The organism is Pseudomonas sp. Tul2A7, from assembly GCF_054790505.1.
The window spans coordinates 5,591,418-5,706,760 of sequence record NZ_CP186499.1 but is presented as its reverse complement, the minus strand read 5'-3'; the positions used below and the strand labels follow the sequence as shown (position 1 = coordinate 5,706,760).

The following is a 115,343-nucleotide window of genomic DNA, read 5'->3' as shown; positions in this document are numbered from 1 at the left end:
CCTCGCCCCCCTGGGGGAGAGGGCTGGGGTGAGGGGGAAAAGATCTCCAGAACAGCACAAAATCCAAGTCGAAACCCCAATAAAAAACGGCCTTGAAAAAGGCCGTTCTACTCTGCATCAAAACCTCAAGCCCGCAACGTCCGCGTCATGCGCAACGCCAGCAGACTCCCGCCAACAATCACTCCCGCCAGCAAATACAACGCCGCATCGGTCGAACCGGTGCTGTCCTTGACCCAACCCACCAGGTACGGACTGAGGAACCCGGCCATCTGTCCCATCGAGTTGATCAACGCCAGCCCACCGGCCGCAGCACCGGCACTCAACATCGCCGTCGGCACCGGCCAGAACATCGGCAGGCCGGTCAACGCGCCCATGGTTGCAATGGTCAAACCGAGAATCGCAATCGCCGGGTTAGCCGCGAAGTTCACCGCAATCACCAGACCGATCGCGCCCATCAGCATCGGCACCACCAAATGCCAGCGACGTTCTTTACGAAGGTCCGCCGAACGCCCGACCACCAGCATGAACACCGCCGCCAGCAGATACGGAATCGCACTCAGCCAACCGATCACCAGGTTATCGCTGAAACCAAGGTTCTTGATGATCGACGGCAACCAGAAGTTGATCGCGTACACGCCGCTCTGAATGCAGAAGTAAATCAGGCCGAACGCCCAGATCGCCGGGTTCTTGAACACCGCCAGCAGCGAATCGGAGGTGGTTTTCGGTTTGTTCGCCAAATCTTCGGCCTGATCCGCTTCCAGCACCGCACGCTCATGCGGGCTCAGCCACTTGGCGTTGGCGAAGCTGTCGCTCAGCAGGAAATAGGCAAGGGTACCGAGGATCACCGTCGGAATGCCTTGCAGCAGAAACATCCACTGCCAGCCGGCCAAACCACCCTGGCCCGCCGCGAAGTGATTGAGAATCCAGCCAGAGAACGGGCTGCCGAGCAAACCGGACACCGGGATCGCCGACATGAACAACGCCATGATCCGCCCACGGCGGAAGGTCGGGAACCACTGCGAAAGGTACAGCACGACGCCCGGGAAGAACCCGGCTTCGGCCGCACCGGTGAACAGCCGCAGGGTGTAGAACTCGGTCGGGGTGGTGACGAATAGCAGGCAGGTCGACAGCGTGCCCCAGGTGATCATCATCACGGCGATCCAGCGCCGTGGGCCGAATTTGCTCAGCGCCAGATTGCTCGGCACGCCACACAGCACGTAGCCGATGAAGAAGATCCCGGCACCGAGGCCGTACACGGTTTCGCTGAATTTCAGTGCATCGAGCATCTGCAGTTTGGCAAATCCAACGTTGACCCGGTCGAGGTAGTTGAACAAGTAGCAGATGAAAATGAAGGGGATCAAACGCAGGGTGATGCGTTTGTAGACGGCGTTTTTATCGTCATCGATGGTCTGGGTAGCTGCGGCGCTCTGCGACATAGCGGCTCTCTCTTTATTATGATTTTTTGCGATGCAAAGGGTAACGTTGATCGCCCCGAGAGTCTCGGTCACCTTTGGCCGGATTGTCTTTGTGCCTGAGCACAGGGTTTGCCGCCAGACCCTGTGCGGGTGAACAACCGACTGCCGCGTTTTTCAAGGATCTTGCCCATCATGTTCGAACTCGATCACGACCTCGCCCAGGACATCGTCGACCGGGCCATGGCCATTTTGCCCTACAACGTCAACGTCATGGACAGCCAGGGGCTGATCCTCGGCAGCGGTGAACCGGAGCGCATCAACACCCGTCACGAGGGTGCGCAACTGGTGCTGGCCAACGGTCGAGTGGTAGAGATCGACGCGCAGACCGCCGTGCATTTGAAAGGTGTGCAGCCGGGCATCAACCTGCCGCTGTTGCTCGATCAGCGCTTGATCGGCGTGCTCGGCATCACCGGCGAACCGGAGCAGTTGCGCACTTATGCCGAACTGGTGCGCATGACCGCCGAGATGCTCGTCGGCCAGCGCAATCAGCAGGCCGAGCAGCAATGGCGGCGCCAGCGTTGCGATGATCTGCTGGCGTTGCTGTTGAGCGAGGCGGGGGACTCGCCGCGCCTGGTCGATGAGGCGCAGCAGCTTGGACTCAAACCGCAATTGACGCGGGTGCCGTATCTGTTCGAGCTGGGCCTTGAACATGGGCCGGGGCAAACCGTTGAGGCGCTGAGTGCCTGGTTGATGTCGCGTTATCCCGATAGCTGGTGCGTGAGTTCGGCGAAGTCATCGCTGCTGTGGTGTCGACCGGCAAGTCAGCACCTCGAGCATGATCGCTTGCTGGAAAAACTCGACGGCCTCGGCTGGAAGATTCTGCGTATTGCCGTGGGCGGGCAGGCGGACGGGTTGGCGGGGCTGCGCCGTTGTTATCGGCGTGTGGGCGACTTGCTCGCCTATGGCCGGGAAGTGTTGCCGCACTCGCGGCTGCTGACGCTGAACCGCTATCGCTTGCCGGTGATGCTGTGGCGGCATCGCAATGACGATGCGCTGGACGAATTGCTCAAACCGTTGCGCAAGGTGATCGCCAAGGACGGCAACGGCCAGTTGCTGGCGACGTTGCGCAGTTGGTGTGACCACGACGGGCAGAGTCAGGCCTGTGCCGATGCGTTGGGGATTCATCGCAACAGTTTGCGTTATCGGATGGAGCGGATTGCCGAGTTGAGTGGGGTTGATCCGCTCAGGCTGGACGGGATGCTGGCGCTGTATCTCGGGGTGCAGCTGCTGCCGCAGACCGACCTGTCGGCATGAGGCGTTCTTCTGGACGCCATCGCGAGCAGGCTCACTCCTACATTTGGAATGCATTCCCCTGTAGGAGTGAGCCTGCTCGCGATGGCGGCGGTACATTCACCGCAGAGCCTTTTGTGAAAATGAACAATAAACGCCCCCGCCACTTGTGCAGCGGACAGGCGTCAACGCGCAGGCCGACTGGCAGCATGAGGGGCATTGCAACCGGAGAATTCCCATGAAGATCGTCATCGCCCCCGATTCGTTCAAGGACAGCCTCAGTGCCCAAGGCGTCGCCGACGCCATTGCCCTCGGCCTGGCGCAGGTCTGGCCGCGCGCGACCTTGGTCAAATGCCCAATGGCTGATGGCGGCGAAGGAACGGTCGAATCGATTCTCGCTGCCTGCGAAGGCGAACTGCGCCGCACCCGCGTGCGCGGCCCGCTGGGCACAGCCGTCGACGCTGCATGGGGCTGGTTGCCGCACAACCACACCGCAATCATTGAAATGGCCGAGGCCAGCGGCTTGCAATTGGTGCCGTTGAGGCAACGCGATGCCTGCATCAGCAGCACCTTCGGTACCGGCGAACTGATTCGCGCAGCGCTGGATGCCGGCGCGCAACGGGTGATTCTGGCGATTGGCGGCAGTGCAACCAATGATGGCGGCGCCGGGGCGATGCAAGCGTTGGGCGTGAAGTTGCTTGATGCGCAGAGTCAATCGCTGGTACCTGGCGGTCTGGCGTTGGCGCAACTGGCACAACTGGACCTGAGCGAACTCGACCCGCGTCTGGCACAGGTGCGTTTCGACATCGCTGCTGACGTGAACAACCCGCTGTGCGGCCCGCACGGTGCCTCGGCGATTTTCGGCCCGCAGAAAGGCGCCTCGCCGGCTCAGGTGCAGCAACTCGATCAGGCGTTGGGCCACTTCGCCGAACTGTGCGCGCAGGCCCTGGGCAAAGACGTTCGTGACGAGCCGGGCAGCGGCGCGGCGGGCGGTTTGGGTTTTGCCGCCAAAGCGTTTCTCGGGGCGCAATTTCAGGCCGGGGTAGAAGTGGTTGCCGAACTGGTCGGCCTCGCCGAAGCGGTCAAAGGTGCCGATCTGGTGATCACCGGGGAAGGGCGCTTCGATGCGCAGACCTTGCGCGGCAAGACGCCGTTCGGTGTCGCACGGATTGCCAAACAGCACGCCGTGCCGGTGATCGTCATCGCCGGAACGTTGGGCGAGGGTTACCAAGAACTCTACGATCACGGCATCGACGCGGCATTCGCCGTGACCAGCGGGCCGATGACGCTGGAACAGGCCTGCGCCGAAGCACCGCGCCTGCTGCGTGAACGCGCAACGGACATTGCCCGCGTCTGGCAAATGGCCAAAAACAACGTGTGAAACAGGCTCACAGGGTGTTTCAATCTTGTAACACCCTGAAAAATAGTTGCTCTTGTCCCGCAATCTTCCTAAAGCCTGGCCGATACAGCTAACAGGCGCGCACATAACTACCTAAAACAGTGACGCCGGACTGAGCCCGCCCCCCTCGGGCCAGTGATGACGCATGGACGCTCGTAGTTTCTATCTTTCGAGAGCTCAACTATGTCCCTGCGTAACCTGAATATCGCGCCCCGTGCCTTCCTCGGTTTTGCCTTTATCGCCTTGCTGGTGATCGTGCTCGGCGTGTTCGCCGTCAACCGTATGTCGATCATCCGGCAGGCGTCCGTCGAGATGGATTCGACGCAACTTCCCAGCGTGACGCAACTTGCCGTAGTGACAGAAAACGTCCTGCGTCTGCGGATTCTGTCGTTCCGCGTGCTGGTCAATCGCGAAGCGGCCGGGTTGCAGGAAGCGCAGACCCGCATCGGCGTTCTGGTCGACAAGGTTCGCGCCGCCCAGGCCCGTTACGCCGCACTGCCGGCAAGTCCGGAAGAACGGGCGTTGTACCAGACCTTCGCGACCACGCTGGACAACTACCTGCAAGCGCAGAACCAGATGATGGAGCTGTCGCGCCAGGACAAACTCGACGAGATGCGCAGCCTGATCAACACGCGGATCAAGGACGGTACCGACCAGATGGGCGAGCAGCTCAATAAACTGATCGTCATGAATGCTTCCGACGCGAAAACCGCTTCGATTCAGGCCGGCCAATATTATGACAGCGCCATCACCGGCATCATTATCGTCGCTGTTTTCGCAGCCTTTGCCACGGTGCTACTGGCCTGGTTGCTGACCCGCAGCATCGTCACGCCGCTGAACCGTGCCGTGCAGGCAGCGCAAACCATTGCTGACGGTAACCTCACCAAAGTCATCGAAGTCGATGGCAAGGATGAAGCTACGCAGTTGCTGCAGGCGCTCGCCACCATGCAAACCAACTTGCGCAAAACCATCGAGCAGATCGCCGGTTCCGCCACGCAGCTGGGCGCTGCTGCCGAAGAACTCAGCGCGGTGACCGAAGAAGCCTCCCGTGGCTTGCAGCAGCAGAACAACGAAATCGAACAAGCCGCCACCGCCGTCAACGAGATGACCGCCGCCGTCGAGGAAGTGGCGCGCAACGCCGTGTCGACCTCGGAAGCCTCGAACCAGTCGACCCATGCCGCCCGTGAAGGTCGCGACCAAGTGGTGAAAACCGTCGACGCGATCCAGACCATGACCCACGACGTGCAGAACACCGCGCAGATGATCGAAGGCCTCGCCGCGCAGGGCCGCGACATCGGCAAGGTGCTCGACGTAATCCGTGCCATCGCCGAACAGACCAACCTGCTGGCGCTCAACGCCGCGATCGAAGCAGCGCGTGCCGGTGAGGCCGGGCGTGGTTTTGCGGTCGTGGCGGACGAAGTTCGGGCATTGGCCCATCGCACCGCGCAGTCGACTCAGGAAATCGAAAAAATGGTCGCCGGCATTCAGAACGGCACCGGCGAAGCGGTTTCGTCGATGCAGCAAAGCAACCAGCGCACCCAGTCCACCCTGGAAATGGCCCGCGCGGCCGGTGTTGCGCTGGAGCAGATCACCCAGTCGATCCACCAGATCAACGAGCGCAACCTGGTCATCGCCAGTGCTTCGGAAGAGCAGGCGCAAGTCTCGCGCGAGGTCGACCGCAACCTGGTCAATATCCGCGATCTGGCTACGCAATCGGCCGCCGGGGCCAATCAGACCAGCGCCGCGACCCACGAATTGTCGCGTCTGGCGGTGGATTTGAACGCCATGGTGGCGCGTTTCGTGATTTGAGATACGGTGAAGGCTGGAGACCGCGCAATCAGGAGACGTACATGCGCTATTCAGCCTTGACCCAACGAATCGCCGGAGAAGGAGCCGCCGCCTGGCAGATTCACGACCGAGCGCTGGAGTTGCGCGCCGAGGGTGTCGATATCCTGCTGCTGAGCATCGGCGATCCGGATTTCGACACACCGCTGCCGATTGTCCACGGCGCGATCGACAGCTTGCTGGCCGGCGATACCCATTATTCCGAAGTACGTGGCCGTTTGGCGCTGCGCAAGCTGATTGCCGACCGCCATCGTCAGCGCAGCGGGCACGCGGTGGATGCTGACCACGTGATCGTCATGCCCGGCGCGCAATGCGCGGTGTATTCGGTGGCGCAATGTGTGCTGGATCCGGGTGATGAAGTGATCGTCGCCGAACCGATGTATGTCACCTACGAAGGCGTGTTTGGCGCGTGCGGCGCGACGGTGGTGCCGGTGCCGGTGCGTCCGGAAAACGGTTTTCGTGTCGACCCGGTCGATGTCGCTGCGCGCATCACGCCGAAAACCCGCGCCATGCTGTTGAACAGTCCGAACAATCCGTCTGGCGCGAGCCTGCCACTGCTGATCTGGCAGGAATTGGCGGCGCTGTGCATCCGCCATGACTTGTGGCTGATCAGTGACGAGGTTTACAGCGAGCTGCTGTATGAAGGTCAGCACGTCAGCCCGGCGAGTTTGCCGGGCATGGCCGAACGCACGGCGACCATCAACAGCCTGTCGAAATCCCACGCCATGACCGGCTGGCGCATCGGCTGGATGATCGGGCCGAAATCGTTGGCCGAGCATTTGGTCAATCTGTCGCTGAGCATGTTGTTCGGGTTGCCGGATTTTGTGCAGAAAGCCGCGGAGATTGCGTTGGAAAGCGATTTGCCGGAGGTGACGCAGATGCGCGAGGAGTATCGCCTGCGTCGCGATTTGGTCTGCGAGCGTTTGCAGGGTTGCCCGGGGCTGTATCCGATCCGCCCCGATGGCGGCATGTTCGTGATGGTCGATGTGCGCCAGACCGGGCTCGGTGCCCAGGCGTTTGCCGAGCAGCTGCTCGAGGGTTATGGCGTGTCGGTGCTGGCCGGCGAGGCGTTCGGGCCGAGTGCGGCGGGGCATATTCGCATCGGGCTGGTGCTGGATCGGGTGAAACTGGCGGATGCCTGTGCGCGGATTGCGTTGTGTGCGGCGCAGCTTTTACAGGCGCGCATTGCCTGATGGTTTTGTGTTGCCTGTCCCGGCCTCTTCGCGAGCAGGCTCGCTCCCACATTGGTTTTGTGAACACTGAAGATCCAGTGTGGGAGCGAGCCTGCTCGCGAAGGCGGCATTACAGTCACCGATTAATTCAGCCCTGCCAAACCGATGGATTCACCAGATTCGCCGGTTTCTCCCCACCCAACGCCGCCAACAGATTCTCCACCGCACACCGCGCCATCGCCTCACGCGTCTCATGCGTCGCCGAGCCCATGTGCGGTGTCGCCACCACATTGTTCAGCTGCAACAGCGGCGAATCATGATTCAACGGTTCACGCTCAAACACATCCAGCCCCGCCGCACGAATCCGCTGATGACGCAGCGCATCGATCATCGCGGCCTCATCGACCACCTTGCCCCGCGAGATATTGATGAAGATGCTTTCCGGGCGCATCAGCGCGAACTGCTCGGCGCCGATCAAGCCTTCGGTCTGCGCCGTCAGCGGCAAGGTCAGGCAAATGAAATCGGCCTGCTTGAGCAAGTCTTCAAGGCTTCGATACTGCGCATCAAAACGCGCCTCGACCGCCGGCTTACGCGACTGGCTGTGATAGATCACCGGCATTCCAAACCCGAAATGCCCGCGCTGCGCCAATGCTTCGCCGATGCGGCCCATGCCGATGATGCCCAGCGTCTTGCCATGGACATCGGTGCCGAAATGCGCGGGACCGATATTGCGGCTCCATTGCCCGCTGCGCACCATGTTCGCCAGTTCGACCACACGCCGGGCGGCGGCGAGGATCAAGGCGAAACCGGTGTCGGCGGTGGTTTCGGTGAGCACGTCCGGGGTGTTGCTGAGCAGGATCTTGCGTTGGCTCAGGTAATCGATGTCGTAGTTGTCGACACCTACCGAAACGCTAGCGATAGCTTCGAGTTGCGGCGCCAGATCAAGCAACACGGCATCGAGCTTCAGGCTAGCGCCGAGCAAACCATGGGCACGGGGCAGGGCGTCGCGCAGTTGCATAAGGCCGTCGGCGTTGAGGCTATTGATCAGCGTGACTTCGCACTGTTCCTGCAGACGCGCCATTAGCGCGGGCGACAGTTTCTTGTACAACACGACCTGTTTTTTCATGGCAAAAGTCTCTTCAGGAATGCGCTGGCACGGCACGCGTGGCAACGGCTTTGGCGACGACGCGATCACTGGCGCCGGGCTTGAGAAAAATCGTCAGCACCACCGACAGCAGCAACGCGCCGCTCATCAACAGATACGAAGCGCCGGGCGAGCCGGTGGAGCTGTTCAGGTAACCGACCAGATACGAGCCGCCGAACGAACCGAGTGCGCCCATGCTGTTGATCAGCGCCATCGCGCCACCGGCCACGTTGGCCGGGAGAATCTCCGGGACGATGGCAAAGAACGGTCCGTAAGGCGCATACATGCAGGCGCCGGCAATCACCAGCAACGTGTACGACCACCAGAAATGTTCAGCGCCCAATGCGTAGGAGCCGTAAAACGCGATGGACGCGATCAGCAGCGGCGGCCAGACAAAGCGTTTGCGCTTCTGCAACTTGTCCGAACCCCACGACACCACGAGCATGCCGATCACCGCCGCCAGATACGGCAGCGCCGACAGCCAGCCGGCTTCGATCATGTCCATTTGCGCGCCGGCCTTGAGGATCGACGGCAACCACAGCACGAAGCCGTAAACGCCGATGCTCCAGCAGAAAAACTGCAGCGCCAGAATGATCACCTTCGGCGAACGGAACGCCTCGGCGTAGTTCTTCACCGCTTTGATGCCGACCTGTTCGGCGGCGAGTGCGCTTTCCAGATCCTGCTTTTCCTGGTCGTTGAGCCACTTGGCCTCGGACGGGCGATCATCGGCCAGACGCCACCAGATAAATGCCCACAGCACCGCCGGCAGACCTTCGATGATGAACATCCAGCGCCAGCTGAAATGCTGCACCAGATAGCCCGAAACCACTGACATCCACAGCATGGTCACCGGGTTGCCGAGGATCAGAAAAGTGTTGGCCCGCGAGCGTTCGGCGCGGGTGAACCAATGACACAGATAGACCAGCATCGCCGGCATCACCGCCGCTTCGACCACGCCGAGCATGAAACGGATGACGATCAGCCAATAGGCGTTGGAGACCACACCGGTCAATGTTGCGAGGCCGCCCCAGAGAATCAGGCTGACGAAAATCAGCTTCTTCACGCTGTGTTTTTGCGCGTAGATCGCACCGGGTACCTGGAAGAAAAAGTAACCGAGGAAGAACAGTGCACCGAGCAGTGATGACAGGCCCGGGGTGATCATCAGGTCTTCGGCCATGCCCGATGCAGCGGCGAAACCGTAGTTGGCGCGATCCAGATACGCCAGGCTGTAGGTGATGAACACGATGGGCATGATGTACCACCAGCGGCGGGTGGCGAGGGTTGCGGTTTTCATGGGTCTTGCTCCTGAGCTTGTTGTTTTTGTCGCAGCAGGTTCAAACAACTTCTCGTTCCCACGCTCTGCGTGGGAACGCCTCTAAGGACGCTCCGCGTCCTCTGTGACGCGGAGCGTCACGGTATGCATTCCCACGCTGGAGCGTGGGAACGATCGATCAAGTTCTGCCCGTGTCGGCAACCCCTCCATATCCCCGCGACTCTGCACCGCGCGACTGCCAATCCAGTTCGCGCGCTGCACCGCTTCGGCAAAACTCTGCTGTTCCAGCAGGGCACTGATCATCCCCACCGCAAAACCATCACCGGCACCGACCGTGTCGACGACATTGGCCACCGGCACACCAGCGACAAACCCCTGATCCAGCTGCGTGCGGTAATACGCGCCTTCCGGCCCGAGTTTGATCGCCACCGCTTCCGCACCTTGATCGAGATAAAACGCGGCAATATCTGCCGGATCGTCAAAACCAGTCAGCAAGCGACCTTCGCTCAACCCCGGCAACACCCAATGGGCGAGGGCGGCGAGGCGATTGATCGCGCTGATCATTTCGCGCTCGCTGGCCCACAGGCTCGGGCGCAGATTGGGGTCGAAGGACACGCTGCGCCCGGCGTTGCGCATGCGTGTCATCAGTTCAAAAGACATCTCCCGCGCCGAAGCCGAGAGCGCCGGAGGAATGCCGGTGGCGTGCAGATGGCGGGCGCTCAGCAGATTGGTCGTAATCGACTGCGGCGACAAATGACTGGCCGCCGAACCGCGCCGGAAATACTCGACTTGCGGATCGCTGCCATCGTCATTGCGCGATTTGAACTGGAAACCGGTCGGGTGCTGTTTATCGACATCGACGTGGCTGCAATCCAGACCTTCCTTGATCAAGGTCTGCACCACAAAGCGCCCGAGCGAATCATTGCCGACCCGGCTCAGCCACGCGACGTTGAAACCCAGCCGCGATAGCCCGATCGCGACATTACTGTCCGCTCCGGCAATACGTTTGTGGAAGTGCTCGACCGCCGCCAGATCACCGGTCTGCTCGGCGACCAGCATCGCCATGGTTTCGCCGAACGAAAGAATATCGATCTCAGACATGAGCAGGCTCCAGGCGGGATTGGCCGAGGCGGGCGAGGGCGGCCACGTGCTCGGTGGTCAGTTGCACCAGATCTTCGCCCTGCAATGGGTATTCGGCGGCGCGCATAACGCCTTGGGCCATGTGTCGCAACAGTTGTTCCCACAGATGCAGGTCACTGACCGCCGGCGGCACCGCCACCAGTTTGCCGTCGGGGCGACGGGCCACGGCTTTGCAATGCACGTAACCGACGTGCCGGCCCAACAGGCGCGCCGCGTTGGTGGCGGACTGGTCCTGCCACTGCCAGTTACCAATGTCGAAGGTCATCTTGATCGGCAAGCTGTGCTGCTCGACGGCGGCGAAGAAGAGCTGAAACGGCTCGATGCGCCCGCCATGTAAAGTCTGGTCGTTTTCCACCAGCAACTGCACCGGGCTGAGTTTCAAGCGTTCGCCCAGGGCTTGCAGATCATTGTTATCGGTGAAGTAGCCGAGAGAAACCTTCAACCATTTCGAACCGAACGCTTCGGCCTGTTGCAGCGCGGTGATCAGCTCGGGATTGGGGCGTGACTGGCCGGCCAGCCAGAGTTCGGTGGGCGAGGAATAGATGCTTTGCAGACCCTGCGCCAGCGTGGCCTGAGCCAGTTGCGCAGGGTCTTCACGCGTCAGCAGCTCTTCGCGCCACTCAATGCGATTGGCCCCGGCCGCAGCCAGAACATCGATGAAAGCATCCTGCCCGCGCTGGCGCACAAGCTCGGCGCCGTAGCTGGACAGACTGATGGAAACGGCGGGTTTATTCATTGTTATTGACCTCTGAAACCGGTTTCATTTTTGTTCAAAAAAATATCAGGTGTTTCTGTGTTGTCCTTTAGGGCCTCATCGCTGGCAAGCCAGCTCCCACTGTGTTCGGGTCGTACACAAGGCTTGGTACACCTCTAAACCTGTGGGAGCTGGCTTGCCAGCGATAGCGTCAGCTCAAACACCGCCAACCTCACGGGTCGATCCACGCTCAACCAGCACCGGCGCAAAATCCACCACCCGCGCTACCTCATCATCCCCACGCAAGCGCTTGAGCAGACACTCAAACGCCCGCGCACCAATCTCTGCCGTCGGCTGAGCCAGCGCGGTAATCCCGCTGCCCACCAACGGATACCAATCCAGATCATCCAGGGCAATCAGCCCGACGTCCTCGAACAATCGGCAACCCATTTGGCGTAACGCAGTCGTCGCAGCCAGCGCCGCTACGCCATTGGCGCAAAACAGCGCTTTCGGACCATTACCGGGTGTGTTTAAAAAGGTTTGAAGTTGCGCGTTCAGATCGTCGCCGGTTTCCAGCACCGCCCCGGTCAACCCCGAGCGCTGCGCAATCTGCGCCTGAAAACTGCTGACCCGTTCGATTCGCGAACTGGTGCCGTCGTACGGTTCGGTCACCAACAGCAGATCACCATAACCGCGCTGCTCAAGGTGCGTAACGGCCATCTGCACCGCTTGCGGGTTATTCAACCCGACCATGTCGCTGTCCAGCCCGTCGACCTTGCGATCCACCAGCACCAGCGGCATCTCGCGGCGCAACTCATGCAGTTCATCACGGTGATGGCCCAGCGTGTTCACGATCAGCCCCTCGATGTTGTACGAGCGCAACAGCGCCAAGTGCTGGCGTTCCTGCTCGTCATCGCGGTCGGTGTTGCACACCACCAGGCTGTAGCCGTGCGCACGGCAGGCGGTTTCCACCCCGTGCATCACGGCAATCGAATAAGGGTTGCGGATATCGGCGACCAGCATACCGATCAGGCGGGTGCGCCCGCGTTTCAGGCCGCGAGCCATCTGGTTGGGGCGATAGCCGAGTTCCGCGATGGCCTGCTCGATGCGCAGGGCAATGGTATCGGAGAGCAGGGCGCGGTCATCGCCGATAAAGCGCGAAACGCTGGCCTTGGACACCCCGGCGCGTTCGGCGACATCAAGCATGGTCACGCGGCTGCGCTGGGCGGCGGAGAAGTCGTTCACGGTCTGAAACCTTGTTATTGGATTTATAGGCTCAACGTCTGAATGCAGCGCTGAAACCGGTTTCAGGAAACACCAAAAACAAATCTTCCGTCAAGTGAATGATCACCAATGATCTCTGTGCCGCCGACGGGCGGGGTCGCGTCAGCCGAACAAACCCGCGGCGATATTGATCGAAAATCCCAGAATCGCGGTGTTGAACACGAATCCGATCAACGATTGTGCCAATACGATTTTGCGGATATCGCGGGTGGCCACGCCGACATCTGCAGTCTGTACGGCCACGCCGATGGTGAAGGAGAAGTACAAGAAGTCCCAATAGTTGGGGGTCGTCAGCCCCTCCGCGAAGCGCAACGCCGGCTCTTTGCCATTCCAGGTGTAATACAACCTGGCGTAGTGCACGCAGAAAATCACCCCGATCAGCAGCCACGAGCCGATCACCGTCAGCGCGGTGAAACCGTAGTGCAGCAGTTTGCGCGTGGTTTCCAGGTCCTTGCTGCCAGCCAGCTCGAAGGTGATGGTCGCCAAACTCGCCAGCGCGGCGATGCACACCACGAACAGCACCAGCCCGGCATTTTCGTCTTCGACTTCAGCGATGCGTTTGACGTCCGGAGCCTTGGCGCGCACGGTCAGCCAGAACATCAGGATCAGGTAAGTCCAGACGCCAGCGTTCCAGCCGATGAGGATTTTGCTGACGATGGAATCGGCGGGGACCAGGAGACCGGTGGCAAGGCCGAGGAGGGCGGCGGCAGACAGGCGAGGGTGGGTGCGGGCGAGGAAGCGCATGGGGACTCACGTTGATGAACTGTCTCTGCACCATAGCGTACGCCACCGGGCTTTTGTAGGAGCTGCCGCAGGCTGCGATCTTTTGATCTTCTGAAAGCAAAGTCAAAAGATCGCAGCCTTCGGCAGCTCCTACAATTTGGATCAGTGGGGTTTGGTGAATCGTTGTACGAGCTTCATGACGACCACGAAGAAGACAGGTACGAAGATGACTGCCAGCGTTGCGGTAATCATCCCGCCGATCACGCCAGTACCGATCGCCTGCTGACTCGCCGAGCTTGCGCCAGTGGCAATCGCAAGCGGCACAACGCCAAGAATGAACGCCAGCGAGGTCATTACAATCGGCCGCAAGCGCAAACGAGCAGCCTGCAACGTTGCATCGATCAGGTCGTGACCTTCGTCATACAGGCTCTTGGCGAACTCGATGATCAGGATCGCGTTCTTCGCCGACAAACCGATGATGGTAATCAGACCAACCTTGAAGAACACATCGTTGGGCATGCCGCGCAATGTCACCGCCAACACCGCGCCGAGCACGCCCAGCGGCACCACCAGCAACACCGAGGTCGGAATCGACCAACTCTCGTACAGCGCCGCCAGACACAGGAACACCACCAATAGCGACAAACCGAGCAGGATCGGTGCCTGGTTGCCGGACAAGCGTTCCTGCAACGACAGACCGGTCCATTCCTGGCCCAGACCTTTCGGCCCCTGCGCCACCAGACGTTCGATTTCCGCCATGGCTTCACCGGTACTGTGCCCCGGTGATGGTTCGCCGGAAATCGCGATCGCCGGATAGCCGTTGTAACGGGTCAACTGCGCCGGGCCTTGAATCCAGTTGGCCTGGACGAACGCCGACAGCGGCACCATGTGCCCGGCGTTGTTGCGCACATGCATTTTCAGCAGATCGGCGACCTGGCTGCGTTGATCGCCTTCGGCTTGCACGACAACACGCTGCATGCGCCCCTGATTGGGGAAATCGTTGATGTAGCTGGAACCGACGGCAGTGGACAGCACGTTGCCAATGTCGGCAAACGACACGCCCAAGGCGTTCGCCTGTTTACGATCCACAACCAATTGCACTTGCGGCGCTTCGGCCAGCGCGCTTTCACGCACATTCATCAACACCGGACTTTTTTCCGCCGCCGCGAGCAATTCGGTGCGCGCCTGCATCAAGGTCGCATGGCCGAGGCCACCGCGATCCTGCAAACGGAACTCGAAACCGCTCGACGTGCCGAGGCCATCCACGGGCGGTGGCAGTACCGAGAACGCCATGGCGTCCTTTATCTCACTCAGGGCGATGTTGGCGCGATCGGCAATCGAGCTGGCGGAGTCATCACTGCCACGCTGCGACCAGTCCTTCAGTGTCGAGAACGTCAGCGCCGCGTTCTGGCCGCTACCGGAGAAGCTGAAACCGAGAATTACCACCGTGTCACTGATCCCCGGCTCGCCGGCGTTATGCGCCTCAAGCTGTTCAGCCACGGCCACCGTACGATTCTTGGTCGCACCGGGCGGCAGTTGAATATCCGTGATGGTGTAACCCTGATCTTCCACCGGCAGGAACGAGGAGGGCAGACGCGCGAAGCTCAGCCCCAGTCCAACCAGCAACACAGCGTAAATCAGCAGGTAACGGCCGCTACGTTTCAGCGCATAGCCGACCCAGCCCTGATAACGATCGGTCAGGTGCTCGAAGCGGCGGTTGAACCAGCCGAAGAACCCGGACTTCTCGTGATGCTCACCTTTGGCGATAGGCTTGAGCAGCGTCGCGCACAATGCCGGTGTCAGGGTCAGCGCGAGGAACGCCGAGAACAGAATCGACGTCGCCATCGACAGCGAGAACTGCTGGTAAATCACCCCGACCGAACCTTGCATGAACGCCATCGGAATAAACACGGCGACCAGCACCAGCGTGATGCCGATGATCGCGCCGGTGATCTGCGTCATGGCCTTGCGTGTGGCTTCCTTGGGCGACAGACCCTCGGTAGCCATGATCCGCTCGACGTTCTCGACCACGACAATCGCGTCGTCGACCAGAATGCCGATGGCCAGCACCATGCCGAACATGGTCAGCACGTTGATCGAGAAACCCAGCGCGAGCATGGTTGCGAATGTGCCCATCAAAGCCACCGGCACCACCAGCGTCGGGATCAGCGTGTAGCGCACGTTCTGCAGGAACAGGAACATCACCGCGAACACCAGCAACATCGCCTCGCCCAGGGTGTAAATCACTTTGGTGATCGAGACTTTGACGAACGGCGAAGTGTCGTACGGGATCTTGTATTCCACGCCCGCCGGGAAGTAGCGCGACAGCTCATCCATCTTCGCCCGCACCAGCGTCGCGGTGTTCAGCGCGTTGGCGCCCGGCGACAACTGCACGCCGACGGCGGTGGACGGCTTACCGTTTAGGCGCGTACCGAACTGGTATTCCTGACTGCCAATCTCGACCCGCGCCACATCACCGATGCGCACGGTAGATCCGTCGCGATTGGCTTTGAGGACAATGTCGGCAAACTCTTGCGGCGTCGATAACTGGCCTTTCACCAGAATGGTCGCGGTGATTTCCTGGCTCGACGGATTGGGCAGATCACCGATGCTGCCGGCAGACACCTGAGCGTTCTGCGCGATGATGGCTTCATTGACGTCAGCCGGTGTCAGGTTGAACGCGATCAGCTTCTGCGGATCGATCCAGATGCGCATGGCCCGCTCGGCGCCATACAACTGCGCCTTGCCGACACCGTCCAGACGCTTGATCTCGTTCATCACATTACGCGCCAGATAATCACTGAGCGCTACGTCATCGAGCTTGCCGTCGCTGGACGTCAGGGTGATCAGCAAGAGGAAGCCGGACGAGACTTTTTCGACCTGCAAACCTTGCTGATTGACCGCTTGCGGCAGGCGCGACTCGACCACCTTGAGGCGGTTTTGCACGTCGACCTGTGCCAGTTCCGGGTTGGTGCCCGGCTGGAACGTGGCTTTGATCGTCGCGCTGCCGAGGCTGCTCTGCGATTCGAAGTACAGCAGGTGATCGGCGCCGTTGAGCTCTTCCTCGATCAGGCTGACCACGCTTTCATCGACGGTCTGCGCCGAGGCGCCCGGGTACACAGCGTAGATTTCGATCTGCGGCGGGGCGACGTCGGGGTATTGCGCCACCGGCAACTGCGGGATGGCCAGCGCACCGGCCAACAGGATGAACAACGCGACGACCCAGGCAAACACCGGGCGATCGATAAAGAACTGCGGCATAGAAAAGCGTCCTGCTTACTGACCAGAGGTCTGGGCAAGTGGAAGAGGGGTGTCGTCGATCTGCACGGTTTCGCCGGGGCGGGCGTGTTGCAGGCCTTCGATGACGATGCGGTCGCCGGGCTTGAGGCCGCCGGTGACGATCCAGCGATTGTTCTGCACTGCGCCGAGTTGTACCGGTTGCTCGGCGACGCGCATTTGCTCATCGACGGTCAAAACCTGGGCAATGCCGGCGCTGTCACGCTGCACGGCACGTTGCGGTACGGTGATGCCGTTCTGGATGGTTGCCTGCTCCAGACGCACGCGGATGAAACTGCCTGGCAGCAAGTCGAGATCCGGGTTGGGAAATTCGCTGCGCAGGATGATCTGGCCGGTGCCCGGGTCGACGGTGATGTCGCTGAACAGCAGCTTGCCCGGCAGCGGGTACAGGCTGCCGTCATCCTGAATCAGCGTGGCTTTGACCTGATCCTGACCGACTTCCTGCAACTGCCCGGAGCGAAACGCACGGCGCAATTCGTTGAGTTCACGGGTCGACTGGGTGAGGTCGGCGTGGATCGGGTTGAGCTGCTGAATCAGTGCCAGCGGCGTGGTTTCGTTTTGCCCGACCAGGGCGCCTTCGGTCACCAGCGCGCGGCCAACACGCCCGGAAATCGGTGCAGTGACGGTGGCATAACCGAGGTTCAGTTTTGCGCGCTCGACGGCAGCCTTGTTGGCCGCAACGTCAGCGGCAGTCTGTCGGGCATTGGCGCGGGCGTTGTCGTAGTCCTGGCCGCTAATGGCCTGGTCATCGATCAACTGGGCATAGCGCTGCTCTTGCAGTTTTGCCTGGAACGCATTGGCTTCAGCCTTGCGCAGCGCGGCTTCGGCGCTGTCGAGGTCCGCCTTGAACGGCGCCGGGTCGATGCGGAACAGCACGTCGCCCTTTTTCACGTCGCTGCCTTCGCGGAAGGTGCGCTGCAAGACCACGCCGGCCACCCGTGCCCTCACTTCGGCGATGCGTGGCGCAGCGATGCGGCCGCTGAGTTCGCTGCTGATCGTCAGGGGATGCGCTTTGATCGTCTCGATGCGCACCGTGGCCGGTGGCGTCTGATCCTCTGCCTTCGAGGACGAATCACAGGCGCTCAGCGTCAGCGCCATCGCGATCAGGCCGAGCCCGGCCAGCAGTTTGTTCGACATGTACAACCCCCAATATTGATGTCCGCATCCTACGGGCAGACGCCGAGATTAGCGGTGAAGCTTTGTAGGCGCTGTGTGAAATTGTGTAAGGGTTTTGCTCAGGGATGGGCGAGGGCGTATATCCTTCAGGTCTTGAATTCTTTTGTGACGGTTAAACCGCTTTCGCGAGCAAGCTCGCTCCCACACGGGTTTTGTGAACAGTGCAAAACCACTGTGGGAGCGAGCTTGCTCGCGAAAGCGGTCTGACATCCACCACAGCAATATCTGGATCACCCCATGCCCAACATCCTCCTGGTCGAAGACGACACCGCCCTCGCCGAACTGATTTCCAGCTACCTGGAACGCAACGGTTATTCCGTCAGCGTGATCGGCCGTGGCGACCATGTGCGCGAGCGGGCGCGAGTCAACCCGCCGGATCTGGTGATTCTCGACTTGATGCTGCCAGGGCTTGATGGTCTGCAAGTCTGTCGTTTACTGCGCGCCGATTCGGCAACATTGCCAATCCTGATGCTCACCGCCCGCGACGATAGCCACGATCAAGTGCTGGGTCTGGAAATGGGCGCCGACGATTACGTCACCAAACCTTGCGAGCCTCGGGTCTTGCTCGCGCGAGTGCGCACCTTGCTGCGCCGCAGCAGCCTCGGTGAACCGTTGACCGTCAACGACCGCATCGTCATGGGTAATCTGTGCATCGACCTGTCCGAACGCACCGTCACCTGGCGCGATCAACCGGTCGAGTTGTCCAGTGGCGAATACAACTTGCTCGTGGTGCTGGCGCGACACGCCGGTGAAGTGTTGAGCCGCGACCAGATTCTGCAACGCCTGCGCGGTATCGAGTTCAACGGCACCGACCGCTCGGTGGACGTGGCGATTTCCAAGCTGCGTCGCAAGTTCGATGACCACGCTGGCGAGGCACGCAAGATCAAAACCGTGTGGGGCAAGGGCTATCTGTTCAGCCGTTCCGAGTGGGAATGCTGAGCTGATGTTTCGCATCCTGTTTCGCCTGTATCTGGTGACGATCGTCTCCTACAGTGCGGCGATCTATCTGGTGCCGGATCTGGTGGTCATGGCGTTCCGCGAGCGCTTCGTCACTTACAACCTGGACTATTCGCGCGGACTGCAATCGCTGATCACCCGGCAGTTTCACGCGGTGCCGCAAGCGCAGTGGCCGGCGCTGGCGGCGTCGATGGACAAGGATTTCCAGCCGCTGCACATCGTTCTCGCGCGGATCGACGATGCCCAGTTCACCGCGATCGAGCAGGAGCGCCTACGGCGGGGTGAAAACGTCGTGCGCATTGGCGATTGGGGCTGGCGCACGCTGGCGGTGACGCCGCTGGACGACATCTCGGCGGTGCAAATGGTCGTGCCGCCGGACCCGATGGACGTCAATCTGTTGTACTGGAGCATCAACGTATTGGTCGGCGCCACGCTGCTCGCCTGCCTGCTGATGTGGCTGCGCCCGCACTGGCGCGATCTGGAACGGCTCAAAGGTACCGCCGAACGCTTCGGCAAGGGCCATTTGAGCGAACGCACGGAAATTGCCCCGAGTTCCAACATCGGCAGCCTTGCCAACGTCTTCGACACCATGGCCGGCGATATCGAAAATCTGCTCAATCAGCAACGTGACTTGCTCAATGCGGTCTCCCACGAACTGCGCACACCGTTGACGCGGCTGGATTTCGGTCTGGCGCTGGCGCTCTCGGACGATTTGCCGGCTGCCAGTCGCGAGCGCTTGCTGGGATTGGTCGCGCATATCCGCGAACTCGATGAGTTGGTGTTGGAGCTGTTGTCATACAGTCGCTTGCAGAATCCGGCGCAAACGCCGGAGCAGGTCGAGGTGTCGCTGGATGAGTTCATCGACAGCATTCTGGGCAGTGTCGATGAAGAGCTTGAGTCGCCGGAGATCGTCATCGACGTGTTGCTGCACGGCCAGCTCGAACGCTTCTCGCTCGATCCACGCCTGACCGCGCGGGCGATTCAGAATCTGCTGCGCAACGCCATGCGCTATTGCGAGAAGCGCATTCAGATTGGCGTGCAGGTCAATGCCGAGGGCTGTGAGATCTGGGTCGATGATGACGGCATCGGGATTCCCGATGACGAGCGTGAGCGGATTTTCGAGCCTTTCTATCGACTGGATCGCAGCCGGGATCGGGCTACGGGTGGGTTTGGTCTTGGTCTGGCAATCAGCCGTCGTGCATTGGAGGCGCAGGGTGGGACGTTGACGGTTGAGTCTTCGCCGTTGGGTGGCGCGCGGTTTCGGCTGTGGTTGCCCACTAACGCCTGAACTTCATGCCCCTGAAAAGATACCTGTGGGAGCGAGCCTGCTCGCGAAGGCGGTATGTCAGCCAAATATGCGTTGACTGACCCGACGCCTTCGCGAGCAGGCTCGCTCCCAAATGGGGATTGCGTTGTTCAGACCAGCTCTGTGGATTGAATCAACCCGACCCCGGCACTTTGCATACGCTCAATCGCTGCCGTCAGTGATCCGTTCAGATCGATCGCCCGGCACGCATCCAGCACCACATAAGCATTGAATCCCGCCGCCCGTGCATCCAGCGCTGAATACATCACGCAGAAATCCAGTGCCAGCCCCACCATGTAGACCGTATCGATCCCGCGCTCTTTCAGGTAGCCGGCCAGCCCCGTGGTGGTTTGGCGATCGGCCTCCACAAAGGCCGAGTAGCTGTCGATATCAGGATTGCAGCCCTTGCGAATGATCAACTGGGCATGAGGCAAGTCGAGTTCCCGGTGAAACTCGGCCCCCGCTGTCGATTGCACACAATGGTCGGGCCAGAGTGTCTGCTCGCCGTAAGGCAATTGAATGACATCGTAGGGCTGGTGACCGGGATGACTGGAGGCGAATGAGGCATGGCCGGTTGGGTGCCAATCCTGTGCAACGACGACCTGGGTGAACTGGCGGGCGAGCCGGTTGATCAGCGGCACGATCAGGTCACCTTCCGGTACCGCTAATTGGCCGCCGGGGGTGAAGTCGTTTTGAACGTCGATCACCAGTAAGGCAGTGCGAGACGAAATCGCCATCGGGGGAGTACTCCTGGAATATGACTTTCTTCGGTGTGGAAGTAACGTTTCTCTTGGCACAAAACGACTGCTCAACGAATTCAGGCGTGGCATAAGCCGCTTTACGATTGCTGCGAATGGCGCCGGCTTTCGTTCGCCTTTTGCGATCACTCCGACCAATGGTAGCGTTTTTACCGGTTTTACAGGGTTCACCTGTCAGATCTGACAGTAGGCAACCGCGGGCGATGGGTGTTTCATGCGCAGGACAAGAACCCCTGCTTCCGATCGTATCGGACCCTGTTCCCAAAGGATGACCACTATGGACGTCAAGACCCTTGAAAAACCGCGAATTGCCGGCATGAGTCAGCCGGTCCCCGGGCCAGAAAATGCAGATGCAGGGCTGCCTCTGGCACTGACTTATCTGTACCCGGAAGGGGTGAAGGTGTTCATCGAACCCGCCACTACCGCGCAGGACAATGACGTCTATGCCGTGCGTTTGAACGGAGAACGGGTTGCGGAGAAAACCATCGCCACCGGCGAGGCGACTCAACGGGTAATCGTCTATGTGGCTGCGGACAAATGGAAGAGTCCGCTGAATGTTCTTGATTACGGGATAGAGCGAGATGGCGTGGAGCTCGAAGCTTCGGCGCCGCTGACGGTTATTTATCACGACAAGCGTCCGGGTAACGTGGACCGTTTTCCTGAGGAGGAAGGCCATTCCGAACTGGTGTTTGAAGTGGCTCCGGATGCGCTGGATGAAGGTGTAGACGCCGAGCGTGCGCGTACAGGCGTAAGCATCAGCGTTACCTACCCGATAATGAGAGCGTTCGACACCATCGTGGTGTATTGCAATGGTAAAACCTTCAGTCATGTGGTCAGTGAGGAAGCGGCGGATCAGCAGCGGCCCATCCAGATGACCATCGATGAGGCGACCTTTCGCGCGGCCGGGGACAGTGCGCACTTTGAAGTGCGTTACACGGTATTTGATCGTGTGGGTAACAGTCCGGATGTCAACAGTCCGAACTCGGCCAGCCAGTATCTGTACGTCAACCTGAATGGCACCTGGTATGACCCGCCGATCCTCAGCGAGAACCCCGATGATCCTGACGATGATGCCAGCAGCGTCGAACTGGAAAAACTGGCTGGCGAACCGGCAATTGCACAAATCTATGTATCGCGCAGTTGGCTCAGAGACGATGAAATCCGTTTGACGGGGCGCTTCTATGCTAAGGACGGAGCGTTACTGGAACATTTGACGCTGACCGAAAAAGTGAAGAATGCACCGTTTTCCTACTCGATCCCTGTGCCTTACGCTGCGTTTGCTGCCGCCGCGAAGGGACATGCAGTGTTTTCGTATCAGCGCGTCAGCCAGGGGGTCGAACTCGACCGCTCCTATGTCCTGAAAACCAGTATCACCGGCGAGCCCGCTGCGACCCTTTTACCACCTGCACTGGTGGGCTCCGGTTACCTGATCGATCCTCTGGATTTGCCCAACGGTGTGACAGCCCGAGTCGAATACCTGGAGGATCAACCCGGGGACAAAGCGCGGCTGTTGGTCCAAGGCATAACCGGGCCGGGCTCGCCAGTCTTTGTTCCAAGCGCCTTCAACAAGAACCACCGGGCCAACTTTCTGATCGAGTCTTCAGTGCTGGCGGCCAGTCATGGCAAGACAATCCAGCTGTCATGGGAGTTGCTGCGAGGTGCGGCCCCTCAACCCTCCGCGCACCGTGACGTGGTGATCAAGCGGATCGAGGATCGGGATCGACGGCTGCCCACACCCGATATCCCTCAGGCCAGCAACGGGATACTTGATCTGGGTGATTTTACCGGTGGTGCGCAGGCGCAATGTGCGGTGTGGCCATTGATGGCGGAGGGGCAATTGCGTTGGTTTCGTTTGCACGGCACAGATATCAACGGTGACAGTTACACGATTGTCCTCGCCGAGGCTGCTCCAGTGACAGCGCCGGAGAAAGACAGCGGGCTGGATAATGCGTTGCCTCGCAGCGAACTCCAGAAGCTCAAACCGGGTACGTCCGTGCGCATGGAGTTGAAAGTCGCCTATGACGGGCTCAATGACGAAACCACGGCAGTGGTGTTCAATTCGCCGACATTCACCGTGCTGAATTCTCCCGCGACGTTAATGGAAGACTTCACCGGCGTGCCGAATCAGACGGCACGACAAGGCGCAATCATGGATACGCCCACTATGCAGATCACGTTCAAATCCGGTGACGGCGAATGCGCGATCATGCCTCGTTCCGACATCGGTCAATCCTTTCCCGGTCGAATCGATGGTCAGGTACTGAGCATCGGCCGCGACGCCTTTGGCGAGGCCGCGCAGGTAGTGGAAATAAAACTGAAGAATGCCTGCTCGCGAATCAGTTTTTTTCATTTAAGCGTTAACTATGAGGACAGCACCGTGGCTTACTACACCAGCAACGGGGAGCTCTTGGGGCGTCAGGCGTTAGGTTCGTCCTACGGCACACCGGTCAATGTTGCCTTTGATGCACCGGGGATCGCACGACTTGAGTTCCATAGTCCGAGACCTGACTGGTTTTCCATTGACTCCTTTAAAGTGGATGCCTAGTGCCGTCAGACCAGTTCCGCCAACTTGAACATGCCAGTCAAGGCCCTAGCCGATGGATCGCGATTTCAACAGCGTTGCGCTCTGCTCAAGTGCAGCCGCCGGAACGTGTCCGATCAACATCCAGGCATGTTCATGCTCTGTCCAGAACACTACGTTCATCTCGTGTCGACGTTCATGCTCAAGCGCTCGGCTACCCTGGTTCGAGCGCGTGACGCATAACGCCAGAGGCCCATGCCTGGCATCGAGGTACATGATCTGTGCGATCGGCACACCGTCGTATTCGAGCACTTGTGCGCGTTTGAATTCGGCACCCGGCAGTTTCAACGTGGCGGGTGAGAGATTCAGGCCCAGACGCGCATCAACCGTGCGCAGTTGCGCGCGTTGGGAGGCTTCGTCGGTGGGCAGGTGATCAAGCGTTTGCGGCACATACAGCGCCATGTAATCGCCCACCAATGCGCGCCAGTTGTTCGATTGCGCGGCGTGCCAGCCGAGGAATAACCGGTCGGCCAACACGCCTCCGGCCAACAGCGCAGCGGCCGCGCCACCGATAAACCAGCGGCGACTCAGCCCAGGCTTTTCTGGCGAAGGAATGGCATCCAGCCGCGCTTGCAGTCGATCCAGCGGCGCCTGTTGCGCCAGCTCGTCATAGGCGTTCTTGTACGGCAGATTGCTGCGGCTGAGCCATTGCACGCGCAGACTGAGCAACGAGTCTTCGGCAATGGCATTGTCCAGTTGGTTGCGATAGTCGCCGTCCAGTTCGCCGTCGAGGTAGGCGACCAGTTGTTCATCCGAAGGTGTGTTCATGAGCGGTCTCCTTCGGTGGATTTCGGCACAGCCTGCAACGGCGGGTATTCGGCGAGTTTCAGGCGGGCGGTGGCCAGACGGCTCATCACAGTGCCGATCGGCACTTGCAGGATCTCCGCGACTTCGCGGTAGGACAAACCTTCGACGTAGGCGAGGTAGACTGTTTCCCGTTGGATTTCAGGCAGCGCATCGACGCGGCGAATCACTTGCGCCGCCATCACGTGCGTCTGCGCCGCGTATTCACCATCGAACGCCAGTTGACCATCGGCATCGACCTGTCCCGTCCCCTGACGCACGCGACGAGCGCGCACTTCATTGAGCCAGATCGAATGCAGAATGCTCAGCAACCAGCGATCCATGCGCGTACCGGCGATGTACTGACTGGCGCGCTCCAGCGCTCGCACACACGTGGCCTGTACCAGATCCTCGGCCACGTGCCGGTTGCGCGACAGCAGCAGACCGTAGCGCCACAGTCGCGCCAGGTGCTGCCCGAGTTCTGCTCTGAATGCCTGATCGTTGAAGATGATGGCGGCCCTTATAAGTGCTCAGGTTTTCGATGAGTCGTTGATGGCCTCAGCCAGGTCCTGATATTCCTCGCACGAGGTGCCGCAAATCGATCTGATCTGCTGCAACTGCTCCTGCGCCAGGTCGACGCGGCCTTTGATCACATAAGCCTCGCCGAGGTATTCACGCACTTGCGCGTACTGCGGATCGAGCTGCACCGATTGCAGGTAATAACCGATGCCCTCGTCAGTGCGTCCCAGTTTGCGCGTGGCGTAACCGCGATAGTTAAGGGCCTTGGCGGTGTTCGGTTGCTTCAGTGTGTCGAGCAGCGCCAGGGCTTCTTCGTAGCGACCGGCCTTGGCGAGGCGATAGGCGTAATCAGTACGGTCAGCGTCCGGCAGCAGACTGCTGGTTTGCAGCACGCATTTTTGCGTTTTGCTGTCCCAGACCTGGCCTTTCGGGCATTCGGGCTTCTGCACCGGTTCTTCTTCATCACCATTGGCCAAGGCCAATTGGCTGGACATCACGGCGACGAGCAGCAACGGGGCGGCGAACATAACGGAACGGATAGTCATGGGCAAGGCTCCACAGGGGCTTATGTTTCACTTTGAACACCACAGTGTGAATTTTTATTCATTGCTTTATCAGTGACTGTTCAAGTTCAGCGTAAATTCAAGCGCTATGCTCGGGAGCGTCTGCCGTCGATCCGATGTTTTGCCGTAAGGAGAGTTGCCATGACCGATCACGTCCATCATTCAGCCGCTGCGGGCTACAAAAGCGCTGCCGACACCTACGTTAAAGGGCGGCCGGACTATCCGCCGCAGGTCAGTGAGTGGTTGACTGCGACGCTAGGCCTGGATGGGCATAAAACGGTGATCGATCTGGGCGCCGGCACCGGCAAGTTCACCGGACGTCTGGTGGCGACGGGGGCGCAAGTGATCGCCGTTGAACCGGTGGCGCAGATGCTGGAAAAACTTTCTGACGCCTGGCCCGATGTGCTGGCTGTGAGCGGTACGGCGACCGACCTGCCGTTGCCGGACGCTTCAGTGGATGTGGTGATTTGCGCGCAGGCGTTTCACTGGTTCGCCAGTATCGAGGCGCTGAGCGAAATCGCTCGAGTACTCAAGCCGGGTGGCAAGTTGGGGCTGATCTGGAACTTGCGTGATACCGCAGTCAGTTGGGTGCCGAAACTGGATGCCATCGTCAATGCGCTGGAGGGTGACGCGCCACGCTATTACACCGGCGCCTGGCGCACAGCGTTTCCGCACCCGGCATTTGAGAAATTGCAGGTTGAACAGTTTCATCATGGTCATACCGGCTCACCGGAAGATGTGATCTTCAACCGCGTGCGCTCCACCAGTTTCATCGCCGCACTGCCGGAGGCGCAGCGGGCAAAGGTCGATGAGCAGATTCGTGCGTTGATTGCCGCCGAGCCTGAACTGCGCGGCAGGGATGTGGTGACGGTGCCTTACGAAACCGCCGCGTTCGTCGCCGTAAAAAAGGGCTGAATGCCACGACATTCCAGTGTAGGAGTGAGCCTGCTCGCGATAGCGGAGTGTCAGTCACCTCATCTTTGGCTGACACTCCGCTATCGCGAGCAGGCTCACTCCTACAGGGGTTTCAGGTGTTCATAGTATCTGGCTGCACTTTGCCACCGCCTTCCGACGCTCGCGAACCCCACGCACCACCAGATACAACAACGGCCCGATCGAAACGAAAACCGCCGTCAGCAACAAATACGGCACCACCGACCAAACCGACTGTCCACGCGACCGGGCATCCTTCACCATCCACACGCCCGCCAGCGTGGCCAACAGATACAGATCAATCACCACCTGCGCGGTATCGGGCCGCGACATCAGGCTGATGCCAAAGTCGATCAACGACTGTTCAGCCTGGAGCATCACCGAAATGGTGTAACCGCTAAACGCGAGCAAAGCCGTGAGGGGCAGGGCGATCGACATCATGCATTCCTTCCGTGGTGTGATGAGAGAGTCGCCAGACTAACGCCGCCGCGCAAAATTGGCCATTGACTTGCCACTGGCGCGCAGGCTAATTTCCAGCCCATGACTTCGACTGTATCGCGTTGCCAGCCAATGATTATTACCGCCATTCCTCATTTGGCGGGCTAGCTCACGACTGCAGCACCCAACCCGCCCTAAAGGCGGGTTTTTACTTTCTGTCTCCGGGGTTTAGAAAAATGTCAGGAGACGACCATGCCGCACAGCCACGATCAGCAAACCCTGCTTGAGCACTACGTGAAAAAAATCCTCGCCGCGCCGGTGTACGACCTCGCGGTGCGCACGCCTTTGCAAGCGGCGCCGGCGCTGTCGGAGGCGCTGGGCAACCGGATTCTGCTCAAGCGTGAAGACCTGCAACCGACGTTTTCCTTCAAGATCCGCGGCGCCTACAACAAACTGGTGCAACTCAGTGACGAGCAAAAGGCGCGCGGAGTAATCACCGCATCGGCCGGCAATCACGCGCAAGGCGTGGCGCTGGCAGCTCGCGAGCTAGGGATTGCGGCGACCATTGTCATGCCGGCGACAACGCCGGAACTGAAAGTGCTGGGTGTGCGCAGTCGCGGAGCTGAAGCGTTGCTGCACGGCGAGAGTTTCCCGTTTGCGCTGGCCCATGCGCTGCAATTGGCGGAACAGACCGGATGCACCTTCGTGTCTCCGTTCGATGACTCGGAAGTGATCGCCGGACAGGGCACCGTGGCGATGGAAATCCTTCGTCAGCATCAGGGCACACTGGATGCGATCTTCATCCCGGTGGGCGGCGGTGGTCTGATCGCCGGCATCGCGGCGTACGTCAAATACCTGCGCCCGGAAGTACGGATCATCGGCGTCGAATCCGAACATTCAGCGTGCCTGAAGGCTGCGCTGGAAGCCGATCAGCGTGTCGTGCTGCCCAATGTCGGCACGTTCGCCGATGGCGTGGCGGTAGCGCAGATCGGCGCGTTCGGGTTTGAGGTTTGCCGTTTTTGCGTCGACGAGGTGATCACCGTCAGCAACGACGACCTCTGCGCGGCGATCAAGAATATCTACGACGATACTCGCTCGATCACCGAACCTTCCGGCGCCTTGGCCGTGGCCGGGATCAAGCAGTACGTAGCGCGAACCGGGGTGCGCGAGCAGACATTCGTGGCGATCGACTCGGGCGCCAATATCAACTTCGACAGCCTGCGCCATGTCGCCGAGCGCGCCGCAGTCTGCAGCGTCTCGGCGTGATGAAGCTTACGGCAGCAACGGGCGCAGGAAGCTGCGCTCGTAGCTGACGATAAACTTCTTCTCGACCAGGCTGGCCACCAGTGCGGTGCTTTCCGGATCGGTCAGCGCGATGTGCCGATAGCTTTCGTAATCCGCCAGCGACGGAAAACTGAACAGGCAATAAGCGATATTGTTCGCGCCCTCGGAAGGCAGGAAGTAGCCGTGATGAGTGCCTCCCAAGCGCTCGACGATGCCGAGCCAGGCCTTGGCGTAGGCCTCGAACTCGGGTAACTGGTACGGATCGATGACATATCTGACGTGGCAAGTAATCAAGCCGCGAACTCCTTGTTCGGGTTATTCCTGCAGGGCTGTACCGACTTTGTCCGACGCCGACCAGATGCGATAGCGCACTTCGACGTCCGACGGCGCGTACACCACGACCGGCAACTTGCTGTTGTACCGCAGCATGAAGCCGTCACCGACGACCGGCACGAATGCGCGTTTCTTTTGGCTGCCGGGCGGGCAGGCCATCATCGTGCTCATCGGCCCGATGACTTTTTCCAGTCGATAGAACGGATAACCCCAACCTTCAAGATTCTTCTCATCGAGAACGCCGCCCAAACGCTGGCGATTGCAGTCCACTTCAAGGGTTTTTCCGGCGAGGATTTCTACCTGGAAGTTTTCTTCCTGCTCTTGCTTGGGCAAGTGAATGACCTGGCGGGTGAACCCGGCTTCAGCCTTCGGGTACGGCGCGACGTCTTCAAGCTTGGCGGCGTGGGCGAGGGTGGACAGGCTGGCGATGAACAGCCCGGTGGTCGCGTAAACGCGGAAAGAACCCATGGAAGCCTCCGTGCGGGTGTAGGGTGGATGACGGGCATTCTTACCGTCATGGGCCGTGATTGCAAACCAGCGTCGAGTTGCAAAATGCAGTGCCGGCAGGGGCCATTCTTGCAATTTGCAAGTAGCCAAATGCTGGCACCGCCGCCAAGTGCTTGATTTCATAAGGGTGAAAATGAACCGATGAAAGGCACGCTTTATGCGTCTTTTCAGTGCGGCGCACCGGACTTGGGCGCCTACACTCCAATGGGCATTTCGCAGTACCACCGCTTGTCGCACCAGGGAAACAGCGGGGACACACCCGTGCAGGGGCAGCAACGGTCAGCGTGAATACTTGATTGGCATCTCACAGTAAGGAGAGGGTTTCGCCATGTTTCTGTCTGCCTTGGAACTACGCAATATCATTGAAAGCAGTTTTCTGCCGAAACGCTGCCAGTGCACGCTGTCGCCGGACTTGTCGATGACCGTCAAGGTTTTCGGCGATCACCAGACCGATCAGGTCGATCTGCTGGTCAGTGGCATCGACGCTAGCCACCTCAATGGCTGTCGTGAAATCAACGAACTGATCGCCGGGCTGCGCTCGGATCTGAACCAGCAAACTGTGCAACATCACTACAGCCCACGCTCCAGAGTCGTTTAACGCACCGTTTCACCCAGTTCGACCGTCACGCGCCGGGCCTGCACAAAACCAAGGCCCAGCGCGAACTCGACCAGCACCGCGAGCAAAATCCCGGGGCCGGCATGACCGTTCAGCCATTCCGCAAAACCCAGCACCGCCAAACCAAAACAACCGACGATAAAGCCGTTGCTCAGCGCATTGCGCCCCAGCGACGGTGGTGCATTGCGCACCAGATAAAACATAACGCCCAACGCCGCAAACAGCACCGCACTGCGTCGCGCGACAAACCCCGCAGCGTCGGAATACTCAATACTCCAGATCGCCAGCAGCCTCTCCGGGAAAACGCCCCAGGCCAGCGCCAGCAAAAAACACAACGAACACGTGAAGCCCGACAACGAGCGAAACGACAACTGCATGGCGAATCCTTGCGGCAGTGAGGAGGGCTCCGAGCATAACCGCCGAAACTCCCCACGCCTACCGCAAACCCGCAAATCAGACGTTTCTGTCAGTTCTGGAAGTTGCACGCGTCAGACAATTTCCGATAGCTGATTTCCTCAGGCTTACCGGCGTTATCGATGTACTTCATGTCGGCCGTGACCACCTTGCACAGTTGCGTTGGCGGCTCGGTCAACGACACCACTTTGGCCACATGCAGCGGCATGCCGTACTCATACAGCACGGCTTTGGACGTCGCGGAGGTGTCATTGGCCTGGGCCAGCCCGGCAAACGCGGTGCAGGCGAGGGCGGCGGCGAGCAATAAAGGACGAATGTTCATAAAAGGACTCCCGTGTGGCGGTTCTAGAGTTCGGCGTGACTCACCCGAACCTGCCGCACTGGGCGACAGCCAGAATGGCTGAGGGCGTGCGGTTCAGTAGAGTTTTTGACCACGGCGTTAAGAGATGGTTAACCGGGCTGAACGCCGGCTGTCAGGGAGTGCGGCGGTTTTCTTTGGAAGGTTTGGCGAATTCCTACAAGGGCAGGTGCCTTGTCTGCTTTCGGCGGCTGGAGCGGGGCGGGTATTGTCGGTTGCCGCTGCAAAATCAGTGGTTCGGGTTTGGTCACCTGAGAAAAGTTCATTGCATATGTGCCATCATTTGCACCGCTCGGATTTCTTGATCCGTGGAGTGCATTGCTATGGCGGCTGTGTGCAGGACGCCTTCGGGCGAGCTGAGTTTTGAACTGTTCTCGGTTGACCAAGCCTGTACACGGCCGCCTCCCACCGTTTGGTCACGGCTATGGCGGTTACCTTCTAATACAGTTGAGTAATCAAAATGCCAATAATTAAACTGCTACAAAACCGCTATCTCCCCCTCAGCAGCAACGTCACCGAAACCCCGACACTGCTCATCGACACCCAAGCCAACCCGAAAGACATCCTCGAAGCCGCCGTCCAGCGCATCCGCGCCGCCGCCGACCTGCTCGAAACCCTGCATTGCCTATGCTTCAAACACGCCGACGTGCAGGACATTCCACACATCACCCATGCGCTTTACCTGCTGACGCAGGATGGCAATGATTTGCTTCAGGTGGCGCAGCAGCAGATGTTGAGTTGGAAGGCGCCGGTTTGATGAGAAATTGAAAGGACTCAGCCACGGGGCGGAGTGAGAAACGACCCGTGTTTCAGCGTGGTAAGGATTCCGTTGAGTGAGGACGCGGATCCAGCACCGTCGATGCCCACTCCAACTCGATACGATTGTTCGGCAGAAAATAGACATGCAACGTGTCATCGCCACGGTTGCGTGAAGGCAAGTGCACTTGCACTTCGTGTCTTTCGATCTTCATTCCCAGATCCTCTTGAGCTTTAGACATGCTCAGAACCCACGCAACCTTAGCGGTGTTGCCATCGATGCTCCAACAGCAGGTCACGCCTCCGTTACCGCCCCAGTGACCATTTACCCAATAGCTGCCGATGGGACGATCAATGTAGTTGTGGGATGTAAGGGCAGCACCGGGAGTACGAACACGGTCATGAATTAGAGATGTCACAAAAGCGGCCAGCAGCACTGTCGCGCAGATCAATATCTTCGAGCGACTGGACATGGGCGTCTGACTGAATCGCATATTCTTACTGCGCCTCACTGTTTTCCGAAACAGCTTTGGTTGGTCGGGGTTCAAATGGGCTAAACAAGTCAGGACTCCATTCGAGCCGTACTTTATTACCCGGATCAAAGCGCACATGCAGGTACTGATCGTGTGGGCCACGCTGGGGAAGCGAAAGCTGAACTTCATGGCGCTCTTCTACCGCGCCCTGTATTTGCTGCTGTTTGGTCATGTCCAATATCCAAGTGACTTTGGCTGTGTCTCCCTCAAATTTGGAGCAGCACATTATTCCACCGCCGCCGTTGGCCAAAAGGTTCCCACCCCAAAATCCATTGACCCAGAAACTGAAAATCGGTCGCACCATGTGGTTTTCCGAAGTCATCATTGCACCTGGCGTGCGGAACAGTGCGAGGATTTTGGGGGTGGCGTAGCTAAGCAGCAATGCCAGTACAGCTAGGGCTATTCGTCTTCGTCGCCATATTCGTTTTCGACGTGCGTCCGCAGCAATATCTATCAAATGACTAAAATTCCAAGGTAATAGGTTACATTCCGGCTTTATGCCTGGAGAGGACTTTACCGATCGCGAACCGATGAGTCACACTTCAAATTTTCCTGGATTAGAATCAAGAGGGTTGCTTTAACTTGGATATAGTAAGCTTATGAGGAGGCTGCACATGCCGCTACCAAGCTGAGGATCTCCAACATTTAATCAAACAGCGAGACCACGCTCGCGTTCCAAATCAATCAATCTTGTCGTTGGACCATCCGCTTCCAGTCGTTCAGTCACGACAGTTGGCCAACGGTTACGCGAACGACGCTTTGCTCTTTCATAAACAAAGTCTTGAATCTTGTTTGATGGATAGAAGACTATATTGTTTAGTAGCATTAAAAGATCAGTGCCAGTTAAGTAATTGCTTCCATCTCCAGCTTCTTTTTTTTTCACGAATGATTTTTCTCCATGCACCTAAGTATTCAGATTGTTTTAAGTTTAGGTCTAACTGGCTTTTTACAAAGTCATCCGATTCGCTATGAGCTCCAGTGTGATCGAACCATGGGCCGTTGTTCATATAAGAGCGAATGTATTCCCAAAATCCTTTCTGCATTTCTAAAGACTTTCCCGCCGGCGTACCAATGCTCACCATAATTTCGTTTTCAGGTTCTCCCAAGCGCTTCATTAATACTTCAACCGAGGCGTTTCTGATGCTCCCAGAATAAATGCCAGCCATGTCGAACTCGCAAGCTACAGCCTCTATTCCCTTCCAAGGAGTATGATAGAGCTCTCCTTCGTTGTCGAAATAGACTTCCTGTGTTCGTCGATTGAAAATTATGGAAAGTGGTAAAGCGCGTCTTGTTTCGATGATGATTGGAACAATGAACAACGGTATCCCGAAAAGTAACATCCAGCCCACTCCGTCCCACTTGCCCAGTAAAGCCATCCAAACGCCAATGATGAGTGCGATTAGAGCTGGAACTCCCCCGAGAAGCCCACTAAGCAAGCCGCGGTTTCGATCACTGCCAATTTTTAGTGAAAGATAGTGTTCTGTGTGTTCATCAGTTATAAAAAGCTCAAGAGGGTGCTCTCCCGTAGACTCGTCGTCACTAAGAACTGCGGTAGGAGCATCACCATATTTCGCCATGATTTTTCATTGCCGTTCTTAAAGCCATGCCATTTCCTTGACTTCGATGGGCGGTAGTGCGTGCCTTCAAGTAAGGAGTAGTAAGCTATTACCTTTCGGTTTCGTGATCATAAGTCAAACAGAAAAACCGCGCTCGCGTTCTAAGTCTATGAGTCTAAGTGTGGGGCCGTCTTGATGTAAGCGTTCTATAACTATTTCTGGCCATAAGTTTCGTGTTTTTCTCTGTACATAATTGTATGTGAAGTCTTGTATAGCATTGGTTGGAAAAAAAATTAAATGTCCAATAAACATAAAAGCGTCAGATGCAGTTAAGTAGTTAGAGTATCCGGATTTGACTTTTTTATCTGTGATCGTTTTTTTCCAGTATCCCAAAAAGTCTGACGGTCTAATATTGCTCGAAAGCGTTTTCTTTATGAATTCATCGGATTCTGCGTGGTTGCCATTTTCATCAAACCATGGGCCATTATTCATGTAGCTGCGAATGTATTCCCAAAACCCTTTTTGCATATCAAGTGTCTTGCCCATTGGGGAACCCAAACTAACCATAAGAGCATTTTCAGGGTCGCCTAGACGTTTTACTAGTATTTCGAGAGAAGCGTTATTTATACCGCCCGTATAAATGCTTGTCATTTGAAATTCACACGCGATAGCTTGAATGTTGTCCCATGGCGTATGATACAAATCACCATTTTGATCAAAATAAACTTCTTTTGTTCTGCGATTAAATAATACAGGTAAAGGCAGTGGTTTTCGCGTTTCAAAATAAAACGGAATAAGGAACATGGCCGCGGCAAGGAAAATACAAAGGCCTACAAGATCCCAACGGCCTTTTATGATCATCATAAATGCCAATGCAATACTTGCGAGAGATCCTACGCCTGCCGCTATACCTGTTATACCTCCTCTATCTGCATCTCCTGCCATCTGTAACGTTAAGTAATTCTCTGTATGTTCATCGGTGATAAATAGTTCGCATGGAGGTTGTCCGGTGCTCTCGCTGGCTTTCAATACGACATTCGATGTGTTGCCGTACTTCGATGCTGCTTGGGCGATAAGGTTTTTTAGATCCATGCTATTTCCTTGATGTCAATAGGGGGCAGGTTCAAACCCTCTAGAGGTGAATAAGTCAGTTTTCCGGATATGCTGTTCAATGCCCGACCTTCGCGATCTACGTGATATACGCGTCTATAGACTGCCGTTTCGGATTCTTTTGAAATTCGCGTGCCCGAGTGGACGTCAAAATCACCACTTGTCCAGATAACTTTTTCACGCTTTCCACCAAGACCAAATATTCCGCCCCAAATCTCCTCTCCCTCAAATTTAACCATGTTGGACGTGAGTTTTTCTTTGCCTGGTAACTTCAGTAGGAGATATGTGCTCTCAATTACGCCCTTGTATGGGTTCATTTCATTTAAACGATAAGCATCAAAACTAATCGGGAAAACAATTTTATAAAACTCGTTCATTGTTTTTTTATAGTCCCCGGACCAGTCAGCGGGGCTGATTCCAAATTTAGTTCCCTTTATCCATTTTTCCAAGGGAGTGTCTTGTGTGTATAGTCTTGCGACAATACCGCCGACAATTAATATGCTGAGCCCTAATGCTTTAAAACCGATATGAGGGACCTGTGTCACGCCTCGTCCAATCGCGGCAGCGTCTCCAGCAATAACTGCCGCCCGAGCGGCACGTACTGCACGGAATGTTTTTACATAAAGAGAGATATTTGCCGACGAGGCAGCAGTTAGTCCTGCATTGACACTTGCAGTGTCATAATCACCCGTCTGATATGCTTCAAAAGTGTCTAATCCATATGCGAGTACGTCCACGGCCGCCGTAAGAGTCTGTAGTCCTGCGGCTTTCCAGCCAAAACCTAATGCGTCAGCCAGTGCGACACGTGCGACAGAAGATTCTTTGCCTGATGCGGTTAATGCTGCCTCCCAGTTAGTTTCCGCGACTTTTTGCCAAATCGCGGCAGACGCGGCCGCCATACCAAAAGCTCCACCTATAGAGCTGAGAATTGTTTTCGCAGAAGGTGTATTCCAAGCATCATTAGCAGCTGATCTGAGATTTAGTGCTGCAAAAATTGCAACGAGGCATTTGATTGGCGCTTTATCTAGTGAGGCTTTGCTTAGGCTTAATAGGTTTGTTAAGTTTGTTTCATTTTTAACTATGTTGGAGACAGAAGGAAGCTTGACTTTTGATGCGTCAGCACTTGCAGTTGGCGCTAAAGAGTAAAATGGAAGTTCGTCTTCTAATGCCATTGAAGAGGAGGATGCACTTTTCTCTAGGGAGTGGGAGGGCGTTGTTTCGAGTAGGTCGCTAATCCACTTCCCGATTTGTCTTGAATTAACCTTTTCGATATTTAATTTTTGTTGGCTACGGCCGAGTGCAGCGCTCAGATAAATTTTTGATATTTTTTGTTCTGCTGGCGCAGGGTTTTGTAAGTTTGAACCTAGTATTGGTGAAAGTGCTAGTAGTAAAGCTTCTTGTGACTTCGCAGGGTTGTGCGTTGTTAAGTTTTTTGCGGCGTTATTGATTGCGGCTGCTAGAGCTATCGCTTTGCTTGTTTTTACTGAAGCGCTGGCAAGGCCAGGTATATTGTCTCTAGCTGCATCTGCGAGATCTACGATAGATTTAATTTCCGCAATTGTTAAGCGCTGACTCAGTCCCAGTAACGCCCACAGCAACCAAGGCTTCCCTGTCCCTTGTTTATCAGGATCAAGCGCTTCACTCAATGCTTTTGCGCTAAGACTGCAACTAGAGGGGCCAAGGCATGCAGACGCGAAATTTATCTCAAGAGTTGTTCGCGAGTCTGGAGTGGTGATGTCGAAGTGACCAGCTGCCGTGTCTAAGGTCGAAGGGCCTTTCGCCTCAAATGTTTTTAACCAGTCATTCCATAAAATAGAAAGACGGCGGCGATCATCATTGTAACGAACCTCTTCAGTATCCAGCTCTTCCCAGGCTGTTTTCAGTTCTTTGTAGCGTGTGATTGAGGGGAGTTGCTCTTTGATCTTGGCATCATTATCAGCAAGAGACTTTAGTGCTCCCGCCATAGCCCAGTCTTCTGAACGTTTTTTACGACGTTGGTCAAAGGCGTCATGCTGAGAACGCAACATAGCAGCCAAGTCAATCCAAACCCCCCATGGATCATCAGCAATAACATAAGCTTGCTGCTCGCACCGCTTCATGTCATCCAACATTGATGACCAATTAGGTTTGTTTTTGGTTTCCGGCACGCAACTCCATTTGAAGCCAATAGGCTCCATATAATCGCCGATGCGCTCATGGATGCTGGCTGCCTTGCCGCTAGCGGGTGCGGCACCGGGAGTGAAGTTTCGCATGACTCTCGTGCGGACTTTGGCTTGATCTTTCGCTGCGGAGAATTGTTTGTCGCTCCACTTGGCGGGAGACCACGAGATCATCGCGGGTGTCCCTGCGGGCAACATCAAGTAAGGTTTGGAGGATGCGTCGAGTACTTTGCCGCCGCGAGAGGTCTCCTTCAGCATCGCTGCTTCAACACTAAACTCAATCAGCTTTTCAGGAGATGATTGCCAAACGTACAACCAACCATTACGTAGTAATCGCGCTGTGTAGTTCAGTGCCTTATCGCGGGTGGAATCGTTGTCATCTCCCAACTCTGGAAACGTTCCATTTACAGGTGGCAAGTCGAACGCGCTGACATCAATGGCGTGAGAAGGTCCAATAGCATAACGCAACGGTACGACCGCGGTAATCAACGGACACGCAGCGGGTTTGATAGTCGGTTTGTCAGTCATTACACCGCCTCCTGCGGAGTGTCTGTATCTGTTGCCAGCGCTTGTAACAAAGGCCAGTCGAGCACAATCTGCGCATCAATGCCGGTATCAGCTGGAGCGCTATCTAGATCAGGGAAGTTGTTGGTCCATGCGAGCTGCACTTTTCCTTCATGACGTAACCAGACGCTTTCAACTCCGAACCAAAAACCAGCCGGCCAGCTTGCTCCTGATAGCCATGCCTGACGCAGTGGTAGACCGTCGGCCAGCCGTAACCAATATTCTTGGCGGTCAGGAGAGTAGATCCGGGTGCGGCGCTGAAGGAGCTTAAAAATTTCAACCATTGGCTTCTGAGTTTGTAGCCATACAGCGTCATTTAAGTTTGCATCGCCTTGCAACCAGTCGTTCCGAGCTGTGCTGTCGCTAAGAGCGTCGAGCAAGATGGGGCCTGCTTCAGCTATCGGGGCGTAAGGAGTGGCTTGCAGTAGTGGCATGAAGCGATGGCCAGGATAATTTTTAGGCAACCATTTCAACGCGTCATCAAACCTTGCGCCATCTATCAAAAGGAATCCTTGAGAATTCGGAAGCGTGGTCATTGCTTCGCTCCTTTGGCTGCTTTAGCTGCCTCACAAACTTCGCATACCCCGGATCGGGTGCGGCGGAACAAGATATTTTGTTTTATCAATGCCAGAAGCGGTAACCCGGGTTTGTCTGCATCAGCTATTTTTAGTATCCCCGGCAGTAACGGCGCAGCAGGCGTTCCAACCCCTGGCGCACCACCGGTATTGATCTTCACTTCAGCGCCACTGATGGTCACGCCTCCAGCATCGACCTTCACAAAACTCCCACCAGCCTTGGCCGTGAGTTCCATGCCACCCTCAACCACAACCTTGTCGCCGGCGTGGTAGTGAATCTCTGTCCCGGCCTCGACAAACTGCGCAGCCCCCACTTTTAGGTGCTGGGTGACACCGACGGTCAGGTGATCATCCGCACGCATCTCGCTAATCCGATCCAGATGCGTAATCCGGTGCTCTTCAACCTTGAACTCGCTCAGCGTGTTGGCTTCAACGGTGTCATGCCGTTCATTGCCCACCCGAATCTTCTGGTCGTGCTCGATGTTTTCGTCCCAATCGCGTTGGGCGTGGATGTAGATCTGCTCGACGCCTTTCTTGTCCTCGATGCGGAATTCGTTGTAGCCCTTGCCGCCCGGTGAACTCAGGGTTTTGAACGTGCTGCGGGTTTTGTTGGCCGGCAGGTCGTAGGGGACGACGTTTTCCTTGTGGTACAGGCAACCGGTGACCAGTGGCTGATCGGGGTCGCCTTCGAGGAAGGTGACGAGGACTTCCATGCCGATGCGCGGGATGGCGATGCCGCCGTATGCTGCGCCGGCCCAGCCGCTGGCGACGCGCATCCAGCAGGTGGTTTTGTCGTTGGACTGACCGTCGCGGTCCCAGTGGAATTGCACTTTGATGCGGCCGTATTGGTCGCAGTGGATTTCTTCGCCTGCGGGGCCGGTGACCACGGCGGTCTGGCTGCCGAGGACTTTCGGTTTCGGGTGTTCAAGGGCAGGGCGGTAGTGCGCGTCCCACGGTGTGGCGAGGAAGCTGTTGCGGTAGCCCTGGTGGAAATCGCTTTTGTTGTCGGTGACGTCGCTGGTGACGTTCTCGCCGAGTACTTGCGGTTGTTTGCCTTCGTGGAAGACTTCCAGCAGCAGCCACAGGTCGTTCCATTCGGCGCGTGGATGTTCGGCCAGCGTCAGAAAATGGCCGCTGGTGAGGGTTGGTTCGTCACCTTTGCCTTCGGCGAGTTTGTAGTCGCTGCGATGGCGTTCGAGGGCGCGGGTGGAGAGGAACTTGCCGCGCTCGCGGGTGGTGAAGCGGCCGGGGTAGTCGTAGTCCTCGAGGTCCGGGGCGAACTCGGTTTTGACCGCGCCTTCGGGGAGGATCTTTGGTTTTTCGAAGTCGTAATCGCGGCGGCTGACGCGGGTGGTGCGGGTTTCCAGACGCAGGTTGAAGCGTTTGATCACCGGTTTGTCGGCGGCCATGCCGGAGTCTTGCTGGTAGCTCACGGCTTTGAGTTTGCGGAACACGGTCTGGTCGTCGCCGAACACCAGTTTGTGGCCGCTGCTGCTGTGCTGGAAATGGAAGTGAATGCCTTCCTCTTCGCACAGGCGCTGGATGAAGTGCAGGTCGGATTCGTCGTACTGCACGCAGTACTCGCGTTCCGGGTATTCGGCGTTGAGCTGGAAGCTGTAGGCGTCGGCAAGAATGCCGCGATCTTCCAGCACCTGAGCGATGATTTTCGGCACGGTCAGTTGCTGGAAAATCTGCTGATCGTGGTTGTGCCGCAGGTAGGCCAGTTGTGGCACCAGGCTGAGGCTGTAACGGGTCAGGGTCTTGCCAGAGTCGCCTTGCTCGATGCGATAGACCAGACCGTGGATCTTGCCTTCGCCGGTGGCGCCGAAGGTCAGGACGCCGGGCTTGTGCAGCAGCTCTTCGAGTTTGAGGTCGGGGCGGGCGCTGACGAGTTCGAGGTCGAAACGGAACGGTTGGTTGAGGGCTTCGCGACCGGTGAAGCTGAGGACTTGCAGGTCGGCGTTGGCGCCTTCAAGCGTGAGGGTAATGTGGGTTGCGTTGGCGTCCAGCATGCCTTGAATTCCGTCCGTTGAATAAGCAGGGGACGGATGATGGAGGATTCGGCCGCCTCGTTCAAGGCACAAAAGCCGTAGGTCTGGCAGGTTTGCGGTATAGGGAAAACCCTTAGATGAGGTGTTTGGCCCAATGAAACCTGGCGTTTGTTGCGAGTTGACGTTGATTGCCGGCAACTTTTCCCACGACCTTGGGTTGAAGAATCCGCAGTCAGATTCAGACTAAAGTCGCCTGTAGCACGTCAAAGCCATCTGCCATCATTGCCGCTCACCCCTGCGTGTTCACTTTCTCCTGGTTCAATTCGACCCGGGACGGGAGCTATTTTTCTGGCTTGTTGCGCGCTTGCGCAAACGCTGCATTGTTGGAGTTTTTCATGCGTCCCCCATTTCCCCTCATCACCCCGCGCCAGTCGTTTGGCTTCGGAGCCTTTGTGCTGTGCGCAGGTTTTACCGCACAGGTTCAGGCCAGCGGATTTTTTGAAGACACCACGGCGAAGATCGAATCGCGCACGGTGTACTTCAACCGCGATTTCCGTGATGGGAGCACCTCGAACGCTCAGGGCGCCTCCAAGCGTGAAGAGGCGGCACAGGGCTTTATTCTCAACCTGCAATCGGGCTACACCGAAGGTACCGTGGGTTTTGGTATCGATGCGCTGGGCATGCTCGGCTTTCAACTCGACTCCAGCCCGGACCGCAGCAACAGCGGCTTGCTGCCTTCCAGCGGCAACGATCCACGCGGGTCGAAAGGCCAATACGCGAAAATGGGCCTGACCGCCAAGGTCAAGGTTTCGGACACGGTGCTGAAGTACGGCGCGCTGTTGCCGGATCTGCCGTTGCTGAAATACAACGACGGTCGATTGCTGCCGACCATGTTCAATGGCGCGATGCTCACTTCTAAAGAGGTGAAAGACCTGACCTTCATGGCCGCGCGCCTGGACAAGTACACCGCGCGCGATTCCACCGACTCGCAAGACATCCGCGTGCACTGCAAGAACAAGCGCTACGCCTGCAACACCACCGCCGACCATTTCGACATGTACGGCTTCGATTACAAGATCAACGATCGCCTGACTGCGCAGTATCACTACGCCGAACTGGAAGACATTTATCGTCAGCACTTTGTCGGGTTGCTGGGTAATCAACCGTTAGCTGGCGGTGTACTTAAAGCGGATCTGCGCGTGCTGAAAAGTGCCGACAGCGGTGATGCCAAGGCCGGTTCCATCGATAACCGTGCGTTGAGCGGCATGTTGTCCTATGCGCACAGCGGCCATACGTTCAGCGCTGGTTGGCAGCGTATGAACGGCGACAACTCGATGCCGTACCTCGATGGCAGCAATCCGTATCTGGTCAACTATGTGCAAGTCAATGACTTCGCCGCTGCGCAGGAACGCTCGTGGCAGTTGCGTTATGACTATGACTTCAAAGCCATTGGCATTAATGGTTTGAGCTTCCTGACGCGTTATGTGAACGGTGATCACATCAAGGTGTTGGGCAGTGATCAGGAAGGCAAAGAGTGGGAACGCGACAGCGAGTTGAAGTATGTGATTCAGACGGGCACGTTCAAGGATGTGAGTTTGCGATTGAGGAATGCTACGTATCGAACCAACTATGAGAAGTTTGCCCGGGATGTGGATGAGACACGGTTGATTGTGAGTTTTAGCTTCTCGGTGTTGTAGGTCTTGGATGTGTAGTGCTTGATCGGGCGCTATCGCGAGCAGGCTCACTCCTACAGGGGATCTTCAGTGGACGCGGATATCGTGTTCGACATTGATCCATTGTAGGAGTGAGCCTGCTCGCGATGAGGCCCTTGAAGTCACCGTTACAACCAATTCCAGAACCGGCTCCAGAACCCCCGATTCAAATCCTCTTTGCACCCGGCATATTGCCGCGCATACACATCCGAACGATTTTGCACTTTGCGCGCCGTCGGCATCAGCCAGGCTTTGCTCGCGTAGGTCTTGTTGCGGAATCCGCCCCAGCCTTCGTGGTAGTTGAGGTACTGGTTATAGGCGTCGTACTTGTACACGCCGTTGATCGAATAGGTCTTGTCCATGTACCAGCCGACAAAGTCGATGGCGTCGTCGAAGTCTTCGCGATCGGCGCCGCTGCGGCCGGTGCTTTTCTGGTAGTCGGCCCAGACTTCATCTTTGGCTTGCGCATAACCCGAGGCGGTTGAGACGCGGCCCCACGGGATTACCCACAGCAGGTATTTACGCGGGGTTTTGGCATCGTAGCGGTAGCCGGATTCCTGATACATGATCGCGAAGGGCACCTGAATCGGCACGCCCCAGCGTTTTTGCGTGACTTGCGCAGCGTCGTACCAGTCGCTTTTCTCGCGGAAGATTTCGCAGATGTCTTCCGGCGAACGGGGCGGCGAGGTGCCGCACCCGCTCAGTAGCGTTGCCAGTGTCAGTAGTCCAAGCGTCTGCCTGTAATTCAAAAGCCGTTATCCCGTCGTGCGCAAAAAGGCCGACAGTCTACGCGCTCAGCTCAATTGATGACGATAGGGCAGATCCGGGCCGGTCTTGCTGCAGGTCAGCGCGGCGGCTTGCACGGCGAACTTGAGCATGGCGTCGATCTGCTCGCGAGCGAGTTGCTGCACGCCTTCGACCGAATCCAGACCGTGCTCGGTCAACCAGGTGATCAACGCGGCCTGGAAGGTGTCGCCGGCGCCAACGGTGTCGGCGATTTTCACCGAGGCCGCCGGCACCGACCAGTTGCCATGCTGGCGGCTGAACACACTGGCGCCGTCGCCGCCACGGGTGAGGAAGACGATCTGGCAGCGGTGCTCGAGCCAGCCTTCGATCACCCGTTGCGGGTCTTGTTCGGGATAGAGCAGGCTCAGGTCTTCGTCGCTGACCTTAATCAGATCAGCGAGTGGCACCAGCGTCGCGATGCGCTCGCGCCACAGGTCGATGTTTGGCTCTGGGTTGAGACGCACGTTCGGGTCGAGGGTGATCAGGCGTTTGCTGCTCTCGCGCTGTACCAGTTTCAGCAAGGTGTCGCCGATCGGCTGCACCACCAGCGAGAACGAGCCAATATGCAAGCCGCGAACATCCGGCCCCAGCGCCGGCAGATGCGCAAGACTCAGTTGTCGATCGGCGCAGCCTTCACCGCGAAAGCTGTAGTGCGGCGAGCCATTGGCACCGACGGCGACCATGGCCAACGTGGTCGGCGCGGCGAAATCCACCAGATAGTCCGGGCACACACCTTCGTCCTGCAGCACTTGCTGCAAGCGGCGGCCGAGGTAGTCGGTGGACAGTCCGCCGAACAGGGCCGAGTCCACGCCCAGACGGCGCAAACCCACGGCGACGTTGAACGGCGAGCCGCCGGCAATCGCCTTGAAATTGACTTTCGAGGCCAGCCCGCTGGCGTCGTCTTCACTGAAAAAATCAAACAGGGCTTCGCCACACACCAAATACATAATTGTTTGCTCTTTATAGGGTTGCGACATGCTGTTGATAGCGTTCATAGGCCTGCTGGAACGCCGCGACGTTGGCGGCAATCGGCAGGGTTTCACTGCTTGAATCGAGTTTCACGCAGCGCTGACACAGGTCGGCGAGGGTGTTTTCGTGGCCGTTCGACCAGGATTTGCACCACGCCGCCTGAATCCCCGCGCCGAGGGCGGCGGCTTCGCTTTGTTCGGTGCAGATCACCGGGGTGTTCATGATGTCGGCAACGATCTGCCGCCACACCGCGCTTTTCGAACCGCCGCCGATCAGGCAAATGCTGCGGCTTTGTAAACCATTGTGGCGGAGCAAATCCAGTCCGTAACGTAGACCGAAGGTGGTGCCTTCGACGGCGGCGCGGCAGAGGTTGGCCTGGGTCAGGTTATCCAGCGTCAAGCCGTGCAGGCTGCCGGTGGCGTGGGGTAGGGCAGGGACGCGCTCGCCATTGAGAAACGGCAGCATGCTCACGCCGTCGGCGCCGATGGGAGCCTGGGCGACGAGGTCGTTGAACTGCTGCAGATCGAGGTCGAACAGTTCGCGAATCGCGCCGGTGGCGTTGGTCAGGTTCATGGTGCAGATCAGCGGCAACCACCCGCCGCTGGACGAGCAGAAGGTCGCGACCGAGGCGTCCGGGCTGACTTTCGGCACCTCGGAATAGGCGTACACCGTGCCGGAGGAGCCGAGGCTCATGGTGATCGCGCCGGGCTGTATATTGCCGGTGCCGATGGCGCCCATCATGTTGTCGCCACCACCGCTCGATACCAGCGCATTGGGGTTGATGCCGAGGTGTTCGGCAATCGCCGGCAAAATGGTGCCGACAGATTGATGTGCATCGATCAGCTCAGGCAATGCGGCTTGCAGGCGTCCGCTGGCGTCGATGTCGCGCAGCAGTTGCAAGTCCCATTGGCGCGTGCGCACGTTGAAATAGCCGGTGCCGGAGGCGTCGCCGTACTCACTGCAGGCGCGGCCGGTGAGCCAGAAGTTCAGGTAGTCGTGGGGCAGCAGAATGCGCGCGATGCGTGAGAACACCACAGGGTGTTGTTCTTTGGTCCAGAGTAGTTTCGACACGGTGTAGCCCGGCGCGATGACCACGCCGAGGCGTTCCAGCGAACCTTTTTCACCGCCCAGATGCACCAGCAGACGGTCATTTTCGGCGCTGGTTTCGGTGTCGCACCAGAGTTTGGCCGGGCGCAGCACTTCGCCTTGATCATCGAGCAGGACCAGACCGTGTTGCTGGCCGGAGACGCCGATGCCGAGGATTGACTGGCCGTCGACATTCGCCGCGAGCAATGCCTGGCGGGTGGCGAGGGTGAAGGCTTCCAGCCATTGCTGGGTGTCTTGCTCGCGACGGCCGTTGGCGCCGCTGATCATCGTGTGTGCGGCGGCGCCTTGGCCGAGGACTTGACCGCTGATGGCGTCGAGGATAATGGCTTTGGTGCCTTGGGTGCCGCAGTCGATGCCGAGGAACAGTTGTTGTGTTGTCATGTGTGAACCACTCGGGGTGTGGTGAAGATCAAGAGCTTACCCCCTCACCCCAGCCCTCTCCCCCAAGGGGGCGAGGGGGAAGGGAGCCGATCGGGGGCTGTTCAAAACCTGAGCTCGACTCCGGATATCTCAAACCGGGGCTGTTCAAAACCTGAGTTCGACTCCGGTTCTCTCAAACCGGGGCTGTTCAAAACCTGAGTTCGACTCCGGATATCTCAAATCGGGGCTGTTCAAAATCTGAGTTCGACTGCGGTTCTCTCAAACCGGAGCTGTTCAAAACCTGAGTTCAACTCCGGACTTTCAGGTCGATGTATTCCGAAAGAACCACTCGGTCAGTCCCCTCTCCCTTTGGGAGAGGGTTAGGGTGAGGGGCTTTTCAGGCGAGTATCCGTTCCAGAGTCCGCGTCACACCGTCTTCACGCAAGCTGTTGCAGCACCACTCAAACGCCGCCACAAACTCCGCCGAACGCGGTATCGCCGTGCCGAAAATCTCCTCGACCGCCAATAACCGCTGGGTAATTAAAGCATCGTCCGCCACCAACGCCTGACAAAACACGGCGCGCGGATCCGGGATCGAATAGGTATCACCATTCTCATCCACACCCTTCAAATACAACGCCCAAGCCGCCACTACCAACGCCGCACGTTTAGTCTCCTGCCCATCAGCAATCAACCGGTTGATCGTCGGAATGGTGAACTTGGGAAATTTCGACGAGCCGTCCGAGCACACCCGCTCAAGCTGATCGGCAATCGCCTGATTGGAAAAACGCGCCACCAGCGTGTTTTTGTAATCCGTCAGGTCAATGCCCGGCACCGGCGCCAGTTGCGGGGTCACGTCCAGATCCATGTAGGCGCGCATGTAACGCACGAACAGCGGGTCGTTCATGGTCTCGTGCACAAAGCGATAGCCCTTCAAAAAGCCCAGATACGTCAGCGCCAGATGGCTGCCGTTGAGCAGTTTGATCTTCATTTCTTCATAGGGCGAAACATCGTCGGTGAACTGCACGCCGACCTTCTCCCAAGCCGGGCGACCGTTGACGAATTTGTCCTCCAGCACCCATTGCACAAACGGTTCACAGACCACCGGCCAGGCATCGTCGACGCCGTGTTTGTCGGCCAGTTGCAAGCGATGCGCGGTGCTGGTCATTGGGGTGATGCGGTCGACCATGGCGTTGGGGAAACTGACGTTGGCGTCGATCCAGCTGCACAGATTGCTGTTGCGCAACGTGGCAAATGCCAGCAGCGCTTTGCGCGTCACGGCGCCGTTGTGCGGCAGGTTATCGCAAGACATCACGGTAAACGCCGGGATGCCCGCCGCGCGGCGTTTTTCCAGGGCTGCACACAAAAAGCCGAACACGGTTTTCGGGTCCTCTGGGTGGGCCAGATCGTGTTGGATCTGCGGCAGGTGCGCCATGAATTCGCCGTTGCTGTCGTCAATGCAATAACCACCCTCGGTGATGGTCAGCGAGACGATGCGGATCTGTGGGTCGGCGAGTTTATCGATCAGCGCCTGAGCGCCGTCCTCGGCCAGCAGCATGTCGCGAATCGCGCCAATCACGCGCACTTCGGTGTCGTCGCTGTCACCGAGTTCGAACAGGGTGAACAGGTAATCCTGCTCCTTGAGATCGTCGCGGGCCCGGCGGTCTTCGGCGCGCAGGCCGACGCCGCAAATCGCCCAGTCGAGGGCTTCGCCGGTGTTCATCAGAGCATCGGTGTAGTACGCCTGATGCGCGCGGTGGAAGCCGCCGACCCCGATGTGGGCGATGCCCTGACGGGTGTCGCTGAGGCTATAGGCCGGCAGATGCACTTCGGCGGCCAGACGTTGGAGGTTCTGTTGGTTGAGTTTCATCGGGAATTCTCGAAATCAGGCCGCGGCGCGCAGCGGACGGGTCAACGCGACACCTTCGGCATCGAATAAATGGCAGTGCGTCGGATCGAGGTGCAGGCTCAGTTGCTCGCCATAACGGCTGGCCAGATCCCCGCGCACGCGCATGGTCAGAGCTTCGCCGGCATTGGTGGTGACGTGGCAGAAAGTGTCGCTGCCCAAGCGTTCGCTGACGTCGGCGGTGACTTGCAGCGTGCAGTCGCCCGCTTGCGCCAGCTCCAGATGTTCCGGGCGAATGCCCAACGTCACGGCGCTGCCGACACTCAGATTGCCGGCGTTGAACGGCAGGGTGATGCGCGTTCCGGCGTCCAGCGAGACTTCGCAGCTCTGGCCATCGACGCGGGCAATCTTGCCTTTGAGGAAGCCCATTTTCGGCGTGCCGAGGAACCCGGCCACGAAGAGGTTCGCCGGGTTGTGATAGAGGTCCAGCGGCGAGCCGACCTGCTCGATCTTGCCGCCATTGAGCACCACGACTTTGTCGGCCATGGTCATCGCTTCGACCTGATCGTGGGTGACGTAGATCATCGTCGCTTGCAGGTCTTTGTGCAGGCGCAGCAGCTCCAGGCGCATCTGCACGCGCAGCGCGGCGTCGAGGTTGGACAGCGGTTCGTCGAACAGGAAGATTTTTGGATTACGCACGATGGCGCGACCGATCGCCACGCGCTGGCGCTGGCCGCCGGAGAGCTGTTTCGGCTTGCGCTCAAGCATTGGCCCGAGCTCGAGAATCCGCGCCGCTTCGCCGACTTTCTTCTCGACTTCGGCTTTCGGTACGCCGGCCAGATCGAGGGCAAACGACATGTTTTTCTTCACGGTCATGTGCGGATACAGCGCGTAGGTCTGAAACACCATCGCCAGATCGCGCTTGGCCGGGCTGACCTCGGTGATGTCGCGGCCATCCAGTTCAATGGTGCCGTCGCTGACTTCTTCCAGACCCGCAATCAGCCGCAGCAGGGTGGATTTCCCGCAACCGGATGGGCCGACGAAGACTACGAATTCCTTGTCGTTCACTTCCAGGTCGATGCCTTTGATGATGGAGAAGCCTTCGAAGCCTTTTTGCAGATTCTTGATTTTCAGGTTGGCCATGATGATGGGCCTCCGCAATGTTGTTATTCGTATGAGCCTTGCAGGCTTTTTTGTGGGAGCGAGCCTGCTCGCGAAGGGGTCGTGTCAGTCGCCATCAGGGTTGAATGACACTCCGCTTTCGCGAGCAGGCTCGCTCCCACAGGGGATAGGGTTGGATTCGGGATATTCATTTCACGGCGCCAAAGGAGAGGCCGCGTACCAGTTGTTTCTGGCTGATCCAGCCGAAGATCAGAATCGGCGCACACGCCAGGGTCGACACCGCCGACAACTTGGCCCAGAACAAGCCTTCCGGACTTGAATACGAGGCGATCAATGCCGTTAGTGGCGCGGCTTTCGACGAGGTCAGGTTCAGCGACCAGAACGCCTCGTTCCAGCACAGAATCAACGACAGCAGCACGGTCGAGGCGAGGCCGCCCTTGGCGATCGGCAGCAGCACGCGGACCATTTCCTGCCACAGTGTGGCGCCGTCGAGGCGGGCGGCTTCGAGGATGTCTTTGGGGATGTCCTTGAAGTAGGTGTAAACCATCCAGACCACTATCGGCAGGTTGATCAGCGTGTAGATCACGATCAGCGCGATGCGCGTGTCGAGCAGGCCAAAGCTCTTCGCCAGCAGGTAGATCGGCATCAGCACGCCCACCGGTGGCAGCATCTTGGTCGAGAGCATCCACAGCAGCGTGCCTTTGGTGCGCTGGGTTTCGTAGAACGCCATCGAGTACGCCGCCGGCACCGCGATCAACAGGCACAGGGCCGTGGCGCTGAAGGAGATCACCACCGAGTTCCAGGCGAAACTGAAGTAATCGCTGCGCTCATTAATGTGCAGGTAGTTCTCCAGTGTCGGCGTGAAAATGAACTGCGGCGGTGTGGCGAACGCGTCGATTTCGGTTTTGAAACTGGTCATCAGCATCCAGAAGATCGGGAAGAAGATCACGATCGCGATGGCCCAGGCCAGGGTGCCGAGCAGCAGGCTTTGCAGCCGGCGGGATTGTTGAAGGGTCATGGAGGCCTCAGGCTTTGTCAGTCAGGTTTTTGCCGATCATCCGCACCAGAATGATCGCGGCGATGTTGGCGATGACCACGGCAATCAAGCCGCCCGCCGACGCCATGCCGACGTCGAACTGCACCAGCGCCTGGTTGTAGATCAGGTAGGCGAGGTTGGTCGAGGCGTAGCCGGGGCCGCCGTTGGTGGTGGTGAAAATCTCAGCGAAGACCGACAGCAGGAAGATCGTTTCGATCATCACCACCACGGCAATTGGCCGCGCCAGATGCGGCAGGGTCAGGTGCCAGAAGATCGCGATCGGCCCCGCACCGTCGAGGCGCGCGGCCTCTTTCTGTTCCTGGTCGAGGGACTGCATCGCGGTCATCAGAATCAGGATGGCGAAGGGCAGCCATTGCCACGAGACAATGATGATGATCGACAGCAAGGGGTAATGGGCGAGCCAGTCCACCGGCTGCGCGCCGAACAGCTTCCAGATGTAGGCAAGGATCCCCGATACCGGATGGAAAATCAGGTTCTTCCAGATCAGCGCACCGACCGTGGGCATGATGAAAAACGGTGAAATCAGCATGACCCGGACGATGCCGCGACCAAGGAATTCACTGGCCTCGAGCAACGCGCTGATCAATACGCCCAACACCACACTGATCAGCAACACGCTACCGACCAGCAACAGCGTGTTGGTGGCGCCGGGCATGAAGCCCGAGTCGGTCAGGAAATAGCTGAAGTTCTCCAGCCCGACGAATTCGTTTTCACCTGGGTAGAGCAGGTTGTAGCGGATCATCGAGAAGTAAATGGTCATGCCCAGCGGCACGATCATCCACAGCAGCAACAGGGCCACCGAAGGGCTGACCAGAAACCAGCCGGGGTTGCGTACGCGGACCTTGCGCGCAGGTTGCGACAGGTCGAGGTGGGCTTTGGCAGTTGAAGTATTCATGGCGATCACAACCGAGTCATACAGACCTATGGAGATCCCATGTAGGAGCGAGCCTGCTCGCGAAAGCGCGGGATCAGTGCCATGTGTATTGGCTGGCATGACGCCTTCGCGAGCAGGCTCGCTCCCACAGGAGGCAGGAGCAAGTCGTTCAGCGGTTACTTGGGATAACCGGCGCGCTTCATCTCGCGTTCAGTGGTTTGCTGCGCAGCAGCCAGGGCTTGATCCACCGTGGTCTGGCCGATCAGCGCCGCCGAGAACAGCTTGCCCACCTGCGTACCCACGGCCTGGAATTCAGGAATGGTCACCAGTTGAATGCCGATGTACGGCACCGGTTTCAGCGTCGGTTTGCTCGGGTCAGCCGCTTTGAGCGATTCCAGCGTGACCTTGGCGAACGGCGCGGCGCTCATGTAGGCATCGCTGTAGGTCGAGGCGCGAGTCCCCGGCGGTACGTTGGCGATGCCGTCGGTCTTGGCCACCAGCGCACCGTACTCTTTGGAAGTAGCCCAGGCGCTGAACTCTTTCGCCGCGTCTTTGGCTTTGGAGCTGGTCGGGATCGCCAGCGCCCATGAATACAACCAGGCCGAACCCTTGTCGGTGACCTGATGCGGGGCGAAGGTGAAGCCGACGTGATCGGCAACCTTGCTCTGGGTCTTGTCGGTGACGAACGAGCCGGCAACGCTGGCATCGACCCACATTGCGCATTTGCCGCTGTTGAACAACGCGAGGTTTTCGTTGAAACCGTTGCTGGAGGCGCCCGGCGGGCCGGATTTCTTCATGGTGTCGACGTAGAAGTTCAGCGCGTTTTTCCATTCCGGCCCGCTGAATTCCGGCTTCCACTGTTCATCGAACCAGCGCGCGCCATAGGCGTTGGCAACCGTGGTGATCAGCGCCATGTTCTCGCCCCAACCGGCCTTGCCGCGCAGGCAGATGCCGTATTGCTCCTTGTCTTTGTGAGTGAGTTTTTCGGCGAAACCGGCGATCTGCTCCCAGGTCGGACGCTCGGGCATGGTCAGGCCGGCATCCTTGAACAGGTCGGTGCGGTAATAGGTGATCGAGCTTTCCGCATAAAACGGCAGGGCGTACAGCGAACCCTTGACCGACAGGCCTTCACGCACCGACGGGAACACATCGTCGAGGGCGTAACTGGCCGGCAGATCCTTCATCGGTTCCAGCCAACCCTTGGCGCCCCACAGTGCCGCTTCGTACATGCCGATGGTCAACACGTCGAACTGACCGCCCTGAGTGGCGATGTCGGTGGTCAGGCGTTGGCGCAGGACGTTTTCTTCCAGCACCACCCAATTGAGTTTGATGTCCGGATGCTCGGTCTCGAAGGTTTTCGAGAGCTTTTGCATACGGATCATGTCGCTGTTGTTGACGGTGGCGATGGTCAGCGTCTGGGCGCCAAGGCTGACGCTGCTGAGGGTCATGCAGGTGAGGGCAAGCAGAGCTTTTGCAGTGGGTTGCATCGTGCACTCCTTTTCTGCGTCCGGTGGGAGGCAGAAGGACAGTTATTGTTTTTGTGTCTTCCGACGACAGGAAGAATGTGCACTGATTACAGCCTTCAATCGCAGGGCTGACAAATCATCCCTAGCACTTTTATCGATACTTTTTTGCACTGGGCTTTTGTGGGGGCAACGCAGGGCAGGGCTTTCCAGCGGGGAGGCGCCATCGAATGAGTACAGGTTTCTGATGTCGACACAGCCCCTTGTAGGAGTGAGCCTGCTCGCGATAGCGGAATGTCAGCCAACATTTCTGCAAGCTGTCACACCGCTATCGCGAGCAGGCTCACTCCTACAGTGGAATTGTGTTGTCAGAGGCGGTTCTGTTCGGTCAGGCGCTGCACCGCGAGCCGTCGATAATGCGACGGCGTCATGCCCTTGAGCTGCTGAAAACGCCGATTGAAATTGGAAATGTTGTTGAAGCCGGATTCGAAGCACACGTCGGTCACCGGTTTGTCGCCGTCAGCCAGCAGTTCACAGGATTTGCTGATGCGCAGGCGATTGACGAACTCGATGAAGTTGCGCCCGGTGGCCTGTTTGAACACTCGGCTGAAATAAGTGGGTGTCATACCCAGATGTTCCGCGACTTCCTCCAGTGAAATATCCCGGGCGTAGTGCGCAAAGATGTAGTCCACGGCGCGGTTGGTGCGGTCGATGTTGTGTTCATCGGCCAGTTGCGTGTTAGTGGCGCCCGAGAGTAATTGATAGTCGTCACTCGCAGCGAGCAATTCCATCAGGATAAAGAAGTGGCCGAGGCGGGTAATGCCTCTGGAATCGGCAATGCGCTGCATCAGCGTCATCGCTTGGCGAATCGTGTGCTTGCAGCGGAATTCGATACCGTACTGCGCACGCTCCAGCAGCGGTGCAAGGGATTTGAGTTCGGCGAAAACCTGATGGCCGTCTTCGAACAATTCATCGGTGAAGTTGACCAGCATGTCGCGCTTTTCAACCACTTCGTCTTCAGCTACCTGGCTGATCCAGTTGTGCGGCAGATTGGGCCCGGTGAGAAACAGGGTTTCGGGGTAGAAGTTGCCGATGTAGTCGCCGATGAACACCTTTCCGGCGCTGGCGACGATCAGATGCAGTTCGTATTCCTTGTGGAAATGCCAACGTACCAGCGGGCAGGGGAAGCCGTGCTGGCGGTAGATGATGGACAACCCGTTATGGTCATCCATCAACTCGTATGAAGGGTCGGTCACGCGGGCGGTTCGGGTCATGGCGGGCAGCTTTTTTTATTATCGCCCGCCGATCATGCCTCGTTTGCCGTGGCGTGCGCCAGTTCGTTGCGAGGGCATTCCATGGAGCTGACTCAACCAGACTGCACGCGCAGCGTTACTGCGCCTTCTCGTTAGCTTTCTCAAGATTGGCCAGACAGCAATAAAACACAATTTTCGAGTCTTTAATAAAATCGAAATTGATGATGTTGCACAGCTTCGCCCAGCCTGTCCTGTCCGGGGAGAACCAGGTGTCCAGATCATTAAGAATTCGCTTTGGCCCGCCGGGAAACGTAAAACACGTAGCAGAGAGCGACCAGAGGCGTTGCCTGCTCCTGGGCTCGGCCATCACCTTTGTAATGAATTGGTGCAGGTCAGTGGTGCTGACAAGGCTTTGGCCGATCCATTTGTGGTTGATTGGTGAGTAAAACCGATTGTCGTTTGCGTTCCACGGCATCGACGCTGTAACCAGGACTCTTTGCAGAGCGCTTGATTGTTTGAGCTGGCCAAGTGAGCGGTACACGTTATGGGGGGGAATCATGCGTTCGCCTAGATGTTGCAGCATCAAATCCCTGAACTTGATGAAGTTGAACTCACTGTCACCTTTTTTCAGTTCATGAAAGTCGAGGATGATGAATTCATCCGGCCTTTCCGAGAGGAATCTGTTGACATCGCGAACAAGATCTTCAAGGGTTCGCGAAGTAAGATACCCGTCGTGCTGAAAGCGGAACTGACTGAAGCCTTTGGCTTTGTCGTGATACTCCAGGCGAACATCCAGTGCTCGCGCGCCAAGGTTGAGTTGCGCGTAGAAAGAATCATCCTGGCAGGCGATGAAGTGTTTGCCTGGAAGCAATGCGTACGAGGCTTTCCAGTCACAGCCGGCATTATGCGTTCCAGGCAGTGTCAGTTCAAAAAGGGACAAGTTATCAAGTTGCGGGATGGCGGACATCCATTGATTAAGTGGAATGTTTTCGAGTTTGGTGTTAAGCATTTCATTGTCCTGCGTAAAGTTATAGAAGTTGTGCGCGCAGGATGTTTATAGTGTCTGGGGCTTGTTTGGCCAATGCTTTGTTTAATGCAATTCGTGTATCGGTGGATGCGGGCGTGCGCTATGTAATGTCGCCAAGTGATTTTTCTTTGTTACTTGGCGAACATGATTCACTTGGTTTACTGTTTATCGCTGTTTGAATGGCGGAGGATATAGGAAGAATACCCTCGGGATTTTTCAAAGGCCTTCTTGATATTCGCCTGATAGCAGAAATAAACGAGGTTTGAGTTTTTTATGAAATCGAAGTTGATAATGCTGCATTTTTCTGCCCAGTCACTGTTGTCTGGATCGAACCACGTGTCGAGCTGATCAAGCATTCTGACAGGCCCGCCAGCGTCATAGATGGCTGCCGACAGCGACCAGGGTGCCGACTTTTCGCGAGGCTCAGCCAACACTCTGGCAATGAACGCCTGCAGGCGCGTGTGTTGGGGTTGAGCTATCTGCTCCAGGGTATCTCCGACAACTTTCAGAAAGTCACTGCCAGCCCATTGATGGGTTATTTGCGCGCCGAAGACGGTTCGGTCCAGGTGGCGGTTGGCAGGTGCGGTGACCAGCACTCGCTGAAGTCGACTGACGTCCTTTAATTGGCCAAGTGTCAGGTGTCTGTTGGCAGTAGGGATGATGTGCTCACCCAGTTGCGCCTTCATTAGCTCATTGAAGTATTTGAAATCGAAGGGTTCAGCGCCGTGTTCGATTTTGTGAAAGTCCAAAATGATGAACTCATTAAAACTTCTCTCGAGAAACGCTTTGATGTCGCGAACAAGGTCGGCCAGCGTGCGCGAAGACCAGGTCTTGTCGTGTACAAACCGGAACTTTTCAAGCCCGTTCGCATGGGGGTTGTAGACCAGGCGCACATCAAGCGCCCGGGCGCCGCGGTTGAGCTGACTGTAAAAGGATACGTCCTGGCAGGCGAACCAGTTACGCATGAATACATTGGAATAGTCGGCTTCCAGGTCGCAACCGGCGTTATGGGTGCCTGGCAATGTCAGCTCATTGAGTGAAAGTGTGTCGATTTCCGGGGCTGCTTTCATCCACTCGTAAAGAGGCAGTTTTTGTCTGTTGAATTGCGTCATGTTATCCATCCGGCACAAGTGATTAATGAAAGTCATTATTGATGCGAGAGCGGATGGTTATAGCGCTTGATATTTGTTTGGCCAATATCGGTAGTTATGCAGTGTGTGTCGTCACGACCGGTTACTGGTCGTCACGTTGGCGACGTATTGCGGTTTTTTGCTTCAATCCATTGCGCCATATATTGAGTGCTTTTGTGCGCATGATGCCGCAACATGCTGCCGATAAAGTTATTGGCTCTGAGTGTCGGCAAGTTCAGTTGGCAATCACGCAGCTTTTCGATCAGCGCCTGACCATGCACTGCCCGTTGGTAGCGCTCGCCGAGCAAGGTGTTTGCCGCCAATTGGCTCGCCTGCCACTGCGTTTCATCCTGATAGAGGCGAACGGCCTGGTTGGCCAACTCGGTCGCTGAAAGCGCGACGGCACCGGGCCACGGCTGACCGGCATGCATGCCCTCCGCTCCAATGGGGGTGGTGACACTCGGTGTGCCGCACAGCATGGCGTCAACCAGTTTGCCCTTTATACCGGCGCCGAAGCGCAGCGGGGCCAGGCAAACCCGGGCGGCGGACATGACCTGCAACGCGTCTTCGGCCCAGTTCATCATGTGAAAACCCTGCGCAGCGTTATGCAACGCCGTGGCCTTGGGCGGTGTGTACGCGCCATAGATGTGCAACTGCGCTTGCGGCAATTGCTGACGTATAAGTGGCCAGACGATGGATTTCATCCAGAGCACCGCATCCCAGTTGGGCGCGTGCCGGAAGTTGCCGATGCTTACAAAGTGCGCTCGATCGGTGAAGGCCGCAGGGGGGGCACCTGGCAGGTCAATCATCAGTGGGCACCAATGCAACAACTGACGCGGCAAGCCGAATTGCTCGACCAGCAACTCGATTTCAACTTCGGAGATCATCAGGTTCAGATCGCAGCGGTACAACGCCGCGATTTCCCGTTTGGCCAGATCAGTATCGGCCATCAACTCAAACTCTTCGCGCAATGCCGGCGCAAACAGCTCGCTGAAGTCGTCCTGATCGCTGTTGGCTTTCAGGTGGTCCTTGAGCCGCTGATGGCGGGCATGTCGCAGGCTCTGCAGGTCGGAGGTTTCCAGCACACGCAGGGCCTCGGGGCAGTGCTTTTCAACCCGCCAGCCGAACTGCTCCTCCATCATGAACTGGTCGAACAGCACAATATCCGGCGCCAGTTCACTGATGAATACGTCGAAACTGCTGTTGTTGAGTTCAATGGATACTTCGCGAATACCCAGCGTAGAGAGGTCTGCCTTATGTTCGCCGGGGCCGGCGGGACTGCTGAAGGTGATGTCCCAACCCTGTTGCAAAAACGTTTCGAGGATCTGCATGACGTGGCCACTGGCGGCGGACGAGCGCGGTTCGGGCCAGACATATCCGATGACCAGGACTTTGGTAACGGGCTGAGTCATTAGCGGTGATCCTATGCAGCAAAGCGTGGGCGAAAAAAGGGCGCAATTAAACCACAGTGGTGGTTGCCTGCGCCCTCTGTCAGTGTTGCGGCCCGGAAAATATGCGGGGTTTAAAAGTTTGGTTTGGCCAGATTGAGCAGGATCGGCCCGGAAAGAAATTCGCCGGGAGCTGTGTTATTGATCGAGTTGGTGATGATGGATAGGTTGAACATAAATGTTGCATAGTTGGCTGTATGTTGGTCGATCAACGAAACCGCCAATGAATAAGATTCGGCGTTTAACAACGCAGGGTGCTCTTGTACGATTTTTGGTCGGCTCGAAATCGTCGCTTTAAACTCCTCGTAACCCTCTAAAACACCTAAGCGGAAATGGGGGTTACTGAGATTCTGAGGATGGGCCTTGTGCGCGTCTCTGGCAAATTCCAGTAACCCGACCGCGTTGTATTCTGCCGGGGGGGCACCTCGTATTATTTCACCGTAGTACAAATCAAGCGTGTCCGGCGCACCATGAGACATCTCATGCACGAGGATGTCGCCGACCCTGGCGTCATCGAATTTCGCCACCGTGTAATATTCACGAAGTTCACCAGACGGTCGAACTCTGCCGAGTAGAAGCTCTGGTAGTACCCATTTATTGGCGACAGCGGCGCGACAGCTGACAACTCGGCAACTTTGTCGATCACCCCCGAACTTCAACAGCTCGCCAGCTTGTATCTTATTCGCGAAAATATGAGGCCGGACTGCCCCTTGAAGTTGTTTGAAAGGGGCGGTCCGTTGAGTTGTTTATTGAGTGATGCTTTTTACTTTGTCGCGCAATTGATCGATCGAAAAGGGTTTGCCGATGACCTGCATGCCTTCGGGCACTTCGATACTTTCAGCGTAACCACTGGCAAACAGGATTGGCAGGGCGGGGCGCACGATGCGTGCCTGAGTCGCCAACTCACGACCATCCATACCCGGCAAACCTACATCGGTCATCATCAAATCAATGTTCTGGTTCTCGTCATTGAGAAACTCCAGCGCCTGTTCGCTGCCGTCAGCCTCCAGCACCTTGTACTCCAACTCCTCCAGCACATCGACGATCAGCATGCGCACAATGGCATCGTCTTCTACTACAAGGATGATGGACGCTGGGGTGGACATAATAGAGGCTCTCAAAGATGGAAATTCAGGGTATCGGCCGGTCGAATCTGCCGGGCTCATGCATGAGTAAGTGGCGCATGGCCATAAGTTCCCGGTTTGATACAAAAAACATTTACTGCAAATGGCCAGGCAAGGATAACTGTTGGCGTGTCTCTAGACGCGAGCAAATGTAGGAATTTGCTGCCAAAGCTGTGAGAAAAATGGATCCATACCACCGTTTTGGGGCAAACTCTCGGGTTTTCAACAGTTCGACAAGGCTGCCCCATGTCCTCTCCGTCTACGGTTGATGAGCAACGGTTTCGCAAACTCCTGAGTCGCAACATCAGTCTGCCCTTGGGCGTCGGTGTACTCAGTGCCGTGTTCTTCGTGTCGCTGATCACTTATCTGCTGTCGGTTATCCAGTGGGTGGAGCACACCGACCGAGTGATCAATAACGCCAATGAAGCGGTGAAGCTCACTGTGGACCTGGAAACCGGCATGCGCGGTTATCTGCTCAGCGGCGACGAGCACTTCCTCGACCCTTACGAGACGGCCAAGCCGCGTATCACCGTGGCGCTCAATACCTTGCTCGAACTGACTGCCGACAATCCGGTGCAAACCGATCGTCTGCGCCGCCTCCAGGCGTTGCAGACCGAGTGGGCCAATTACGCGCAATCGATGATCGATCTGCAGCGATCCAGTGGCGATTACCGCGGCGCGGTCAAGGCAGGGCGTGGCAAGCGCCTGACGGACGAAATCCGCAAGCAATTCGAAGACGTTATCGAGACCGAACAGGTCTTGCGTACGACGCGCAATGAAGAGGTGCGCCGCACCACAATCTGGAGCATCAGCCTTTACCTCGTGTTCATCGCCGGTATCAGTGGTTTGCTGGCTTATATCGGCCGACGTGATCTGGTCAATCTGTCGACCAGCTACGGCGCCAATCTGGCCGCACAGCAAGCCAGTGCCGTGCGTCTGGAACAGCAGGCGTGGTTGCGCAATGGTCAGACCGAACTGGCCGAACAGGTGCTGGGACAACTGACGCTGAATCTGTTGGGGCGCAATATTCTGCAATTCTGTGCGCAATACCTCGGCACCGCCGTAGCCGCGCTGTATGTGCGTGAAGAGCACGGCGGCCTCAAGCGTGTGGCGACTTATGGCTTCTCCCGTGAGCAGGAAGAGCAGGAACAGTCGATCTACAGCGGCGAGGGCATCGTCGGCCAAGTGGCGCAGCAGGCGCGGCTGATTCGTCTCGATTCGGTGCCGTCCGACTACTTCAAAGTCAGCTCCGGGCTGGGTGAAGGCTTGCCGCACAGTGTGCTGGTGGTGCCCACCAGCGATGATGATCGGGTCAACGGCGTGATCGAATTGGGTTTCCTGCGGCCGCTCAATGACCGCGATATCGAACTGCTGGAGTTGATTGCCGGCAACATCGGTACCTCCATTGAAGCTGCGCGCTATCGTCAGCGCTTGCAGGAAGTGTTGGCCGAAACCCAGCAGCTCAACGAAGAGTTGCAGGTGCAGCAGGAAGAGCTGAAAACCGCCAACGAAGAGCTGGAAGAACAATCGCGGATTCTCAAGGAGTCCCAGGCGCATCTGGAGACCCAGCAAGTCGAACTGGAGCAGACCAACGAGCAGCTGGCCGAACAGGCGCAGACCCTGGCCGAGCAACGCGACGCCATGGATCTGAAAAACACCGAACTGAATCAGGCTCAGGTGCAGCTCGAAGAGCGCGCCGAAGAACTGCAGCGCTCAAGCAAGTACAAGTCCGAATTTCTCGCCAACATGTCCCACGAACTGCGCACGCCGCTGAACAGTTCGTTGATTCTGGCCAAGTTGCTGGCGGAAAACCCGCAGGACAATCTCAGCGCCGAACAGGTCAAGTTCGCCGAGTCGATCTACTCCGCCGGCAACGATCTGCTCAACTTGATCAACGACATCCTCGATATCTCCAAGGTCGAGGCCGGCAAGCTTGAAGTGATTCCGGAAACCACCAGCGTCGCGCGTCTGGCCGATGGCCTGCGCAGCGTGTTCGAACCGCTGGCGGCGGACAAACGCCTGACATTCACTGTCGCATTGCAATCGGACGCGCCAACTACGCTGTTCACCGACCGCCAGCGCCTGGAACAGGTGATCAAGAACTTGCTGTCCAACGCCCTCAAGTTCACCGAGCAAGGCGCGGTCAGCCTGACGATCAGCGGTCAGCCCAACGATCGCATCGCGTTCATCGTGCGCGATTCGGGTATCGGCATTGCCGCCGATCAACAGGAAAGCATTTTCGAAGCGTTCCGCCAGGCTGACGGCACCACCAACCGCAAGTACGGCGGCACCGGGCTTGGCCTGTCGATCTCCAGGGATCTGGCGACCTTGCTGGGCGGTTCCATCAGCGTCAGCAGTGTGCCGGGGCAGGGCAGTGTGTTCACGCTGGTGTTGCCGCAGCAGTACAACGAGCTCAGCGATGTATCGAGCGCACCGTTGACCTTCACCCCGCCAGCACCAGCGGTGACCGCGCCCGTTGCACCTGCTGTTTCGGTTTCGCCGCTTGCGCCAGTGCACATTCCGCGTTTCGCCGATGACCGTGACAAGGCTCCTTTCGCCACTCGCTGCATCCTGGTGGTGGAGGACGAGCCTAACTTTGCGCACATCCTCTACGATCTGGCGCATGAACTCGGTTATCAGTGTCTGGTTGCCCATGGTGCCGATGAAGGTTACGACCTGGCTCGCGAGTACGTGCCGGACGCGATCCTGCTCGACATGCGCCTGCCGGATCACTCCGGTCTGACCGTATTGCAACGCTTGAAGGAACACGCCGAAACCCGCCACATCCCTGTGCATGTGATTTCGGTCGAGGACCGCGTCGAAGCGGCGATGCACATGGGGGCCATTGGCTACGCGGTCAAACCGACTACCCGCGAAGAGCTCAAGGATGTGTTTGCCCGTCTGGAAGCCAAACTGACCCAGAAGGTCAAGCGAGTGTTGCTGGTCGAGGACGACGATCTGCAGCGCGAGAGCATCGCCCGGCTGATCGGTGACGAAGACATCGAGATCACCGCCGTGGGCCTGGCGCAAGACGCCCTGAATTTGCTGCGCACGACGATTTTCGACTGCATGGTCATCGACCTGAAGCTGCCGGACATGCTTGGCAATGAACTGCTCAAGCGCATGTCCACCGAAGACATCTGCTCGTTCCCGCCAGTCATCGTCTATACCGGTCGTAACCTGACGCGCGATGAAGAGGCAGACCTGCGCAAATACTCGCGTTCGATCATCATCAAGGGCGCACGGTCGCCGGAGCGTCTGCTCGATGAGGTCACACTCTTTTTGCACAAAGTCGAATCGCAGTTGTCCCATGAACGGCAGAAGATGCTCAAGACCGCGCGCAGCCGCGACAAGGTCTTCGAGGGTCGCAAAGTGCTGCTGGTCGATGACGATGTACGCAACATTTTCGCTTTGACCAGTGCCCTTGAAACCAAAGGTGCGGTCGTGGTGATCGGCCGTAACGGCCGTGAAGCGATTGAGAAGTTGAACGAAGTCGAGGACATCGATCTGGTGTTGATGGACGTGATGATGCCGGAAATGGACGGTTTCGAAGCCACCATTGAAATCCGCAAGGATCCGCGCTGGCGCAAACTGCCAATCATTGCCGTGACGGCCAAGGCTATGAAGGACGATCAGGAGCGCTGCCTGCAGGCGGGTGCCAATGATTACCTGGCCAAGCCCATCGACCTGGATCGCCTGTTCTCGCTGATTCGCGTGTGGTTACCGAAGATGGAACGCATTTAGTGGAACGTAGTCACTCCGTGGAACGAAACAGTGAAATCGAATTGCGGCTGTTGATCGAGGCAATCTACCTCAAGTACAGCTACGATTTTCGCGATTACTCAGGCGCTTCGATCAAGCGCCGGGTGCAACACGCGTTGAGCCAGTTCGAGTGCGCGACCATTTCGGCGTTGCAGGAAAAAGTCCTGCACGACCCGACCGCGTTCATGCAATTGCTGCAATTGTTGACGATTCCCGTCAGCGAGATGTTTCGCGACCCGTCGCACTTTCTGGCGATTCGCAAGGAAGTGGTGCCGCTGCTCAGGACCTATCCGTCGATCAAAATCTGGATCGCCGGATGCAGCACCGGCGAGGAGGTCTATTCGATGGCGATTCTGCTGCGCGAAGAAGGCCTGCTTGATCGCACGATCATTTACGCTACGGACATCAATCCGCGCTCGCTGGACAAGGCCAAGCAAGGGATTTTCTCGATGGAGAACGTCCGCGCCTATACCGCCAACTACCAGCAGGCCGGGGGGCAGTGTTCATTTGCCGACTACTACACCGCCGCTTATGGTTACGCGATTTTCGACAAGAGCCTGTGCGAAAACGTGACGTTCGCTGATCACAGCCTGGCCACCGACAGTGTGTTCTCGGAAACCCAATTGATTTCTTGCCGCAACGTGTTGATCTACTTCAACAAGAAACTTCAGGATCGGGCGTTCGGGTTGTTCCATGAGTCGCTTTGCCATCGCGGTTTTCTGGTGCTCGGCAGCAAAGAGACGCTGGATTTTTCCAGCTACGCCAACCAGTTCGAGCCCTTGGTGAAACAAGAACGGATCTACCGCAAATCATGAACGACACCACGGATCTGCCTCGAATCGAGGCTATTGTGGTCGGTGCTTCGGCCGGTGGTGTCGAAGCATTGATGAATCTGCTTGGCCCTTTGCGCAAGGGGTTTGTGTTGCCGATCATCATCGTGCTGCACTTGCCTGAAGAGCGCCGCAGCCAATTGGCCGAGGTGTTTGCCCGGCGTCTGCTGCTGCCGGTGGAAGAGGCGACGGACAAACAGGACATCGAGGCCGGTACGGTGTATTTCGCCACTCCCGGTTATCACCTGTCCGTGGAACAGGATCGCAGTCTGTCCTTGAGCCTTGAGGACCGCCTTCATCATTCCCGGCCATCGATCGATTACCTCTTCGAATCCGCCGCCGATGTCTACGGAACCAGGCTGGCGGCTGTGTTGCTGACGGGCGCCAATCACGATGGTGCGCGCGGTCTTGCTCAGGTCAAACGCCATGGCGGGCTGACCATCGTGCAAGACCCCGAAGACGCTCAGGTCGCCACTATGCCTCTGGCCGCGCTGAAAATTCAGCCGCCGGATCATGTCTTACCCATTCACGGCATCGGCCGTCTGCTAGTCGAGCTGGAACGAATCGCATGCTGAGTAATATCCAGGCAAAACTGCTGATCGTCGACGATCTGCCCGAGAACCTGCTGGCTCTCGAAGCCCTGATCAAACGCGAAGACCGCACTGTTTACAAAGCGCTGTCGGCGGACGAGGCACTGTCGCTGCTGCTGCAACACGAGTTCGCCATGGCCATTCTCGACGTGCAGATGCCGGGCATGAACGGCTTCGAACTGGCGGAGTTGATGCGCGGTACCGAGAAAACCAAGAACATCCCGATCATTTTCGTCAGCGCCGCCGGCCGTGAACTGAACTACGCGTTCAAAGGCTACGAAAGCGGCGCGGTGGACTTCCTGCACAAGCCGCTGGATATCCACGCGGTAAAAAGCAAGGTCAATGTGTTTGTCGACCTGTACCGCCAGAGCAAAGCCATGAAGCAACAGGTCGAAGCCCTGGAGCAGGCCCGGCGCGAGCAGGAGGCACTGCTGCAACGGTTGCAGAGCACCCAGCTTGAACTTGAGCAAGCGGTGCGGATGCGCGATGACTTCATGTCAATCGTCGCTCACGAAGTGCGCACGCCGCTCAACGGCCTGATACTTGAAACCCAATTGCGCAAGATGCACCTGGCGCGGGACAACGCCGCAGCGTTCACCCTCGACAAGATGCACGCCATGGTCGATCGCGATGAGCGACAGATCAAAAGCCTGATCCGGCTGATAGAGGACATGCTCGACGTGTCGCGGATTCGCACCGGCAAGCTGTCGATCCGTCCAAGTCGTTTTGATCTGGTGCAGTTGGTGAGCAATCTGCTGCAGAACTTCGCGCAGCAGATTGAGGCAGCGGAAACCACCGTTTCCTTCGAAGCGGAGCATCCGGTGGAGGGTTGCTGGGATGAGTTTCGCATCGAGCAGGTCATTTCCAATCTGTTGACCAATGCCTTGCGTTACGGTGGCAGAAGCCCGATTCAGGTGCGCGTTTACCGTCAGGGCAACCAGGCGCGGGTCGAGGTTCAGGACCACGGAATCGGCATCAGCGAAGAGAACCAGAAGCGCATTTTCCAACAGTTCGAACGGGTCTCCGCCAAGACGGTAGTGGCCGGCCTCGGACTGGGTCTGTTCATTTCCGAGCAGATCGTCACCGCCCATGGCGGTTCCATCGTCGTCGAGAGTCAAATCCACGAGGGCGCCCTGTTTCGCGTTTGTCTGCCGGTCGAGGAAAACGGCACATCCGACGCAACCTCTGAGTGACCACACGGTCGTATCAGCAGCTATTGACCGAACAAAGGCTTCCCATGAGTGTAGATGCGCAAGATGTAGTACTCGTCGTCGAGGACGAACCGGTTATCTTGATGGTTCTGACAGATTACCTGTCGGGCCAGGGCTATCGCGTGCTGCAGGCCGAAAACGGCGAGCAGGCCTTCGAAATTCTCGCGAGCAAGCCACATCTGGACATGTTGATCACCGACTTTCGCCTGCCTGGCGGTATTTCCGGCGTGCAGATTGCTGAACCTGCGGTAAAGCTGCGTCCTGATCTGAAGGTGATTTTCATCAGCGGTTACCCGCAGGAAATCCGCGAGACCGGCAGCCCGATTACGCGCAAGGCGCCGATTCTGGAGAAACCGTTCGATCTGGATGTGTTGCAGGAAAAGATTCAGGAGTTGCTCGCGTAAAGCCCTGTAGGAGCTGACGAAGGCTGCGATCTTTTGATGTTGATGATCAAGAACAAGATCAAAAGATCGCAGCCTTCGGCAGCTCCTACAGTTTCAGTGTTTCGGCGGTTTCAGCTTTTGATCATCTCCCGCACCTTGGCGGTCAATAGGTCAAAAGTGAATGGTTTGGTGATCATCTGCATCCCTGAGTCGAGGAATCCGCCACGCACGGCCGCATGTTCGGCGTAGCCGGTGATGAACAACACTTTCAACCCCGGCCGGTATTGCCGGCCAATCTCCGCAAGTTGCCGACCATTCATGCCCGGCAGACCGACGTCGCTGATCAGCAGATCAATGCGTTGCGCTGAATTGAGAATCGGCAAGGCGCCGTCGGCGTCTCCGGCCTCCACAAATGCATAACCCAATTCACTGAGTACCGCACTGACCAGCACGCGTACGGCCGGGTCGTCTTCGACGATCAGCACGGTCTCGCCATCTATGGCTTGGGGAGCCTGCTCGGTATCGGAAACGGGAAGTTCGAGTTCTTCGCCACGGAACCGCGGCAAGTAAAGTTTGACCGTCGTGCCCTGATCGATTTCGCTGTCGATCGAGACGTGCCCACGCGACTGCTTGCTGAAACCGTAGATCATCGACAGGCCCAGACCGGTACCCTGACCGATCGGCTTGGTGGTGAAAAATGGATCGAATGCACGGCTTACCACACTCTGCGGCATGCCGCTGCCGTTATCGGTGACGCTCAACATCACGTAATCACCAGGCTCAAGATTGGAGTAGGCCTGAGTAAAGTCACGGTGCAGTACCTGATTACTGGTCTCGACCACCAGTTTGCCGCCCTCGGGCATGGCGTCGCGGGCATTGATCACCAGGTTGAGCAGGGCGCTTTCCAGTTGATTGGGATCCGCTTCGGCGACCCACAACTTGTCGTCAAGACGCATGTCCAGCTGAATGCTTTCGTTGAGACTGCGCTGCAATAGCTCACTCATCGACAGCACCAGGGTGTTCATCTGTACGGCTTTCGAATCGAGCGATTGTCTGCGCGAAAACGCCAGAAGCCGATGGGTCAGGCCGGCGGCACGATTAGCGGAGGTCACACCCAGATCGATCAGGCTGTCGAGGTCTTCGGTGCGACCTCGCGCCAGGCGCCGACGCAGCAATTCAAGGCTGCCGATGATGCCGGTAAGCATGTTGTTGAAGTCGTGGGCGATACCGCCGGTGAGCTGGCCGACCGCTTCCATTTTCTGCGACTGGCGCAACGCTTCTTCGTTGTGCCGCAGTTGGGCGGTGCGTTCCTCGACCTGTTGCTCAAGCGTTTCCAGCGTCGATTGCAGGCGTCGTTCACTTTCACTGAGATCGATCAGACGGTCGCGGGCTTCATACTGTCGTCGTCGACCGCGCAAGGCGGCGGATACCAGGCTGACCAGGGTGGCCGGGTGAAAAGGGCGCTCAAGGAAAGTCACGTTGCCCAGCAGGCCGCGGAGGTGCGAAGACGGGCCTTGCTCCTGTCCGCCGTGATGGGTGAGCAGCACAATCGGTAGATCCGACCACGCCGGTTGTTGCTCCAGATAGTGCAACAACGCCTCCATTTCCGGACCGCGCAATGCTTCTGCCGCAATCAACAATAGCCCGGCACCGGGTTCCAGTTGCGTACACAGCGTGGCGAGATCGGGGGTGATCATGCCGCCGTAACCCGCCTCGTTGAGAATCATCAGCGCAATCTGGCTGTCGCGGCCCATGGGCGCCAGAATCAGCGCCCGTTCGGACAGCGGAACCGCAACTGTCACGAGCCTTGTTCCTGTAACAGTGGATTACTCGCGCCGAGGTAAGTGGGCACACCGCGAAGCACGCCTTGAAAGGCTTCCAATGGTTCGCCGATGGTCATGCCCTGTGTCGAAATCCGGTATTCACGAATTGTCGATTCATGGCTGCCGGTGCGCTTCTTGATAATGGAGATCGCACGGCGGACTTTGCCGATGGCTTCGAAGTAGCGCAACAGGATCACCGTGTCAGCCAGATAAGTGATGTCGACCGGCGCCTGCATGTCGCCAACCAGACCGTGCTGGGCCACTGTCATGAATGTCGCCGCACCTTTGCGGTTCAGATACAGCAGCAGCTCGTGCATGTGCAGCACCAAAGCGTTTTCTTCCGGCATCGCCGCCTGATAGCCGTTGATGCTGTCAATGACCACCGTTTTGATCTGGCGCTCATCGACGCAACGACGCACGCGGTGGGAGAACTCACCCGGTGACAACTCGGCGGCGTCAACCTGCTCGATCAGCAGATTACCGGTGGCGCGCAGAGCCTTGAGATCGATGCCGATATTTCTCATGCGCTCGAACAGCAGTTCCAGCTCTTCGTCGAAGATGAACAGTGCGGCTTTTTCCCCGCGAGCCACAGCAGCGGCGGCGAAAATCATCGATATCAATGATTTGCCCGTACCTGCCGGGCCCAGAATCAGGGTGCTGGAGCCGGTTTCGATACCGCCGCCGAGCAAGGCATCCAACTCTTTGATGCCGCTGGTCAATTGCAGGCGCGGATAGTCACCACGGTGCTCCGCCGCTACCAGGCGCGGGAATACGTGCACGCCATCACCCATGATGGTGAAGTCGTGATAACCGCCGCGGTATTTTTGCCCACGGTATTTGATCACGCGAATACGTCGGCGCTCGGCACCGTAGTTAGGCGTCAGTTCTTCAAGACGAATCACCCCATGGGCGACACTGTGCACGGTCTTGTCGAGGGATTCGGTGGTCAGGTCGTCGAGCAGCAGCACTGTGGCGTCGTAACGCACGAAATAATGCTTGATCGCCAGAATCTGCCGGCGATAACGCAAGGAGCTTTGCGCCAGCAACCGGATCTCCGACAGGCTGTCGAGTACCACTCGCGTCGGTTTGAAGCGTTCGACCACCTCGAAAATCTGCTTGGTCGCCTCACCCAACTCCAGGTCAGAGGAATACAGCAGGCTCTGCTGATGTTCAGCGTTGAGCAGACTTTCCGGGGGTGTCAGCTCGAAAATGTGGATATTCTCGTCCAGCTCCCAACCATGGGAAAGCGCCCCTTGGCGCAGTTCACGCTCGGTTTCCGAGAGCGTGATGTACAACGAGCGCTCGCCGGCTTTGGCGCCGGCCATGAGAAAATGCAAAGCGACCGTGGTTTTGCCGGTACCGGGTTCACCCTCCAGCAAAAAGACATGCCCGCGAGACAAGCCACCGGCGAGGATGTCATCCAGGCCTACAATACCGGTGGCGGCTTTCGCACTGATCAACTCGTTAGATGTCGACAAAAAATGCCCTCTCATGACTACGGGAATCGAGACCGCTGACTGAATTGAACGGCCTGAACTACTTGACCCGTAGCAGTGATGGCAGTTCCGCTTTTTCTTCAGCGCGAAAGGATTTACCCCATTGCCGCAAGATCAGAGACCTTGCTGCAGCGCCGGATCGTCAGGGTTCAACTGCTCCAGTTGAGCCAGCAAAATCTGTACGTTCTGCAGTTGACCGCTTTCCTTCCAGTAATTGATCAGCAAGACCCGCGCCTTGCGGTCGGCAGGGTGGCGCTGGACGATTTCCTGCAACTGTTTCTGCGCCGCTTCCAGCTCCTGCGCACTGTGCAGGGTGGTTGCAAGGTCGTAGCGGTAGTCCTTGTTATCGGGTTCCAGTTCGACCGCCTTGGACAGGCCGAGCAAGGCATATTCACGCTGGCCGTGGTGCAGCAGCCACAGGCCGAGGGCATGTTGCAGATAGGCGGAGTCAGGCTGGGCTTTAAGCTGTCGGGCGAGCAGTTGGCGGGCGGCGTCACTCTGGCCCTGGCGGTCGAGCACGTCGATCTGCATCACCAATGCCGGCAGGTTGCCGGGTTCCAGCCGCAGTGTGTTGTCCAGCGCCAGCTGCGCTTCCTTGAGTTCGGCGTTATGTATATAGAGGCGCGCCAGTTGCGCATAAGACGCGGCGCTTTCCGGTTGATCCTTCAGAGCCTGTTCCCAGCCATCGATTGCCTGCTGCAACGGTGCGAAATACAGACCCAGTTCGTCCGGGGACAGGCCGAGCAGAGCATTGATTGCCGCAAAACGAACGGTTTGATCCTCGTCATCCAGCATCGGCCCCAGCAACAGGCTGCGTTGCCCGCCAGGCACCAGGCCCACGACACTTTTGATCGCCGCCAGGCGCACCGCGGGCGCTTCGTTCTGGAGATCCGCGTCGGCGAGCTTCAGGGCCTGTGGGCTTGGGTAGTTGGGCAACTCGCCATGCAGCCAGACACGCCGCTTGACCGAAAGATCCGGACGTCCCAGTTGCTGATACAACTGACGCGCCGCGCCCGGTTCACCGGTACGGGCGGCGCCCAACGCTTCGCTGTAGCCATGTTTGATTGCATCCGGAATCACCGCAGTGGTGCTGCGCACGGACAGCCAGACCACGACGGCAATGAGGACTAGGCCAAGACTGATAAGCAGGTAGCGACGAGACTGAGGCATGCAGGTTTCCGAAAACAGACGTACTTGAGCAGAGCGGCAAGCTTCGGTCAGCTCGGGCTCTGAGTCAAACACCGAGCATGCGAATCGCCCTACAAGTTCTGTCGACTTCGAAACCCGTCAGGCATGCGATGCAGTGTCTACGCTTGCAGGAGTCGCTTCGTTGAGTGTTGCCATGCAAGCTCTGTTCAATTATTTCAAGGTTGTGATCCATCCAGGTCAAGCCGTACTGCTGTTTGCCCTGCGTACCATTGCGGCGGGTCTGTTGACGTTGTATCTGGCGTTTTTGTTCGATCTCGATCAGCCCAAGTGGTCGATCATGGCGGTCGTCATTGTCAGTCAGCCGTTGGCGGGCATGGCGCTGGCGCGCAGTTTCGGCCAGGTGATCGGCACCACCCTTGGTGCGACGGTTGCAGTATTGATCATGGCAGTCTTCCCGCAGGCGCCGCTGCCGTTCATTACCACGCTGGCTCTGTGGCTGGCGCTCTGTACCGCGGGCGGCACGTTGCTGCGTTACACCAGTTCCCAGGCGTTTGTACTCAGCGGTTATACCGCTGTGGTGGTGGCGTTGCTGGCTATTCCTGATCAGGATGGCACCTTCCTCCTTGCCATTACCCGCGTCACCGAAACCTTGCTGGCTGTGGCCTGTGTCTGTGTGGTCAGCCTGCTCACGGCGCGCCCGCAAACCGTGGCCAAAGGTTACTTCGCCAAGGTTGATCAGGTGATCAAGCTGGCAGCGAGCCATGCCGCGGCAGTGTTGCGCACGGAGGAAAGCGAAGCCGATTTTCAACACCGACAAATGCGTTTGCTTGGGGAGATCAGCGCCCTGGAAGGGTTGCGTCGCCATTTGTATTTCGATGCGCCACGTTTGCGCAGCGCCAATAACCTGGTGCTATTGCTGGGCAATCAACTGATGCTGCTGACCTCGCGGTTGACCGCTTTACGGCATCAGCGCGAACTGCTGACCGAGCGCTGGGAGGGTGATCTGCCCCTCGATATCCAACGCCTTCGTGCCGATGAACTGGCACTTCTCGACCAATTGGCGGAGCAGGGGCGGTCACTGCCCCCGGATAGACGCCATCACATCGTCACATTGCAGCAACAGTTCGAGGTGTTGGCCTATAAGGCCGAGCAACTGACCGAAGACATGAGCGCTACTCTGCGTTCGCTGGCATGGGCGTTGCGTTGGGAACAGGCGCGGCTGTTACAGCAACTGGAACAGATTCTGGAGTTGAGCGATGCCATTCAGGAAGGGCGGGAGGCCAGTTGCCTTTATCGTGGTCAGGCCAGCCCCTTGCACCTGGATTTCACTCTGGCCTCGATGAACGCCGTCCGCGCCTTTACCGCATTACTGGTTGCCGGGTTGATCTGGATCGAAACCGCCTGGGATGGCGCACGAGGCGGGATGATTCTGGTGGGCATTCTTTGTTCGCTGATGGCGACGTTTCCGCGGCCGCTGCTGGCCGCACAGAGTTACGCCCGAGGCTTGGGGCTGGCGCTGGTGGTATCAGCCTTTTATCAATTCATGCTGGTACCGGCGATCAGTGATTTCGAGCTGTTGGCATTACTGCTGGTACCGCTGCTGTATGTGATCGCTGTCGGCTTGGCGAGTCCGGCAACAGCGGGGATCGGCATGGGGTTGGGATTGTCGAGTTTCCTGCTGCTCGGCCCGCAGAATGTCGGCACCGGACAGAACACCGCGATTCAATGGTTCGAATTCGCCGGCGCCTACGTCAGCGCGGCCATGCTTGCCCTGATTGTCTATGCGTGGATTTTCCCGTTTCGCCCGGCGTGGCGCCTTCGCCGTCTGTATAACGAAGCGCGCGAGCAGGTGTATGCGCTGACCAAAACCCCCGCGACCGATGAACAACAGTTTGCCTTCGAAAGCCGTATGGTCGATCGCCTGACCAGCATGCTCGGCCTGCTGCCAGCGGTGAACAGCCGGCCCATGCAGCAACTGTATGAAATCAGTCTGGCTTGCGTGGCACTCGGCGTGGCGATGCATCAGTTGCGACAGCAGGCACACAACAATGCGCTGCTGACAGATGCCTTTACTCAGCGTCTGGCATCGGCCGTGCGCAAAACCGGGCGCTTTGTCGCCGGGCGACAGGACGTGCAACTGACGCCGTTGTTGGCCACCCTGCATATATTGGGCGAAGAACTCGATGAACTGCACGTCGCCAGCCATGAGCATGTCTGGTCGCTGTTTCGTATGCGTGTGGCCCTGTTGATCGTCGTGTCATTCCTGCAGCGCCACGGTGACGACATTCAGCGTACCGTCCCGGAAGGAGAAGCAGCCCTTGCCCATTGATTTCGAAATCGGCGGTGTCTATCTGCCGCCCATTGCCCAGGCGTTACTGCTGGCCATCCCGATATTCATGATGCTGGACTGGGGATTGCGGCGTCTGGGCGTGCTGCGTCTGGTCTGGCATGAGGCGCTGTTCGAAGGTGCCTTGTATGCCTGCGTGTGTGCCACGCTGATTTTGCTGATGGGAGCCTGATGCCTTGAAAGTGCTATTCACGCGATTGATCACATTGGCGGTGGTGCTGCTGGCGATCGTACTCGGCTGGTTTGCCTGGGAGCATTACACCCGTGCGCCGTGGACCCGGGATGCACGGGTGAGGGCGGATGTCGTGACCTTGTCTGCCGACGTTTCGGGGCGGATTGTCAGGCTTGCGGTGCAGGACAACCAGCATGTTGCCAAGGGGCAACTGCTGCTGGAAATCGATCCGGCGCGCTATAGCCTGGCGGTGGAGCACGCGCGACGGTCGGTGGAGGTCGCGAAGGCAACGCTGGGCCAGTCTCAAGCCTCCATTGTTGCCAGTGAAGCCTTGCTCAAGCAGCGGCAGAGTGAAGAACGCCGACGACGTACGCTCAAGCAGGGGTTTGCGATCTCTGGCGAAGAGTGGGAAAAATCCAGTACCGATGTGGCCGTGGCCCAGGCGGACGTGTTGCGCAATCAGGCCAATCTCGGTCTTGCCGAGGCCAATGTGCAGTTGGCGATTGCCGCATTGACCCAGGCTGAACTGGACTTGCAGCGCACCCGCGTCGAGTCGCCAGTCAGCGGTTACGTGACCAACCTCCTGACCCGTGAGGGTGACTACGCGGTGAGCGGCGGTGCTTTGTTGGCGCTGGTCGACAGTGACTCGTTCTACATCAGTGGTTACTTCGAAGAAACCAAACTGCCGCGTATCGGCGAGGGCGATCGGGTGCGGGTGCAATTGATGAGCGGGGAGACTTTCGGCGGCACCGTGCAAAGCATTGCCTTCGCCATTGCCGACCGGGAGAACGCGCCGGGCAGTCGGCTACTGGCCAACATCAACCCGAGCTACACCTGGGTAAAACTCGCGCAGCGAGTGCCGGTGCGGATCGATATCGATGGCGACTACGCCGGTAAAAACCGCCTGCGAGCGGGCACCACAGCCACCGTCACAGTGCTGGAAACCACCCGATCTGAAGAACACCGTTAACCCCGTAGGAGCGAGCCTGCTCGCGAAAGCATTGGATCTGCCCCGGTGGTGTCGCCTGACACACCGCATTCGCGAGCAGGCTCGCTCCCACAAGATTTCATTGATCAAAAATCAAAAAAAAGCCCCGCGACCGAATGATACGCGGGGCAAAAAATTTGGTTGGTTGCGGCCAACCAAAGGAGCTCTTTAACAATCGATTACTTGCTGGCAACAGTCTCCGGTTGCCAGCCGCCGCCAAGGGCCTTGTAGATCGCGACAATGCCGCGATACAAGTCAACTTCGGCCTGGGCCTGACTGTCTTCGGCGTTCAACCGTTCGCGCTGCGCGTCGAGCAGCACGAGGAAGTCAGTCGTGCCTTCGCGATAGCGGATTTCGGCCAGGTCGGCAGCCTTGCGGCTCGATTCGCTCTGACGGATCAGCGAGATCAGGCGTTGCTGACGTTTGCCGTAGTCGCTGAAAGCGTTTTCCGATTCTTCCAGGGCCAGCAGCACTTGTTGCTCGTAAGTCGCCAGTGCGCCTTCGGCATCAGCATCGGCGCCACGCAAACGGGCGCGTACGCTGCCAAGGTCGAACGCCGCCCACGTAATGCTCGGGCCGAGTGCCCAGGCGTTGGCCGCCGAGGAACCGATCTGCGAACCACGCCCGGCCGTCCAGCCGAGGAAGCCGCTGAGGCTGACCCGTGGGAACAGATCGGCTTTCGCGACACCGATGCGCGCCGTGGCCGAAGCCAGATTACGTTCAGCGCTGAGAATGTCCGGACGACGTTGCAACAGTTCGCCCGGATCACCGATCGGCAAGGCTTTGGCAATCGCCGGCAAGTCTTTCGGACTCAGATCGACGGTCAGCTTGTCCGGACGCTCACCGAGCAGGGTGGCGATACGGTTTTTCTGCCGAACCTGTTCCGCCTGCAACTGCGGCACGGTGGCTTCAACGTTGGCCAGACGCGCATCGGCGCGCTCGACATCAAGCTGATCACCGACACCGGCGTCTCGCAGGCTGATGGTGATCTTGCGCGATTCCACCTGATTGTTCAGGTTGGCCACGGCGATCTTTTCGCGCAGTTGCGCGCCGCGCAATTGACCGTAAGCATCGACCAGTTCGGCAATCATGGTGACTTGCAGCTGATACAGATCGGCTTCGGCCGCTTGCTGGTCGGCGTCGCTGGCTTCCAGATTGCGCTGGATACGCCCGAACAGATCCAGTTCCCAGGCCATGTCCAGCCCCAGGTCATAGCGTTCGCTATTGACCCGGTCGGTGGTCTGGCCAGGGATTTGTCCCTTGGCCAGATCACTGCTGGCGCGGCTGGTGATGGTCGGCATCGCATCGTTGCTGGCGTCGTCGCGGATTGCCCGGGCGGCTTTCCAGCGGGCGAACGCCACGCGCAGTTCACGGTTGCCTTGCAGCGATTGGGTCACCAACTGATTGAGGGTCGGATCGTCGAATTGCTGCCACCAGATGCCTTCGAATTTCGAACGGTCGAAGTTCTTTTGCCCGGCGGCGCCGTCGGTGACGGCCGTGATATTGGCCGCCTCCGTGGCTGGGGTCTTGTAGTCGGGGCCGACAGCGCAGGCGCTGAGGGCCAGCACCAGCAGACTCGGCAGGAAGACTTTCAGACTCATTGTTGCGCCTCCAGTTTCAGAGCTTTGGCCGCTTTGCGGGCTTCGCCGCGTTCGACAAAGTTACGGATCAGTACGTAGAACACTGGCGTCAGCAACAGACCGAAGAAGGTCACCCCGAGCATCCCGGAGAACACCGCCACACCCATGGCGTGACGCATCTCGGCACCGGCACCGCTGGAGAACACCAGTGGCACCACACCCATGATGAACGCGAAGGAGGTCATCAGAATCGGCCGCAGACGCAGACGGCAGGCTTCCAGTACCGCCGCGAGCGGGTCGAGGCCTTCTTCCTGTTTGTCCTTGGCGAATTCGACGATCAGAATCGCGTTCTTACAGGCAAGTCCCACCAATACGATCAAGCCGATCTGGGTGAAGATGTTGTTGTCACCGCCCGAGATAATCACGCCGGTGATGGCCGACAGCAGGGTCATCGGTACGATCAGGATCACCGCCAGTGGCAGGCTCCAGCTTTCGTATTGAGCGGCCAGTACCAGGAACGCCAGCAATACGCAGAGCGGGAACACGAACAGCGCGGTGTTGCCGGACAGAATCTGCTGGTAGGTCAGGTCGGTCCATTCGTAGGTCATGCCGTTCGGAAGTTCTTCCTTGAGCAGTTTCTCGATGGCTTTTTCGGCCTGGCCGGAGCTGTAGCCCGGGGCAGCCGCGCCGTTGATTTCTGCAGTGATGAAGCCGTTGTAGTGCATCACGCGATCCGGGCCCGAGGTGTCGCTGACCTTGATGAAGGTCGCCAGCGGGATCATTTCGCCTTTGTTGTTGCGTACTTTCAGTTGACCGATCTGATCGGATTCGAGGCGGAACTGCTGCTCGGCCTGAACGTTGACCTGATAGGTGCGCCCGAAGCGGTTGAAGTCGTTGGCATACAGCGAACCCAGGTAGATCTGCAGGGTGTCGAAGATGTCGCTGACAGCCACGCCGTGGGTCTTGGCTTTTTCACGGTCGATGGCGGCATCGACTTGTGGCACGTTCACCGTGTAACTGGTGAACAGCCCGGCCAGTTCCGGCACGCTGTGGCTCTTGTTGATGATGTTCATGGTTTCTTTGTACAGCTCGTCGTAGCCCAGGTTGCCCCGGTCTTCGATTTGCAGGCGGAAACCACCAATGGTGCCCAGACCTTGTACCGGCGGTGGCGGGAAGATCGCCATGTACGCCTCTTGAATGTTCGCGTACTGACCGTTCAAGGCCCCGGCAATTGCACCGGCGGACATGCTCGGGTCTTTACGCTCGTCGAACGGTTTCAGCGTCACGAAGACGATGCCGGCGTTCGGGCTGTTGGTGAAGCCGTTGATCGACAGGCCCGGGAACGCTACAGCACTTTCCACGCCTGGCTGTTTCAGCGCCAGATCGGACATGCGCTTGATCACTTCTTCGGTGCGATCCAGGCTCGAGGCATCCGGCAGCTGTGCGAAGGCCACCAGGTATTGCTTGTCCTGGCCGGGTACGAAACCGGTCGGCGTGCTGGAGAAACCGAAGAAGGTCAGCACCATCAGGCCTGCGTACAACAGCAGGGCGATGCCGCTGCTACGGATAACCCGGCGCACGGTGCCGACGTAGCCATGGCTGGCACGATCGAAGAAACGGTTGAACGGACGGAACAGCCACCCACCGAAGATCTTGTCGAGCACCTTGGAGAAGCGGTCTTTCGGTGCGTCATGGCCTTTCAGCAATACCGCGGCCAATGCTGGCGACAGGGTCAGCGAGTTGAACGCCGAGATCACCGTCGAGATGGCGATGGTCAGTGCGAATTGCTTATAGAACTGCCCGGTGAGGCCGGAGATGAACGCCGCCGGAATGAACACCGCACACAGCACCAGCGCCGTGGCAACGATCGGACCGGTTACTTCACGCATGGCCCGTTTGGTTGCTTCGACCGGTGTCAGTCCGAGTTCAATGTTCCGTTCGACGTTTTCCACCACCACGATGGCGTCGTCGACCACGATACCGATGGCCAGCACCAATCCGAACAAGGACAGCGCGTTGAGCGAGAAGCCGAACAGATGCATTACCGCAAACGTACCGATCAACGATACCGGCACCGCCACCAACGGAATGATCGAGGCGCGCCAGGTTTGCAGGAACAGGATCACCACCAGTACTACGAGGATCAGTGCTTCGAAGAGGGTGTGAACCACCGCTTCGATCGAGCCGCGCACGAAGATCGTCGGGTCATAGACGATGCTGTAGTCCATGCCTTGCGGGAAGCCTTTCTTCAACTCGTCCATTTTCGCCCGAACGTCGTTCGAGATGTCGATGGCATTGGAGCCTGGACGCTGAAAGATCGGAATGGCCACTGCCGGCTGGTTGTCCAGCAACGAACGCAGCGCGTATTGGCTGGAGCCCAGTTCAACGCGAGCGATGTCCTTGAGGCGAGTGATTTCACCGTCGTCGCCTGCACGAATGATGATGTTCTCGAACTCTTCCTCGGAGACCAGACGACCCTGTGTGTTGACCGACAGTTGGAAGCTCTGGGCATTCGGGGCAGGCGGCGCACCCAATTGACCGGCCGCGACCTGACGGTTCTGCTCACGAATGGCGGTAACCACGTCGGTTGCAGTCAGATTGCGCGAAGCGGTCTTGTTCGGATCGAGCCAGACCCGCAGCGAGTAATCGCCCATACCAAACAACTGCACATCACCGACACCGTTGAGACGAGCGAGCTCATCCTTGATGTTGAGGATTGCGTAGTTGGACAGGTAGAGCATGTCGTAGCGCTTGTCCGGTGAGGTCAAGTGCACAACCATGGTCAGGTCAGGCGATGCTTTGTCGACGGTGATACCGATGCGCGTCACTTCCTCGGGAAGTTTCGGCTCGGTTCGGGTCACCCGGTTTTGCACCTGCACCTGCGCGTTGTCCAGGTCAGTGCCCAGGGCGAAGGTGATGGTCAGGGTGATCTTGCCGTCAGCGGTCGACTGCGAGGACATGTACAGCATGTTCTCGACGCCGGTGATGGCCTGCTCCAGCGGAGCGGCCACGGTTTCACCGATGACTTTAGGGTTGGCGCCCGGGAAGTTGGCACGTACCACCACGGTTGGCGGCACGACTTCCGGGTATTCGCTGATCGGTAGCTGGAACAGCGAGATCGCACCGGCGATCAGGATCAACAGCGACAGCACCGCTGCGAAGATCGGCCGTGAAATGAAGAATTGGGAAAAATTCATCGGAGTTGTCGTCCCTTAACCGCGTGGGGTCGTAGCAGCCAGCTTCACAACCGAACCGGACGCGCCTTTGGCAGGGGCGACTTTCGGCAGGTTGCTGGCTTCCAGCGCTTGACGTTGTTGAGCGAGTGCCGCGATGGTCTGTTCGCTGGCCATCGGCACCACTTCAGGCGTGACCGGCGAGCCAGGACGAACCCGTTGCAGACCCTTGACGATGATCGTGTCGTCCTTGTTCAGGCCGGTACGGACGATGCGCAGGCCTTCGATTTTCGGACCCAGTTCGACGGCGCGGTAGGCGGTTTTGTTGTCCGCATCCATCACCAGTACGAACTTCTTGCCGAGGTCGGTACCGACCGCTTCGTCGTTGATCAGCATGGCGTTGTAGGTGCCGCTGCCGACCAACTTCAAGCGTGCGTACAGGCCCGGGGTGTAGGTGCCGTCGCTGTTATCGAACACCGCGCGACCACGGATGGTGCCGGTTTTCGGGTTGACCTGGTTGTCGACGAAGTTCATCTGGCCGAGGTGCGGGTTGCCGTCTTCATTGGACAGGCCCATGTATACCGGCGTGGTGGCACCGCGCTGACCGTTACGGGCGAGCTGGGTGTATTTGAGGAAAACGCGCTCGTCGGCGTCGAAGTAGGCGTAAACGCGGTCGGTGGACACCACACTGGTCAGCGGGGTGGTGTCGGCGGTCACCAGGTTGCCGGCGGTGATCTCGGCACGGCTAACGCGGCCACTGATCGGCGCGGTCACGCGGGTGAAGCTGAGGTTCAGTTTGGCCAGGTCCAGTTGCGCTTGCAGGGCACCGACGGCGGCGCGGGCTTCTTGAGCGGCGCTGGTGCGCGAGTCGGCCAGTTCGGCGGAAATGGCGTTGCTGGCACGCAGACGTTCACCACGACCGGCTTCGTTTTCACTGCGGGTGGCGTTGGCGCGGGACTGGGCGACCAGTGCTTCGAGGCGGCGCACCTCAGCCTGGAACGGACGCGGGTCGATCTGGAACAGCAGGTCGCCTTTCTTGACCAGTGCGCCCTCAGTGAAAGCGACGTCATCAATCTGGCCGGAGACCCGAGGACGGATTTCAACGGTTTCCGGCGCTTCGAGGCGCCCGGTGAATTCGTCCCACTCGTTGACCGGTTGTTCGATCACCTTGGCCACGCTGACTTTGGCAGCAGGCGCGGTGGCGGCAGTCTCCGGAGTCTTGCCGCAGGCGCTCATCACCAGTACGGCCAACATGGCCAACGGGAAGCGCAAATGTTTGAGTGACTGTTCCATGGATGCATCCGCCAATGTATTGAAGATGGGCGGATGATGCTCGGCGGGGTGTGATGGCACGAATCGAATGAAGCAAAGGTAACTATCATTCGGAATGATATAAGAGCCGAACGAGCCCTCTAGCATGCACCTTTCGTTAGGGGGCTATCAATCTCTCTCAGGGCAATTCTGTGTTGCCCGCTGTGCAAAAGTCAGGAGCGAGGCTGCGCGGCGGGGATTATGCGGGGATTAAAAATGCCGAACCCCACATGGCGGCGGGTTCGACAATGCGATCAGAGTTTCGGCAACTGGCCGATGCGGCCGATCATTTCCGTGACGATTTGCAGATCCAGCTGGAATTGCTCCATGGTCTTGAACTCGCCATCGGTGTGACCGGTGTACTTCACATTTGGCATGGCCAGACCGAATTGCACGCCGTTAGGCAATTCATGCACCGAGGTGGCGCCAGCGGAGGTGCCGAACTCGTGTTTCATACCGAGGTTTTCCGTCGAGATAGCCCGCAGCGCCTTGACCCACTCACCCTCAGGATTGCATTCGGGCTCGGAGGAGTGCGCAGATACGCCAGTCACGGTGAGTTTGACGTCTTTGCCGTCGACTTTAGCGCTCATCTGGAAATCGCCGCCATTGCGCTTGGCAAAGTTGGCCATGACGGTGCCATCTCTCAGCAATCACCATCGGGTAACCACCGTCCAGCGCCAGGTTGTAGTTCGGCGTCGGATTGCGTTCGAAATAGTAGGGGATCGCGTCGCCCGTGGTTTCTTCGGTGGTGTCGACCAACAGCTTTAAGTTGCGCACCAGCTGCAGCTTTTCTTCCTTGATGACTTTCATGGCATACAGCGTGACCACGATGCCGTTCTTGTCATCTTCGGTGCCGCGACCATACATGCGGTCGCCGATCAGGGTGATCTTGAACGGATCGAGGCGGGTGCCATCCTTGGGTACCCAGTTTTCCGGCGTCACCGGCACCACGTCGGCATAGGCATGAATGCCGACCACTTCATCGCCGCTACCGTCGAAGGAAATCTCGTAGACGCGCTTGTCGATATTGCGGAATTTCAGATTGAAGGACTCGGCAAGGGTCTTGATCTTCGCCGCGATCTTGATGAATTCCGGGTTGTTGTGCTGTTCGACGCCGTCCTTGCGCCAGGTCGGGATCTCCACCAGTTCGCGCAGGGTTTCGGTGGCGGCAGCGCTGTATTTCGCGCGCGTGTAGATACCCAGCTGACGATAGATTTCGTTCTGCTGATCGGCGTTTAAGTCTTGTTATCAAGATAAGCACCAATGGCCGGGACAATGTCGGCGGTTTTCGCCAGATCGCTCTTGCCCAGATTGCCGAGGAACTGGCGGAAATCAGTGGCTTTATCGGCGCTGTAGGTCTGGAGGATTTCAGCGCTCTGTTGCGGGTGATATTGGCTTGCGCGGGCGCAGCATCAGTGCGCTCTGCTTTGTGGCTCCCTGAGTGAAGTTTCGAATGAGCTCGGATCTATCATGAGCTAGCGTTCATGTATGCACCTTTCTGATCATTCGCCGGATACTGCCCCATGAGAGACCTGCCGCCCACCGCGACCTTGCGCGCATTTGAAGCTGTCACCCGGCACTCGACCTTTACGTCGGCCGCACAAGAGCTGCATGTGACTCAAAGTGCGGTCAGTCATCAGCTCAAGCATCTTGAGGCCCTTTGGGGGGTGCAGTTGTTTGAACGTGGCAAGGCGTTACGCCTCACTGCAGCGGGGGCTGCGCTTGCGCCCATCGTGCGGGAGTTTTTCATCAGTCTGGAGGCGACGTTGGGTGATTTGCGCGAGCAAAAAGACAGAGTTCGACTCAGCGTCAGCACCACCTATTCCTTCGCGCTCAAATGGCTGCTGCCACGCTTGCCGCGTCTCGCTCGTCAGAATCCCGAGCTGCTGGTCTCGCTGGACACCACGGATAAAATCATCCATTTCTCTCACGGCCAGGCGGATGTTGCGATCAGGCTTGGCAGGGGTGATTACCCCGGTCTGCATTCTGAGTTCCTGTTTGGGGAGCAGGTATTTCCTGTGGCCAGCCCCGAACTGTTGCGACGCGTCGGGACTCCGCAGAGCCCCGCAGAACTGTTGCATTTCCCGCTGCTCACGCGCGATGGTGCCGAACTGGTACCAAAATGGGAGGTATGGTTTCAAACCGTCGGGCTGGCCTATTTGCCGCTCAAGGAGAGCGTCAGATTTGGCGATACCAACATGACGGTCGAGGCAGCCTTGCTCGGCCAGGGCGTTGCATTGGTGCGCAGCGGGCATGTCGAGAACGAAATCAGCGATGGCCGTTTGGTGCGGCTGTTTGATGTGCCATTCCCATCACCGCTGGCGTACTACTTCGTTTGCCCCAAGGGCATCGAAGCGCAACCCCACATCGCCAGCTTTCGCCAATGGTTAGTCAGCGAGGCACTGAAAGTCCAATGACTGGACGAATAAGTCATGAGTATTCGTTCATGCTGTGATGAGGAGGCTTCGCTTTAGTCCCGGTGCCGCATTGCCTAAAGTGGCGCATGCCTATTCATATCACCTTCCTTGTGCTTTTCGCCGCGCTCCTGCATGCCAGCTGGAATGCTTTGCTGCGTAGCGGTGCCGATCGGTTGTGGTCCATGACGGTGATGTGCATTGCCATCGCCATCACCAGTGTCGTCGCTGCAGTGTTCATGCAGACCCCCGCGATTGAGAGCTGGGGCTACGCGGTGCTTTCGGGGTTGCTGCATGTCGGCTACAACCTGTTTCTGGTGCGCAGTTACCGGGTTGGCGACCTCGGGCAGATCTATCCGGTTTCACGTGGATCATCGCCGGTGTTGATCACTCTGGGGGCCGCCGTGTTTGCCGGAGAAAGCATCACGCCTGGCGCGTTACTCGGTATAGCGCTGGTGTCAGGCGGGATTATCTCGCTGGCCTTCAGAGGGCGCAGTCTGTCGGTTCCCAGCCTGCCTTATGCGCTGGGTACGGGCGGCTTTATCGCGGCCTACAGCGTAGTCGACGGCATCGGCGCCAGGATCTCCGGCGCGCCGCTTGCCTACACGGTTTGGATGTGCGCCCTGTGGGGCGTATTGATGCCAGTGGTCTACATCGGCCTACGCGACACTCGCAGCTTGTTCTCCGTCCGGGCGGGAACAGTGACCGCGCTGGCCGGCGGACTGGTCTCTTTGCTTGCGTATGGAATGATCATCTACGCCATGAACGAAGCGCCCTTGGGCGCGGTATCCGCATTGCGCGAAACCAGCGTGCTGTTTGCGGCATTGATCGGCTATGTGTTTCTCGGCGAGACGCTCACCGCGCGCCGGATACTGGCATGCGTAGTGATCGCCAGCGGCACCCTCATCATCGGCTGATACAGCCAACGGCTCAGGAGCTCTGTTTAATGGTCAACGTCTCGCAGGCACCGCTGATTCTAATCACGGGTGGAAGTCGTGGAGTGGGGGCAGCCACCGCGCGGCTGGCCGCCGAAAGAGGATATGACGTCGCTATCAGCTACGTTGCCAACGAGTCCGCAGCGCTGGCCGTGGCTGCGGATGTAGAAGCATTGGGGCGCCGGGCGTTGGCGATGCGGGCCGACAGTGCGGACCCCCAACAGGTGGCCGATTTGTTCGCGGCCATCGACCGCACGTTCGGACGCATCGACGTACTGGTCAATAACGCCGGGATGCTGGCGCCTCAGTCTCGCTTGGAAGACCTCGCCTTCGAACGGATGCGGCGCATCTTTGCGGTCAATGCCATTGGCCCAATTCTCTGTGCCCAACAGGCGGTGAAGCGCATGTCTTACCGTCACAACGGCCCGGGCGGCGTGGTGATCAATGTCTCATCGGCGTCGGCGCGCCTCGGCAGTCCCAATGAATATGTCGACTATGCGGCGTCAAAGGGCGCGTTGGAGACGTTCACCATTGGCTTTGCCAAGGAGGTGGCTCGGGAAGGCATACGCGTCAACTGTATTCGCCCCGGACATATCTACACCGAAATGCATGCCAGTGGCGGTGAGCCGGGGCGGGTCGATCGTGTCAAGGATTCGATCCCGATGGGGCGGGGCGGGCAGCCTGAGGAAGTGGCACGTGCGATTCTATGGTTGGCGAGCGCGGAGGCTTCATTCGTTACCGGTACATTTCTCGATGTAACGGGGGGTAAATGAGTCGGTGGCAGGGATCATCGACTAGCTGCATTCGGCTTGCCTCACCTTACGACTCAAACCCGGTGTCTTGCCCGTAATACGCTTGAATGCACGACTGAAAGCGGCTTGGGAGGTATAGCCCAAGCGCTGAGCTACCTCTTCAATCGGTAGCCTTTCGAGGGTCAGCCACTGGCTTGCAAGCCGCATGCGCAGTTCGGTGACATAGCGCAGCGGGGCCATGCCAATCGTCGCCTGGAAACGGTCCGCGAAGACCGAACGTGAGGTGTTGCAGTGCTCTGCCAACTGCGCAACAGTCCAGTCGCGACCCGGCTGTTGATGGAGCGCAAGCAGTGCACCGGCCAAGCGGGGATCGCGCAAGGCGGCGACCAGGCCAGAAGCATTGCCGCAGGCGCACTCGACCCAGCCGCGAACGACCATGGCCGCCACCACATCGGCCAGCCGCGCGAGGATACCAGCGAAGCCGACACGGGCGGCGCTGACCTCACGTTCCATGGTGGTCAGGATTGGCACTAGCCCGGGGTAACGCTGGCCGCCGGCATCAATCAGCATCAGTCCCGGCATCAGCCGGCCAAGGCCATGGATACTGCCCAGTTCAAACTCCATACAACCACTGAACAGAATAGTGCTCGGAGTGGCGCTGGCATCGGTTCCGGTATTCACCGCGCTGACGGTTTCACCCAAGGGCGCACCGTCTAGATGATCGATGTCCTGAACAGGCGCGCCCTGATGGGAAAACAGTTGATGGGCTGCGCCATGGGAAATGAACACGGCGTTGCCGGCAGACAGCGCGTAGGTGCTGCCGTCCCCCATCCGCAACACCGCATTGCCTACGGCCATGAAGTGGAACCAGGCGTGCCCAGTTTTTTCCGCGAAGCCCAAACCGAAGGTTGGACCCGTTTGGATACGCCGGTATTCGACGCCACGCAGGCGCATGCCGCGTAACAGCTCGTTGATGAGATCCGAGGAAAGAGCAAACTGATCTACAGGCATCGTTCAGGTGTTTTGATCAAAAAGTGGAGACTTTGGATCATAGATCATCCGGATTTCGGCGCCTAGACTTCGGCTCTTAATGAAGATTGAGAGATCCGTGCAATGACTGACTGTGTATGTAACACCGTATCCGACCGCCATTGCGGCGTCGGCGCGGACGTAGAACCTGCAACCCCCGCGTGGATGGCAGTATTTTCGTTAGCAATGGGTGTGTTCGGGTTATTGACCGCTGAGTACCTTCCGGCCAGTTTGTTGACGCTGATGTCTACCGACCTGGGAGTGTCCGAAGCGCTGGCTGGCCAAGCGGTAACGGTAACCGCCGTGGTGGCGCTGTTCGCCGGCTTGTTGGTGCCAGGCCTGACCCGCGGCATCGACCGACGTTGGGTCTTGCTGGGGTTTTCCACGTTGATGGTCGCCTCCAATCTGTTGGTCGCCGTTTCCTCCAGCTTCGCGGTGCTGTTATTGATGCGCATCTTGCTGGGCGTTGCCCTTGGCGGGTTCTGGAGCATGGCGGCGGCGGTAGCGATGCGCTTGGTGCCGAGTGCCTTGCTGCCCCGGGCGCTGTCGATCATTTTCAGCGGCATCGCCATCGGCACGGTAGTGGCAGTACCGCTGGGCAGCTATCTGGGTGGGCTGTATGGCTGGCGCAGCGCGTTCTTTGCCGCGGCGGCGGTAGGCGTGGTGACCCTGGCTTTCCAGTCGTTCACTCTGCCGCGCCTTGCGCCGCGCCGGCCGGCACGCCTGCGCACTGTGCTTGAGGTGTTGCAGCGCCCGGGCATCGCCATGGGGATGTTCGGTTGTGTGCTGGTGCACAGTGGGCACTTCGCGATGTTTACCTATGTTCGGCCATTTCTTGAAGGGACTACCGGCATCGGCGCGCAAGGGCTGTCACTGATGCTGCTGGGGTTCGGTGTGGCGAACTTCGTCGGCACGCTGTTGGCCGGCAGGCTGCTGGAGCGTCACCCGCTGGCCACTCTGGTGTTGATGCCCGCGCTGGTCGGCGTTGCAGCATTGGCGTTGGTGCTGTTGCCGGCCTCGGTGCCGGGGCAGGCGGTACTGCTGGCGGTCTGGGGCATGGCCTTTGGTGGTGTGCCGGTGGCGTGGTCGAACTGGGTCGCCAGCGCGGTACCTGATCAGGCGGAAAGCGCTGGAGGCATGGTCGTGGCCTCTGTGCAGTCAGCCATCGCCACCGGCGCCGCCGCTGGCGGTGCAATGTTCAGCCTCGGTGGCAGCGCAGGCGTATTCGTAGCGGCAGCCGTGCTGATGCTACTGGCCGCGTTGCTGATTGCCCTGCGTGTCCGCGTCCCTTCTGTCCATGGCGTCCGCCAGTCCAGGCCCGCGTTGCACCTTTGATCCGGTTTGGCAAACCGCCTCAATCCGTCCGTAAGCGGGGACGCAGCGGTGTTATCGAGCTGCAAGCGGGGCGAACCGACCCTGTTCTGTTACTGAACTCCCACGCCGCTAATGGGCCAGTTGGATTGGGTCCAACTGGCGCAGAAGCCGGATTTCGATATCTGGCAGGGTTGGGTCAGTGAAGCGGCGGCCAGGAAAATCGATGCGACGTTCTGGAAGGTTTTCCAAGGCAGGGAAGCCTTTCTTTAATCGCAGATAGATTGCGCTGAGTTTGCCGATGTTCGCCGTTCTAAAGTGCGCACCGTCGCGGTCGATAACTCAGAGTACGCATGGGCTCTATCTCCTCATAACAACACATGCGACGTTCAGTGCTAGCGTTTCCCCTTGCCAAAACTATAAATATCCGCAGGTGAAGTCATGAATATCAAGCAGAAGCTGACCTGGGCGTTCGCAGCTATCGCGTGCGTCCCGGTCATCTTGGTCGCCGTTTTGGTAGTGCTGAATTTGCGAGAGGGGGCCCTGGCCAATTTTCTCGACAGCAGCGGTCGTGAGATCCGCCAGATCGACAATGGCATGAAGCAGTTTTTCGACGGCATAAGCCAAAACGTCGACTATATAGCCAAGGACCCGCGCGTTGTCGCGGCCAAAGACCTCAAGAGCTACGCGGGTGCCGAAGCTGCGCAAATTCCACTTACTCAGGCCAACAAAGAGCTGCTGGCGATATTTGACCAGTTCGCCAAAAGTCATCCGAGTACTGCTTACCTGTCCCTGGGTCTGAGCGACGGCGGATACGCCAGTTGGCCGGACGACACCAAGCTGAACAACTACGATCCGCGCGTCCGTCCCTGGTATAAAGCGGCCATCGCCACGCCAGGCGCCACTGTGCGCACGGGTGCCTACTATTGGGCGCCGGACGATGTGACGCTGATCGGCACCGTGCGTACTGTCGCCGACGCCGCCGGGAATATCCTGGGAGTGGTTGGCCTTGACGTATCGCTTAAACAGCTCACTGAACTGGTGCGCAACATCAAGCTGGGCGATAGCGGCTACCTGATGCTGGTGGAAGACAACGGTAACGTGCTGGTAGACGCCAGCGACGCGAAGCACAACTTCAAACCTCTGGCCGACCTGGGTCCCAACTACGCCGAACTAGCCAAGGGAGGCGACGGCGTGACCCAAATCGAGATTGATGGCGTGGCCTACATGGCCAACGTGGTCAGTTCCAAAGACCTGGGCTGGCGCTTTATCGGCCTGATCAAGCGTGATGAAGTGATGGCCGACGTCAGCCGGCTGACCTGGTTGATCGCCGCCATTGCAGCGGCATTGGCGTTGGTGTTCGCGATAGTAGGCGCCAGCTTTGCCAGCGTCATCGTGCGTCCGATTCGCGGCGTGGCCGACGGCTTGCAAGAAATCGCCGAAGGAGAAGGCGACCTGACGCGCCAACTCCAGGTGCAGGGCAAGGACGAAACCGCCAGCCTGGCGGGCTGGTTCAACCAGTTCCTGAGCATGATTGCACAATTGGTGCAACGCATCGGCAACGCCTCATCTGACCTGCAGACCGCGGCCGCCGACACTAGCGAAGTGGCCAACAACATGAACCAGGCTGCAGGGCGCCAGCGTGAGGCCGTGGAGTTGGTGAGCACCGCGTTCAACGAAATGGTCGCTACTGCCAACGAAGTTGCACGTTCGTGCAGTGCTGCCGCATCGAGTGCCGACGAAGGCTACCGCGACGTACATGACGGCCAGCAGCACATCGGCGAAGCCACCGGCAGCGTGCTCAAGCTCAGCGAAGACCTGCAAAAGTCGACCCAGACCATGCAGTTGCTGGAGCAGGACAGCCAGAACATCAACACCATTCTCGATACCATCCGCTCGATTGCCGAGCAGACCAACTTGCTAGCGCTCAATGCGGCGATTGAAGCCGCGCGCGCCGGTGACCAAGGCCGAGGCTTCGCCGTGGTCGCCGACGAAGTCCGCGCCCTGGCTCGCAGGACAGCCGACTCCACCGGCGAGATCGACAGCTTGCTGGGCAATCTGGCCCGCCGCACCCAAGAGGTCACGCAGCAGATGCAAGGCAGCCTGCAAGTGTCCCACGCCAGTGTGGAACGCATTCAGCAGGCGCGTGACAGCTTCGACAAGATCCGTGGCTCGGTAGACTCGATCCGCGACCAGAATACCCAGATCGCCACAGCCGCTGAGGAGCAGCACCAGGTGGCCGAAGAGATCAATCGCCACATCGCGCAGATCCATGCCGATGCCCAACTGGTCGAAGGCTTTGCTCAGTCATCACAGGCTGGCTCGGGTCGATTGATAGACATTTCCGGTCAGCTCAAAGGCCTGGTGGGTCGTTTCAAATATTAGTATGCCGACCCGAATGAAAACGGTGAGCACTCACCGTTTTCATTCGGCCGACATACGCAGTTTTATTGCTTCCACTGTTCCGCTGAAAGCCTTAGACCGGTCTATCGAATAGCGGAGAAGACCCCTAGAGACTATCCGGATCCCCAAAAAACATCTGAATCCGCGACCGCAACCAACGCTCACCCGGATCATTATCCTGGGACCCACGCCAAGCCATATGCAGCTCAAACGTGCGCGTCGGCAGCGGCGGATCTTCCGCACGAACACCGCCAGCCGCCGTCAGCGCTTCCGCCGTGTAATCCGGCACGGTTGCCACGATGTCAGTGCCCGCCAACAACGTACTCAAACCATTGAACTGTGGCACGGCCAGCACCACATGGCGCTTGCGCCCGAGTTTCTCCAGCTCTTCATCAATAAAGCCACTGAGGTCACCGGCAAATGACACCAGCGCATGCGGACGTGCGCAGTAGTCGTCCAGGCTCAACGGACCGGGCACGGTATCGGCGCGCAGCAGTTTTGGTGCGCTGCGACGCAGGACCTTGCGCTTGGCGTTGGCCGGCAGGTCGGTGGTGTAGCTGACGCCAATGGATATCTCGCCGGAGGCCAGCAGGCCTGGCATCAATATGTAATTGACGCGACGAATCACCAACACGATGCCCGGCGATTCGGCGCGCAGGCGTTTGAGCAGCATCGGCAGCAGGGCAAATTCGACGTCATCCGATAAACCGATACGGAATACCGAAGTGCTGGTCGCCGGGTCGAATTCGGCCGCACGGCTGACGGCGGTCGAAATCGAATCGAGGGCCGGCGAGAGCAGGGCGAAGATTTCCACCGCGCGGGCGGACGGTTCCATGCTGCGCCCGGTGCGCACGAATAACGGGTCGTCGAACAGGCTGCGCAGGCGTGAGAGCGCCGCACTGATCGCCGGTTGACCGAGGAACAGCTTTTCTGCCGCCCGGGTCACACTGCGTTCGTGCATCAATGTTTCGAATACGATCAACAGGTTCAGGTCGACACGACGCAGGTCATTACGATTCATCTGGAGTCCTGGCAGAGTCATCAAGCTTGACGAGAGCGGCCATATGAGAACAATGGCCGGCATGAATCTTACGGGGAAAGGCTGGTACTCTGCACCGGAAAATTCAGCCTGACTGAGACGGTGGCAGCAGTTTTTCACGGATTTTGCCAATGCCGCCCATACTGCGGAATCAATGACAGGCATGTCGACTATTAATAGCCACTGATAGTCTTGGGTCAAAAGCCCAGATAGAGTTCAGGGCATTAGAGGTTACTTTGACGAGGTTTGCGATGTCCCGCACGATCCGTTTTCACAAGTTTGGTCCGGCCGAGGTGCTCAAATGCGAAGAGCATGCGGCCGCTCAGCCAGGTCCTGGCGAAGTGCAGGTGCGTGTCGAGGCGATCGGCATCAGCTGGTATGACACCCTCTGGCGTCAGAATCTGGCCTCGTCTCAGGCGCGACTGCCTGCGGGTCTTGGTCACGAGATGGCCGGAGTGATCACCGCTGTCGGCGACGGTGTCGATGATCTGGCAGTGGGTGACAAGGTCGCCAGCTTTCCGGCCGAAAGTGCGAATGACTACCCGGTCTACGGCGAGTCGATCGTGCTGCCGCGTACCGCGCTGACCCGTTATCCGGATGTGCTCAGCCCGATCGAAGCCAGCGTGCATTACACGCCGCTACTGATCGCCTATTTTGCCTACGCCGATCTGGCGCGGGTCAAGCCGGGGCAGTTTGCGCTGGTCACGGACGCCAGCCATTGCGCCGGTCCTTCGTTTGTCCAGTTGGGCAAGGCAATGGGGGTGCGGGTGATTGCCGCGACCAAAGAAGCCGAGGAGCGTGAGTACCTGCTGTCGCTCGGCGCTGAGAAGGTCATCGTCACCGAAGAGGAAGATCTGTTGATGCGAATCAACAAGATCACCGACAACCGTGGTGTCGACGTGGTGTTCGACGGTCTCGGCGGGCCGCAGATGTCGCTGCTTGGCGATGTGCTGGCGCCGCGTGGCAGCCTGGTGCTGTACGGCTTGCAGGGCGGTAATCAGACGCCGTTCCCGGCCTGTGCAGCGTTCCAGAAGAACATTCAGTTCTTCGTGCATTGCATTGGCAACTTCACCGGCAAGCCGGAACTGGGCATCACTCAGGATCACGTCGCTTTGCAACGGGCCCTGCGTGACATCAACCAGTTGACCGCTGACCGCGTGCTGCTGCCCCTCAAGACCCGTGTATTTCCGTTCAACGAGTTCGTCGAAGCGCATCGCTACATGGACGAATGCCCTTGTCGCGAACGGGTTGCTCTGCAAGTCGAACCGGCGTAAGCCTTGTAATCAGAGTCCGTGGCCCCACGGACTCTTGTGCGTTTATCCTACCGTGTAAAACAGAGACCCCGAGAGTTGCACCCGACGCCGTTCAGCAACTGAACTGGTTTTTGCTCTCGATCTGTATCTTCTAATCACAACATAAGCCCTGATAATTGAATGATTACTTTCATCTCAAGGAATGAGCCATGACTGTGCATTCAATTCGTCCCTCACATTATCAAACGGCTAAAACTGTTGATCGCACCAACTTCTGTTTAATTGTTGTAGGGCTATTCCGAAACCGCTTCTCTTTTTCTTGTACTCACTTGTCGTGGGATGTTGTGGGAAGTTTCCTAGGAAGATTTAATTCTAGAAAATCCCTAGCAATTACAGAGGGTTGACACTGACTTTCGGTGACAGGCTGGCTTTCTTGAACTCAAGTGTTTCAAATAACTACAATTTTGTAAGTGTTAGCATTTGAGCGTCTATTACTTATTGATGAATTGTCGTGCGGCTAATGTTTTGTCTGCATGCCATGAAACTTTTGATACCGGGTAAATACCGATGAGCACTATCCATGATCAGGCAATGAATTACGTCTACCAGCAAGTCTTGCAGCGTCTGCTGAGTTTCTTCTCTCGCGCAGAGCGCACGGCATTGCAGTTGCTGATCCAGCGGCTGGCCGTCGCTGCGGGCGGCATGGAGAACATCGGTCATTTCAAAGTGCTGGTGAACCAGTCCGGGGCGCGTGACAGCTGTTATACGCTGGCTTTGTTGCGGGCTGCGCAGCTGACTATCGCCGGACGGGCCCCCGCAACCTTTCAATTGCGTGTAGCGACCCTGCGTTGGAATGGCAACACTCAAACGGCACTGCAGAACATGCATCGCAGCTTCAGTGCGCTGTTCCTGTATGACGATCCTCGGGTCGAGCTGATGATGGTCGATCATCGCCAGGTTTTGCCGTTCGACCATCAGGCACCACTCAGCGACGAGGGGCGTGAAGCCCATCGCGTGAACTTGCTGGTGCTTGGTCATCGCCGAACGTTCAACGAACCGCTCGAATTGTGGGATGACGCCTACCTGGCTACCGCTGAGTTCTACGGTCAGATCGCTCGCTGGAACAGTGGTGTTGATGCAATGATCGGTAGCGAGCCCCCACAGCGCCAGAAGCACTTCCTCGACGGATTGAGTCGAGCAGTACAGAAAGCGGCGATCTCCGGACCACTGCTCAATACCTCGGGCTTTGAAATGCTGTTCCCTGTGCTCGATGGCCTGGGAGGTGATTATTATCGCGAGTTCTACACCGACGAAGATCGTGTGACGTGGCGGCCTGAAGGGCAGTTCGAGGCCTGTCGGCGTACCGGTTTCATCAATATCAACGACATGATCGTCGGCAAACTGGAAGAGCGCTGGCCTTTGCTCAGCGACTTTCTGGGATTCCAGGCAAATGACCAGAGCCTTTATCAAAATGACGACGAATACGCAGAGCCCCTGGTCGCGGCGCATTTGCGTGGTTTGCAGACGCAGTTCATCGAAGGTCGCACGTATGAGGATGGAATCGGCAAATACCTGCAGAACCGGTTGATGGAGATGCGGCGCAAGCAGGTGCCCGAACCGCTGTGCGAACAGTTGCTCAGCAGTTTTGGTGACCTTGAAGATCCCAAGCACTTGCGCATGCAGGCAGAGGCCAGTTTGCTGGCCAGTTTCGATCTGAACGAAGCGCAGTTGACGTGTCTGTTGTTTGCACCGTTTATAGATAGCGGTGCCGGGCTCGAAAGGTTCCTGCGCAATTGTCATCCCGGGATGTTGGTGGCAATGCCTGATCTGCATCGGGCCATGCAGGGCCTCAATGCGCCGGAACAGGTCCTGAAGTGGATGACCGATGTCAGCGGTTTGCCGGTCGCGATGATTGTTCGTCTTTACGCAACGGGGCCCATTCGCATGCCGGCAACCAGCGAAGGCGCTGCGGATGACGCAAATCTGAACGAGGCGGGGCGCGGGGCGACAGTCGATCGGTCGGCGGAAGGCTGAACGTGAGCCATCTCCCAGTTTTTGTATCCCGGCCAATGGCTGCGGGGTCGTGAAGGCTCAGGAAACCGACTTCGTTTATCAGGCGGTTTACCGCTACCTGACGCAACTGATCGACGAAGCGGGGAGCAGTTCGGCGGTGCGCCTGCCTTCGTTGCGGCAGTTGGCTGACCGACTGAATGTGTCCATTTCGACCGTTCAGTACGCCTATGCACTGCTGGAAAAGGAAAACAGGGTTTATTCGATCGCCAAGTCCGGGTATTACGCCCAGGCGCTACCCACGATCGAGTTGCCCGGTAGTGGCAATGATTTACTTGAGACGGTCTACGTCAACGCCCGCCGCCCGGGAATGTGTGTGTTGAGCGCCGACGATCCGGCGACCTTGCAACCGCTGGACAGTCCGCTGTTGATGCTTGAGCGGGAACTGCTGCGGCAATATCCCCGACAGCCACAATTGCTGTTGCAACCTTGCGGTGATCTGGAACTGCGCACAGTGCTTGCGGCGCGCTACACCTCGTCAACGACGAATTGCTGGCATGCGGATGATGTCTATGTCGGTGCCGATCTACGCGGTGTGCTGGAGATACTCATCTCCGTGCTTGAGTTGCGCGGCGCCACGGTAGTGGTTGAATCGCCCTGTGACTGGATAATCCTGCGTCTGCTGGAAACTGCCGGGGTGCGGGTCATCGAGTTGCCGCTGCTGGAGGGGGGAGTGATCGATCCGCAACGGCTGGAGTCATTGCTTAAAAGCGAGCCGGTGCGATTGATTCTTCTGTCCTCGGTATTGAGCATGCCGCACGGTAGCCTGCTGTCTCAGGCCAATCGGCAAACGGTTGCACATTTGCTCGGGTGTCATGGCACCTGGGTGCTGGAAAACGACTGCTACAGCGAACTCGACGAAGCAGTCGGCACCGATCGCTTGCGCGACTGGCTGGACCCTGATCGTTTGTTGATATTTTCAACGTTCGAGAAATTTATCGGTGCGGAGGCTCCTTTTGGTTATGTCCTGTCACACCATTGGCGAAGTGAGCTGCAGCGCCACTTTCTGCTGCGAGCATTTCGCTTGTCGCCTATTCGCCAGAAGGCAATTGCCAGGCTGTTGGCTGGCGGTCGCCTGGATCAGCACTTGTCCGTACTCAGACGTATGCTCAGAGAGCGCCGCACGCCCCTGATTCAGCTACTGCGCGAGCGTCTGGGCGATGTATTGCAGGTTGTCGAGCCGCAGGGAGGGGCGACAATCTGGGCGCGCTCACTACGTCCGGTGGATATGGGGAACGTTTTTCATCGCCTGCTCAAGCAACAGATCATTATTGCGCCTGGTGAGTTGTTCAGTCTGCAAGGGTTGCATACGCACCATTTGCGTTTGAGCCCGCTGTTCAATGGTGACCATGACTTGGTCAGCGTCGCCGGGTTGCTGGGCGAAGCGTTGCGGCTGGCGCCGTCAGACTAACGTTAAAAAACATCGGAAGTGCCGCGGATAGATACCATCGCGCTGCGGTCAAACTGCCAGTAAACTGCGCTCTATTCCTGAACCACTCTATTTCAGAGGTTTTGCATGACACTCAGTCCTTTTGCGGGCAAACCGGCACCGGCAGAATTGTTGGTCGATATCCCGCGACTGGTAACGGCTTATTACACCGGTCAGCCTGACGCTTCCATTTCCACGCAACGTGTGGCGTTCGGTACTTCCGGGCATCGGGGCAGTTCCTTCGACTTGAGTTTCAATGAATGGCATGTTCTGGCCATCAGTCAGGCGATCTGTCTGTACCGTGAAGCCCAAGGGATCACCGGACCGCTGTTTGTCGGCATCGACACACACGCACTGTCGACCCCGGCCGGGGCCAGCGCGCTGGAAGTATTGGCGGCCAACGGTGTGACTGTAATGATCGCCGAAGGGGATGAATACACGCCAACGCCCGCTATTTCCCACGCCATTCTGTGCTACAACCGTGGCCGTACTTCGGGCCTGGCCGATGGCGTTGTCATCACGCCGTCGCACAACCCGCCGCAAAGCGGTGGCTACAAATACAACCCAACCAACGGCGGCCCGGCCGACACCCACATCACCAAGTGGATCGAAGCCAAGGCCAACGAACTGCTGGCCAATAAGCTGGCAGGGGTTAAACGCATCAGCTACGAGCAAGCCCTCAAGGCCAGCACCACCCATCGTCACGACTACGTAAACACCTACGTGGCCGACCTGATCAACGTGATCGACTTCGACGCCATTCGTGACGCCAAACTGCGTCTGGGCGTTGATCCGCTGGGTGGAGCAGGGGTGCGCTACTGGTCGGCAATTGCCGAGCATTACCGTCTGGACCTGGACGTGGTGAACAAGGAGGTCGATTCGACCTTCCGTTTCATGACCGTCGACTGGGATGGCCAGATTCGTATGGACCCATCGTCGAGCCACGCGATGCAGGGTCTGATCGGCCTGAAAGAGCGCTTCGATGTCGCTTTCGCCTGCGACCCCGATCACGACCGCCACGGCATCGTGACGCCGTCCGGTGGTTTGCTCGCGCCGAACAACTATCTGGCGGTGTCGATCGATTACCTGTTCCAGAACCGCCCGCAGTGGCGCGCGGATGCTGGCGTGGGTAAAACCGTGGTCAGCAGTGGTTTGATCGATCGCGTCGCCAAGCGTCTGGGTCGTCGTCTGTACGAAGTCCCGGTCGGTTTCAAATGGTTCGCTGACGGCCTGTTCGATGGTTCGTTGGGTTTCGGCGGTGAAGAGAGTGCTGGCGCATCCTTCCTGCGTAAGGACGGTGGCGTGTGGAGCACTGACAAGGACGGTTTGATCCCGGCCTTACTTGCCGCCGAAATGACCGCACGCACCGGTCGCGATCCGAGCCAGGCCTACAAGGCATTGACCGATGAGCTGGGCGAACCGTTCTCGGTACGCGTCGACGCCAAGGCCAATCCGGAGCAGAAAGCACTGCTGAGCAAGCTGTCGCCTGCCCAGGTCACTTCGACCGAACTGGCCGGCGAGAAAATCCAGAGCATTCTCAGCCATGCACCGGGCAATGATCAGGCGATTGGCGGTCTTAAGGTGATGACGGAAAACGGCTGGTTCGCCGCGCGTCCGTCGGGCACCGAAGACATCTACAAGATCTACGCCGAAAGCTTTATCAGTGACGACCACCTCAAGCAACTGGTCGTCGAAGCGCAGACGTTGGTGGATGGCGCCATCTCCAGCAAGTGATGCTCGCAAGCGCATGAAAAAAGGGGCAACCGAGATGGTTGCCCCTTTTTTTGCCTGCTATTCAAGCGATCAAGCCAGATCCACCAGGACGATTTCGCTGTCCTCGATGGCCGTAACGCTCAGTACGCGCTCATGCGCCACTGCCACACCGTCTCGAGCTTGTGCGCGCAAGCCGTTGACTTCAATCGCGCCGGTGGCCGGCACCAAGTACGCACGACGGCCTTCATCCAGATGATACTCCGCGGTTTCACCCGCCTTGAGATTGGCCGCGACCAACCTTGCATCGGCACGAATCCGCAGGCTTTGGTCATCGCCATCCTTGCCGCTGGCCAAGGTGACAAAGCCTTCACGCAGGCCTTTCGGAAATGGTTTCGCACCCCACGATGGCGGGGCGCCGGTTTCCGTCGGCAGAATCCAGATCTGGAAGATCTTGGTGTCTTTCGCTTCCAGGTTGTATTCGCTGTGAGCAATGCCGGTGCCGGCGCTCATTACCTGGACGTCGCCAGCCTCGGTGCGGCCCTTGTTGCCCAGATTGTCCTGGTGAGTAATCGCGCCTTCCCGGACATAGGTGATGATTTCCATGTCGCGGTGCGGGTGCTGCGGGAAGCCGGTGCCCGCCGCGATCACGTCGTCGTTCCACACCCGCAAGTTGCCCCAGCTCATGCGCTGCGGGTCGTAGTACTCGGCGAACGAAAAGTGGTGATGGGCATCCAACCAGCCGTGATGGGCACCGCCCAGCGAGCTGAAGGGTCTGAGTTCAAGCATGATCGTCTCCTGAAAAGGTTCGTCATTGGGCGTGATGAGTTGCACCCGACGCGATACCGGTGGTTTATGACGGCGATCATCTATCAGTCAACTATCGATAAAAAGCGTAAAAAGTGCGGCATTACCATCGAAACGACTGATAAGAAAAGGCTCGAAAGGATCTCATCCAACCTTCAGTTCATCGCCTAAACCAATGACCTGTAAGCATTTCGCTAGAACTGAGCGGCAAATACAGACACCATAGCCGCCACAGCCTCACACACTGGAGCCCGTCAGCGTGGCGCAACAAACCCCCGATCTTCCTCCCGAACTTCGCCCCTTGGCCGAGATGCCATGGTTCAAACGCCTGGCTGCACGCTTCTTTGGTCACGGTTTGACCCGGCTGCGGGCTCAACACCGAGCATCGTGGTTGCACGGTCAGGCAGACGGATTCCGCAGCGGGCATACCGCTGGTGTCGAATATGGCTTTAACGAGGGCAAACTTGAGGGGCTGGAAGAGGGCCGTCAGGTGCTGCTGATCCGTGACAGTCGCAACACCGAGCATCGCCCGCCCAGTGTCGATAATCACCTGTTTGACGATTGGCGCCTGCCGCTGACGGGCGAGCTGAAAAAGCGCATGAAGGCCGATGTCGCCCGTTTGTTGCCTGAGCACGCTCAGCCAAGCGCCGCGCAGTGGAAGATGATTTTCAGCGAAACCCCGTCAACCTCAGTGGTTGCAGGCGCAGGCGCGGGCAAATCCACCACGCTGGTACTGCGCATTCTATTGCTCCACCACTATCTGGGCTTTGAACTGGATTCGATGACCGTGGTGACGTTTACCCGCGAGTCGCGCAAGGATTTCATAAACAAGCTGATCGAACTGTTCGCACTCTGGGGCCAGACGCTGAATCTGCGCCAGGCGCGCGAACTGGTGCGTACCTTCCACTCGCGCATTCTGCCGATGGTGCGCAGCTTGCCGGGTTTCGAACGCTTGCAGGCTTTTGAAAACCTCAGCCATCGAGCACAAGGTGCTGAGGAGGAGGTCGACAGTAACCCGTTCGACCTGCGCATCAACGACGTGCAACGTCAGCAACTCAACGCCTGTTATCACCGCTTGTTCAACGAGGACGAGCGTTTCCGTCAATTGATTCAGCCACTGTCGCGCGCCGGTTTACAGCTCAAGGAGCTGGAGCGTGATCATCCGGACGTGCAAAAGCGCGTCGCGGTAACGGAGCTGGCTTCGCGGCGCGACGAAGAACTGTGCGATGCCATCGAAGACTTGTGGTTCCGCGCTGGCGCGTGGCCGATCAAGGGCATTGAGCCGAACCGGCAGAGTTTCGATATCAACGGCGCAAAATTTCATTGCCATGGCTATATTCCGAGCCTTGATGCCTGGGTGGTGCTCGGCTTCGATCCGCGGGAAAATCCGCAGCTGAGCCGGCCAAATGCCAAGCTCAGCGTGCGCGCTGAGTGGGCAGTCAAGCGCACCCTGTTTCAAGCTTTCTGTCGTAAGCCTTTGATTTGGCTGGACAGTTACGAGTCATCGAAGCGCGTTCTGGCAACATTAGCGGGTGATGCCAGCGCCGGGCCGGGCTTTGATTACAAGGTCAAAGGTGAACTGGCTTCCGCGCCGTTGCTCGACTGTTTCGTGGCGGCAGCGGGCTTCATCGAGAACCTTGGCCTGGACGTGCCTGATGCGGTCGGTCGCATGAGTTTTGCCAAAGACGATCCTGACCGTTTCTTCTTTGAGGCCCTGAGTCTGTTCTGGCGGGCATTTGAAGATCATCTGCTGGATCAGAAACCGCCGATCATGACCTACAACCGGATGTTCGCGCTGTTCAGCGAACACTCGCCGGAGAACCTCAAGCTGTTGAGCGATGAGTTGCTCCGGCCGCTGTCGCACCTGATGATCGATGAGTTTCAGGACGTATCGCCGCAGATCGTTTCGTGGATTCGTGCCAGCCTCACGGAAATTCGCAGCCGTGGCCCGGCCATGCACGTCGGGCGGGGCGCGCAGCGTTCATCGCTGCTGTGCGTCGGCGATGACTGGCAGTCGATTTACGGTTGGCGCGGCAGCTCGCCGAGCTATTTCATGGCGTTCGACAAAGAGTTCTCATCGCCGAGCACCACGCGGGTGATGCTCAGTGACAACTACCGCAGCCATCAGCACATCATCGACGCCGCTGAGCACATCGTCCGCGGCGCACCGGCGATCCCGGGCAAAAAAGCCAAAGCCAGCGGCGCAGCCCAGCCACTGCAACCGGTCAATGTAATGGAGCGCGACGATCAGGCCTTGGGGCAACGCCTCGCCGAGCACTACCGCCAAGGCCATTCAATCTTGATGCTTTATCGAAAAAGCAGCGATAAGTCGTTGATTCAAGAGCATATTCAGTCTGTAGTTAATGTGGATTCGAGCTTGCCATACGAAGCGCGGCGTCTGAAACAACTGACCTACCACAGCGCCAAAGGCTTGCAGGCGGATGCGGTGTTTTTGCTCGGTGACTGCCAGCATCTCACCAGTTCGCCCTACAAGAACCAGGTCTACCGCATGGCAGGATTGGGTAAGTCGGGCGACAGTGAGCCGTACGACAGTGCGCAAAGGGACGAGATCCTGCGCCTGGCCTATGTCGGTATCACGCGGGCTGTCAGTCATTGCTACTGGTATGTCGAACCGCAGGAGGCGCAAGCGGTGAACATGCCCCGGGCGTCCGATCGGGTGGCCAAGGGCAAGCCATTCTTCGTTGATCACCGCACCGCCAAGCAAACCGCGTGAGCACAAAAAAGCCCGCATCGATGCGGGCTTTTCGTTTTAAATCATAAGCTTATGCATAACTCTTGAGAGACTCCGGAGGAATGAACGCTTCCAGCTCATCCTCCACAGCCTCGATGATTCGCTCGACATCCGCTGCATTCATCACCGTCGCGCACGGGATCCCGGCGATGGCGATCATGGTTTCGCCGCTGGCACGATCGAACAGTCGGGCGATCATGCTGCCCGGCGCGTCCATCGTTGCTTCAAACCCCATCGGATGAAAATGCCAGCGCATCAACTGGCATGCATTGGGGAACGTGACTTTGCTTGACCCTTTATTCATATGTTGCCCGCCTTCTTCATCGAGCGCTTCCGTTTGCTCATGTTAGGTGGGAAGAGCCTTCATTGGCTCAACCGGTGACTGACATTAAAAGTAGCATCTGCATGTGAAATTCCTGTGAGATTTTTCAGTTCATTTTGCGATTGCTTCGTATTTTTTGATGTAAGTCACGGCCTACGCAATCGTCGCCAAAGTGCCACTACTGATTAGCCATTGAAGCCCGCGCCGAACTTCGGCAAGCTCGGTTCTTTTTCGCCGAGCCTCTTATGCACGCCGACGACGACGGCCCAGAACAGACCCAGGCCACGGCGGCCACGGTCATGCGCTATCACCTGAGCTGGAAGCACCGCGACCTCGACAGTGTCATGGCGCTGTACCACCCGGACATCCAGTACAACGATTTCTTCCAGAACCGCGTGCTCGGTCTCGATGAGTTGCGTGAATACGTGCGCGTGAGCATGCCGCGCGAATCCGACGAAGCGCTCGAGCATTGCGACCGCATTCGCGTCGATGGCAACACCGCGTTCATCCAATATGAAGTGACGCTGCGCGGTGGTGAAGGGTTGGTGTCGTTTCGTTCCAGCGAAGCGATCACGGTCAGGGACGGGCTGATCTGGCGCGTCAATGAATACGCTTCATTGGTGCGCGCGCAGTCCGCCAGCACAACGGTATCCAGTCAGCGTCCAGCGGCCAGCCGCCTGGGCCTGTCGCCGCGCCAGTTGAGCTTTATGGCTGAAGACCTGCAGCAGTATTTCGAAAAGCAGCAGCCGTACCTCGATCCCGAACTTGATTTGCAGCGGGTGGCGAAAGAGTGCGGGTACAGCCGCAATCAGATTTCCTATCTGCTCAATCAGGTACTCGGGCAAAGCTTCTATCGCTATGTCAATCAGGCGCGCCTGCAACATCTGCTGCGCTCGCTGGATAACGCCACGCCGCCGCTGCGCATCGATGAGCTGGCGTTCGCCGCCGGTTTCAACTCGTTGTCGGCGTTCTACAGCTGTTTCCGCCAGCACACCGGCCAGTCGCCCAAGGCCTACGCGAAACAAATTTCTTTGCGGGCACGCGCGCAAGACATCGACTGAACACAGCCACTAGGATCGACGCCATCGAAGGTTTTCAGTGGCGGAGTCTTGCATGCCGGCGTGGCGCACTATCAGTTTGTGGATGGATCAACTCGATGAGCCGCTGACCGCGCGGCCCGAGCTTGAGCGAGATCTGGACGTCGACGTAGCGATCATCGGCGCCGGTTACACCGGATTGTGGACGGCGTACTACCTGAAGAAACTCGCGCCGGGTCTCGACATCGCGATTGTCGAAGCGCAGACCGCCGGATTTGGCGCCTCTGGGCGTAATGGCGGCTGGCTGATGGGCAACCTGCTCGGCGAGGATCGTCTGCTGGCCGGGTTGTCGCCAGAGCAACGTCGCGCATCATTCGATCTGCTGCACAGCATTCCTGATGAAGTCGAAATCGTCCTCGAACGCGAAGGTATCAACTGCGATTACCGCAAGGGCGGTGTGCTGTATTGCGCGGCGCGTTACCCGGAGCAGGAAACCTCGCTGCGTGAATATCTGGCCAAACTGCACGCCCAGGGCCTCACCGACGACGACTACCGCTGGCTCAGCCCTGGACAACTGGCGCAGCAGATCCGTGTGGCCAAGCCTTATGGCGGGATTTACGCGCCACACGTGGCGACCATCCACCCGGCGAAACTGGTGCGCGGTCTGGCGCGCACCGTGCAGAACATGGGCGTGAAGATCTACGAAAACAGCCCGGTCACGCAATGGCAGTCGGGCAGCTTGCGCACCGCCAAAGCCAGCGTGCGCAGTCGCTGGATCGTGCCGGCCGTTGAAGGTTATTCGGTGACTTTGCCGCCGCTGGGCCGCTATCAATTGCCGGTGCAGAGCCTGATTGTCGCCACCGAACCCTTGTCTGCCGCGACCTGGGACGAAATCGGCCTCAGCCGGGGTCAGGCATTCAGCGAGTTCAGTCGTCAGGTCACCTACGGCCAGCGCAGCGCCGACAACCGTCTGATCTTCGGTGCACGCGGCGGTTATCAGTTTGCCGGCAAGTTGCGGCATAACTTCGATCTGACCCGCGATGAGGTCGAGCTGCGCCGCTATCTGTTCGGCGAACTGTTCCCGCAGCTGAAAAACGTGCAGATCACCCACGCCTGGGGTGGCAACCTTGGCATGTCCCGGCACTTCAAGCCGCACATGCTTTGCGATCGCGCCAACGGTATCGCGCTGTCCGGCGGTTATGGCGGGGAGGGCGTCGGCGCGAGCAATCTCGGCGGCCGCACCTTAGCGGATCTGATTCTCGAGCGCGATACGGAACTGGTTCGCCAGCCATGGGTGCTGCCGGACGGTGGCATTCATGCGCTGCGTGCGTGGGAACCGGAGCCGTGCCGCTGGCTCGGCTACAACGCGATCATCAAAAGTTTTGTCCATGAAGACCAGACCTTGGCCAATCCGGCGACTGCGCCATGGCGGCGCAAGCTCGCCAGCCAGGTCGCGGGGTTCATGGAAGGTTTCATGCACTAAAAGCCGTTAATTAAAAGACAGGTCAGACCATGAGCATTACCCAGTTCAAAAACACCGCAACCCTGCTACTCGATGAATCCAGTCCGGTAGCCGTACCCCTCGGCGAACCGGTGGCGATCGCTTCAACCACCAGCGTCGAGCGCGACGACGGCGTCGAAACCGGCGTCTGGGAATGCACTCCGGGCCGCTGGCGCCGGCAGATCACCGCGCAAGAGTTCTGCCATTTCATTTCCGGGCGTTGCACGTTCACCCCCGACGGTGGCGGCGAAACCCTGCACATACAAGGTGGCGACGCACTGATGTTGCCGGCCAACACGCTCGGTGTCTGGGATATCCAGGAAACCGTGCGCAAGAGCTACGTGCTGATTTTCTGATTGTTTTGATCCTTTGATTGCCTGCCAACAAAAAAGAAAACCCACACAGGAATCGATCCATGATCCGCAAGACCCTCGCTCTGGCACCGCTGATGCTCGCCGTTTCCCTTGCTCAGGCAGCGGAAACGGTCAAGGTTTACAACTGGTCCGACTACATCGCACCGGACACCACCAAGAATTTCCAGAAAGAGACGGGCGTGGGTGTCACCTATGACGTCTACGACAGCAATGAAACCCTCGACGGCAAGTTGATGACCGGAAAATCCGGTTACGACGTGGTGTTTCCGTCCAACCACTTCATGGCCCGGCAGATTCAGGGCGGGGCGCTGAAGAAACTCGACAAGAGTCAGCTGCCGAACTGGAAAAACCTCAATCCGGTGCTGCTCAAAGCCCTGCAGACCAACGACCCGAACAACGAGCACGGCTTCCCGTACCTGTGGGGCAGCACCGGCATCGGCTACAACATCGCCAAAGTCAAAGCCGTGCTTGGCGACAACGCGCCGGTGGATTCCTGGGACCTGATCTTCAAGCCCGAGTACATGGAAAAGCTGCAGAAGTGCGGCGTGGCGATCCTCGACAACGGCCCGGAATTGCTGCCGGCGGCGCTCAATTACCTGGGCTTGCCGCACCACAGCAAAAATCCCGAGGACTATAAAAAAGCCGAAGCGCTGTTGCTGAAGGTGCGGCCGTACGTCAGCTACTTCCACTCGTCGAAATACACCAGTGACCTGGCCAACGGCGATATCTGCGTGGCCGTCGGTTTCTCCGGCGACATCCTGCAGGCCGAGAACCGTGCCAAAGAGGCGAAGAATGGCGTCGACATCGGCTACGCGATCCCCAAGGAAGGCGCGGCGATCTGGTTCGACATGGTCGCCATGCCGGCCGATGCGCCGGACGAAAAGGCCGGTTATGCGTTCATGAACTTCCTGCTGCGCCCGGACGTGATGGCCGGCATCAGTAACTACGTGCACTACGCCAATGGTAACGAGCAGGCCGACAGCCTGATCGACCCGGCGATCAAGAACGACACCAAGGTTTATCCGAGCCCGGAGATGATGGGCAAGCTGTTTGCGCTGGAGGCGATGCCGTTGAACATTGACCGGATCCGCACGCGGGTGTGGAACAAGATTCGGACTGGTAGCTAATCACCCAGGCGTACATAAATCCTTGTGGGAGCGAGCCTGCTCGCGAAAGCGGTCGGTCATTCAACATCAATGTTGTCTGGCCCGACGCCTTCGCGAGCAGGCTCGCTCCCACAACGTTTTCAGCGTTTAACTGGTTGATATCAATACACTGGCATCGCACTAATAAAGTGCGGAAAAGTGAGACGCGCCTAACAAAAAACAACTTACTCATATTTAATATTTAAATAGAAAATCGTCAGACAATTAGGCGAAAGCCGCGCAACTAACATATTCTTTCATCCCCGCACGCTTTGTTTACGGCAGTTTCCCGAAACAGCCCGATTTGATCTCAAAAAAATCCTTTACGGCAGATTTCAAATTGTGTCAGGTTTCTTACGCCTTCATTGGGCGAGTGATAGGACGATCTCGCCAGAGAGAGTCCTATCGGACAAAAACTGTTCCATTGCTAAACAAGGAAGTGTGTTTATGTCGAAAGTTAAAACGAACGCTATTGATACCGCCGAACAGGCTTTCCAGCTGTCAGCCTTCAGCTCGGCGTACAACCAGATCAATAGCTTCAGCCATCAATACGATCGTGGTGGCAACCTCACGGTCAATGGCAAACCCTCCTTCTCCGTCGACCAGGCCGCAACCCAGTTGCTGCGCGACGGCGCTGCCTATCAGGACAAGGATGGCAGCGGCAAGATCGAACTCACCTACACGTTCCTGACTTCGGCATCGTCCAGCACGATGTACAAGCACGGGATCACCGGGTTCAGTCAGTTCAGTGCACAACAGCAAGCCCAGGCCAAGCTCGCCATGCAATCCTGGGCTGACGTGGCCAACGTGACCTTCACCGAGAAAGCCTCGGGCGGTGACGGCCATATGACCTTCGGTAACTACAGCGGCGGCCAGGATGGCGCTGCAGCGTTCGCTTATCTGCCAGGCACCGGCGCCGGTTATGACGGCACTTCGTGGTACCTGATCAACAGTGGCTACACGCAGAACAAGAATCCGGATCTGAACAACTACGGTCGTCAGACCCTGACGCACGAAATCGGCCACAGCCTCGGTCTCGCTCACCCTGGCGACTACAACGCCGGTAATGGCAACCCGACCTACAACGACGCGTCCTACGGGCAAGACACCCGCGGCTACAGCGTCATGAGCTACTGGAGCGAAAGCAACACCAATCAGAACTTCAGCAAGGGCGGCGTCGAAGCTTATTCGTCTGGCCCGCTGATGGACGATATCGCTGCTATCCAGAAGCTCTACGGTGCCAACACCACCACTCGTACCGGTGACACCACCTACGGCTTCAACTCCAACACCGGTCGCGATTTCCTCAGCGCTTCGTCGTCGAGTGACAAAGTGGTGTTCTCGGTGTGGGACGCGGGCGGCAAGGACACTCTGGACTTCTCGGGTTTCACCCAGAACCAGAAAATCAACCTCAATGACGCCTCGTTCTCCGACGTTGGCGGCCTGGTGGGCAACGTGTCCATCGCCAAGGGCGCGATCATCGAGAACGCCATTGGCGGTTCCGGCAGCGATCTGCTGATCGGCAACAGCGTGGCCAACGAACTCAAGGGCGGTGCCGGTAACGACATCCTCTGGGGTGGCGGTGGTGCTGACAAGCTGTGGGGCGGTGCCGGTTCGGACACGTTTGTGTTCGCTGCCAGCTCCGACTCCAAGCCAGGTGCCATCGATCAGATCCTCGATTTCGTCAGCGGTCTGGACAAAATCGATCTGACCGGCATCACCAACGGCGCCGGCCTGCACTTCGTCAGCAGCTTCACCGGTTCCGCCGGTGACGCGATTCTGACGTCGTCGGGCGGCAACAGCCTGCTGTCGGTGGACTTCTCCGGGCACGGCGTGGCTGATTTCCAGGTCAGCACCGTTGGCCAGGCAGCCACCAGCGACATCGTGGCGTGATGTAGCAGTGGAAAGCGGCGTGTGATGCGCCGCCTTCTTTGCTTGCATCGGGTTGGATGGTAAGCAACGCTACACGCCGGAGCGAATATTCCCATGATCAGTAAAGCTTTTACCTACAAGGTGGCGGCGTGGTTTTCGGCGGCGCTCATGATAATTTCAGGAGAAACCAGTATGGCAAGCAGCCTCAGACTCGAAGAACCCTCGATATTTGCGGGGCAATGGCAAGCGACATTATCTACCCGGGATGATGATCGGGAAGCGCAAAAGCAGCAGGACAAGCCTTCGAATACTTGCCTGATCGACCTTGAATCCAATCAGACCTTGGGCAAAGGGGCCGACTGTCTCGGTGCCTGGCTTGAGCAAGCCCCGATCGGTTGGTTTCCCGATCCGGACGGCCTGTCGATTACCGGCAAGGAAGGCTCAAGAATCCAGTTCTTCAGCCGACAACGTGATGGGCTTTATCTGACTACTTTGAAGTCAGGTCTGGTGATTACGCTTGAGCGCGCAGCGCAATAGCCTTGACTATCCAGACGGCGACAAAGTTTTAATATAAAGCGCCACGCTATGGTTATAAGTAACGCTGAGTGGCAACTGCACCGCATTTAATTGCTTGAGTTGTTATGAAAGTGTAAGCGATAGACAAAAAATCAAGTTCCGACGTTGTGCGGTTAATTAATTCGAGTCTCGCCAACGAGTGGCGGGAGATATTTTCCAGGAATAATCAATGAAGATGGCGAAGGCCCCAGCCACCGCGCCCTTATTCAAGGCATTGGGTGACTATAAAAGTATCCTGATCAGCGTCGGTTGCTTTACTGCGCTGATTAACGTGCTGATGCTGGTGCCCTCCATCTATATGCTGCAGGTCTATGACCGGGTGCTGTCCTCGCAGAACGAGACCACCCTGGCAATGCTGTCGCTGATGGTCGTCGGTTTCTTCGCCTTTATCGGCCTGCTGGAAGTGGTGCGCAGCTTTATCGTGATCCGCATCGGCAGCCAGTTGGAGCGCCGCTTCAACCTGCGCGTTTACCAAGCCGCGTTTGAGCGCAACCTGTTCCAGGGCGAGGGCAACGCCGGGCAGTCGCTGGGCGATCTGACGCACATTCGCCAATTTGTCACCGGTCCTGCGCTGTTCGCGTTTTTCGATGCGCCGTGGTTCCCGGTCTATCTGTTCGTGATTTACCTGTTCAACGTCTGGCTCGGCGTGCTCGCCACGGCGGGGGCATTGCTGCTGATCGGCCTGGCCTGCCTCAACGAATACATGACCAAAAAGCCGCTGGGCGAAGCCGCCGGTTATTCGCAAAAGTCCAGCCAATTGGCCACCAGCCATTTGCATAACGCCGAAACCATTCAGGCGATGGGCATGCTCGGTTCCCTGCGCAAGCGCTGGTTTCAGGTGCACTCGCGGTTCCTCGGTCTGCAGAATCAGGCCAGCGACACCGGTGCGGTGATCAGTTCGTTGAGCAAAACCCTGCGCCTGTGCCTGCAATCGTTAGTGCTGGGCCTAGGGGCATTGCTGGTGATCAAGGGTGATATGACCGCCGGGATGATGATCGCCGGTTCCATTCTGATGGGCCGCGTGCTCAGCCCGATCGACCAGTTGATCGCCGTGTGGAAGCAGTGGAGCGGGGCGAAGCTGGCTTACCGCCGTCTCGATGCATTGCTGCAAGCGTTCCCGCCGAGTGACGACGCTATGGCGCTGCCGGCGCCGAAAGGCCAGATCACCTTCGAACAGGTCAGCGCCGGTCCACCGGGGCAACGTGCGGCGACCCTGCAAATGGTCAACTTCAATCTGAATGCCGGCGAAGTGCTCGGCGTGCTCGGTGCATCCGGTTCCGGCAAATCGACGCTGGCCCGTGTGCTGGTCGGTGTCTGGCCAACCCTGGGCGGCACCGTGCGCCTCGATGGCGCGGATATTCATCGTTGGAACCGCGATGACCTTGGCCCGTACATCGGCTATCTGCCGCAAGACATCGAACTGTTCAGCGGCAGCATCGCTGAGAACATCGCCCGTTTCAGCGAGGCTGATCCGCAGAAAGTCGTCGCCGCCGCGCAACAGGCGGGTGTGCACGAAATGATCCTGCGTCTGCCGCAAGGCTACGACACGCAACTGGGCGAGGACGGCAGCGGTTTGTCCGGCGGCCAGAAACAGCGTGTGGCACTGGCGCGTTCAATGTATGGCACGCCAAGTCTGGTGGTGCTGGATGAACCGAACTCCAACCTCGACACCGTCGGTGAGGCGGCACTGGCCAGCGCCATCGCTGCGCTGAAAGCCCAGGGCACCACGGTGGTGCTGGTGACGCACCGTTCTTCGGTGTTGGCCCAGGCCGACAAACTGCTGGTGCTCAATGACGGTCGTTTGCAGGCATTTGGCCCAAGTCAGGACGTGCTCAAGGCACTCTCAGGCCAGCAAGAACAACAACGGGAAAAAGCTGCGCAGGCACCGGGCGGGCTCAGCATGAGCCGACAGTATCAGCCCTCGACAAGGAATTCGGGTGTATGAGCAGCGCAAGCATGAACACTGAAAACGAAGCGAGCATGGAACACGCCTACATCACCGAGCGCCCGGAACGCGATGCGAAGTTCTTCGCACGTATGGGCTGGATTCTGGCGATCGTTGGCGCCGGCAGTTTCTTCACTTGGGCGGCGTTGGCGCCGCTCGATCAAGGCATTCCGGTGCAGGGCACGGTTGTCGTGTCGGGCAAACGCAAAGCCGTGCAGTCGATGAGCGGTGGCGTGGTCAGCCGGATCCTGGTGCGCGAAGGCGAGATCGTCAAGCAGGGCCAGCCGCTGTTCCGCCTCGATCAGACGCAAGTCGCCGCCGACGTGCAGTCGCTGCAAGCGCAATACCGCATGGCTTGGGCCAGCCTCGCGCGCTGGCAGGCTGAGCGCGACAATCTCAAGCAAGTGACTTTTCCGGCCGAGCTGAGCAATGATCCGGACCCGCGTCTGGCACTGGTACTGGAAGGTCAGCGGCAATTGTTCAGCAGCCGTCGCGAGGCGTACTACCGCGAGCAGGCCGGACTGCGCGCAAGCATCGAAGGCGCCACCGCGCAACTGGCCGGCATGCGTCGCGCCCGCACCGATCTCAATGCTCAGGCCGACTCGCTGCAACAGCAGTTGAGCAATCTGCAACCGCTCGCCGACAACGGCTATATCCCGCGCAACCGCTTGATGGAGTACCAGCGGCAACTGTCGCAAGTGCAGCAGCAACTGGCGGAAAACACCGGTGAAAGCGGCCGGGTCGAGCAGGGCATCCTTGAGTCGCGGCTGAAGCTGCAACAGCACGCCGAGGAATACCAGAAGGAAGTCCGCACGCAATTGGCCGACGCGCAGCTGAAAAGCGTGACCCTGTCGGAGCAACTGACTTCGGCCGGTTTCGACCTGCAACACAGCGAAATAATCGCCACCGCCGACGGCGTCGCGGTCAACCTCGGCGTGCACACCGAGGGCGCCGTGGTGCGTCAGGGTGAAACGTTGCTGGAGATCGTTCCGCAAGGCACCACGCTGGAAGTGGAAGGGCACTTGCCGATCAACCTGATCGACAAGGTTGGCGCGCACTTGCCGGTGGACATCCTGTTTACCGCGTTCAATCAGAGCAAAACTCCGCGTGTACCGGGTGAGGTCAGCCTGATTTCCGCCGACCAGATGGTCGATGAGAAAACCGGCGTGCCTTATTACGTGTTGCGCAGCAGCGTCAGCGATCAGGCCATGGAAAAACTCAACGGTCTGGTGATCAAGCCCGGCATGCCGGCAGAAATGTTCGTGCGTACGGGTGAGCGTTCACTGCTTAACTATCTGTTCAAACCGCTGCTTGACCGGGCCGGCTCTGCGCTGACCGAAGAATAAGGATGTTCGGCTGTATGAATAAGCTTTCCACGCTCGCAGCAGCATTCTTGCTGCTCGCGAGTCACTCGGCAGTGGCGGCCATGGGGCCGTTCGAGATCTACGAACAGGCGTTGCGCAATGACCCGGTGTTCCTCGGCGCGATAAAGGAACGCGATGCCGGCCTGGAAAACCGCGCCATTGGTCGTGCCGGCCTGTTGCCGCGCATCGGCTACACCTACAACAAGGGGCGCAACTCGTCGAAAGCCACCTCCCTCGACGAGCGCGCGCGCAACCGTACTGACGACCGCAATTACAGCAGTTACGGCTCGGCGCTGACGTTGCAGCAACCGCTGCTCGACTACGAGGCCTATGCCGCCTATCGCAAAGGTGTCGCGCAGTCCTTGTTCGCTGACGAGAACTTTCGCGGCAAGAGTCAGGAGTTGTTGGTTCGCGTGCTGGACAACTACACCAAAGCGTTGTTCGCGCAGGATCAGATCGACATCGCTCAGGCGAAGAAGAAGGCGTACGAGCAGCAGTTCCAGCAGAACGAACACATGTTCAAGCAAGGCGAGGGCACGCGCACCGACATTCTCGAGGCTGAGTCGCGCTATGAACTGGCGACTGCCGAGGAGATCGAAGCGCGCAATGAACAAGACGCGGCGCTGCGGGAACTGGGTGCGCTGGTGGGCACGCCAGCGGTGGACATTGGTGATCTGGCGCCGCTGGATCAGAACTTCCAGACCTTCGCGCTGATGCCGGCCAATTACGACACCTGGCACGAAATGGCGGTGAGCAATAACCCGAATCTGGCCTCGCAGCGTCAGGCCGTGGAAGTCGCGCGTTATGAGGTGGAGCGCAATCGTGCCGGGCATCTGCCGAAAATCAATGCCTACGCCTCGATGCGCCAGAACGAATCGGAAAGCGGCAACACTTACAACCAGCGCTACGAGACCAACACCATCGGTTTTGAAGTCAGCGTGCCGTTGTATGCCGGTGGCGGGGTGTCGGCCTCGACGCGTCAGGCCAGTCGCACCATGGAACAGGCCGAGTATGAACTTGACGGCAAGACGCGTGAAACGCTGATTGAACTGCGGCGGCAGTTCAGCGCTTGCCTGTCTGGGGTGAGCAAACTGCGCGCTTATCAGAAAGCGCTGAGCTCGGCGGAAGCGCTGGTGGTGTCGACCAAGCAGAGCATTCTCGGTGGTGAGCGGACCAATCTCGACGCGTTGAACGCCGAGCAGCAACTGTTTACCACCCGCCGCGATCTGGCGCAGGCGCGGTACGACTATCTGATGGCCTGGACCAAATTGCATTACTACGCCGGGACCTTGAACGAGCAGGATCTGGCGCGGGTGGATGAGGCTTTTGTGGTCGCTCACCAGCCCTCACCCTAACCCTCTCCCAGAGGGAGAGGGGACCGATCGGGGGATATTTTAGAAGTACGCCGACCTGATCGAGCGGCACCGAATCCATAATCGACCGGGTTTTTCAGGTCGATGCATGACGCAAGACACCTCGGTCAGCTCCCTCTCCTCGGGGAGAGGGCTGGGGTGAGGGGATGTGCTTTACCTAATCCACAATCGACCCGGTTTTTCAGGTCGATGCATGACGCAAGACACCTCGGTCAGCTCCCTCTCCTGGGGGAGAGGGCTGGGGTGAGGGGATGTGCTTTTTTACCGAATCCACAATCGACCCGGGTTTTTCAGGTCGATGCATGACGCAAGACACCTCGGTCAGCTCCCTCTCCTGGGGGAGAGGGCTGGGGTGAGGGGATGTGCTTTTTTACCGAATCCACAATCGACCCGGGTTTTTCAGGTCGATGCATGACGCAAGACACCTCGGTCAGCTCCCTCTCCTCGGGGAGAGGGCTGGGGTGAGGGGAACAGGCAACACCGCAAAAGAACCTGCATAAAAAACAATAAAAGTGAGTGGTGAACATGGACGTACGCATCAAGCCGATTTCGGTCGGCACCCTGCTGCTTGTGATTTCTGCAACCCAGGCGCAGGCCCAATACCTCGAAAGCGGCCAACCCGGCGATCCCGCCAGTTGGCGCAGCGCTGAATTCCTCCGCGACTGGGGCCTGAGCCGCATGCAGGCCGAGCAAGCCTACGCCGCCGGGATCACCGGCCAAGGCGTGAAAATCGGCGCCCTAGACTCCGGTTTCGATGCCGCCCACCCGGAATTCGCTTCAGCCCGCTATCACCCGGTACTGGCCAGCGGCAGCTACATCGACGGCTCGCTGTTCAACGTCGACGGCACCCTCAACCCCAACAACGACTCCCACGGTACTCACGTGGTCGGCACCATGGGCGCCTCACGCGATGGCAGCGGCATGCACGGCGTGGCGTACAACGCGCAAATCTACGTCGGCAACACCAACAAGAACGACAGCTTCCTGTTTGGCCCCAATCCCGATCCACGCTATTTCAAAGCGGTATACGACGCCTTGGCCGATGCCGGCGTGCGCGCGATCAACAACAGCTGGGGCAGCCAGCCGCCGGACGTCAGCTACCGCACCCTCGCCGATCTGCACGCGGCGTACGCCCAGCACTGGAACAAAGGCACCTGGCTCGATGCCGCCGCCGATGTCTCCCGACGCGGTGTGATCAACGTGTTCAGCGCCGGCAACAGCGGCTACCCGAATGCCAGCGTGCGTTCGGCGCTGCCGTATTTTCAGCCGGATCTGGAAGGCCACTGGCTGGCCGTGTCGGGCCTCGATCAGAGCAATCAGCAGAAGTACAACCAGTGCGGCCTGGCCAAATACTGGTGCATCACCACGCCGGGAGCGAAGATCGACAGCACCATTCCCGGTGGCGGTTACGCGATCAAGTCCGGCACCTCGATGTCGGCGCCGCATGCGACCGGCGCGCTGGCGCTGGTGATGGAACGCTACCCGTACATGAACAATCAGCAGGCCCTCGAAGTGCTGCTGACCACCGCCACGCAACTGGATGGCTCGGTCACCGATGCGCCGACTGACCGAGTCGGCTGGGGCGTGGCCAATCTGAATCGGGCGATGCGCGGGCCGGGGCAATTGCTCGGTGCGTTTGATGCCAGCCTGGGGGCAGGGCAGCGCGATGTCTGGAGCAATGACATCTCCGACAAGGCGCTGATTCAACGCCAAAGCGAAGACCTTGCCGAGCACACAGCCTGGCAGCAAACCCTGCAGGACAAGGGCTGGCAGAACGGCGTTCCCGCAGGCGCCAGCCAACAGGATCAGACCGATTACGCGGTCGGCACTGCCCGTGATGCGGCAGCGGCGAGCCGGGTGTATCAAGGCAGCCTGATCAAGTCGGGTGGCGGGCAATTGATTCTTACCGGCGCCAACACCTATCGCGGTGCAACCACGGTCAATGGCGGCTTGCTCACGGTCAACGGTTCGCTGACTTCCGCTGTGATGGTGAACGACAGCGGCACCCTCGGCGGTTCCGGCCGAATCGGCGCGCTGCTTGCCAACAGCGGCGCTCGCGTGGCACCGGGCAACTCCATCGGTACCTTGAACGTGGCCGGTGACGTGACCTTCGCACCGGGTTCGACCTACGCGGTTGAATTGTCGCCGACCAGCAGCGACCGCATCGTTGCCGGCGGCACCGCCAACATCAGCGGCGCCACCGTCAGCCTGTCGCTGGAAAACAGCCCGACGCTGCTCAGCACCACCGAAGCGCAGAGCCTGCTCGGTCGCCAGTACGACATCCTGCAAGCGGCCGGCGGCATTCAGGGCCGGTTCGGCGCGGTGCTGCCGAATTATGTGTTTATTGGCGGTAGCCTCGACTACGCCGCCACCGGCATTCAACTCGATATCGTACGTAATGCAACTACCTTCAGCAGCGTCGGGCAAACGCCAAACCAGCGTTCGGTGGCGGCTGCCGTCGAAGGCCTGGGCGCCGGCAATTCGGTGTACGAAAGCCTGTTGCGTTCACCTGACGCGAGTTCCGCGCAACAAGCCTTCCAGCAACTGAGTGGCGAAATCTACCCGGCGCTGAGTTCGATGCTGATCAACGACAGCCGCCAGTTGCGCGACGCGGTGGGCGAGCGTCTGCACGATACCAACGCAGCGCAAAGCAACGGCTGGATCAAAGCCCTCGGGGCGTGGGGCACGACCGATTCGAGTCACGACACGGCGGGCTACAACACTTCCATTGGCGGATTGCTGGCCGGTGTCGATGGCGCGCTGGACGAGCAGACGCGCATCGGTCTGGTCACCGGTTACAGCGACAGTTCGCTGAGCATGGGTTCGGGCACGCATTCCTCGGCCAAGGTCGACAGCTATCACTTGGGCGCATACGCCGGTCGTGAAATCGGCGCCTGGCGCTTGAGCACCGGTGCGGCCTACAGCTGGCATCGCGCCGATGTGAAACGCGATCTGCAATACGGTGACGTCAGCGGCAAACAGAAAGCCAAGGTCGATGCGGCAACCACGCAAGTGTTCGGTGAGGCGGCTTACCGCTTGCACCTGCAACCACTGGCGCTGGAGCCGTTCGCCAACCTCGCCTACGTGCATCTGGACACTGAAGGTCTGACCGAGAAGGGCGACGCCGCCGCACTGAAAAGCTCGGGTGATCAACGTGACGCGGTGCTGAGCACCCTCGGCGTGCGGGCGATCAAGACCTTCAATCTTTCGCCTGCGCAATCACTCGACGTCAGCGGCCACCTCGGTTGGCAGCACAGCCTCAGCGACATCGATTCCGAGCAGCACCTGCGCTTTGCCAGCGGCGGCACGCCGTATTCGGTTGAAAGTTCAGCGCTGGTGCGTGATGCCGCATTGGTCGGCGTGCAGGCCAGCCTGGCGTTGAGCAAAGACGTACGGGTCAACCTTGATTACAACGGACAACTGGCCAATCGCGAAAAGCTGCATGGCGTTGGCTTGAGCCTGAACTGGCAGTTCTAAGCAAGATAACCCGGCTTCTGGTGATCGTTCCCACGCTCCGCGTGGGAATGCAGCCCGTGACGCTCCGCGTCACTGGACGCAGAGCGTCCCTAGAGGCATTCCCACGCGGAGCGTGGGAACGATCAACGACGATCATCGCCCTCAGTGGCAACGATCAGGATTTTTCGCAACATCACTAAGGAAGGTCGCTGGATGAATAACAACAATACCCCCGCGCAAACGGGTGGCCGTTTTGCCCTGAAAACCCTCACGCTCGCCGTGCTCTGTGCCATTGGCACAGCCCATGCCGCACCCTACGTGGAGAGCGGTCGCACGGGCGATCCGTCGAGTTGGCGCAGTGCCGAGTTCCAGGCCGATTGGGGCCTGGGCGCGATCGGTGCCGATCACGCTTACGCCGCCGGTTATACCGGCAAAGGCGTGAAACTGGGGATCTTCGACCAGCCGGTGTACGCCGCGCACCCGGAGTTTTCCGGCAGCAATAAAGTCGTCACCCTGGTCACCAGCGGGATCCGCGAATACACCGACCCGTACATCCCGGTCAAAGCCGGCGATGCGTTCCGCTATGACGGTTCGCCCTCGGTCGGTTCCGACGGCAAACTCGGCGCCCACGGCACCCACGTTGGCGGCATCGCCGCCGGTAGTCGCGACGGTGGACCGATGCACGGCGTGGCGTTCGGTGCGCAGATCATCAGCGCCGACAACGGTGACCCGGGCCCGGAAGACGGCATCGTTCGCGGTAACGACGGCGCGGTGTACAAGGCCGGTTGGGATGCACTGATCGCCAGTGGCGCGCGGATCATCAACAACAGTTGGGGCATCGGCATCACCGACCGTTTCGACCTCGGTGGCCGCGATCCGGCGTACCCGCATTTCACCGTCAATGACGCGCAGTTGCAGTTCAACGAGATCCGCACACTGCTCGGCACCAAGCCCGGCGGCGCCTACGACGGCGCGATTGCCGCCGCACGCAGCGGCATCGTAACGATCTTCGCCGCTGGCAACGACTACAACCTCAACAACCCGGACGCCATCGCCGGTCTCGGCTATTTCGTCCCGGACATCGCGCCGAACTGGATCACCGTCGCCGCGTTGCAGAAGAACCCGGACCTGGCCAGCGCCAACCCGTACATCATGAGTACGTTCTCTTCGCGCTGCGGCTACACCGCGAGTTTCTGCGTCTCGGCGCCGGGCACGAAGATCTTCAGCTCGATCATCGAAGGCACCAACGCCGACAACCTGACCACCGGCTACAAAAACTACAACGGCACCTCGATGGCCGCGCCACACGTGGCCGGTTCCATGGCGGTGCTGATGGAGCGCTTCCCGTACATGACCGGCGATCAAGTCGCCACGGTCTTGCGCACCACCGCCACCGACCTCGGCGCGCCGGGCATCGACGCCTTGTACGGCTGGGGCATGATCAACCTGCGCAAGGGCATCGACGGCCCGTCGATGTTCGTCACCGAACAGGATATCCCGGCGGAGTTCCGCATTGACGGCGCGTACGGCTCCGGCCAGTTTGTCGCGGATCTGCCGGGCATCGGCGCGATCATCGATCAGGGCAAACCGACCGAACGCGTGTGCACCGACATCACTTGTGGCCTCGACACCTGGCGCAACGACATTTCCGGTCACGGTGGTTTGACCAAACAAGGTCTCGGCACGCTGGTGCTGACCGGCAACAACACTTACAGCGGCCCGACCCTGGTCAATCAGGGCCGCCTGGCCATCAACGGCTCGCTGCAATCGGCGGTGACGGTGAATGACGGCGGTATCCTCGGCGGCAATGGCCATATCGGCGCGCTGTCGGTGAAAAGCGGCGGTTCGGTGGCGCCGGGTAACTCCATCGGCACGATGAACGTGGCCGGCGATGTGACCTTCGAGCCGGGTTCGACCTACGCCGTAGAGCTGTCGCCGACCAGCAGCGATCAGATCATCGCTACCGGCAAAGCCGTGATTGAAGGCGCCACAGTGAGCATGTCGCTGGAAAACAGCCCGACGCTGCTGAGCACCAACGAAGTGCAAAGCCTGCTCGGCACTCAGTACAACATCCTGCAAGCGGCCGGCGGTATCGAAGGGCGCTTCGGTCAGGTGCTACCGGATTACGCCTTCCTTGGCGGCACGCTGGCGTACTCGGCCACTGGCATTCAGTTGGCAGTCGGGCGTAACGATGCCTCGTTCGCCAGCGTCGGTTTGACGCCGAACCAACGCGCCGTGGGCGCTGCGGCTGAGCGTTTGGGCGCCGGCAATGCCCTGTTCGAAACCCTGTTGCTGTCGCCGAATGCGGCGTCGGCGCAGCAAGCCTTCCAGCAGTTGTCCGGCGAGATCCATCCGGCAATCGGCACCATGCTGATCAACGACAGCCGTTACCTGCGTGAAGCGGTGGGCGAGCGTCTGCGCGAACGTGATCTGTTCAACGCCGGTGCACCGACTGACGATCGCAGCAACGCCTGGGTCAAGGTCTTGGGTTCGTGGGGCAAAAGCGATGGCGGGCATGACAATGCCGACTCCAACAGCTCTATCGGTGGCTTGCTCGCCGGTGTCGACGGCTTGATCGCTGAAGATACCCGTCTGGGTTTCGTTACCGGTTATAGCGACAGCTCGTTGAGCATGGGCAGCGGCACGCATTCGTCGGCGTCGGTCGACAGTTACCACTTGGGTGCGTACTTGGGGCATCAGATCGATGCGTTGCGACTGACCTTCGGCGGCGCCTATAGCTGGCACCGTGTCGACGTCAAACGTGACCTGCAGTTCGGGGACGTCAGCGGAAAACAAAAGACCAAACACGATGCCGCTACCACTCAAGTGTTCACCGAGGCCGCTTATGATCTGGGCCTGCAACCGATGAACCTGGAGCCGTTCGCCAACCTGTCCTACGTGCACCTCAATACCGAAAGCTTCACCGAGAAGGGTG

General features: G+C 58.5%; 88 protein-coding genes and 4 pseudogenes (1 of these 92 only partly in view). 42 read left to right on the top strand and 50 right to left on the bottom strand.

What is annotated here, in order from left to right:
- Window positions 1–125: 125 nt before the first annotated feature.
- Window positions 126–1,436 carry an MFS transporter gene (locus ACOYXJ_RS25370; protein ID WP_460372211.1) on the bottom strand — a complete coding sequence of 437 codons (1,311 nt, stop codon included), beginning with the start codon at window positions 1,434–1,436 and terminating at the stop codon, window positions 126–128.
- 171 nt (window positions 1,437–1,607) lie between these two features.
- On the opposite strand from ACOYXJ_RS25370, the gene ACOYXJ_RS25365 reads away from it, so the two are divergent.
- The 4 genes from ACOYXJ_RS25365 (at window position 1,608) to ACOYXJ_RS25350 (ending at window position 7,142) form a co-directional block, all read left to right on the top strand.
- The gene (locus ACOYXJ_RS25365) at window positions 1,608–2,729 is read left to right on the top strand and encodes a sugar diacid recognition domain-containing protein (RefSeq protein WP_150793418.1); all 1,122 of its coding nucleotides are present in this window, start codon (window positions 1,608–1,610) and stop codon (window positions 2,727–2,729) included.
- A 214-nt stretch (window positions 2,730–2,943) separates the two neighbouring features.
- Window positions 2,944–4,086 carry a glycerate kinase gene (locus ACOYXJ_RS25360; RefSeq protein ID WP_460372209.1) on the top strand — a complete coding sequence of 381 codons (1,143 nt, stop codon included), beginning with the start codon at window positions 2,944–2,946 and terminating at the stop codon, window positions 4,084–4,086.
- A gap of 201 nt (window positions 4,087–4,287) precedes the next feature.
- Window positions 4,288–5,913: a methyl-accepting chemotaxis protein gene (locus ACOYXJ_RS25355; protein WP_460372207.1), complete on the top strand. Its 1,626-nt coding sequence runs from the start codon at window positions 4,288–4,290 to the stop codon at window positions 5,911–5,913.
- Window positions 5,914–5,954: 41 nt separating this feature from the next.
- A complete protein-coding gene (locus ACOYXJ_RS25350; protein WP_460372205.1) occupies window positions 5,955–7,142 on the top strand; it encodes a pyridoxal phosphate-dependent aminotransferase in 1,188 nt (395 codons plus the stop codon).
- A gap of 127 nt (window positions 7,143–7,269) precedes the next feature.
- On the opposite strand, the gene ACOYXJ_RS25345 is transcribed toward ACOYXJ_RS25350, so the two are convergent.
- From ACOYXJ_RS25345 to ACOYXJ_RS25310, 8 genes are all read right to left on the bottom strand, one after another.
- Window positions 7,270–8,247, bottom strand: coding sequence for a 2-hydroxyacid dehydrogenase (locus tag ACOYXJ_RS25345; protein WP_460372203.1), 978 nt, complete (start codon window positions 8,245–8,247; stop codon window positions 7,270–7,272).
- A 13-nt stretch (window positions 8,248–8,260) separates the two neighbouring features.
- Complete coding sequence (locus ACOYXJ_RS25340) at window positions 8,261–9,559, bottom strand: MFS transporter (RefSeq protein WP_095120916.1); 1,299 nt, start codon at window positions 9,557–9,559, stop codon at window positions 8,261–8,263.
- 81 nt (window positions 9,560–9,640) lie between these two features.
- Window positions 9,641–10,639 carry a sugar kinase gene (locus tag ACOYXJ_RS25335; RefSeq protein WP_460372201.1) on the bottom strand — a complete coding sequence of 333 codons (999 nt, stop codon included), beginning with the start codon at window positions 10,637–10,639 and terminating at the stop codon, window positions 9,641–9,643.
- The gene (locus tag ACOYXJ_RS25330; protein ID WP_460372199.1) at window positions 10,632–11,414 is read right to left on the bottom strand and encodes a sugar phosphate isomerase/epimerase family protein; all 783 of its coding nucleotides are present in this window, start codon (window positions 11,412–11,414) and stop codon (window positions 10,632–10,634) included. The genes ACOYXJ_RS25335 and ACOYXJ_RS25330 overlap by 8 nt, the downstream gene beginning before the upstream one ends.
- Window positions 11,415–11,588: 174 nt before the next feature.
- Window positions 11,589–12,617 (bottom strand): LacI family DNA-binding transcriptional regulator, encoded by a 1,029-nt coding sequence (locus ACOYXJ_RS25325; protein WP_460372197.1) that lies wholly within the window; start codon window positions 12,615–12,617, stop codon window positions 11,589–11,591.
- A 141-nt stretch (window positions 12,618–12,758) separates the two neighbouring features.
- The gene (locus tag ACOYXJ_RS25320) at window positions 12,759–13,400 is read right to left on the bottom strand and encodes a DUF1345 domain-containing protein (protein WP_007912177.1); all 642 of its coding nucleotides are present in this window, start codon (window positions 13,398–13,400) and stop codon (window positions 12,759–12,761) included.
- 141 nt (window positions 13,401–13,541) lie between these two features.
- Window positions 13,542–16,640 (bottom strand): efflux RND transporter permease subunit, encoded by a 3,099-nt coding sequence (locus tag ACOYXJ_RS25315; RefSeq protein ID WP_150793410.1) that lies wholly within the window; start codon window positions 16,638–16,640, stop codon window positions 13,542–13,544.
- Between the two features lie 15 nt (window positions 16,641–16,655).
- On the bottom strand, window positions 16,656–17,813 hold the full coding sequence (locus tag ACOYXJ_RS25310) for an efflux RND transporter periplasmic adaptor subunit (RefSeq protein ID WP_460372194.1): 1,158 nt from the start codon (window positions 17,811–17,813) through the stop codon (window positions 16,656–16,658).
- 276 nt (window positions 17,814–18,089) lie between these two features.
- Between ACOYXJ_RS25310 and ACOYXJ_RS25305 the strand changes: the two genes are divergently transcribed.
- Both ACOYXJ_RS25305 and ACOYXJ_RS25300 read left to right on the top strand, forming a co-directional pair.
- Window positions 18,090–18,791, top strand: coding sequence for a response regulator (locus ACOYXJ_RS25305; RefSeq protein ID WP_016984459.1), 702 nt, complete (start codon window positions 18,090–18,092; stop codon window positions 18,789–18,791).
- A gap of 4 nt (window positions 18,792–18,795) precedes the next feature.
- The gene (locus tag ACOYXJ_RS25300; RefSeq protein ID WP_150793408.1) at window positions 18,796–20,097 is read left to right on the top strand and encodes an ATP-binding protein; all 1,302 of its coding nucleotides are present in this window, start codon (window positions 18,796–18,798) and stop codon (window positions 20,095–20,097) included.
- 128 nt (window positions 20,098–20,225) lie between these two features.
- Here ACOYXJ_RS25300 and pncA read toward each other — a convergent pair whose 3' ends face one another.
- Window positions 20,226–20,852 carry a bifunctional nicotinamidase/pyrazinamidase gene (gene pncA / locus ACOYXJ_RS25295; protein ID WP_460372192.1) on the bottom strand — a complete coding sequence of 209 codons (627 nt, stop codon included), beginning with the start codon at window positions 20,850–20,852 and terminating at the stop codon, window positions 20,226–20,228.
- A gap of 298 nt (window positions 20,853–21,150) precedes the next feature.
- Here pncA and ACOYXJ_RS25290 point away from each other — a divergent pair, with 298 nt between their 5' ends.
- On the top strand, window positions 21,151–23,418 hold the full coding sequence (locus tag ACOYXJ_RS25290; protein ID WP_460372190.1) for a hypothetical protein: 2,268 nt from the start codon (window positions 21,151–21,153) through the stop codon (window positions 23,416–23,418).
- 45 nt (window positions 23,419–23,463) lie between these two features.
- Here the strand turns inward: ACOYXJ_RS25290 and ACOYXJ_RS25285 are convergent, their stop codons facing one another.
- From ACOYXJ_RS25285 to ACOYXJ_RS25275, 3 genes are all read right to left on the bottom strand, one after another.
- Entirely contained in the window at window positions 23,464–24,222 is a 759-nt protein-coding gene (locus tag ACOYXJ_RS25285; protein ID WP_460372188.1) for an anti-sigma factor, read from the bottom strand.
- Window positions 24,219–24,704 (bottom strand): RNA polymerase sigma factor, encoded by a 486-nt coding sequence (locus ACOYXJ_RS25280; RefSeq protein ID WP_460373039.1) that lies wholly within the window; start codon window positions 24,702–24,704, stop codon window positions 24,219–24,221. The genes ACOYXJ_RS25285 and ACOYXJ_RS25280 overlap by 4 nt, the downstream gene beginning before the upstream one ends.
- Window positions 24,705–24,767: 63 nt before the next feature.
- Window positions 24,768–25,301 carry a tetratricopeptide repeat protein gene (locus ACOYXJ_RS25275; protein ID WP_460372186.1) on the bottom strand — a complete coding sequence of 178 codons (534 nt, stop codon included), beginning with the start codon at window positions 25,299–25,301 and terminating at the stop codon, window positions 24,768–24,770.
- Window positions 25,302–25,460: 159 nt separating this feature from the next.
- Between ACOYXJ_RS25275 and ACOYXJ_RS25270 the strand changes: the two genes are divergently transcribed.
- Window positions 25,461–26,234, top strand: a complete 774-nt coding sequence (locus ACOYXJ_RS25270) for a methyltransferase domain-containing protein (RefSeq protein WP_460372184.1) — start codon at window positions 25,461–25,463, stop codon at window positions 26,232–26,234.
- A 120-nt stretch (window positions 26,235–26,354) separates the two neighbouring features.
- On the opposite strand, the gene ACOYXJ_RS25265 is transcribed toward ACOYXJ_RS25270, so the two are convergent.
- Window positions 26,355–26,693 carry a DUF2834 domain-containing protein gene (locus ACOYXJ_RS25265; RefSeq protein ID WP_150793402.1) on the bottom strand — a complete coding sequence of 113 codons (339 nt, stop codon included), beginning with the start codon at window positions 26,691–26,693 and terminating at the stop codon, window positions 26,355–26,357.
- Between the two features lie 249 nt (window positions 26,694–26,942).
- Between ACOYXJ_RS25265 and ilvA the strand changes: the two are divergent.
- A pseudogene (ilvA, locus tag ACOYXJ_RS25260) lies at window positions 26,943–27,932 on the top strand (threonine ammonia-lyase, biosynthetic); the annotation flags it as partial.
- 30 nt (window positions 27,933–27,962) lie between these two features.
- Here the strand turns inward: ilvA and ACOYXJ_RS25255 are convergent.
- Window positions 27,963–28,268, bottom strand: coding sequence for an NIPSNAP family protein (locus ACOYXJ_RS25255; RefSeq protein WP_102901851.1), 306 nt, complete (start codon window positions 28,266–28,268; stop codon window positions 27,963–27,965).
- Between the two features lie 21 nt (window positions 28,269–28,289).
- Window positions 28,290–28,775 carry a serine protease inhibitor ecotin gene (eco, locus tag ACOYXJ_RS25250; protein WP_150730142.1) on the bottom strand — a complete coding sequence of 162 codons (486 nt, stop codon included), beginning with the start codon at window positions 28,773–28,775 and terminating at the stop codon, window positions 28,290–28,292.
- A gap of 367 nt (window positions 28,776–29,142) precedes the next feature.
- On the opposite strand from eco, the gene ACOYXJ_RS25245 reads away from it, so the two are divergent.
- Window positions 29,143–29,412, top strand: coding sequence for a DUF1652 domain-containing protein (locus ACOYXJ_RS25245; RefSeq protein ID WP_007912157.1), 270 nt, complete (start codon window positions 29,143–29,145; stop codon window positions 29,410–29,412).
- On the opposite strand, the gene ACOYXJ_RS25240 is transcribed toward ACOYXJ_RS25245, so the two are convergent.
- Together ACOYXJ_RS25240 and ACOYXJ_RS25235 are read right to left on the bottom strand one after the other, a co-directional pair.
- Window positions 29,409–29,807, bottom strand: coding sequence for a hypothetical protein (locus ACOYXJ_RS25240; protein ID WP_095126326.1), 399 nt, complete (start codon window positions 29,805–29,807; stop codon window positions 29,409–29,411). The genes ACOYXJ_RS25245 and ACOYXJ_RS25240 overlap by 4 nt on opposite strands.
- A gap of 89 nt (window positions 29,808–29,896) precedes the next feature.
- On the bottom strand, window positions 29,897–30,166 hold the full coding sequence (locus ACOYXJ_RS25235) for a DUF2790 domain-containing protein (RefSeq protein WP_460372180.1): 270 nt from the start codon (window positions 30,164–30,166) through the stop codon (window positions 29,897–29,899).
- Between the two features lie 496 nt (window positions 30,167–30,662).
- On the opposite strand from ACOYXJ_RS25235, the gene ACOYXJ_RS25230 reads away from it, so the two are divergent.
- Window positions 30,663–30,959 (top strand): hypothetical protein, encoded by a 297-nt coding sequence (locus tag ACOYXJ_RS25230; RefSeq protein ID WP_007912147.1) that lies wholly within the window; start codon window positions 30,663–30,665, stop codon window positions 30,957–30,959.
- Window positions 30,960–31,011: 52 nt separating this feature from the next.
- Here the strand turns inward: ACOYXJ_RS25230 and ACOYXJ_RS25225 are convergent, their stop codons facing one another.
- From ACOYXJ_RS25225 to ACOYXJ_RS25195, 7 genes are all read right to left on the bottom strand, one after another.
- Complete coding sequence (locus ACOYXJ_RS25225; protein ID WP_460372178.1) at window positions 31,012–31,431, bottom strand: DUF3304 domain-containing protein; 420 nt, start codon at window positions 31,429–31,431, stop codon at window positions 31,012–31,014.
- 25 nt (window positions 31,432–31,456) lie between these two features.
- Complete coding sequence (locus ACOYXJ_RS25220) at window positions 31,457–31,813, bottom strand: DUF3304 domain-containing protein (RefSeq protein ID WP_460372176.1); 357 nt, start codon at window positions 31,811–31,813, stop codon at window positions 31,457–31,459.
- Window positions 31,814–32,324: 511 nt separating this feature from the next.
- Window positions 32,325–33,068: a hypothetical protein gene (locus ACOYXJ_RS25215; protein ID WP_460372174.1), complete on the bottom strand. Its 744-nt coding sequence runs from the start codon at window positions 33,066–33,068 to the stop codon at window positions 32,325–32,327.
- Between the two features lie 114 nt (window positions 33,069–33,182).
- A complete protein-coding gene (locus tag ACOYXJ_RS25210; protein ID WP_460372172.1) occupies window positions 33,183–34,139 on the bottom strand; it encodes a hypothetical protein in 957 nt (318 codons plus the stop codon).
- Window positions 34,130–36,844 (bottom strand): toxin VasX, encoded by a 2,715-nt coding sequence (locus ACOYXJ_RS25205; RefSeq protein ID WP_460372170.1) that lies wholly within the window; start codon window positions 36,842–36,844, stop codon window positions 34,130–34,132. Before ACOYXJ_RS25205 ends, ACOYXJ_RS25210 begins: the two co-directional genes overlap by 10 nt.
- Window positions 36,844–37,416 carry a DUF4123 domain-containing protein gene (locus tag ACOYXJ_RS25200; RefSeq protein ID WP_095120896.1) on the bottom strand — a complete coding sequence of 191 codons (573 nt, stop codon included), beginning with the start codon at window positions 37,414–37,416 and terminating at the stop codon, window positions 36,844–36,846. Before ACOYXJ_RS25200 ends, ACOYXJ_RS25205 begins: the two co-directional genes overlap by 1 nt.
- The gene (locus ACOYXJ_RS25195; RefSeq protein ID WP_460372168.1) at window positions 37,413–39,467 is read right to left on the bottom strand and encodes a type VI secretion system Vgr family protein; all 2,055 of its coding nucleotides are present in this window, start codon (window positions 39,465–39,467) and stop codon (window positions 37,413–37,415) included. Before ACOYXJ_RS25195 ends, ACOYXJ_RS25200 begins: the two co-directional genes overlap by 4 nt.
- Window positions 39,468–39,841: 374 nt before the next feature.
- On the opposite strand from ACOYXJ_RS25195, the gene ACOYXJ_RS25190 reads away from it, so the two are divergent.
- Window positions 39,842–41,143: an OprD family porin gene (locus ACOYXJ_RS25190; protein WP_460372166.1), complete on the top strand. Its 1,302-nt coding sequence runs from the start codon at window positions 39,842–39,844 to the stop codon at window positions 41,141–41,143.
- A gap of 143 nt (window positions 41,144–41,286) precedes the next feature.
- Here the strand turns inward: ACOYXJ_RS25190 and ACOYXJ_RS25185 are convergent, their stop codons facing one another.
- From ACOYXJ_RS25185 to ACOYXJ_RS25120, 14 genes are all read right to left on the bottom strand, one after another.
- Window positions 41,287–41,907: a transglycosylase SLT domain-containing protein gene (locus tag ACOYXJ_RS25185; RefSeq protein ID WP_150793391.1), complete on the bottom strand. Its 621-nt coding sequence runs from the start codon at window positions 41,905–41,907 to the stop codon at window positions 41,287–41,289.
- Between the two features lie 45 nt (window positions 41,908–41,952).
- On the bottom strand, window positions 41,953–42,891 hold the full coding sequence (locus ACOYXJ_RS25180) for a carbohydrate kinase family protein (protein WP_460372164.1): 939 nt from the start codon (window positions 42,889–42,891) through the stop codon (window positions 41,953–41,955).
- 13 nt (window positions 42,892–42,904) lie between these two features.
- Complete coding sequence (gene xylB / locus ACOYXJ_RS25175) at window positions 42,905–44,401, bottom strand: xylulokinase (RefSeq protein WP_460372162.1); 1,497 nt, start codon at window positions 44,399–44,401, stop codon at window positions 42,905–42,907.
- Between the two features lie 376 nt (window positions 44,402–44,777).
- Window positions 44,778–46,250 (bottom strand): mannitol dehydrogenase family protein, encoded by a 1,473-nt coding sequence (locus ACOYXJ_RS25170; protein WP_460372160.1) that lies wholly within the window; start codon window positions 46,248–46,250, stop codon window positions 44,778–44,780.
- A 15-nt stretch (window positions 46,251–46,265) separates the two neighbouring features.
- Window positions 46,266–47,369 carry an ABC transporter ATP-binding protein gene (locus ACOYXJ_RS25165; protein WP_150793387.1) on the bottom strand — a complete coding sequence of 368 codons (1,104 nt, stop codon included), beginning with the start codon at window positions 47,367–47,369 and terminating at the stop codon, window positions 46,266–46,268.
- Between the two features lie 166 nt (window positions 47,370–47,535).
- On the bottom strand, window positions 47,536–48,366 hold the full coding sequence (locus ACOYXJ_RS25160; protein WP_007914972.1) for a carbohydrate ABC transporter permease: 831 nt from the start codon (window positions 48,364–48,366) through the stop codon (window positions 47,536–47,538).
- A 7-nt stretch (window positions 48,367–48,373) separates the two neighbouring features.
- The gene (locus ACOYXJ_RS25155) at window positions 48,374–49,300 is read right to left on the bottom strand and encodes a carbohydrate ABC transporter permease (protein ID WP_095121016.1); all 927 of its coding nucleotides are present in this window, start codon (window positions 49,298–49,300) and stop codon (window positions 48,374–48,376) included.
- Between the two features lie 155 nt (window positions 49,301–49,455).
- On the bottom strand, window positions 49,456–50,766 hold the full coding sequence (locus ACOYXJ_RS25150; protein ID WP_137217900.1) for an ABC transporter substrate-binding protein: 1,311 nt from the start codon (window positions 50,764–50,766) through the stop codon (window positions 49,456–49,458).
- Between the two features lie 344 nt (window positions 50,767–51,110).
- Window positions 51,111–52,016 (bottom strand): AraC family transcriptional regulator, encoded by a 906-nt coding sequence (locus ACOYXJ_RS25145; RefSeq protein ID WP_095120885.1) that lies wholly within the window; start codon window positions 52,014–52,016, stop codon window positions 51,111–51,113.
- 115 nt (window positions 52,017–52,131) lie between these two features.
- The gene (locus ACOYXJ_RS25140; protein WP_460372156.1) at window positions 52,132–53,004 is read right to left on the bottom strand and encodes a phospholipase; all 873 of its coding nucleotides are present in this window, start codon (window positions 53,002–53,004) and stop codon (window positions 52,132–52,134) included.
- A gap of 176 nt (window positions 53,005–53,180) precedes the next feature.
- Entirely contained in the window at window positions 53,181–54,134 is a 954-nt protein-coding gene (locus ACOYXJ_RS25135) for a PI-PLC domain-containing protein (protein ID WP_150793385.1), read from the bottom strand.
- Window positions 54,135–54,265: 131 nt separating this feature from the next.
- On the bottom strand, window positions 54,266–55,564 hold the full coding sequence (locus ACOYXJ_RS25130) for a glycosyltransferase (protein WP_460372153.1): 1,299 nt from the start codon (window positions 55,562–55,564) through the stop codon (window positions 54,266–54,268).
- 110 nt (window positions 55,565–55,674) lie between these two features.
- A complete protein-coding gene (locus ACOYXJ_RS25125) occupies window positions 55,675–56,127 on the bottom strand; it encodes a hypothetical protein (protein ID WP_460372152.1) in 453 nt (150 codons plus the stop codon).
- Window positions 56,128–56,346: 219 nt separating this feature from the next.
- Window positions 56,347–56,706, bottom strand: coding sequence for a response regulator (locus ACOYXJ_RS25120; RefSeq protein ID WP_150793383.1), 360 nt, complete (start codon window positions 56,704–56,706; stop codon window positions 56,347–56,349).
- A gap of 264 nt (window positions 56,707–56,970) precedes the next feature.
- On the opposite strand from ACOYXJ_RS25120, the gene ACOYXJ_RS25115 reads away from it, so the two are divergent.
- From ACOYXJ_RS25115 to ACOYXJ_RS25095, 5 genes are read left to right on the top strand one after another with little or no spacing between them, the layout of a single operon-like run.
- Window positions 56,971–60,468 (top strand): response regulator, encoded by a 3,498-nt coding sequence (locus tag ACOYXJ_RS25115; RefSeq protein ID WP_460372150.1) that lies wholly within the window; start codon window positions 56,971–56,973, stop codon window positions 60,466–60,468.
- Complete coding sequence (locus ACOYXJ_RS25110) at window positions 60,468–61,301, top strand: CheR family methyltransferase (protein ID WP_095120878.1); 834 nt, start codon at window positions 60,468–60,470, stop codon at window positions 61,299–61,301. Before ACOYXJ_RS25115 ends, ACOYXJ_RS25110 begins: the two co-directional genes overlap by 1 nt.
- Window positions 61,298–61,891, top strand: a complete 594-nt coding sequence (locus ACOYXJ_RS25105) for a chemotaxis protein CheB (RefSeq protein ID WP_150793381.1) — start codon at window positions 61,298–61,300, stop codon at window positions 61,889–61,891. The genes ACOYXJ_RS25110 and ACOYXJ_RS25105 overlap by 4 nt, the downstream gene beginning before the upstream one ends.
- Entirely contained in the window at window positions 61,885–63,099 is a 1,215-nt protein-coding gene (locus ACOYXJ_RS25100; RefSeq protein ID WP_460372147.1) for a hybrid sensor histidine kinase/response regulator, read from the top strand. Before ACOYXJ_RS25105 ends, ACOYXJ_RS25100 begins: the two co-directional genes overlap by 7 nt.
- Window positions 63,100–63,143: 44 nt before the next feature.
- Complete coding sequence (locus tag ACOYXJ_RS25095) at window positions 63,144–63,521, top strand: response regulator (RefSeq protein ID WP_003225116.1); 378 nt, start codon at window positions 63,144–63,146, stop codon at window positions 63,519–63,521.
- A 110-nt stretch (window positions 63,522–63,631) separates the two neighbouring features.
- On the opposite strand, the gene ACOYXJ_RS25090 is transcribed toward ACOYXJ_RS25095, so the two are convergent.
- The 3 genes from ACOYXJ_RS25090 to ACOYXJ_RS25080 all read right to left on the bottom strand — a co-directional run bounded on the left by ACOYXJ_RS25090 (window position 63,632) and on the right by ACOYXJ_RS25080 (window position 67,989).
- Window positions 63,632–65,302 carry an ATP-binding protein gene (locus tag ACOYXJ_RS25090; RefSeq protein WP_460372145.1) on the bottom strand — a complete coding sequence of 557 codons (1,671 nt, stop codon included), beginning with the start codon at window positions 65,300–65,302 and terminating at the stop codon, window positions 63,632–63,634.
- Entirely contained in the window at window positions 65,299–66,801 is a 1,503-nt protein-coding gene (locus ACOYXJ_RS25085; protein ID WP_150793379.1) for an ATPase domain-containing protein, read from the bottom strand. Before ACOYXJ_RS25085 ends, ACOYXJ_RS25090 begins: the two co-directional genes overlap by 4 nt.
- A gap of 132 nt (window positions 66,802–66,933) precedes the next feature.
- Window positions 66,934–67,989, bottom strand: coding sequence for a tetratricopeptide repeat protein (locus tag ACOYXJ_RS25080; RefSeq protein WP_102901822.1), 1,056 nt, complete (start codon window positions 67,987–67,989; stop codon window positions 66,934–66,936).
- A 172-nt stretch (window positions 67,990–68,161) separates the two neighbouring features.
- Here ACOYXJ_RS25080 and ACOYXJ_RS25075 point away from each other — a divergent pair, with 172 nt between their 5' ends.
- The 3 genes from ACOYXJ_RS25075 to ACOYXJ_RS25065 are packed head-to-tail and all read left to right on the top strand — an operon-like array spanning window position 68,162 to window position 71,457.
- A complete protein-coding gene (locus ACOYXJ_RS25075) occupies window positions 68,162–70,297 on the top strand; it encodes an FUSC family protein (RefSeq protein ID WP_460372143.1) in 2,136 nt (711 codons plus the stop codon).
- Entirely contained in the window at window positions 70,287–70,487 is a 201-nt protein-coding gene (locus ACOYXJ_RS25070; RefSeq protein ID WP_095120872.1) for a DUF1656 domain-containing protein, read from the top strand. The genes ACOYXJ_RS25075 and ACOYXJ_RS25070 overlap by 11 nt, the downstream gene beginning before the upstream one ends.
- 4 nt (window positions 70,488–70,491) lie before the next feature.
- Entirely contained in the window at window positions 70,492–71,457 is a 966-nt protein-coding gene (locus ACOYXJ_RS25065) for a biotin/lipoyl-binding protein (RefSeq protein ID WP_150793377.1), read from the top strand.
- A gap of 197 nt (window positions 71,458–71,654) precedes the next feature.
- Here ACOYXJ_RS25065 and ACOYXJ_RS25060 read toward each other — a convergent pair whose 3' ends face one another.
- From ACOYXJ_RS25060 to ACOYXJ_RS25045, 4 genes and pseudogenes are all read right to left on the bottom strand, one after another.
- Window positions 71,655–73,076, bottom strand: a complete 1,422-nt coding sequence (locus ACOYXJ_RS25060) for an efflux transporter outer membrane subunit (protein ID WP_150793376.1) — start codon at window positions 73,074–73,076, stop codon at window positions 71,655–71,657.
- A complete protein-coding gene (locus ACOYXJ_RS25055) occupies window positions 73,073–76,252 on the bottom strand; it encodes an efflux RND transporter permease subunit (protein ID WP_150793375.1) in 3,180 nt (1,059 codons plus the stop codon). Before ACOYXJ_RS25055 ends, ACOYXJ_RS25060 begins: the two co-directional genes overlap by 4 nt.
- Window positions 76,253–76,267: 15 nt before the next feature.
- Window positions 76,268–77,521 carry a multidrug efflux RND transporter periplasmic adaptor subunit MexE gene (gene mexE, locus ACOYXJ_RS25050; protein WP_095120869.1) on the bottom strand — a complete coding sequence of 418 codons (1,254 nt, stop codon included), beginning with the start codon at window positions 77,519–77,521 and terminating at the stop codon, window positions 76,268–76,270.
- 272 nt (window positions 77,522–77,793) lie between these two features.
- A pseudogene (locus ACOYXJ_RS25045) lies at window positions 77,794–79,004 on the bottom strand (M20/M25/M40 family metallo-hydrolase).
- A gap of 58 nt (window positions 79,005–79,062) precedes the next feature.
- On the opposite strand from ACOYXJ_RS25045, the gene gcvA reads away from it, so the two are divergent.
- From gcvA to ACOYXJ_RS25030, 3 genes are all read left to right on the top strand, one after another.
- Window positions 79,063–79,956 carry a transcriptional regulator GcvA gene (gene gcvA / locus ACOYXJ_RS25040; RefSeq protein WP_460372139.1) on the top strand — a complete coding sequence of 298 codons (894 nt, stop codon included), beginning with the start codon at window positions 79,063–79,065 and terminating at the stop codon, window positions 79,954–79,956.
- An 86-nt stretch (window positions 79,957–80,042) separates the two neighbouring features.
- Complete coding sequence (locus tag ACOYXJ_RS25035) at window positions 80,043–80,870, top strand: EamA family transporter (protein WP_460372137.1); 828 nt, start codon at window positions 80,043–80,045, stop codon at window positions 80,868–80,870.
- A 29-nt stretch (window positions 80,871–80,899) separates the two neighbouring features.
- A complete protein-coding gene (locus ACOYXJ_RS25030; protein ID WP_150793372.1) occupies window positions 80,900–81,661 on the top strand; it encodes an SDR family oxidoreductase in 762 nt (253 codons plus the stop codon).
- 21 nt (window positions 81,662–81,682) lie between these two features.
- Here ACOYXJ_RS25030 and ACOYXJ_RS25025 read toward each other — a convergent pair whose 3' ends face one another.
- Window positions 81,683–82,651, bottom strand: coding sequence for an AraC family transcriptional regulator (locus ACOYXJ_RS25025; protein WP_460372135.1), 969 nt, complete (start codon window positions 82,649–82,651; stop codon window positions 81,683–81,685).
- 102 nt (window positions 82,652–82,753) lie between these two features.
- Between ACOYXJ_RS25025 and ACOYXJ_RS25020 the strand changes: the two genes are divergently transcribed.
- The 3 genes and pseudogenes from ACOYXJ_RS25020 to ACOYXJ_RS25010 form a co-directional block, all read left to right on the top strand.
- Window positions 82,754–84,004 (top strand): MFS transporter, encoded by a 1,251-nt coding sequence (locus ACOYXJ_RS25020; RefSeq protein ID WP_460372133.1) that lies wholly within the window; start codon window positions 82,754–82,756, stop codon window positions 84,002–84,004.
- A 417-nt stretch (window positions 84,005–84,421) separates the two neighbouring features.
- Window positions 84,422–85,453 (top strand): annotated as a pseudogene (locus ACOYXJ_RS25015) (cache domain-containing protein); the annotation flags it as partial.
- 396 nt (window positions 85,454–85,849) lie between these two features.
- A pseudogene (locus ACOYXJ_RS25010) lies at window positions 85,850–86,365 on the top strand (methyl-accepting chemotaxis protein); the annotation flags it as partial.
- Window positions 86,366–86,489: 124 nt separating this feature from the next.
- Here the strand turns inward: ACOYXJ_RS25010 and ACOYXJ_RS25005 are convergent.
- Window positions 86,490–87,404: a LysR family transcriptional regulator gene (locus ACOYXJ_RS25005; RefSeq protein ID WP_007914920.1), complete on the bottom strand. Its 915-nt coding sequence runs from the start codon at window positions 87,402–87,404 to the stop codon at window positions 86,490–86,492.
- A gap of 269 nt (window positions 87,405–87,673) precedes the next feature.
- Between ACOYXJ_RS25005 and ACOYXJ_RS25000 the strand changes: the two genes are divergently transcribed.
- The 4 genes from ACOYXJ_RS25000 (at window position 87,674) to pgm (ending at window position 93,908) form a co-directional block, all read left to right on the top strand.
- Window positions 87,674–88,696: a zinc-dependent alcohol dehydrogenase family protein gene (locus tag ACOYXJ_RS25000; protein WP_016983050.1), complete on the top strand. Its 1,023-nt coding sequence runs from the start codon at window positions 87,674–87,676 to the stop codon at window positions 88,694–88,696.
- A gap of 546 nt (window positions 88,697–89,242) precedes the next feature.
- The gene (locus tag ACOYXJ_RS24995; RefSeq protein ID WP_150793368.1) at window positions 89,243–90,709 is read left to right on the top strand and encodes a hypothetical protein; all 1,467 of its coding nucleotides are present in this window, start codon (window positions 89,243–89,245) and stop codon (window positions 90,707–90,709) included.
- A 49-nt stretch (window positions 90,710–90,758) separates the two neighbouring features.
- Window positions 90,759–92,156: an aminotransferase-like domain-containing protein gene (locus ACOYXJ_RS24990; protein ID WP_460372130.1), complete on the top strand. Its 1,398-nt coding sequence runs from the start codon at window positions 90,759–90,761 to the stop codon at window positions 92,154–92,156.
- Between the two features lie 105 nt (window positions 92,157–92,261).
- Window positions 92,262–93,908: a phosphoglucomutase (alpha-D-glucose-1,6-bisphosphate-dependent) gene (gene pgm, locus ACOYXJ_RS24985; RefSeq protein WP_457463393.1), complete on the top strand. Its 1,647-nt coding sequence runs from the start codon at window positions 92,262–92,264 to the stop codon at window positions 93,906–93,908.
- Between the two features lie 69 nt (window positions 93,909–93,977).
- Here pgm and ACOYXJ_RS24980 read toward each other — a convergent pair whose 3' ends face one another.
- A complete protein-coding gene (locus tag ACOYXJ_RS24980; protein ID WP_150793365.1) occupies window positions 93,978–94,673 on the bottom strand; it encodes a pirin family protein in 696 nt (231 codons plus the stop codon).
- Between the two features lie 277 nt (window positions 94,674–94,950).
- On the opposite strand from ACOYXJ_RS24980, the gene ACOYXJ_RS24975 reads away from it, so the two are divergent.
- Window positions 94,951–97,425: a UvrD-helicase domain-containing protein gene (locus ACOYXJ_RS24975; protein WP_460372128.1), complete on the top strand. Its 2,475-nt coding sequence runs from the start codon at window positions 94,951–94,953 to the stop codon at window positions 97,423–97,425.
- Between the two features lie 49 nt (window positions 97,426–97,474).
- On the opposite strand, the gene ACOYXJ_RS24970 is transcribed toward ACOYXJ_RS24975, so the two are convergent.
- Entirely contained in the window at window positions 97,475–97,747 is a 273-nt protein-coding gene (locus ACOYXJ_RS24970) for a DUF1652 domain-containing protein (protein WP_025109621.1), read from the bottom strand.
- Between the two features lie 263 nt (window positions 97,748–98,010).
- Here ACOYXJ_RS24970 and ACOYXJ_RS24965 point away from each other — a divergent pair, with 263 nt between their 5' ends.
- The 11 genes from ACOYXJ_RS24965 to ACOYXJ_RS24915 form a co-directional block, all read left to right on the top strand.
- The gene (locus ACOYXJ_RS24965; RefSeq protein ID WP_460372126.1) at window positions 98,011–98,826 is read left to right on the top strand and encodes a helix-turn-helix domain-containing protein; all 816 of its coding nucleotides are present in this window, start codon (window positions 98,011–98,013) and stop codon (window positions 98,824–98,826) included.
- 52 nt (window positions 98,827–98,878) lie between these two features.
- Entirely contained in the window at window positions 98,879–100,285 is a 1,407-nt protein-coding gene (locus ACOYXJ_RS24960) for an NAD(P)/FAD-dependent oxidoreductase (RefSeq protein ID WP_460372124.1), read from the top strand.
- 29 nt (window positions 100,286–100,314) lie between these two features.
- Entirely contained in the window at window positions 100,315–100,659 is a 345-nt protein-coding gene (locus ACOYXJ_RS24955; protein ID WP_460372122.1) for a cupin domain-containing protein, read from the top strand.
- 59 nt (window positions 100,660–100,718) lie between these two features.
- Window positions 100,719–101,804 carry a polyamine ABC transporter substrate-binding protein gene (locus tag ACOYXJ_RS24950; protein ID WP_460372120.1) on the top strand — a complete coding sequence of 362 codons (1,086 nt, stop codon included), beginning with the start codon at window positions 100,719–100,721 and terminating at the stop codon, window positions 101,802–101,804.
- Between the two features lie 465 nt (window positions 101,805–102,269).
- Complete coding sequence (locus tag ACOYXJ_RS24945) at window positions 102,270–103,715, top strand: serralysin family metalloprotease (RefSeq protein ID WP_150793359.1); 1,446 nt, start codon at window positions 102,270–102,272, stop codon at window positions 103,713–103,715.
- Between the two features lie 93 nt (window positions 103,716–103,808).
- Window positions 103,809–104,231, top strand: coding sequence for an AprI/Inh family metalloprotease inhibitor (locus ACOYXJ_RS24940; protein ID WP_460372118.1), 423 nt, complete (start codon window positions 103,809–103,811; stop codon window positions 104,229–104,231).
- A gap of 208 nt (window positions 104,232–104,439) precedes the next feature.
- Complete coding sequence (locus ACOYXJ_RS24935) at window positions 104,440–106,215, top strand: type I secretion system permease/ATPase (protein ID WP_102901799.1); 1,776 nt, start codon at window positions 104,440–104,442, stop codon at window positions 106,213–106,215.
- Window positions 106,212–107,561 carry an HlyD family type I secretion periplasmic adaptor subunit gene (locus tag ACOYXJ_RS24930; protein ID WP_150793358.1) on the top strand — a complete coding sequence of 450 codons (1,350 nt, stop codon included), beginning with the start codon at window positions 106,212–106,214 and terminating at the stop codon, window positions 107,559–107,561. The genes ACOYXJ_RS24935 and ACOYXJ_RS24930 overlap by 4 nt, the downstream gene beginning before the upstream one ends.
- A gap of 2 nt (window positions 107,562–107,563) precedes the next feature.
- The gene (locus ACOYXJ_RS24925) at window positions 107,564–108,934 is read left to right on the top strand and encodes a TolC family outer membrane protein (protein WP_102901797.1); all 1,371 of its coding nucleotides are present in this window, start codon (window positions 107,564–107,566) and stop codon (window positions 108,932–108,934) included.
- Window positions 108,935–109,477: 543 nt separating this feature from the next.
- Window positions 109,478–112,429, top strand: coding sequence for an autotransporter serine peptidase EprS (gene eprS, locus ACOYXJ_RS24920; protein WP_460372115.1), 2,952 nt, complete (start codon window positions 109,478–109,480; stop codon window positions 112,427–112,429).
- A 192-nt stretch (window positions 112,430–112,621) separates the two neighbouring features.
- Window positions 112,622–115,343, top strand: partial view of an autotransporter domain-containing protein gene (locus ACOYXJ_RS24915; protein ID WP_460372113.1) — the 5' portion only. The gene runs 356 nt beyond the window's last position; 2,722 of the gene's 3,078 nt are visible here — the first part of the coding sequence; its start codon is at window positions 112,622–112,624; its stop codon lies off the right edge, out of view.

What these genes read in the sequence shown, in the direction of transcription:
- ACOYXJ_RS25165 (WP_150793387.1), bottom strand. Translation starts at nt 47,369, where the DNA reads ATGGCCAACCTGAAAATCAAGAATCTGCAAAAAGGCTTCGAAGGCTTC.
- ACOYXJ_RS25055 (WP_150793375.1), bottom strand. Translation starts at nt 76,252, where the DNA reads ATGAATTTTTCCCAATTCTTCATTTCACGGCCGATCTTCGCAGCGGTG.
- ACOYXJ_RS25360 (WP_460372209.1), top strand. Translation starts at nt 2,944, where the DNA reads ATGAAGATCGTCATCGCCCCCGATTCGTTCAAGGACAGCCTCAGTGCC.
- ACOYXJ_RS25095 (WP_003225116.1), top strand. Translation starts at nt 63,144, where the DNA reads ATGAGTGTAGATGCGCAAGATGTAGTACTCGTCGTCGAGGACGAACCG.
- ACOYXJ_RS25080 (WP_102901822.1), bottom strand. Translation starts at nt 67,989, where the DNA reads ATGCCTCAGTCTCGTCGCTACCTGCTTATCAGTCTTGGCCTAGTCCTC.
- pncA (WP_460372192.1), bottom strand. Translation starts at nt 20,852, where the DNA reads ATGGCGATTTCGTCTCGCACTGCCTTACTGGTGATCGACGTTCAAAAC.
- ACOYXJ_RS24930 (WP_150793358.1), top strand. Translation starts at nt 106,212, where the DNA reads ATGAGCAGCGCAAGCATGAACACTGAAAACGAAGCGAGCATGGAACAC.
- ACOYXJ_RS25025 (WP_460372135.1), bottom strand. Translation starts at nt 82,651, where the DNA reads ATGCCTGTAGATCAGTTTGCTCTTTCCTCGGATCTCATCAACGAGCTG.
- ACOYXJ_RS25320 (WP_007912177.1), bottom strand. Translation starts at nt 13,400, where the DNA reads ATGCGCTTCCTCGCCCGCACCCACCCTCGCCTGTCTGCCGCCGCCCTC.
- ACOYXJ_RS25345 (WP_460372203.1), bottom strand. Translation starts at nt 8,247, where the DNA reads ATGAAAAAACAGGTCGTGTTGTACAAGAAACTGTCGCCCGCGCTAATG.
- ACOYXJ_RS24960 (WP_460372124.1), top strand. Translation starts at nt 98,879, where the DNA reads ATGCCGGCGTGGCGCACTATCAGTTTGTGGATGGATCAACTCGATGAG.
- ACOYXJ_RS25300 (WP_150793408.1), top strand. Translation starts at nt 18,796, where the DNA reads ATGTTTCGCATCCTGTTTCGCCTGTATCTGGTGACGATCGTCTCCTAC.
- ACOYXJ_RS25215 (WP_460372174.1), bottom strand. Translation starts at nt 33,068, where the DNA reads ATGGCGAAATATGGTGATGCTCCTACCGCAGTTCTTAGTGACGACGAG.
- mexE (WP_095120869.1), bottom strand. Translation starts at nt 77,521, where the DNA reads ATGGAACAGTCACTCAAACATTTGCGCTTCCCGTTGGCCATGTTGGCC.
- ACOYXJ_RS25145 (WP_095120885.1), bottom strand. Translation starts at nt 52,016, where the DNA reads ATGACCCGAACCGCCCGCGTGACCGACCCTTCATACGAGTTGATGGAT.
- ACOYXJ_RS24995 (WP_150793368.1), top strand. Translation starts at nt 89,243, where the DNA reads ATGAGCACTATCCATGATCAGGCAATGAATTACGTCTACCAGCAAGTC.
- ACOYXJ_RS25035 (WP_460372137.1), top strand. Translation starts at nt 80,043, where the DNA reads ATGCCTATTCATATCACCTTCCTTGTGCTTTTCGCCGCGCTCCTGCAT.
- ACOYXJ_RS25235 (WP_460372180.1), bottom strand. Translation starts at nt 30,166, where the DNA reads ATGAACATTCGTCCTTTATTGCTCGCCGCCGCCCTCGCCTGCACCGCG.
- ACOYXJ_RS25245 (WP_007912157.1), top strand. Translation starts at nt 29,143, where the DNA reads ATGTTTCTGTCTGCCTTGGAACTACGCAATATCATTGAAAGCAGTTTT.
- ACOYXJ_RS25180 (WP_460372164.1), bottom strand. Translation starts at nt 42,891, where the DNA reads ATGTATTTGGTGTGTGGCGAAGCCCTGTTTGATTTTTTCAGTGAAGAC.
- ACOYXJ_RS25350 (WP_460372205.1), top strand. Translation starts at nt 5,955, where the DNA reads ATGCGCTATTCAGCCTTGACCCAACGAATCGCCGGAGAAGGAGCCGCC.
- ACOYXJ_RS25270 (WP_460372184.1), top strand. Translation starts at nt 25,461, where the DNA reads ATGACCGATCACGTCCATCATTCAGCCGCTGCGGGCTACAAAAGCGCT.
- ACOYXJ_RS25200 (WP_095120896.1), bottom strand. Translation starts at nt 37,416, where the DNA reads ATGACCACGCTTCCGAATTCTCAAGGATTCCTTTTGATAGATGGCGCA.
- ACOYXJ_RS25285 (WP_460372188.1), bottom strand. Translation starts at nt 24,222, where the DNA reads ATGAACACACCTTCGGATGAACAACTGGTCGCCTACCTCGACGGCGAA.
- ACOYXJ_RS25310 (WP_460372194.1), bottom strand. Translation starts at nt 17,813, where the DNA reads ATGTCGAACAAACTGCTGGCCGGGCTCGGCCTGATCGCGATGGCGCTG.
- ACOYXJ_RS25330 (WP_460372199.1), bottom strand. Translation starts at nt 11,414, where the DNA reads ATGAATAAACCCGCCGTTTCCATCAGTCTGTCCAGCTACGGCGCCGAG.
- ACOYXJ_RS25160 (WP_007914972.1), bottom strand. Translation starts at nt 48,366, where the DNA reads ATGACCCTTCAACAATCCCGCCGGCTGCAAAGCCTGCTGCTCGGCACC.
- ACOYXJ_RS25000 (WP_016983050.1), top strand. Translation starts at nt 87,674, where the DNA reads ATGTCCCGCACGATCCGTTTTCACAAGTTTGGTCCGGCCGAGGTGCTC.
- ACOYXJ_RS24935 (WP_102901799.1), top strand. Translation starts at nt 104,440, where the DNA reads ATGAAGATGGCGAAGGCCCCAGCCACCGCGCCCTTATTCAAGGCATTG.
- ACOYXJ_RS24945 (WP_150793359.1), top strand. Translation starts at nt 102,270, where the DNA reads ATGTCGAAAGTTAAAACGAACGCTATTGATACCGCCGAACAGGCTTTC.
- ACOYXJ_RS25135 (WP_150793385.1), bottom strand. Translation starts at nt 54,134, where the DNA reads ATGACGCAATTCAACAGACAAAAACTGCCTCTTTACGAGTGGATGAAA.
- ACOYXJ_RS25120 (WP_150793383.1), bottom strand. Translation starts at nt 56,706, where the DNA reads ATGTCCACCCCAGCGTCCATCATCCTTGTAGTAGAAGACGATGCCATT.
- ACOYXJ_RS25060 (WP_150793376.1), bottom strand. Translation starts at nt 73,076, where the DNA reads ATGAGTCTGAAAGTCTTCCTGCCGAGTCTGCTGGTGCTGGCCCTCAGC.
- ACOYXJ_RS24940 (WP_460372118.1), top strand. Translation starts at nt 103,809, where the DNA reads ATGATCAGTAAAGCTTTTACCTACAAGGTGGCGGCGTGGTTTTCGGCG.
- ACOYXJ_RS24970 (WP_025109621.1), bottom strand. Translation starts at nt 97,747, where the DNA reads ATGAATAAAGGGTCAAGCAAAGTCACGTTCCCCAATGCATGCCAGTTG.
- ACOYXJ_RS25355 (WP_460372207.1), top strand. Translation starts at nt 4,288, where the DNA reads ATGTCCCTGCGTAACCTGAATATCGCGCCCCGTGCCTTCCTCGGTTTT.
- eprS (WP_460372115.1), top strand. Translation starts at nt 109,478, where the DNA reads ATGGACGTACGCATCAAGCCGATTTCGGTCGGCACCCTGCTGCTTGTG.
- ACOYXJ_RS25155 (WP_095121016.1), bottom strand. Translation starts at nt 49,300, where the DNA reads ATGAATACTTCAACTGCCAAAGCCCACCTCGACCTGTCGCAACCTGCG.
- ACOYXJ_RS25225 (WP_460372178.1), bottom strand. Translation starts at nt 31,431, where the DNA reads ATGTCCAGTCGCTCGAAGATATTGATCTGCGCGACAGTGCTGCTGGCC.
- ACOYXJ_RS25305 (WP_016984459.1), top strand. Translation starts at nt 18,090, where the DNA reads ATGCCCAACATCCTCCTGGTCGAAGACGACACCGCCCTCGCCGAACTG.
- ACOYXJ_RS25190 (WP_460372166.1), top strand. Translation starts at nt 39,842, where the DNA reads ATGCGTCCCCCATTTCCCCTCATCACCCCGCGCCAGTCGTTTGGCTTC.
- ACOYXJ_RS24980 (WP_150793365.1), bottom strand. Translation starts at nt 94,673, where the DNA reads ATGCTTGAACTCAGACCCTTCAGCTCGCTGGGCGGTGCCCATCACGGC.
- ACOYXJ_RS24925 (WP_102901797.1), top strand. Translation starts at nt 107,564, where the DNA reads ATGTTCGGCTGTATGAATAAGCTTTCCACGCTCGCAGCAGCATTCTTG.
- ACOYXJ_RS25130 (WP_460372153.1), bottom strand. Translation starts at nt 55,564, where the DNA reads ATGACTCAGCCCGTTACCAAAGTCCTGGTCATCGGATATGTCTGGCCC.
- gcvA (WP_460372139.1), top strand. Translation starts at nt 79,063, where the DNA reads ATGAGAGACCTGCCGCCCACCGCGACCTTGCGCGCATTTGAAGCTGTC.
- ACOYXJ_RS25140 (WP_460372156.1), bottom strand. Translation starts at nt 53,004, where the DNA reads ATGCTTAACACCAAACTCGAAAACATTCCACTTAATCAATGGATGTCC.
- ACOYXJ_RS25265 (WP_150793402.1), bottom strand. Translation starts at nt 26,693, where the DNA reads ATGATGTCGATCGCCCTGCCCCTCACGGCTTTGCTCGCGTTTAGCGGT.
- ACOYXJ_RS24950 (WP_460372120.1), top strand. Translation starts at nt 100,719, where the DNA reads ATGATCCGCAAGACCCTCGCTCTGGCACCGCTGATGCTCGCCGTTTCC.
- ACOYXJ_RS25365 (WP_150793418.1), top strand. Translation starts at nt 1,608, where the DNA reads ATGTTCGAACTCGATCACGACCTCGCCCAGGACATCGTCGACCGGGCC.
- ACOYXJ_RS25005 (WP_007914920.1), bottom strand. Translation starts at nt 87,404, where the DNA reads ATGAATCGTAATGACCTGCGTCGTGTCGACCTGAACCTGTTGATCGTA.
- ACOYXJ_RS25195 (WP_460372168.1), bottom strand. Translation starts at nt 39,467, where the DNA reads ATGCTGGACGCCAACGCAACCCACATTACCCTCACGCTTGAAGGCGCC.
- ACOYXJ_RS25210 (WP_460372172.1), bottom strand. Translation starts at nt 34,139, where the DNA reads ATGGATCTAAAAAACCTTATCGCCCAAGCAGCATCGAAGTACGGCAAC.
- ACOYXJ_RS25335 (WP_460372201.1), bottom strand. Translation starts at nt 10,639, where the DNA reads ATGTCTGAGATCGATATTCTTTCGTTCGGCGAAACCATGGCGATGCTG.
- ACOYXJ_RS25205 (WP_460372170.1), bottom strand. Translation starts at nt 36,844, where the DNA reads ATGACTGACAAACCGACTATCAAACCCGCTGCGTGTCCGTTGATTACC.
- ACOYXJ_RS25220 (WP_460372176.1), bottom strand. Translation starts at nt 31,813, where the DNA reads ATGACTTCGGAAAACCACATGGTGCGACCGATTTTCAGTTTCTGGGTC.
- ACOYXJ_RS25020 (WP_460372133.1), top strand. Translation starts at nt 82,754, where the DNA reads ATGACTGACTGTGTATGTAACACCGTATCCGACCGCCATTGCGGCGTC.
- ACOYXJ_RS25105 (WP_150793381.1), top strand. Translation starts at nt 61,298, where the DNA reads ATGAACGACACCACGGATCTGCCTCGAATCGAGGCTATTGTGGTCGGT.
- eco (WP_150730142.1), bottom strand. Translation starts at nt 28,775, where the DNA reads ATGGGTTCTTTCCGCGTTTACGCGACCACCGGGCTGTTCATCGCCAGC.
- ACOYXJ_RS25240 (WP_095126326.1), bottom strand. Translation starts at nt 29,807, where the DNA reads ATGCAGTTGTCGTTTCGCTCGTTGTCGGGCTTCACGTGTTCGTTGTGT.
- ACOYXJ_RS25230 (WP_007912147.1), top strand. Translation starts at nt 30,663, where the DNA reads ATGCCAATAATTAAACTGCTACAAAACCGCTATCTCCCCCTCAGCAGC.
- ACOYXJ_RS25030 (WP_150793372.1), top strand. Translation starts at nt 80,900, where the DNA reads ATGGTCAACGTCTCGCAGGCACCGCTGATTCTAATCACGGGTGGAAGT.
- ACOYXJ_RS25100 (WP_460372147.1), top strand. Translation starts at nt 61,885, where the DNA reads ATGCTGAGTAATATCCAGGCAAAACTGCTGATCGTCGACGATCTGCCC.
- ACOYXJ_RS25115 (WP_460372150.1), top strand. Translation starts at nt 56,971, where the DNA reads ATGTCCTCTCCGTCTACGGTTGATGAGCAACGGTTTCGCAAACTCCTG.
- ACOYXJ_RS25290 (WP_460372190.1), top strand. Translation starts at nt 21,151, where the DNA reads ATGGACGTCAAGACCCTTGAAAAACCGCGAATTGCCGGCATGAGTCAG.
- ACOYXJ_RS25150 (WP_137217900.1), bottom strand. Translation starts at nt 50,766, where the DNA reads ATGCAACCCACTGCAAAAGCTCTGCTTGCCCTCACCTGCATGACCCTC.
- ACOYXJ_RS25340 (WP_095120916.1), bottom strand. Translation starts at nt 9,559, where the DNA reads ATGAAAACCGCAACCCTCGCCACCCGCCGCTGGTGGTACATCATGCCC.
- ACOYXJ_RS25170 (WP_460372160.1), bottom strand. Translation starts at nt 46,250, where the DNA reads ATGAAACTCAACCAACAGAACCTCCAACGTCTGGCCGCCGAAGTGCAT.
- pgm (WP_457463393.1), top strand. Translation starts at nt 92,262, where the DNA reads ATGACACTCAGTCCTTTTGCGGGCAAACCGGCACCGGCAGAATTGTTG.
- ACOYXJ_RS25275 (WP_460372186.1), bottom strand. Translation starts at nt 25,301, where the DNA reads ATGACTATCCGTTCCGTTATGTTCGCCGCCCCGTTGCTGCTCGTCGCC.
- ACOYXJ_RS25315 (WP_150793410.1), bottom strand. Translation starts at nt 16,640, where the DNA reads ATGCCGCAGTTCTTTATCGATCGCCCGGTGTTTGCCTGGGTCGTCGCG.
- ACOYXJ_RS24965 (WP_460372126.1), top strand. Translation starts at nt 98,011, where the DNA reads ATGCACGCCGACGACGACGGCCCAGAACAGACCCAGGCCACGGCGGCC.
- ACOYXJ_RS24955 (WP_460372122.1), top strand. Translation starts at nt 100,315, where the DNA reads ATGAGCATTACCCAGTTCAAAAACACCGCAACCCTGCTACTCGATGAA.
- ACOYXJ_RS25370 (WP_460372211.1), bottom strand. Translation starts at nt 1,436, where the DNA reads ATGTCGCAGAGCGCCGCAGCTACCCAGACCATCGATGACGATAAAAAC.
- ACOYXJ_RS25075 (WP_460372143.1), top strand. Translation starts at nt 68,162, where the DNA reads ATGCAAGCTCTGTTCAATTATTTCAAGGTTGTGATCCATCCAGGTCAA.
- xylB (WP_460372162.1), bottom strand. Translation starts at nt 44,401, where the DNA reads ATGACAACACAACAACTGTTCCTCGGCATCGACTGCGGCACCCAAGGC.